This is a genomic window from Arhodomonas sp. AD133 (assembly GCF_051195215.1).
In the GTDB taxonomy this organism is placed as follows: domain Bacteria; phylum Pseudomonadota; class Gammaproteobacteria; order Nitrococcales; family Nitrococcaceae; genus Arhodomonas.
The window spans coordinates 54,952-163,920 of the sequence record NZ_JBNAZM010000006.1; the positions used below are offsets into that span (position 1 = coordinate 54,952).

The window sequence follows — 108,969 nt, forward strand, 5'->3', positions numbered from 1 at the left end:
AGGTGTCATGCATCCCGGTTTGGAACCGCCAGGCGGTGACGCATGACAATACCTCTGAGAAGATTAGTATCGGGTGCGCCCGGGTCGACTACAGTGTCAGGGACCATGCGACCCGCTCGCGATGTGCCGATGCGACAGCAAGCGCTCGGCGACATCGGTACGTGCCAGAATGGCATTATGGGGCGTGACAGTACGGTTGTGTTGGCGTGTCCCAGCGCACACGCCGGCGCGAACGCGCCTTGACCCCGGACGGCTCTGGCGCTCTGACACATGGCAATACCTCTGAGAAGATTTGGTAATCGGTTTGCCGTGCGGCTCGCCGACGGAGCGCAAGCGGGGGTGGCTGTGAGCACGGGATCGTCGGGAGGTCGGCAATGGTCACTGCAGCGACGACGTCACCCAAGCGGTTCATACTGGCATTCGTGGCGGGCTTTCTCGCGACCCTCGTTTTTCACCAGCTCGCCCTGGCCGCGCTATGGGCGGTGGCGTTGGCGCCGGTGGCCCCGTATTCCCTGGCGGCGACCGCGCCATTCGGCGTGCCGGCCGTCTTCTCCCTCGCTTTCTGGGGAGGCGTCTGGGGGATCGTCTATGCGCTTGTCGACCGGTGGTTTCCCTACGGCGGTGGTTACTGGCTGGCGGCGTTCCTGTTCGGGGGCGTTTTCCCGACGCTGGTCGCGTTGCTGCTCGTCGCGCCACTGAAGGGCGCAGCGTTCGCCGTTGGCTGGAATCCGCAGGTCTGGCTGATGGCACTGCTGATCAACGGTGCCTGGGGGGTCGGCACGGGCGTGTTCTTGCGCTGGTTCTCGGGCATGCATCGGCTGGCGAGTTGACCGTCGGCGCCGGTTGCGGCATCCAGCCGGTGCCAACTGCCCGAGGCGCGTGCCCAAGGCAGGTATGAGTCTCCATTCCGAGCGGCGAAGGAGGGCCGATGGCGGAGAAACCCATCAATCTCGCACTGCAGGGCGGCGGTTCCCACGGGGCGTTCACCTGGGGCGTGCTCGATCGCCTGCTCGAAGAGCCGGGATTCGAGATCGAGGGCATCAGCGGCACCAGCGCCGGTGCGATCAACGCGGCAGTGCTCGCCGACGGATACGAGAAGGGCGGTGCCGAGGGAGCCCGCGAGGCGCTGGGCGTGTTCTGGCGCCGCATCGCCGACCACGCTGCGTTCAGCCCCTTTCGCGACGACTGGTGGAGTGTCAAGGCATTCGGACCGTCGCCCGCCGCCGTGTGGATGGACTGGATGCTGCGCTGGCTCTCGCCCTATCAGTTCAACCCACTGGACTACAACCCGTTGCGCCAGGTGCTCGCGGATTCCATCGATTTCGAGACCCTGCGATGCTGCCGGTCGATGCAGTTGTTCATCTCCGCGACCAACGTGCGCACCAACCGTCTGCACATTTTCACCGCTGACCGGCTGTCGCCGGACGTGCTGCTAGCCTCGGCGTGCCTGCCGCAGTTCTACCAGGCGGTCGCCATAGGCGACGAATACTTCTGGGACGGTGGCTATATGGGCAACCCGGTCCTGGAACCGCTGGTGAGCCACTGCCAGTCCCGGGACATCCTGATCGTGCAGGTCAATCCCAAGCGTCGCGAAACCGTGCCGACGAATTCCCGGGACATCGACGACCGCATCAACGAGATCACGTTCAACGCCAGCCTGATGCGCGAGATCCGCAGCATCGCGCATGTGACCCGCATGCTCGACGATATGGGCATTACCGGTCACGACTACGAGAAGGCCTACTTCCACATGATCGACGGCGAGGACTACCTGAGCGGGTTGAGTGCGGTCAGCAAACTCAACGCCGAGTGGACGTTCGTGAACCGACTCTTCGAATGGGGCCGTGAACGCGCCGGCCAGTGGCTGGAGACCCACGGCGGGCAGATCGGTCACGGGAGTACCCTGGATCTCGACAACTGGGCGCCACCGTATGATTAGGGCTGACGCATGACGATAACTTTGAGAAGCTTGGTAAGCCGCGCGATTCCACGGACTGGACGATAGGGGAAGGGAGTATGCTTTCGTTGACCCGTAGATATGGTGAAGCGCTCGTTATCGGCGAGGATATCCGGTTAGAGATCCTGCCTGCCGGTGGCATGGCCGTGAAGTTGAGGGTTGACGCCCCGAAGGCTGTTCCCGTCGTTCGCGAAGAGCTACTCCAAGGCAGCTCGCATGTCACCCCGGAGCGAGTGTCCGCACTCGAACCGGAAACGGCATCGGGCTCGACCCCGAAGGTAACCTACAGGCGACGACGACGAAGCGCCACCTCCTAAGCTGCGCGCCCCGAGTAGCCGGCTGCGCCGCTACAGGCACAGCACATGGAATGTGTGACAACGCTTCCTCCGACCGCTGCCGCAGTGTCATGGATGCAGCCCGGGAACAACGAAGTTCATGCCCTTGGATGCAGTCGGCCCGGGGCTCGGGTCACAATCATCGTGAGATGGATTAGCTTGATGCGTTCGTGCCAGCGGAATATCGGTCCGCGCATAGGTCTCCGGTGCGGAATAACCAATAGCGTGCCAGGGGGCGTCCATGTCCCGAATGCACATCCTGCTGGTATCCGACTAGCTGCTTGGCAACATCATCCCTCCCGTGTTGTGTGTACCCGCCCCATTGGTCCGAGCGCCACCAACTAATCGCCGACCGAGCTCGCCGACGAAGCGCTGAGTTGGGTCGGGCTATTTGCAACCAACGTCCCACTCGTGTCTCCAGGATCTGCCCGGACTCGTCGATAGGCGGGTGATCCCATATCCCATCGACGATGGATTGCTTGGTGCTTTGCGTAGGCTCGGGTGGGGGGTAGACTGCTCGCTTCAGGACGTTAGCCTGCTTTCGGTCTTCGTTCCCCGTTTTCGCCACCCCTGCCGTTGTGCGCACGCCAGGAGGGTCCATGTCCCCAGCGGTCAGTCCGCACCGCCACGGTATGCTTCTCGCCGCGGTCGGTGTGTTGTCACTGAGTTTCGATGCCGTGCTGGTGCGGCTGGCGGGCACGGACGGCTGGAACGTGACGTTCTGGCGGGGCTGGCTGATCTGTCTGTCCATGGCGGTGCTCACACTGGCCCGCCGTGAGCGCTGGCGGCCGTCGAGCCGGGCCGAGGGGGTGGCGGCCGCCGCGGTCGTCGCGCTCTACGGCATGAACACGGCGCTGTTCGTGCTTTCGGTCTCCCACACCAAGGCCGCGAATACGGTGGTGATTCTCAGTTGCGCGCCGTTCTTCGCGGCGTTGTTCTCGTGGCTGTTCCTGCGGGAGCGGGTGCGCGTTCGCACCCTGGTGGCGATCGCATTGTGCGTCACCGGTGTGCTCGTGGTCTTCTCGGGATCCCTTGGCGGCGGCACGGTCGTCGGCGACGGGCTGGCGTTGCTGCTCGCGGTGCTGATGGGCGTGTCGCTCACCGTGCTCCGCCGTTTCCCGGGTATTCCCCGGATTCCGCTTACCTGCGGCGCGGGGGCGGTGGCGGGGCTCGCCGCGTCGGCGTTCGCGGAGCCGTTGTCACTGCAGCCGGCGGCCTACGGCTGGCTCGCGATAATGGGGCTGGTGCAGATGCCGCTGGCCTCGGTGTTGATCATGACGGCCACCCGTTATCTTCCGTCGCCGGAGGTGAGCCTGTTTCTCCTCATCGAGACGGTGCTGGGGCCGGTGTGGGTATGGCTCGCGGTGGGCGAGGAGCCGCCGTCACTCACGCTGGTCGGCGGCGCGCTCATTCTGGTCACCATCTCCGTGCACTCCTGGCTCGCCATGCGTGACCCCGTGCCCTTGGCGGCCGGCGCCGCCGCCGGTGGGGCGCCCCACGCGGTGGAGCGCGGCGCCCCCGAATGAGTGCGCCGCGCCGCCGCTACCACATGAGGTCGTCCGGAATCGGGAACTCCTCGTAGGCGGGATCGTCCTCCTGGGCGCCTTCGTCCAGGAAGGCGATGAGAAACGGTGCCTTGGGCTTCACTTTCTCGGCGACGTCCCGCGGAATCAGGCGGAAGTGTCCCTTGGTGCGTGCGATGGCGAGCTCCCCGGCCGCGAGCTGTTTCTGATGCCTGGGCGAGACGTAGATGTGCTTGATGCGCTCGCCGTAGGTGAAATGGAAGGCGACGTCGCTGTTGCGGTCCTGCCCGTGGGGGATTTCGGCATCGAGCACCATGCGCCGGGCGGCTTTCTCCTCGGCCTGACGCTGGCGTTCGGCCTCGCGCTGGCGGTTGAGCTCACGGTCGCGCTCGCGCTTCGCCTGGTCGTAGAGCTTGGCGTCGCGAATCGTGTCATCGGCCTGTTTGCGCCGTTCGGCCTTTTTCTTCTTCGGCCCCTTGCGCCGCTTGCCGGCCTTCGCCCGCTTGGCATCCTCCTCGGAGGCGAGCCCGGTTTTCAGCAACTGCTCCCGCAGTGAGTCGCTCATCGTCGCACCGTTGCGTTGATTGTCTTCCTGTCTGCGAAGGATAAGGGCTCATACGGCCGCTTCCCACCCCGGAGGCCGCATCCCGCGACCTCCGGCCATCGATCGCGGTCAGTGACGCGGCAGTCGCGGGAAGTGCAGCCCCGCCATTTCCTGGGCGATGCGCACCACCTGGCAGCTATAGCCCACCTCGTTGTCGTACCAGACGTAGACCACGCAGTGGTTGTCTTCGACGATCAGCGAAGTGGCGTCGATGACGCCGGCGTGGCGCGAGCCCACGAGATCCGTGGACACCACCTCGGTGGAAGCGGTGTAGTCGATCTGCTCGGCGAGCTCGGAATAGAGGGCTGCATCGCGGAGGTAGGCGTTGAGCGCGTCCCGGTCGGTAGTTTCGCCAAGAGTGAGGTTGAGCACCGCCAACGAGACGTTGGGCGTGGGCACGCGAATGGCGTTGCCCGTGAGCTTGCCGGCGAGCTCGGGCAGCGCTTTGGAGACCGCCTTCGCCGCACCGGTCTCGGTGAGCACCATGTTGAGCGCGGCGCTGCGTCCGCGGCGGGCACCCTTGTGGTAGTTGTCGGTGAGGTTCTGGTCGTTGGTATAGGCGTGCACCGTTTCGACGTGACCGTGGGCGATGCCGAAGCGGTCGTTGATGACCTTGAGCACCGGCGTGATGGCATTGGTGGTGCAGCTCGCCGCGGAGAGGATACGATCGTCGGCGGTGATGGCGTCGTCGTTGACGCCGAAGACGATGTTCTTGAGATCGCCCTTGCCCGGCGCGGTGAGCAGCACGCACGAGGCGCCCTTGGCCTCGAGGTGCTGGGAGAGGCCGGCCTCGTCCCGCCATTTGCCGGTGTTGTCCAGGATCAGCGCGTCGTGGATGTCGTGGGCGGTGTAATCGATCTCCGCCGGGGAGTTCGCATAGATCACCTGGATGTAGTTGCCGTTGGCGACGATCGCGTTGTCCTCGGGCACGGTGAAAATCGAGCCGTTGAAGGGCCCGTGCACCGAGTCGCGGCGCAGCAGGCTCGCGCGCTTGTCCAGGTCGTCGGGGCGGTCGTTGGGCCGCACGACGATGGCGCGCAGGCGCAGCTTGTTGCCGGCGCCGGTCTTCTCGATGAGCAGCCGGGCGAGCAGGCGGCCGATGCGTCCGAAGCCGTAGAGGACCACGTCCTGGGGGGCTTCGCGCATCGGCTCGTCGCTATCGGCGATCTCGGCGAGCTCTTCGCGCAGCCACTCGGTGAGCGCCGGGCGTGGCTCGGCGAGCTTGCCGTAGGCGACGGCGAGCCGGCCGAGGTCCAGCCGCGCCGGTGCCAGGCGCAGCTCGGCGAGGGCCTGGAGGACGGCGAAGCTCTCGCTGATATCGAGCGCTTTGCCCTCGTACTGTTTCACGAAGCGGTGGGCCTTGAGGATGTCGATGGTGCTCGCATTGTTCAGCGGGCGGCCGTAAATGCGTAGCACGAGGCCGCGGTCGCGGTAGAGCCGGCCGATGATGGGCAGCATCTCCTCGGCGAGCTCCTGGGCCTCTTTCCATCGCTGGAGGTAGGCGTCGCGCTTGCTGATCGACATATGAATGGATCCCCTGCGTTGGTCAGTCTTTCGTCTGATCACGGTCGTCGCCGCGTTTTGTTGTGGTGCGCCCTTGTGCGGCGCAGCGAAATGCTACGACAGAATGACGGACGTGTCCCGCCGTCGCCGTGGGGAGACGCAGTAGGAGAGGCTTCGGGTGTTACGTTTGTCGGGCAATGGTTTCTGCCCTATGCTCATTCGGCTACGACACGGTTTGCGCCCGGCTTTCGGGTGCCCATGACACGCCGTCATGCAACGACATCCACCGGGAGGGACCGTGACCGAGTCGCACTCGTCCGCCAGTGGGGTTGCCGCGGCCCTCGGTGCTTTCGGGCTGTGGGGATTCCTGCCCCTGTATTTCCACCTGATCGGACCGTCGGTGTCGCCGTGGGAGATCCTGGTTCAGCGGGTGATCTGGGCGGCGGTGCTGCTGGCACTGTTCATCACCGCTATCGGCGGCTGGGTGCGGGTGTCCGCGGCGGCGGCACAGCCACGCACACGTTGGGCGTTGCTCGCCAGCAGTGTGCTCATCGGTATCAACTGGGGCACGTTCATCTGGGCGGTGACCAGTGGTCACGTGCTCCAGAGCAGTCTGGGTTATTACATCAACCCGCTGCTCAATGTCTTTCTCGGATTCGTCTTCCTCGGCGAGCGTCTTCGCCCGCTACAGATGCTGGCGGTGGTGATCGCCGCAGCGGGCGTGCTGGTGATGATCGTCGCCTTCGGCGAGGTACCGTGGATCGCGCTGCTGCTCGCCGGCTGCTTCGGTTGCTATGGCCTGATCCGCAAGCAGCTCGCCGTTGACAGTGGCACGGGCCTGTTCGCGGAAACCGTGGTGCTGCTGCCGGTCGCCCTGGGCTGGCTTGGCTGGATGTACGTGGATGGCTGGGCGACCCTGTTCCAGGGCTCGCCGGTGCGGGATGTCCTGCTCATCGGTGCCGGCGCGGCCACCGTGGTGCCGCTGGTGCTCTTCGCCGCCGCGGCGCGGCGGCTGAGGTTGGGGACGGTGGGGCTGTTCCAGTACATGACGCCCACCATGCACCTGATCACCGGGGTGTTCATATTCGGCGAACCGTTCACCACGGCCGATGCCGTGACGTTTGCCTGTATCTGGACCGGCCTGGCGCTCTATACCACCGATACCTGGCTTGCCCAGCGCCGCCGGACGGTGGCATCGACGGCGGCCGCTCAGCCGAGAACCGCCTCGAGCAGGTAGAAGAACACCACGGCGAGGATGGCGCCGGCGGGCAGCGTCACGATCCAGGACATGAAGATGTTACGGACCATGCGCATGTTCAGCGCGGTCATGCCGCGGGCGAGGCCTACGCCCAGCACGCCGCCGACCAGCGTGTGCGTGGTGGATATGGGCAGGCCCGTGCCCGAGGCGAGCACCACCGTGGTGGCGGCGGCGATGGTCGCGGCGAAGCCGCGGCTCGGCGACAGGGAGGTGATGCCCTGACCCACCGTGCGGATGACGCGCTGGCCGTAGGTCACCAGGCCGATGACGATGCCGACGCCACCGAGTAGCAGGATCCAGACGTTCAGGCTGGCCGTCGCGGTCACCGAGCCACCACTTTGCACGATGCTCACCACCGCCGCTACCGGGCCCACGGCATTGGCCACGTCGTTGGAGCCATGGGCGAAGGCCATGGCACAGGCGGTGATCACCATGAGCACGCCGAAGATGCGTTCCACGTTGGTGTAGTGGAAGTCGCGATCGGCGCGCGGGTCGATGTTCAGCCGCCGTATCCCGAGCATGCCCGCGATCAGGACTGCGCCGCCGGCGAGTACCGCCGCCACCACGGATTGCTGGGTGGTGAGTGCCAGCCCCACGTGCTTGAGGCCCTTGACGATGGTCACCAGAGCGACGACGAAGCCCACCGCGAACATGTAAAGGGGGACATAGCGCTTCGCGTTGGCGAGGGGATGATCGGTGTCGAGGATCAGCCACTGTACGGACTGGAACAGCAGGTAGGCGATGGTGCCCGCGAGCAATGGCGAGACCACCCAGCTCGCGGCGATGGACAGCATCTTGGGCCAGTGTACTGCCTCCGGCCCGACGCCCACGGCGGCGAAGCCCACCACGGCACCGACGATGGAATGCGTGGTCGACACCGGCCAGCCGCAGCGGCTTGCCACCAGCAGCCAGACCGCTGCGGCGAGCAGGGCGGCGAGCATACCGAAGACCAGCAGTTGCGGCTGATCCGCGAATACGCTCGGGTTGACGATGCCCTTGCGCACGGTATTCGTGACCTCGCCACCGGCCAGGATCGCTCCCGCAAATTCGAATACCGCCGCAATGAGCACCGCCTGGGCGATGGTGACCGCCTTGGAGCCGACCGAGGTGCCCATGGCGTTGGCCACGTCGTTGGCACCGATACCCCAGGCCATGAAAAGGCCGAACACGCCCGCGAGTACGAGCAGTGTCATCTCGAATTCCATGAATCCCCCAATCGGATGGTGGTCGTCGGCGTTGTCCTGTCAGCTAGCGTGCGAGCAGCAGTTGAAGGCGGCTGCCGACCCGCTGGGATCGGTCGGCGAGGCTCCCGATCCAGTCGATGACCCGGTAGGCGAACATGACATGCACGGGCGGGAGCTCGTCCTCGAGCGCGAAAAGCTGCCGGCGCACCTCCACCTGGAGGCGGTCGGTATCGCTCTCGATCCGGTCGAGCTCGGTGAGCATGGCCTCCACGATCTCCACCTCGTGGCCGCGGAATCCCGTCTCCACCAGCTCGTCGAGCTCGTCGATGGCCTTCTTGGCCTGGAAGGTGGCCTCCACGGAGCGCTGCAGGAAAGCGTGCAGGGGCGTACCCACGGCATCAGGGAAGGTCATCCGGCGGCCGAGAATCAGTCCGGCGATGTCCTTGGCACGGTTGGCGACCTTGTCCTGCATGGCCAGCACCTCCAGCAGATCGCGCCGGCCCACCGGCAGCATCAGGCCCTTGGGCAGTTGCAGTCGCAGCTCGTGCTTGAGGCTGTCGGCTTCGTGTTCCAGGTCGTTGATGCGCTGGTGCAGCGTCTCCGCGCGGGACCAGTCCTCGGCGAGTGCCGCCTCCAGGAAGGGAGCCAGCTCCGCCACGCAGGCACTGACCTTCTCCATGTGGCGTTGCAGTGGGCTGACCGGGGACTTGCCGAAGAGCTGACTGAAGAAGTTCGGGGACATGCTACGCGCCTATGCCAAGGCCCCTGTCGAGGGCCACGTTAACCGGACGCGCGCGAGTATAGCAGCCGTGCTGTCATGAAAACGAAACACGGCTGTCATGAAGGCGCCTGCGAGGGATGACGGCGCCCCGGCCAGCGGACCGGGGTGCCGCCGTGATCACTGGGAGATGCGCTCCAGCGCCGCGGTGAAGCCCATCAGTGAAATCGGGAGATCGATCTGCTCGCCGCCCGGCCCGAGTACCGAGAGCGTCGCCTCGCTGCCGGACTTGAGCTTGGACAGCAGCTCCGGCTTCAGCGGCAGATCGGCGCGGCAGCCGGGCTGGAAGCACGCCTGCACGGGGAAACGGACCGGTTCGCCGTCGTCGACGCTGAGTTGAATGCCGGGGGGCAGGTGGATGCCCAGGGGGAGCTGAAAGACCGCGACCGGCGCATCGATGTCCTGGCGCGGCGGGTACCCGATGGCCACGCGCATGACCAGCTCGTTGTTGTCGTTGCGGGTGACACCCTGGAACATTTCGCAGCCGCCCCGCGGGCCGCCGTCACCCATGCCGCAGCGCACGCCCCAGTCCTGGAATCGTTCGACGTTCGCGTTTTGCTGGGCGGCCTGGCCCTGCTGACCGCCGCCGCTGCCGGGCTCCTCCGCGGGCTCGAGGAAGTCGCTGTCACCGCTGCCGCCGCCCAGGCCACCGCCGTCGTCGCCGAGCAGTCCGCCGTCGCTCTGGGCCTGGGCGGTGCCGACGAGCAGCAGGAGAGTGAAGGCTATCAGTGTGCTCAGATGTCGCATATCGCCTCGGTTCGCTGATACATGAGTGAAAGGACGCCGTGGTTCGCCGTCAACGCGAGCCGTCGGCCCGGGGGCCGAACGCCTGTGCCTGTTGGGCCGCGAATGGCATGCCGGGTTCCCCCAGCGCTTCAGCGCCGCTGCGAAGGTGCAGGTCGCGCTGAGGGAAGGGGATGGTAATGGCCTCTTCCCGGAACGCTGCGTCGACGGCGAAGTGCAGATCGCTCAGAGTGTGCAGGTAGACGTCGGCGTCGTCCACGAAACAGCGTAGCTCGAAGTTGAGCGCGGAGTCGCCGAAGCCGAGGAAGAACACCCCCGGCGACGGGTAACGCAATACCCGGGCATGAGCGCGGGCGCAGCTGAGCAGGGTTTCCTTCACCGTGTCGGTGTCGCTGCCGTAGGCGACGCCGACACGTACGATGACCCGCGCGATACGGTTCTTGTGGGTCCAGTTCGTCACCGGACTGGCGATGAAGTTCGAGTTCGGCACGATGACCGATGCGCGGTCGAACGTCTCGATCTCGGTGGAGCGCACGGAGATGCGTTTGACGGTGCCCTCGACGCCGTTGACCACCACCCAGTCCCCTACCTCGATGGGCCGCTCGATGAGCAGTAGCAGGCCCGCAGCGAAGTTCTGAACGACGTTCTGCAGGCCGAAACCGATACCCACTGACAGGGCACCGGCGACCAGTGCCAGGTTCGACAGGTCCAGCCCCAGTGAGGTGATCGCCAGCACGATGGCAATCGCTACGCCCAGGTAGCTGCTGCCGGCGGCGATGGAATTGCGGGCCCCCGGGGCCAGGCGAGTGTGGGGCAGAACCCGGTGGGTGAGCCAGCGCCGGACCACGTTGGTGATCCCCAGGCCCACGCCGAGTACCAGGATGGCGGTGAGCAGACCGCCCACCGAGAGCGTGAAACCGCCGACCTCGATCCCCGAGAGCACGTGGTGGACCCACAGGCTCACGGTGGTGGCGGGCACGCCGAGAAGCAGCAGCAATCCGTAGACCATCGGCAGTGCCACGGCGATGTCGAGTGCCAGGCCCACCCAGTAGAGAACTGCCGGCCGCGCCGGCCCGCTGCGGGACGGGCGCTTGAGCACGCCGGCGAGCACTTCCCGTACCGCCAGGCGCAACAGCAGTGCGAAGCCGAACGCCACCGCGAAGCCCACCAGGCGTGACTGTACGAAAAACGCCAGGCGCGCGTATCCGGCCAGCGCGAGAAGTGGCGTAAGGCCAACGGCGATGCGCAGCGCGCCCCGCAGGACCGGCCACCAACGCCGCGAGCGCGCGCGTTTGTGATGGGGCTCGGTGGCGGTGTCGTCACCATCGTCGTCGGCCTGTGCTTCTTCCACCGACCCGGCGTCCTGGGAGGCGGCGATGGAGCTTTCCCAGAAACGCGGTGCGGCGGCCAGCACGATCAACGGCGCGGTGAAGAGCGCCTGCAGTGACAGGGCGACGGATTCCAGTTGCGGCGAGAGCATGCCGGTCTGCTCGGCGGTGCTGAGCAGCGTCGCGGTCACCGCCAGGGATGCCGCGATCGCCCACAGCACGCGCAGTAGTCCCGGTGCGTGGGCCGGGTTCACGGGGGCGATACGCCAGGCGACGAGTTGCGGGGAGACCGCGGCGCGGCTGAGACCGAAGACCACCAGAAACGCGGCGATGGCCGCCCCACTGCTGTAGACCATGTGCGCGAAAAGACCGCTGAGCACGCCTTCGATGGCGAGCGTGCCGACGCTGAACGCGATGATCGCCGCCGGTATGACCGCATTCGCCGCCCCATCGGCCATGGCGGCGACGATCCGCCGGGTGTAGGACGGGTCGGGCTCTTCGGCGCTGCGGCCGAAGTGACGCATCAGCCAGACCCGCACCGGCCAGCCGGCGATGACTCCCACCAGGGGCATGGCAAGGAAGTAGATCCACAGGACCCGCGCCTTGCCGTCCTCCGGGAGGCCGCTCCACCAGTCCCGGGGTGCCGCGAAGACGGCTTCGCCCAGGGACAGCGCATCGGTCATCGCCTCGCGCCACACCGCTGGGCGCACGGGTGATGGGCGCCGGCGCAGGACGGCGGCGCGGAACTCCGCCTGTTCCCAGTCGGCGATGGATTGAAGGAGCTCGTTGGCGCGGCTGATGGCGAGGTTGGCGCGGGCGACGTGGGCTTCGTTGTCGGCGACGCGGTTGCGCATTTCCTCGCGCAGGTCCGCCAGGCGGGGGGCTTCCGGAGCGGCTTCGTCGGGCGGTGGCTCGCCGAGGCTGGCGAGCATCTGCCGGGCGGAATCGAGGCGGACCTGTGCCGTGCGCCGTGCCTCGGTCGCTTCGTCGATAGTAGTGCGCAGATCCTGCTTGATCTCCGCGATCGGCGCGTTGAGGAATTCGTTCTCCAGCGCCCGCGTCGCCACCTCCGCGGTGTTCTTCCACTGGCCGGCCCGTTCCTCGAAGGTGGGGCTGCGCCCCTGCGCCAACAGCAAGGCGGGCAGGAGTACGGCGATAACCACGCACGCGACGATCCAGTGCCTGCGGAAGAGTTGTCGGTGCATTCGTGTTCGCTCGGCGGCAGTGTTGGTGACCTGGGGCGCAGCGTACTACCGCGAATCGGCCATCGCCACGCCGTGGCGCGTTGGTGACGACGGTGCACGGTTGTTTCGCTCACTGGCGACACCAATGTGCGCTAAGGTGGGCGCCGCGCAACGGTAGTAATCTTCTCAGAGGTATTGTCATGCGTCAGCCGGTCTGTGCGCCGATGGGCTCTGTGTTGCTCGCCGCTTATGTAGCCCGGCTACACCGCGCGCCTCGCGCCTTGCCCCATCGGCGCACAGACCGGCCCAAGGGGAGCGCCAGAGCGGCCCGGTGGCGGCGTTGCGCTCGCTTGACGTGACCCGGCCACGCCGGCGCGAGCGCGCCTTGCCCCCGCACCGCTCTGGCGCTCTGACACATGACAATACCTCTGAGAAGATTAGTAACGATAAGGAGACAGTATGGATGTCCGGGTAAGGGGTGACGGATGCCGGTCGCACCGGGGTGGGCAGCGTTGATGCCCTGGCTGCTCGCGATCGTCGGCGTGTTCGTCGCGTGGAACGCGGACGAAGGGGCCCTTCGCCTGCTCGTCGGCGCGAGCCTCGGCGCGCTGGTCGGTGTCGTGATCGATCTGCATCGTCGCGTGCGGACACTGAGCCGGGCGCTCGAACAGGCGCGCTCGCCACGGGCCGCCACGACAGCGCCGCCACCCGCGCCAGCCGCGTCCGACCCGGTTCAGCCCGAGGCTCCTGCGACCGACGCGGCGCCACCACGGGCTCCATCCGGGGCCGCCGACACGCCGGTGCGGCCATCGGGCGAGGCATCCCGCGCCGCAGACGCCGGCAATGGGGGCGCCGGCGAACCGAAGCGCGGCACGGGCTATCTGCGTCAACGTCTGCCGCGGATTCGCGACGTGCTCATCGGCGACAACCCGCTGGTGCGTGTGGGCATCGTCGTGTTGTTCTTCGGCGTGGCCTTCGTGCTGAAGTACGCCAGCGACCAGGGAGCGCTGCCGTTGTCGCTGCGGTTGGCCGCCGTGGCGGCGGGTGGTGTCGCCATGGTGGCCGTGGGCTGGTGGTTGCGCGGCCGGCGCCGGCAGTATGCTCTCGTGCTCCAGGGCGGCGGTGTGGGCGTACTCTATCTCACGCTGTTCGCGGCGGCCCGGCTCTACGCGATGCTGCCGATGGCCCCGGCATTTGCCGGCATGGTGGCGGTGTGCGCGCTCGGCATGGGCCTGGCGCTGGTGCAGCGGGGGGCTGCGCTGGCGGTATTCGCGAGCATCGGCGGTTTTCTCGCCCCGGTGCTGGCGAGCACAGGCACGGGCAGCCACGTGGGGCTGTTCGGCTACTATGCCGTGCTCAATCTGGGCATTCTCGCGGTCGCGTGGTACCGCGCCTGGCGGGCGCTCAACCTGGTCGGCTTCGTGTTCACCTTCGGTATCGGTCTGGCGTGGGGCGCCGGGTATTACCAGCCCCGTTTCTTCGCGAGCACCGAGCCATTCCTGGCCGGATTCTTCCTGCTCTACCTGGCGGTGGCCGTGCTGTTCGCGCTGCGGCAACCGCCCCGGTTGCGCGGGCTGGTGGACGGCACCCTGGTGTTCGGGTTGCCGGTGGCCGCGTTCGGATTGCAGACCGGGCTCGTCTACCGCTTCGAGTACGGTCTGGCCGTGAGCGCCGTGGCCCTGGCGTCGGTGTACGCGCTGACGGCGGCCGGGTTGTGGTGCCGGCACGGTCTGGCGGTGCTCGCGGGCGCATTCGCGGTCATTGCTGCCGCCTTCGCCACGGTCGCGGTGCCGCTTGCCGTGGACGGTCACTGGACTGGCGGTGCCTGGGCTCTGGAGGCGGCGGGCCTGATCTGGGTCGGGTTGCGGCAGGGGCAGGCGGGCAGCCGGTGGTCGGGGCTGGCGCTGCTCGGCATGGCGGCGGTCATGCTGGTCGCCGAGGGGGCGCCCGGGTGGAATGTGCCGGCGTTCGTGAACGCGGCTGCGTTCGGCGGAATCCTGCTCGCTATCGGTGCGGTGCTGTCGGCCTGGTGGCTGCACCGGTGGCGCGATGCCCTGGCGTTCCACGAAACCGTGTTCGGCTACGTGGCGCTGGCCGGTGGCACGCTTGCGTGGTGTGCCGTGGGGCTGCTCGAGCTGGGGCGGTTGCTGGACGGTACCGACGCGGTGGCGGCGGTGGCCGTCTGGCTGGCGGTTTCCGGGGTGGCAGGCGGGGCTGCGGCATTGCGTCTGCGGTGGCCGTCGGCGGCGACGGCGGCGGCCGGCATCTGGCCGCTCATGGCCCTCGGCGGCACGGCCACTGCCGCGTTCGAGGGGCACGTGCTGGTGGCTTGGGCGATCATCCCCTGGGCAGTGCTGTTCATCGGTGGCTCGACACTGCTGCGTTGGCTGTCGTCCCTGTGGCCGGAGCCGGCGGTGCGCGGGGCCCACATCGTGCAGGCGTGGATGGTGCTGGGGGTGTCGGTGATCGAATGCCAATGGCTGGCACGGCAGTGGTTGCAGTTGGCTCAGCCCTGGAGCGGCGTCGCGGCCGTACTCCCGTTGGTCGGTGCGGGGGCCGGGATCCTGGCCTGGCAGCGGTCGGCGTCCGCCTCGGTGCTCGTCGGTTTGTATCGTGATGCGGTGGCAGTGCCCGCAGCCATGCTCGCCGCTACCTGGGCCATCGCGGCCGTTCGCTTCGATGGTGCCTGGGCGATGGGGTACTGGCCGTTGCTGAACCCCCTCGCGGTGGTTCAGGGCAGTGCGTTTGCTGTGGCGTGCTGGGCGTTCGCAACCCTGCGCCAGCGGGGGACGCACTGGCCGGTACCGTCCCGGGCCGGGGTGTGGGCCGGTGGTGGCGGCGCATTGCTGCTGCTGGTGACCGTGGAGCTGGCACGCGCTGTACACCACTGGGCAGCGGTCGCTTATGCCCCGGCGGGGCTGTTCGGGTCGGCGGTGTTCCAGGCGGGGGTATCCGTGCTCTGGAGTGTGGCGGCGCTGCTGGCGATGGTCGGCGGCACCCGCTCGGGACAACGGCGTCCGTGGCTCGCCGGTGCCGCGCTGCTGGCGGTGGTGCTGGTGAAGCTGTTCGTGGTGGATCTGGCGGGAATCGCCACCCTGGCGCGAATCGTGTCGTTCCTGGGTGTCGGGGTCCTCACACTGGTCACGGGCTACCTCTGCCCATTGCCGCCCAGAGCATCGAGGGTTTCGGAGCCGCCGGCAGCCTGATCCAGGACATGAATCGTCATTCGGATGGAGGACCCATGGAAGAGGGTGACGCATTGGCACGAAGTGAACGGCTGGCGATAGTCGTGCTTGCGGTTGCGGGCAGTGTGCTGCTGCTCGTTCTGCAGCGCGGCGTGGATGCCGAGGCGGCATGGATCGCGCATCCCGGTGTCCGCATTGCCGCTTTCGCCATTGCCGCCGGCGCGCCGCTCGCCGCCGCCCTGAGCGTCGGGTTGGCCGTCGCGCGGGTGGCCGCGATCGCGGTCGGCTATGCGCTGGCGTATGGCGGCACCGGCTATGCGTTCGGAACCAGCGCGCTCACGGGCGGCGGTGGCGATTTCACGGCGATATGCGAGTACGCGCTGCTCGCGTGGCTGGGCGGATTCGTGGCGCTGCCGCTGGCTCAGGGGGTCGACCGAGGCTGGCACTACCCGCGGCTTTACCGGCTTGCCTGGCGCAACGCGTTGCTGCTGGTGCTCACATTCGTGTTCACCGGCCTCTTCTGGATCGTGCTGGCGCTCTGGGCGGGGCTGTTCGCATTGATCGGCTTCGACTTTTTCGCGGAGCTATTCGAAGAGGATGTCTTCCACTATCCCGTGACCGGGCTCGTCGTCGGTCTGGGGTTGAACTTGCTCAACGGCCTGGACCGGGTGGTCACCGCGGCACGCTGGACCGTACGCACGCTGCTGTGGGCGCTGTTGCCGTTGCTCGCCGCACTGGGACTGCTGTTCGCGGCGGGGCTGGTGCTTGCCGGAGTCACCCCGCTGTGGGAGACCGCATCGGCGGCATCACTGCTGGCCTGGCTGGTTCTGCTCCATGTGGTCTTCACCGCGACCACGTTCGGGGACGGTGAGGGCGCGCGGCCATATCCCCGCGTGCTCGACTGGCCACTGCGCGCCGCCCTGGCGATACTGCCGGTTTTCGCCGGCCTTGCCGTTTACGCCCTCTGGTTGCGGGTGGCACAGCACGGCTGGACCCACGAGCGCGTCTACGCCGCGGTGGTGTTGACGGTGCTCGCGCTCTACGCCGTCGGCTACGCCGTGGCAGCGGTCCTTCCTTCGCGGGGACGCTGGTTGGGCTACTCGATCCCGGTCAACATCGCCATGGCATGGGTGACGGTTGCCGCGGTGGCCGCGCTCGCCACCCCGGTGCTCGACGCCCGGGCCCTCGCCGTTGCCGACCAGCTTGCCCGTCTGCACAGCGGTGACGTATCCGCGCAGGATTTCGACTACCGTTACCTGGCGCGACACGGTGGCCGCCACGGGCGCGAGGCGCTGGCAACGCTCGAGCGTCTGGAGGACCATCCCCGGGCTGCCTCCATCCGGGAACGCGCGCAGGCGGCGCTCGCCTGCGACCCCACCTGTCCGGAGGCCGTGAAGCCGAGGCTCGCCGAGCGTGTGCCGGTGCGACCGGAATCGGCCGCGCCGCTGCCGGAAGCGGTATGGCAGGCGTTCGAGGCGCGTTCGGACGAGCGTGCGGTCGCGCAGTGCCGTTCGGCGCAGGGTCGCGAATGCCGGCTGCTCGTGGCGGACTTCGACGGCGACGGCGGGAACGACTATGCGCTGCTTCCGTCCCGGACGTGGCTGACGGCGCCGGTGCTGGCGCGGTCCGGCGATGGTTGGCGTCTCATCGGTCGGCTACGTTGGCCACGCTGTACGGGATGCGATGTCGACGACATGCGCTCACGTCTCGACCGCGGCGAGTGGTCGATGGTGAAGCCGGATCTCGCGGTGCCCCGCATCGGGGGGAAAACGCTTGCTGTGGAGCCGGTGCAGGGCGACGCGGCGGACTGAGGCGCCGGTCCTGCGTGGCGCGCTCGGCGATGCTCGGGTATGCGCCACCGCCGTGGTGGGGCAGTGCTCACCGCGGCGGTGGGTATGGGGGGCCGCTTCAGATCTCTTCGTCGGCGTCGCCGAACGTCTCCCGCAGGCGCCGATAGCTATCGATGAAGCCGTCTTTGACGTGTCCCCAGGCTGTTGCCGAGCCTTCCTTGAGGCGGTCGTAGGCATCGGCCAGCGCCGCTCGCTCGTCCTCGAGCGATTTCAGCAGTTCCCGGGAGCGTTCACGGGTGGCTTCGCTCATATCGTCCCAGTTCTCGTCGAGGCGCTTGCGCAGCCGCTCGATTCGCTCATCCAGCGACGCCATGAGCGATTTCGCCTCGCTGATGGCCTGGTCGCGTTTGTCGGCGGAATAGCGCTGGATCGCTTCGAGGGTGCTTTCATCGTTGTCCCGGGCGCTTGTCTCACCGCCTTGCGGCGATGTCGCATCACCCTGGCTCGCCAGCGCCGGCATGGCCAGCGCCGCGCTCACTATCGCGGCGATGAGTGCGCGGATGAGACGGCTTTGCATAGGACCTCCCGTTTGCTTGCGGCGCGTCGGACGCCAAGGCATCCGTCCGCGCTCCCTGTCTACCGTGAGGGCGTGTGCTGCGTAATCAAGCCTCGAGGGCTGTCGTGCAGTGGTGACGCTGGTGCGAGGCGCCGGACGCTGGCGGTTTGAGTGCGGGTTCGCGCAGTGACGATGGTTGCACGGAGTAAGAGTGTTTCTCCGTGGCGACGTGGATGCCCGGGTGAGGGCGGGGAAAGGAGTTCGCCTTGTTGTGTTTTTCGTTTTTTTTCAGATGTTTATGTTTTTTGGCACGAACCGTGTATCTCTTGTGGCGCGGCTCGCAGGAGCCGATTGAAGCCAACATGAAGACCGTACCCAAGGAGGTCTGTGATGAAGGCGAAGTGGACTGTTGCTCTGATCACCGCGCTGATGACCGGGGCGGCTTTCGCCGCCGGCAGTGGCGAGGCCGGGATGGAGAAGCTCGACGCCAACGGAGACGGCCAGATCAGTCAGGAGGAGGCACAGGCTCATCCCGAGCTTGCCAAGCGCTTCGACTCCCTGGATCAGGACGGTAGCGGCACCCTCGAGCGTGCCGAGTTCGCCCGCTTCGAGACCGAGGCGACCACCGAGGGTGGCATGGAAGGCGACACGGAGTCGGGTACCTACTAAGACCGGTACCGTTCCCTCTCCCCTTTTGACCCGTGCCTGAGTGGCGGGGCGCTTTGGCGCCCCGCTTTCTTGTTCGCCTGGGCCGGGCCCGCGCGGAGCATGGAAGGCACGGGCCGATCGGAAGGGTCAGAAGGGCTCCTCGATGCGGACCTGGCGGAAGCCGATGCGCCGGGCGAGCTCCGAGGCGTGGTCGAGCTGGTGGTAGACGCGCGGCTCACCGCGTGTGTCGGTGATCGGCTCGAGACCCGCACCACGCCGGCGCACCATGATGACCCAGCCATTGCGCTCGTCATCGGAGGAGACCACCGCCTCGGTGAGCTCGCCGGCACGAAACGCGTCCTGAGCGGCATCGAATTCCATGTTGATCACCGTAACCTCTCCCTTCCCTGCTCGCATTATAGTGTGGTGTCAGCCGTTGACGGCTGCTTTATCGGAGCATGGAATGCCGTACGCCTCACTCGTGACCGAAGTCGTAGTATGCTCGGAGGATGGAACGAACGCGCAAGGCACGGGGAGGCCGCCATGACTGACCGGGAGGCAAAGCCGAGCGTACGCTACGCCCGGGCGACCCGTTGGGGGGTGAGGGCCCTGGACGTGGTCAGGACGCTGCAATCGCCGGCGACGCGGGACGTTATCCGCACCGTGCGGCAGATACGCGAGTCCCGCGACGCCGCGGCCTGAGGCCGTCTCATGCCCTGGAACGTCCTTCTGCTGCCGCTACTCGGCGGCTATTTCTTCGCCGTCCAGCACCCCGTTATTGCCTATCGAACCGAGCGTCTCTCCCGCGAGCGTCTGCTGCTGGAGTCGGCCCTCTACGGGCTGGCGCTGGTGGTCATCGCCTATGCGGTGACCCGGGTGGGTATTGCCGTGGCTCCGGCGCTGGCGGCCGCCTGGAAGTCGGCCGCGCCCTGGCCGTATTCCGGCACGACGGTGGGTGCGTTGTTGCTGGGTGTCGGCGGTGGTGCCGTGGTGCGGCGGGCGCTGTCGGCCGAGCGCATCGAAGCCGGGGTCGAGAAGTGGCTGAACCGCACGGGCAACGAGCTCGAACGCCTGCTCTATCGCTCCGCGACCCGCGCAGTGCCGATCATGGTCACCCTGCGTAACGGCAAGGTCTATGTCGGGGACGTGATCTGGGTGCCGACTCACGTTCGTGAGGCGGGCGCGTACTTCGTTCTCGTTCCGCTGATGAGTGGCTATCGTCGCAATCCCGAGCTTACGGTGGAGTTCACGACCTTCTATGACGAAGCAGTGGAGGCGCTGCTGGAGCAGGCGGCGGACGAGCGCGAGCGTGCCCATATGGAGGCGCGGGTCGCCGAGCTCGGTCATGTGATTCCCGCTGACGAGGTGGTGACGGCCTCGGTATTCGATCCGTCGTTGTACGGTGGGTTCCACGGAGGCCGGCTATGAGACCCTGGGCGCGTCTCCTGCTCTGGGGCGCGCTACTGATTGCTCTCGCCGGGGCACGCTGTGAGTTCTTCTTCTCTACCGGCGACGACCGGGACGCCCGCGCGACAGGTGTCTGGACCGGGGAGGTTTTTGCCGATGGCGCCCGGCGCGAGGTGATCTGGCTGGCCCAGGGCGGCGACCTTTTTGCTGCTGATGAGCGCGGTGCGCGCCTTTTCAGCGGTGATTACGGCGTCTTCGGCGATCATGTGGACGGTGATCTGGTGACTTTCGACGCTGCCGGGGACAGGCAAGCGCGGCGCGGGTTCTCCGGCACACTCCGCTCGGAGCGCATCTGGCGCGCTGATCTGGATGGACCCGGCGGCATCGATCTGCGTTATGCGCACGCGTCGTTCCGGTCAACGAGCCTGACGCGTATCGACGGGCAATGGCGCGAAGAACATCAGGACCGGGGGACCCTCCTGATGACCGTGGACCCGGATGGACGGACTTTCGGCAGTGACATGCAGGGATGCACGTTTTCGGGCGAGCTTGTCGTGCCACAACGGCGCCGCAACGTCTATGTTGCCCGTTTCGATATTGCCGGATGTGCGCTGCGTGGCGATGACTACCGCGGGCTGGCCACGCGCTTGCTGCACGGTGGCAGTGACCGCCTCCTTGTGCTCATCTCCGACGGCGAGCGCATGTTGCGCTTTCGACTCCACCGGCCCTGATCGTCATTTTCGGCTCGTCCCGCTTGCGACCTCGCCACGGTGGTGGCACTGTTTGTATTCAATATACTAATCCGATCATAGGTAATGCCACATGTCAGCGAGGCTGTCGGGCGTTCTCGCAAGGCGCGAGGAGCGTGGTGTAGCAAGCGCTACATGAGCGACGAGCAACGCCGCGAGAGCGCCCGACAGCCTCGCCCGAAGGGAGCGCTTGTGCGATCCGGCTGCGGCGTTGCGCTCACTCGACGTGAGCCCTTGCCACGCCTTCGCTCGCGCGCTTGGCAGCCGAATCGCACAAGCGCTCTGACACGTGGCATTACCTATGATCGGATTAGTAAAACAAGAATCCGGACACACGGACTGTCACCAGACCTGTCTTCAACAATCCAGGGACGCTAGAAAACACTGCGATTGCTGCGGCACCGCCATGGTGGTGCGCGGGCAACGTCGAAAGTGGGGGCTCATGCTGTACCAGACCTATCAAGCCCACGCCGATCTCATGTGGCTGCCGCGCACCTTCGCCCGGCTGTCCGCACCCGCGCTGCATCTGGCCAATGCCGGGCCGTTGTCCGTCCCCGGGATGCGGGGGATCGCCGCGGCCAACGAGCTGTTCACGCTCGCCAAGCTCAGCCATCGCCGTCCGGCCTTCGGCATTGACACGGTCACCGTCGACGGCCGCCGCGTCGAGGTCGTCGAGGAGGTGGTATGCCGGTGCGCGTTCGGCAATCTGCTGCGCTTCCGCAAGCCCGATGTTGCGGGGCAGCCGCGGGTGCTGCTGGTCGCGCCCATGTCCGGGCACTTCGCGACGCTGCTGCGGGAAACGGTCCGCACGATGCTTCCCGAGCACGATGTCTACATCACCGACTGGCACAATGCCCGCGACGTATCGCTGGATAACGGCCGGTTCGGCTTCGACGAGTACGTGGATTATCTCATGGCCTTCCTCGGGGCGATGGGCGAGGGTGTCCATGTCGTCTCCATATGCCAGCCCTGCGTGCCCGCGCTCGCGGCCACCGCCTTGCTGGCCGAGGAGGGGGCCGCGACCACCCCGCGCAGCCTGACGCTGATGGCCGGCCCGGTGGATTGCCGCGCCAACCCCACGGGCGTCAACGAGCTTGCCACCACGCGGCCGATCGACTGGTTCGAGCGCCACATGATCGCTCGCGTACCGTGGCGCTACCGGGGCGCGCGGCGCCGCGTTTATCCAGGGTTCCTGCAGATCGGCGCGTTCCTGAACATGAATCTGGACCGGCACGTGAACGCGTTCCGGGCGCTGTTCGATGACCTTGTCGCCGGAGAGGCGGAAGGGGCGGAGGCCAAGCGCGACTTCTACGAGGAGTACCTCGCGGTGGCCGATCTGCCGGCGGAGTTCTATCTCGAGACCGTGCAGCGGGTATTCCAGGACTATGCGCTGCCACGCGGGCAGTTGTATTGGCATGGCCGGCGGGTCAAGCCGGAGGCGATCCGGGAAACGGCGCTGCTGACCGTGGAGGGTGAACGCGACGACATCTGCGCTCCCGGCCAGACCGAGGCGGCGCAGGCGCTGTGTCCGAACGTGCCGGCCGCCTTGCGTCGCCACCACGTGCAAAGCGGGGTGGGGCACTTCGGTATCTTCAACGGCCGCCGCTGGGCCGGAATGGTCTATCCGCTGGTTCGGGAGATGGTTGCCCGCACGGACTGACGCCGGCGCTTGCAACCGTGGTCACCGATCCCCACATTGAGCAGTGCGCGGGTCGGGCGGCCGCACGGCGACCCCCCGGCCCGCGCGTCGAAGCCGGTAGTCGTTCCCGACGACGGTCCCGGCGCGACCGTCGACCCCGAAGAGCCCGGTTCCCCCTTGACCGGGCTCTTCGTCTGTTGGAGCGATCATCATCATCGTCGCTCGTCATCGTCGCTCGCCCTCGCGAGCGCGTCCACGGGAGACTGCCGCTGCTCGTCACTCTTCCCGGTACAAGGAGCTCATCGCATGCGTGCCATCGCCGTCGTCGAGGATCAGTTGCTGTGGCGTGATCGGCCCGATCCACCGGATCCCGGTCCGACTGAGGTCCGAATTGCGGTCGCATGGGCGGGCATGAACCGCGCTGATCTGGTGCAGCGAACGGGCAATTACCCGCCGCCGTCGGGTGCCTCGGATATTCTGGGCCTGGAGGTGAGCGGCCATGTCGCCGCTACGGGCGCTCAGGTGACGGAGCTGTCCGTGGGCGATCCGGTGTGCGCGCTGCTCGCCGGTGGCGGCTACGCGGAGCAGGTGGTCGTACCGGCAGCGCAGGTACTGCCGGTGCCGTCGGGATTCGCCCTCCGCGAGGCCGCGGCGCTTCCCGAGGTCTTCGCCACCGCCTGGCTCAACCTGTTCATGGTCGGTGCCTTGCAGCCGGGCGAGCGGGTGCTGTTGCACGCGGGCGCCAGCGGTGTGGGCACGACGGCCATCCAGCTGTGTCGCGTGTTCGGACACCCGTGCTTCGTCACCGTCGGCAGCGCGGACAAGATCGAGGCCTGCCGGGCGCTGGGTGCCGACGACGGCTGGAACCGCCATGACGGCAGTTTCGTGGACGCGGTGAATGCCTGGGGCGGTGCCGACCTGATTCTCGACCCGGTGGGCGGAGACTATGTGCCGCAGGACCTTGCCGTTCTCAACACCGACGGCCGACTCGTGCTCATCGGTCTGATGGGCGGGCGTAGCACTGAGCTCGATCTGGGGCGCTTGCTCATGAAGTGCCAGCGGGTCATCGGCTCGACCCTTCGCAGCCAGCCGCCGGCGGCGAAGGGACGTATTCTCGCGGCGCTGCGGCAGCACGTCTGGCCACGCCTTGCCAGCGGCGATATCGTTCCGCAGATCGACGCCGAGTGGCCCATCGAGGAGGCTGGAGCGGCCATGGCGCATCTCGCGGGTAATGCCTCCGTGGGCAAGGTGCTGCTCAGGGTCGCCGGTGGCTGAGCGGTATCATGATCGGCTTGTCGAGCGCTGACGGCCTTCGACGTCGTGGGGGTTCTAGTGCGTTCGGCAACGGTGGGTCCATGCATTCGGGAAGGGCGGCAGTGCAACCGGTCATTCAGGAAGAGGTGACGGGCTGCGGCATCGCGAGCGTCGCGGCGCTCGCTGGCGTCAGCTATAGGGTGGCAAAGCAGGCCGGCGATAGCCTCGGTATTCGTGCGGACGACCCGCGTCTGTGGTCCGAGACCCATCACGTGCGGCGCCTGCTCGAAGACTTCGGGCTGCGCGCCACGCCCGGCGAGGCGCCTTTCAGTGACTGGGCGAGTCTGCCGTCGCCGGCGTTGCTCGCGATCAAGTGGCGACGAGTGAACCATATACCGTTCTGGCACTGGGTCGTGTTCGTCCGTGGTAAGCATGGGGCTGTCGTGCTCGATCCCAAGGCGACGCTGAAACGCAACGTGCGCACGGATTTCGGGCGTATGAAGCCACGCTGGTTCATCGCGGTCGCGGCCGTTGCGCCGGTGGCGTGAAAGTGCCCGCGCCAGTTCGTTGAGGAGTCGGACATGAAAGGAAGCTGTCTATGCGCAGTGGTCACCTACGAGGTCGATGAGTTGTCGACCGCGATTGCCCACTGCCACTGTCACACCTGCCGTAAGGCCCATGCCGCCCCATATACGGCCACGGCGGGGGCCGACCGCACGGCGTTCCGCTGGTTGAGCGGACGTGACAGGCTCACTGCGTTCGAGTCTTCCCCCGGCAAGCGCCGCTGGTTCTGCTCGGGTTGCGGGGCACACCTGATGGCTGAGCGCGAGGGGCAGCCTCACGTCATCGTCCGGGTGGCGACGTTGGACGAGGACCCCGGTGCGCGCCCACAGGCGCATATCTGGTGCGCCCATGAACGCCCGTGGCTCGTCTCTGGCGCCGATGTCCCGAGTTATCCCGAGTGGCCCCCAGGGCGCTGAGTGGCGGTTCACCATGGTCGGCGGTATGGAAAGCGGCACGCTCGAGCTGCGTGATGCCCGGCCCACGGATCTCCGGACAATCGCTTCCTGGATATCGGGGCCCGAGGCGTGCCGCCTTTGGGCCGGTCCCGGCCTGCGTTATCCGCTCGTCCCGGAGACGCTCTGGGCCGACGTGAACGCGAGCGGCGACAACGCCTTTACCCTGATCGATGCAGAGGGCGCCGTGATCGGCTTCGGCCAGGCTTTCCTGCGGGGCGAAGGTGTCGTGCACCTGGCACGAATCATTGTTGCGCCCGAGTGGCGGGGGGCGGCACGGGCCATATTCTGTGCCGCAAACTCATGGCGTGTGCGCGTGCGAAGCATGCGGCGATCGCCTTCACGCTCAACGTCTACACCAATAACGTCGCGGCCGTGGCGCTCTATCGTGCCCTGGGATTCGTCCCGCTGGAGCGGCCGGACTCCCGGGGATTCGTCACCATGGCGCGAGCGGCGCTGCATTGATGCCGTTGAAGGGGCCCGGGGCCACCGTTGTGACCCCTCTCAGCCACCGAGCAGCGGGGCGATCACGAGGCTGACGATGGCCATGACGTTGATGAGGATGTTCATCGACGGCCCGGAGGTGTCCTTGAACGGGTCGCCGACGGTATCGCCCACCACCGTGGCCTTGTGGACTTCGGAGCCCTTGCCACCGTAGTGGCCCTTCTCGACGTATTTCTTGGCGTTGTCCCAGGCGCCGCCGGAATTGGCCATGGTCAGCGCCAGCAGCACGCAGCCGAGCAAGGCGCCCCCGAGCATGCCGCCGAGGGATTCAGGGCCGAGGCCGAAACCGACGACCACGGGGGCGGCGATGGCGAGCACGCCGGGGAGCACCATCTTCTTCAGCGCCGCGGTAGTGGCGATGTCCACGCAACGGGCGGTGTCCGGTTCGGCCTTGCCCTCCATGAGGCCTTCGATCTCGCGGAACTGACGTCGAATTTCGTGGATCATGGCGAAAGCGGCATCACCCACCGCTGTCATCGTCAGGGCTGCGACCATGAACGGGAAGATGCCGCCGAGGAATATGCCGACCAGTACCCCCGGGTCGCCCAGGTACAGGGTGAAACCGTCGACGTGGTGGCGGACCGTCTCGACATAGGCGGTGATGATGGCCAGAGCCGCGAGCGCGGCAGCGCTGATGGCGAAGCCCTTGCCGATGGCCGCGGTAGTGTTGCCCAACTCGTCGAGGGAGTCAGTGATGTTGCGGGTGTCGTCGCCGAGCCCCGCCATCTCGGCGATCCCGCCGGCGTTGTCCGCCACCGGCCCGTAGGCATCGATGGCCATGGTGATGCCCACCGTGGCGAGCATGCCCACCGCGGCGATACCCACGCCGTAGAGCCCCACCAGGCTGCTGGAGATGAAGATGATCGCGCAGATGGTGATCAGTGGCACCGCCACCGACTCCATGCCCACGGCGAGCCCTTTGATCATGACCGTGGCCGGCCCCGTTTCGCCGGCGCGGGCGATGGCGCGGACAGGCGGTCCACCGGTGTAATACTCGGTGACCAGGCCAACGATGATGCCGCCGATGGTGCCCACCAGCACTGCCCACCACACGTTGATGCTGAGTCCCACGCCGAGGATCACCACCAGGGCCAGCACCACGAACAACGCCGCTGCGCCGATCGTGCCCGTGCGAAGCGCCCGCTCTGGCGCCTGGTGGGAGAACTGACGCACGGCGAGGATACCCGCGAGTGAGCACACCAGCCCCGTGGAGGAGAGCGCCAGGGGCAGGAACATGAGATCCGAGCGTTCGCCGAGGGCGGCGATGACGGCATCGGGCAGCGCTGCCGCCATGGCGATGGTGGCGATCATCGCCCCGCAGTAGGACTCGAAAATATCCGATCCCATGCCGGCGACGTCGCCCACGTTGTCGCCCACGTTGTCGGCGATAACGCCCGGGTTGCGGGGATCGTCCTCGGGAATGCCGGCTTCCACCTTGCCCACGAGGTCCGCGCCCACGTCCGCGCTCTTGGTGAAGATCCCGCCGCCGACGCGGGAGAACAGTGCCACCGTGGAGGCGCCCATGCCGAAACCGTGGATGTGATGGGCGGTTTGCGGGTCGCCGCCGTAGAAGAGGTAGAGAAGGCCCAGCCCCAGCAGGCCCAGGGAGGCGACGGCGAGCCCCATTATGGAGCCGCCGAAGAACGAAATGGTCAGTGCCGAGGCGGCGCCCTGGGTGTGGGCCGCGGTGGTCGCGCGGTAATTGGCGTGGGTGGCGGTGTACATGCCGATGAAGCCGGCGCCGGCCGAGGCGAGAGCGCCCACCAGGTAGGCCGTGGCCGTTCGCCAGCCCAGAGGCGAAAGCCACAGCAACACGATCAACACCGCGGCAACGATGGCGAGGATGGAGTACTCGCGGCGGATGAACACCATCGCGCCGAGGTGGATCTTCTTGCCGATGTCGACGACGCGTGGCTCGCCCCCGGGGTAGCGCAGGATGGAGCGGTAGATGACCACGGCAGCTACCAGCCCCAGTATCCCGAACACGGGTGGCACGAACTCACCGATCATTACGCTTTCTTCTCCTTATTCCCCAGGGGGAATGCCGGGTGGCTGCGGCGAAACGCGTTCAATTCATTTATAATCGCGCCCGTTTTGTCACAAACATAGCCCAATATCCGCCCACGCCAAGCGTTGCGTGCTGGCGGCACCGCGCGGGTGACGGTCTCGCCGCCGGTCCGGGCAGGGTGTCCGGCCGGCTTTCATACGATTCCAGGAGGTTCAGAGCATGATCTCGGAGAACATCAGCTCCGGTAAGAACGTCCCCGAAGACGTGAACGTCGTCATCGAGATTCCCGCCCATGCCGACCCGGTGAAGTACGAGGTCGACAAGGACAGCGGCGCGCTGATGGTGGACCGTTTCATGGCCACCGCCATGCACTACCCCTGCAACTACGGCTATATCCCGCATACCCTCTGCGGCGACGGTGACCCGGCGGACGTGCTCGTGATCACCCCGTTTCCGCTGATTCCCGGCTCCGTGGTGCGCTGCCGCCCCATCGGCGTCCTCGAGATGAGCGACGAGTCCGGCAGTGACGCGAAGCTTCTGGCCGTGCCGGTGAGCAAGCTCACCAGCCTCTACGAGGACGTCACGAAGCCGGACGATCTGCCCAGCATCCTGCTCGACCAGATCAGCCACTTCTTCGAGCATTACAAGGATCTGGAAAAGGGCAAGTGGGTGCGCATCGAAGGCTGGAAGGGCCAGGAGGCGGCGCACGCCGAGATCAACGACGCGGTGGAGCGCTACCAGTCCACCTCGGACAAGCCCCACTTCTGACCGTGCCGATGATGATGGCGTGAGCGTAGGCCCGCGGTAGCGCGGGCGCGCGCCGACACGGCGGTCCGCGCAGCAGGCCGCCGTGTCCATGATTGCCGCCGGTTACTTCGGCTGCGGCACGATACGCAGATACGGTTTGGGTGCCTTCCACCCCTCGGGGAAGCGCTTCTTCGCCTCCTCGTCCGAGACTGCCGGCACGATGATCACGTCATCGCCCTGCTTCCAGTTCACCGGGGTCGCCACCTGGTGCTGCGCCGTGAGCTGGCAGGAATCCAGCAGCCGTAACACCTCGTCGAAGTTGCGCCCGGTGCTCATCGGGTAGGTGAGCATGGCCTTGATCGTCTTGTCCGGCCCGATGATGAATACCGAGCGCACGGTGGCATTGTCGGCGGGGGTGCGGCCCTCCGAGCTGTCGCCGGCCGCGGCGGGCAACATGTCATAGAGCTTGGCCACTTCGAGCTGCGGGTCGCCGATCATCGGGTACGTGACCTTGTGACCCTGGGTCTCTTCGATGTCCTTGGACCAGGCTTCGTGATTCTCCACCGGGTCGACGCTCAGGCCGATGATCTTGCAGTTGCGTTTCTCGAACTCCGGCAGCAGTCCCGCCATGTAGCCCAACTCCGTGGTGCACACGGGGGTGAAGTCCTTGGGATGGGAGAACAGCACGGCCCAGCCGTCGCCGATCCACTCATGGAAGTTGATGGTTCCCTGGGTGGTTTCGGCGGAGAAGTCGGGGGCCTCGTCGTTGATGCGTAGAGCCATGGAACACCTCCATTCATGCGCCGTTCGCACATCGATTGGCGTTCGGATCGGCCGCGTCTCCGGGGCGATGCACCAGCGCTGCCCGGGAGTACTGTCAGGGACCGATCGGGTTCACCGCCTGGGACCCTGGAGAGGGTGCACAGAGTATAGTTCCCGGTGCCGACGCTGCCTCCACGCCGGGCGCACGCAGTGCGGGCGCCGGCGTTACTGTTCGGCGGTATCGTCCTCGTCGGCCTCTTCGCCGTGGCCCTGCTCGCAGTCCTCCACGTGGCTGCAGTCGTGCTCGGCTTTATCGCTGGGGGTGGCTTCGGCGAGGCCGAGCCAGAGCGTCGTGGTGACGGCGAGCAGCAGGTGGGCGGCGGGAGTGAGTCGACTCATCGGGCGCTCCGGTTGTTGTACCTTTTGCCGCAGATGCGGGCGACCGATGCCTTTTGCAAGGCGCGGCCGCCCTCATCGCCCGCGGTCATTGCTCGCTCGTGAGGGAGGCGCGCCACCGCGTGAGCTGGCGTTCGACGGTAGCGGCGTGATGGATCCGGGGCTGCGAGTGCGTGTCGATGCCCTCGCGCTCCTCGCGCGCGCGCACCAGCTCCCGTGCGTGTTCGAATGCGGCGACCAGCGAATCCGCCTCCGGTAGCGCCTCGGCGAACAGGGCACGGCCGAAGTAAGTGAAGTCGTTCCCGTCGGCGCAGCCGAAGGAGGTTCGGTCGGCGCTTGCCGCCGTGATCACCAGGGTCTTGCCGTCGTCCAGGGCCGGAATGAAGCCGCCGGCGTAACACGCGGATATGACCACGACCTTGTGCTCGACGGGCAGGGACGCCAGCATGGCGGCGAGTTCTTCAGCGGGGAGATCCGGCAGCGCGATTCCCTCCTGGTCCAGCACGAGCTGGTGATCCCGCGAGCCGTGACTGGTGAGGTAGAGGAAGAGGATGTCCTGGGCCGGGTCCATACGCTCGGCAACGGATTCCAGGCTACGTGCCAGGCTCGCCCTCGAGGCCAGCGGGAGACGGTCGACGGCATCGCGGCTGTTGGCGAGCACTACCTGGCGCCCGCGTGCCCCGAAATGCTCGGCGAACTGATCGCGCACGTACTCCACCTCGCGCCGGAAAACGGCCTGCGAGCTGTCGCCGGCGACCGCCACGGTATAAAGATCGATGCCCTCCGGGCGTTGCGGTTGCACCGCGGCCAGGGTGTCGTCCAGCAGCGCGCTTTGCCGGTACAGGGCGTCTTCGGCCAGCAACGCGGCGGGGTCCGCCGGTGGTCCTCCCGGGGCCGACGCGTCATCGCCGGTGAACGCATCGATCACGCCGCCGAGCATCGTTTCCGCGACTTCCTCGTTTCCGCCCCAGTACTCGCCGTGGCGGAACCAGCCCTCGCGAACCTCGCCGTCGGCAGTGACCAGTCGCCCGCGCCCATGGAACCGTTCGTCCCGGAACTCGCCTTCGTAGTGACTGCCGTCCGCGCCGTCGTAGCTGCCTTCACCTTGCAGCCACCCCTGCTCGAAGGTGCCTCGGTAGACATTGCCGTCCGCGTCGGTGTAGACCCCTTCTCCGTTGGGGCGCCATTGCCGGAAGTGGCCTTCGTGGCGGCTGCCGTCGGCGGCCTCGTAGACACCCTCGCCCTCGAAGACGCCGTCGACGAACTCGCCCTTGTAGACGTCACCGCCGGTGAGCTCCAGGCGTCCCTCGCCGTGCATGGTCAGATCCCGCACTTCGCCGGTGTAGACAGTACCGTTTTCCGTCAGCCGACCCTCGCCGAAGGCGCGGCCATTGCGGAAGGTTCCTTCGTAGACGGTGCCGCGTGGCAGCTCGAGTCGCCCCTGGCCGTGGGCGATGCCATCGCGGAATTCACCGACGTAGTGACCACCGTCGGGATAGTCCCGCGTTCCGTGTCCGTCGGGAGAACCGTTGGCGAGCTCGCCCTCGTAGCGCGCCCCTTCCGCGGGGCCGACGAGCACGCCTTCGCCGTGCATGCGGCCGTTGTCGAAGTCGCCTTCGTAGTGCGCGCCATTGGGCCATTCCAGGCGCCCCTGGCCCTGGGCCAGACCCTCCTCCAGGGGGCCGTAATAGCGGCCGCCGTCGGGGAAGATCGCGTCGGGCCCGGCGGCGTGTGCCGTCGCGGCTGCGAGTATCAGCCAGAGAATCAGTACCAGTATGTCGCGCATCGGGGAGCCTCGTCCGTTGAGATGACAATTCCCGCGAGCTTACGGTTGCAGGCCGTCGTCAGTCACTACCCGGTCGGAAACGCCGTCGCTGTGAAGCTCTCCCGCGCCGCGAGCGTACGCCATCGGGCCGGAGGTTGGCCGGCGGCGACCATTTCGGGCAGGCGGAAGGCCAGGTATTCCAGTGCCACCGCGCTGACCAGGTCACCGAGTCGCGGTAGGGCGTCGATCGCTGCGTCATCGCGATGCCACTGGCGCAATGCTTCCAGGCCACGCCGGATGGCCCGCCGGCGGCGCTGGCCGAGGTGGCCGGTATCGGCGGCCGTGCCGTCGTGCTTGCGGGCGATGACTGTCTGGAAGGCCGCTTCCATCAGACCGTGACCGAGACCGGCCAGTGCCAGGGTGCGCGCGCGGTCATGCTCGGGTACCAGCGATGCGCCGACACCGGTGTCGTCCAGGTATCGGGCGATGAGCAGCGATTCCGTCAGCGCGGCGCCGTCGTCGGTGATCAGCACCGGCACCCGGGCGAGAGGCGCGATCGCGAGCAACCGGGCGTCGTCCTGCCACGGATTCACCCAGCACAGCTCGGTGCGCGCGGCGAGGCCCTTCTCAATGGCCACGATTCGGGCAAGGCGGGCGAACGGGGAGGTGGCGTTGAGGTAGAGCTTCATGACCGGCAGGCTCCTTCGCGTGGGGTGGTGGCTGACGTGTGATGCGGGCCGGCGTGGCTCGCCACGGCGGCGAGGGCCAGAGCCGCTGCGGCGCCGGCGAAAAGCGGCGCGTAGCCGCTCGCCGCGAACAGCGCGGCGAAGCCGTAGCCCGCGGCTGCCTGCGCCAGGGCGAATGCCGTGGTTGCCCACCCCCAGACCCGGCGGTGAGCAGCGATGCCCACGATTTCGGCGAGCCGGCCGGATGTGAGGGTGACGACGCCGGGCACCAGTGCCCCCATCGCCAGGGACGACACGGCGAGTGCCACGGGCGTCGAGGTGATCAGCGGCAGGCCGACGATGACCGCCTTGGCGGCGAGGGCGCCGGTGAGTGCGCTCCGCCAGCCCAGCCGCCCGGCCACCCGTCCGACCACGAGCGGGCCGAATACGGCACCGACGCCGAACAGTGCCCACTGCAGGCTCGCCGCCGCCATGCCGAGCCCTAGCCCGCGGGCGAGATAGTCGACCCAGAAGACCGTATGCGGGACGAAGCCGACCGCGTCCAGTGTGTAGGCGACGATAACCGTCGCGCTCAATGCCAGCAGCGCTCGCGCCGGCGGCGCCTGCGCGGAGGCTTCGGTGGCCGCCTTCTCGTCGGGTTGCCGGCAGCGCCAGCCGAGGATCGCGGCGGCGAGTGCGCACGCGCCGAGTGCGACCCAGGCGGCGGTCAGGCCGGTGCGGAGCAGCACCGGTACCAGGATGGCCGAGAGCAGCACACCGATACCGATGCCGGTGAAGCTCTGCGCGGCGGTGGCGGCGCGTCGGGCCGGCGGCACGGCGGCGATGACCATGGACACGCCGACGACCATCAGCACGGCACCGCCGAGCCCCGCAGCGAAACGCCACAGGAAGAACCAGGCGAACGGTGCGTTCGCGGCGCACAGCAAGAAGCTCAGGACCACGGCGACGAAGGATGCCCGCAGGCAATGCTCCGCACCCAAACGTTCGGCGAGGCGGTGGGCGGAGACCGCGCCCACCAGGTACCCCAGCAGGTTTGCGGCGCCCAGGTAGGCGGCCTGCGAGCCCGAGAACCATGCTGCGTCCACCATGGCGGGTATCAGCGGCGTGTAGGCGAAACGCGCCAGTCCGATGCCGGCAAAGGTGACGGCGGCCCCGGTGATACCGGGTGCAATGGCGGGCAAACGCATGGCGGTCTCCGTACGGCAGTGGATGTGCTCACGGTAGGCGGTTCCCGACATGTTTGAAAACGATTTATATAGCTGTCTGCTATCATTTTTAGTGATATATCATGGAGAGCCATTCCGCGATGCAGCTTCGTTCTCTGCGGCTGTTCGCCGCCGTGGCCCATACGGGCAGCTTTGTGGCAGCAGCCGAGCGATCTCACACGGTTCAGTCGAACGTCACCGCTCACATCAAGAAGCTCGAGGCCGAGCTCGGTCGGCAGTTGCTGACCCGATCCGGGCGGGTCGGCCTCACGCCGGCGGGCCGGTCGCTGCTGCGCCACGCCGAGCGGTTGCTGGCGTTGCACGATGCGGCGGTGGCGGAGGTGGTGGACGGCTCCGAGCCAACCGGCGCGTTGCGCATCGGTTCGCTGGAGACGGCGGCCGCGGTGCGTCTGCCGCCGTTGCTGGCCGAATTCCACGCGCAACATCCGGCGGTCAATCTGGAACTGGTCACGGGAACCACCGCCGAGTTGCTGGACCGCGTCACCGACGGCCGGCTCGATGGCGCGTTCGTGGCCGGCGAGGTGCCGCTCGCCGGCTGGCGTGTGGTCGATGCGTTTCGCGAACGCCTGGTGCTCGTCACACCGTCCACGCAGCAGGCCCCGCCGGACGCCGATCACCTCGGCCGGACCGCGTTCATGGCCTTTCGCCAGGGCTGCAGCTATCGCCAGCGTATCGAGCTCTATCTCGCCGAACGGGGCGTGTCGGCGGCCCGCATATTCGAATTCGGTACGGTGGAGGCCATGCTCGGCTGCGTTGCCGCCGGTATGGGCTATGCAATGCTGCCGCAGGCCATCGTCAGCGCCCAGGGGCCGCGGTTCGGGGTTCACGGTCTGGCGTTGCCGGGGCACGTGGCCGAGGTCGTCACACGTTTCGTGTGCCCGCCGTTGCAGGCGCAGTCCGCTGCGCTGAAGGCGTTCGTCGCCTGCCTCAACGCGGCGACGGATTCCAACGCCGCCGCGGCGGCGCCTACAATGCCGGCATGAACGAGGAACGACGACGCTATTGTCCGCAGTGCGGCGGCGGGTTGGTCACGCGCACGCTGGGCGGCGTTCAGCGTCTGGCGTGTCCCTTTGACGGCTGCGGGTTCGTGTTCTGGGACAATCCCGTGCCGGTGGTGGCGGCGATTGCCGAGACCCCGGACGGTCGCGTGACGCTTGCCCGCAATGCCGGCTGGCCGCCGGGCAAGTTCGGTCTGGTCACCGGTTTCCTGGAGCCGGCGGAAACCCCCGAGGAGGGCATTCTGCGGGAGGTGGCCGAAGAGCTCTGCGTGGCGGGCGAGATTCGCGAGTTCGTGGGAATCCATGCCTATTACCGCAACAATCAGCTGCTGCTCACCTACCACGTCGCGCTTCTGGGCGCGCCGCACGCGGGCGAGGAACTCGCCGAGGTACGCTGCCTCGACCCGGCGGACATCCGTCCCTGGCCCCACGGGACGGGGCCCGCATTGTTCGAGTGGCTGCAGAGCCGTGGACACGCACCGGAATGGGGACCGTCGCAGCGATGAGCGAGGGGCGGCTGCGCATCGGCACCTCGGGTTATGACTATCGCCACTGGCGTGGGGTGCTTTACCCGGAGTCGCTACCGCGCCGTTCGTGGCTGGCCTACTACGCCGAGCGCTTTCCGGCGGTGGAGATCAACGGCACCTTCTACAGCCTGCCCGAACCCGGGACGGTGCGCGGTTGGGCGGCGGCGGTGGGGGCGGACTTCCGCTTCGTGCTCAAGTTCAGCCGCTACGGCAGCCATATGAAGCGCCTCAAGGACCCGGAGGCGAGCCTGGAGCGTTTCCGACCCGTTGCCGCCGCGTTGGGCGGACAGCTCGGTGGGGTGCTGCTGCAGCTTCCGCCGCGCTGGCGTCCCGATGCCGAGCGCCTGGACCGGTTTCTCGCCGCCGCCCCCGAGCTGCCCTGGGTGGTGGAGTTCCGTGACGAGCGCTGGCTGGCCGACGAAGTGCTCGCGGTATTGCGGGCGCACGACGCGGCGCTGTGCGTGCACGATGCACTCGCCGATCATCCGCGCTGTGCCACCGCCGAACGCGTCTACCTGCGTTTCCACGGCGTTGACTACGGCGGGGCGTACTCCGACGAGGCACTGGACGACTGGGCGGCCTGGCTCGCGGGCGAACGCCGGGCGGGGCGCGACGCGTGGGTGTTTTTCAACAACGATCAGGAGGGGCACGCCGTGGTGGATGCCCAGCGGTTGGCCGAGCGTCTCGATGGCCCGGTTTGAGGACCACTTCGGCGGCCACTCCCGTGCCTATGCCGATGCTCGTCCAGACTACCCGGAGGAGCTATTCGCGTGGCTCGCGAGCCGGACGCACGGCCGCGCGCTCGCCTGGGATTGCGCCACCGGCACGGGGCAGGCGGCGTCGCGCCTGCGGACGTACTTCGACCGGGTGATCGCCACCGATGCTTCGCCGGGCCAGGTGCGAAGCGGCCGCGCGGCGCCCGGTGTGGGTTATGCGGTGGCGGAAGCCGCGCACGCGCCCGTCGCCGCCGGCCGGGTGGACCTGGTTGCGGTTGCCCAGGCGCTGCACTGGTTCGATGTCCCGGCATTCTTCGCGGAAGTGCAGCGGGTGCTCCGCCCGGGCGGTGTGCTCGCCGTCTGGGGGTATGGCCTGTGCCGGGTGAATCCGGCGATCGATGCCGTGCTCGCCGACTTCCATGACCGTCGGCTGGCGGCCTGGTGGCCGCCGGAGCGGGCCTGGGTGGCGGCGGGCTATCCCGGCCTCGAGCTGCCATTCACCCCGCTGGAGGCGCCGGACTTCGGCATCGTCCGGCACTGGGATCTGGCGACGTTTCTCGCCTATATAGGCACCTGGTCGGGCGTCAAGAGGGCCGAGGCGGCGGGCGAAGCGCCGGCGAGCGAGCTCCGCCGCGCCCTCGCGCCCCTGTGGGCCGGTGAGCACCGGGTGCGCTGGCCGCTCAGCGTCCACGCCTCGTGCCGGCCAGCCGGTGCATGAACCGTTTACGGGCGTACGAACAGGTCCAGCTGTAACTGGTCTTCGCTGAGGTCGCTGTCAACGCGATAGGCGGCGAAGTCACTGACGCCTTCCTCGCGCAGCACCTGCTCGTCGATGAAGAACCGTCCCGTGCACTCACGGCTGGGGCGGTTGAGAATGGCGTAGGCGGCGTCCGCCACGATCGTGGGGTAGCGCCCGCGTGCCGACATCTCCGGGCCGCCGAGGAGGTTGTCCACCGCCGCGGTCTTCAGCAGCGTGCGCGGCCACAGGGCGTTGAAGGCTACCCCGCGATCCCGGAACTCCTCCGCCATGCCCAGCATGCACATGCTCATGCCGTACTTGGCGATGGTGTAGGCGGGATGATCGCGGAACCAGCGCGGGTGCATGTCCAGCGGCGGTGCCAGCGAGAGCACGTGCGGGTTGGGCGCGTTGAACAGATGCGGCAGGCACTTCTGGCTGCACAGGAAGGTGCCGCGGGCGTTGACCTGCTGCATGAGGTCATAGCGCTTCATGGGCAGCTCGAGCGTGCCGGAGAGGTTGATGGCGCTGGCGTTGTTCACCAGTACGTCGATGCCGCCGAAACGCTCCACCGCCTTTTCCACGGCGCGCTCGACGCTCTCCTCGTCGCGGATGTCGGTGACCACCGGCAGTGCCTTGCCCCCGGCGGCCTCGATTTCCTCCGCGGCGGAGTAGATCGTGCCCGGCAGCCTGGGGTGGGGTTCCACCGTCTTCGCGGCGATGACGACGTTGGCGCCGTCGCGGGCGGCGCGCAGGGCGATCGCTTTGCCGACGCCGCGGCTGGCGCCGGTGATGAGCAGGGTTTTGCCTGTGAGGCTCATGCGTGTTTCTCCCCCTTTAGGCATGGCAACCCGGAGCATAACATACGGTTGCGTATGGTGGCAGCAACCGACGTTACTAATCTTCTCAGAGGTATTGTCATGCGTCAGCCGGTCTGTGCGCCGATGGGGCAAGGCGCGAGGCGCGCCGTGTAGCCGGGCTACATAAGCGCCGAGCAACGCAGAACCATCGGCGCACAGACCGGCCCGAAGGGAGCGTCACAGCGGCCCGGCGGCGGCGTTGCGCTCGCTTGACGTGACTCAGCCACGCCGGCGCGAACGCGCTTTGCCCCCGAACCGCTGTGATGCTCTGACGCATGACAATACCTCTGAGAAGATTAGTAATTGCCCCCTACCGTCAAGCGTAACCATTCCGGAACGCGGCGCTCCAACCAGTAGTCGGCCGCCGCCGGGTGCGCGCCCTCGACGAATCCGACGTGGCCGCCGGTCGCGGTGAGCTCGAGGTCTACCGCCGGCGGCAGGGCATCCGGGTCGGGCAGGCTGGCGGCGGGTATGAAGGGATCGTCGGCGGCATGCAACAGCACGGTCGGGCGATGGATATGATCGAGGCGGCCGCGGGTGCTCGCCCGGGCATAGTAGTCGTCCGCGTTGTCGAAGCCGTGTAGCGGCGCGGTTACCCGGTCGTCGAACACACGCAGGCTGGAGAGTACGCCGAGCTGTTCCAGCGGCCATGGGGCGTCGTCGCGATGGCGGTATTTCGCCCGCATCAACCGGCGGAGGCAGCCGAGTATGTGAGCCTGGTACACGCGCGCGAAGCCGCGGTCGATGTGATTGGCGCATGCGCCGAGGTCGAAGGGTGTCGATATCGCCACTGCGGCGGCGAGTGGCGATTGCCGGCCACGGGCGATCAGCCAGTTGAGGAGCACGCTGGCGCCGAGGGAATAGCCTACGGCGCAAAGCGGGCGATCCGGGTAGCGACGCTGCAACACCTCGGCGACGGCGTCCGGGTCGGGCCAGTCGCCGGCGTGATAGAAACGCCGCTGCCGGTTCGGCTCGCCGGCGGCTCCCCGGAAATCCATGGCGACGCCCTGGAAGCCGGTGCGGGCGAGGGCGGCGAGCTGGCCGCGGATGTACGGCGAACCGGCGCAGCCGCCAAGGCCATGGAGCAGCAGTACCAGCGCACCGGCGCGGGGCGGCCCCCAGTGCAGGCGGACATGGTCGCCATCTGGCAGTCCCACTCGCTCGCCGGATAGAGGCACCCGTGGTGCCGGTCGGAAGACGGCCGGCCAGATCGTCTGCGCATGGGGGCCGGGCAGCCACCATGCCGGCTGGAATGCGCCAGTGGTCGGCGACGCGGCTCGTTCGCTGGACATGGTGCCAGCGTACCCCGCCGGAGGGCGGTGGTGCGATGGTGCGGTGTATCGATACGACCCGTGAGCGCCGGTGTGGCGCGGCCACATCACGTGAGTACGAGCCTGTCGACGAACGCCTAGACATGGTAATGCCTGTCGAAAGGTTACTAATCTTCTCAGAGGTATTGTCATGCGTCAGCCGGACTGTGCGCCGATGGGGCAAGGCGCGAGGCGCGCGGTGTAGCCGGGCTACATGAGCGGCGAGCAACGCAGACCCCATCGGCGCACAGTCCGGCCCGAAGGGAGCGCCACAGCGGCCCGGTGGCGGCGTTGCGCTCGCTTGACGTGAGCCCCGCCACGCCGGCGCGAGCGCGCCTTGCCCCCGAACCGCTCTGGCGCTCTGACACATGACAATACCTCTGAGAAGATTAGTAGTAAGCTCGGGAAACGGGCACTGTCAGCATGACGAATCGGGCAGCGCTTCCGTGATGGCGAGCATGACCCATGGCCGAGGAGTACCAACAACGTGCAACCGGCTCCTGTGGAACGACGCGACTTCTTCGCAGCTCATCCCCCGTTCGATGGCCTCCCCGCCGATCTCCTGATGCTGGTGGCGGAAACGGCGGTGGTGCGGGACGTTGCCGACGGCGAATGTGTTCTCGCGCCGGAGGATGGTCCGCCCGGGACGCTGTGGGTGATCGCCGCCGGCCGTGTGGTCGCGGCGAGTGGCGACGACTCCTCGGCCGACCGGTTCATCGGTGAGGTGCTCGGCGTGGATGCGTGGCGGGAAGGGCGTGCGCTGGAGGTGACCTACCGCGCTGCCGGCGCCACGCGGCTTTACGGCATCCCCGCGGACATGTTCGGTCAATGCATGAGTGCCGATCCGGCGTTCGCTGCGTTCTGGGACGAGGGGGCCGTGGACCTGCTGGCGCGCGGTCACCATGCCGTTCGTCAACGCCCGGGTGACGAGCTCTCCCGTCTCACCAGCCTGGACGTGACCCTGCGCAGCCTCTGCGTGCGCGAGCCGGTGACGACCTCGCCGGGGGAAAGCGTTCGTACCGCGGTGGCCCGCATGCATCGCGAGCGCGTCGGCAGCCTGGTCGTCGTCGCCGACGGGGACGGCGAGCTCAAGGGCATCTTCACGCTGCACGACCTCCGTCGGGTCGTCGCCGACGGCGGCGACCTGGATGCCCCCCTGTCGGCGGTCATGACCCCCAGCCCCCGGACGCTGCCCGGTGAGGCCCTCGCCTTCGAGGCGGTGGTGCTCATGGCCCGTCACCACTTTCGCCACGTCCCGGTGGTGGTGGACGGGCAGGTGATCGGGGTGGTTTCCGAGCGGGATCTGTTCGCCCGTCAGCAGGTCAACGTCGTGCAGATCATGCGGGCGCTGAACGCTGCCTCGGACGTCTCGGAAGTGGTTGCCGTGCGCCATGGCATTCCCCTGCTCATCGATGGGTTGCTCGGCCACGGGGCGGGGGCGGAGCAGATCACCCGCGTGCTCACGCTACTCAACGACCGTACCGTCGCCCGGGTGATCGAGCTGTGTATCGCCACCTACGGCCCGCCGGCCGTGCCCTTCACGTGGCTTGCCTTCGGCAGCGAGGGGCGTGGTGAGCAGACACTGCACACCGACCAGGACAACGGCCTGCTGTTCGACCCCGGTGACGAGGCGCCCGAGGCCGTGCGCAAGCGCCTGCTGCCCCTCGCCCATACCATCAACATTGCCCTCGATCGCTGTGGTTTCACCCTGTGCCGGGGAAATATCATGGCGAGCAATCCGGCGCTGTGTCTGAGCGTCGGGGAGTGGCGGGCCACGTTTTCGCGCCTGATCGCGACCACGACGCCGGAGCACCTGCTCGACTCCAGCATCTACTTCGACTTGCGCCCGGTCTGGGGAGACACGGCCCCGGCAATGCGCCTGCGCGCTCATATGCGTGAGGAGGCGCAGCACAACACGCTCTTCCAGCGGGCGCTCGCCGGTAACGCCCTGAGTCACCGTCCGGCGCTCGGCTGGCTGCGCGGTTTCGCCACTGAACGCGACGAGGAAGGGGCCGGCCGCAGCTTCGATCTGAAGATGCGCGGTCTGTTTCCCTTCGTGGAAGGGGCGCGCGTGCTCGCGCTCGCCGGTGGTATCGAGGCGACGGCGACCAGCGAGCGCCTAGCTGCTCTGCCAGGGGCGGGCATGGCGAGTGCGGAGGATGCGGCGGCCTGGGGGCACGCATTCGCCTTTCTGCAGTTCCTGCGCATGCAGGGTCATCAGGCCCAGAATCGCGCCGGGGAAGCCCTCAGCAATCGCATTGAGCCCGATGGCCTCAACCCGCTCGACCGTCGTGTTCTCCTCGAGGCGTTGCGCCAGGGGCGGGGGCTGCAACGGCGCCTGGCGATTCGCTACCAGTTGTAGTCCGGCGTACTCGTGGAGGTGGGCGGTGAGCGGCGCTACGACCACGCCGGACCGGACACCCGAACGAAAAGAGGGCCCCCGCGGGGGCCCTCCGACGGCTCGCATCGGCGAGCGCGGGCTAGTGCGCGGGTGCCTCCTTGGCGCTCCGCGGCACGCGGACATCCTCGACGAGGTGCTGGATGTGTTCCGGCGGCGGAGCCGTCACCTTGGAGACCAGGTAGGCCGCGGTCACGTTCAGCAGCGCGCCGAGCGCACCGAAGGACTCCGGTTGAATGCCCAGGAACCAGTACTCCGCGGTGTTCGGGAGCATGTTGGTGCCCGGGATGAACAGCCAGCCCTTGTAGGTGAAGATGTAGACCAGGGTACTGGTGAGGCCGACCAGCATGCCGGTCATGGCGCCGGCGCTGTTCATGCGCTTGTTGAAGATGCCGAGCATCAGCACCGGGAACAGCGACGAGGCGGCGAGACCGAAGGCCAGTGCCACCACCTGGGCGGCGAAGCCTGGCGGGTTCAGGCCCAGGTATCCGGCGAACAGCACCGCGCCGGCCATTGCCAGGCGGGCACTTAGGAGCTCGCCCTTCTCGCTGATCCCCGGATTGAATATGCCCTTGATCAGGTCGTGGGAGACCGCTGATGAAATCGCCATCAGCAGACCCGCCGCCGTCGACAGCGCGGCAGCGAGACCGCCCGCGACGACCAGGGCTATGACCCAGTTGGGCAGGTTGGCGATCTCCGGATTGGCCATCACCATGATGTCCCGGTCGACGGTGAGCTCGTTGCCCTGCCAGCCGTATTGCTCGGTCGCGGTCTGGGCGAACTGCTCGTTGCCGTCGTTGTAGTACTGGATGCGCCCGTCGCCGTTCTTGTCCTCCCAGGCGAGCAGTCCGGTCTGCTCCCAGTTCTTGAACCAGTCCGGGCGCTCCTCGTAGAGCAGGTTGCTTGCCTCGGCCCCCACTTCACCGGGCTTCACGGTGTTGATGAGGTTGAAGTAGGACATCGCGCCCACTGCCGGTGCGGTGGTGTAGAGGATGGCGATGAATACCAGCGCCCAGCCGGCGGACTTGCGGGCGTCACGCACGCGCGGGACCGTGAAGAAGCGCACGATGACGTGGGGCAGACCGGCGGTGCCGATCATCAGCGACATCGTGAGCATCATCATGTTGAAGCCGTTGCCTTCCTCCATGGTCGTGTACTGGGTGAAGCCCAGGTCCACGAGTATTCGGTCGAGGGTCTGCAGCAGGTATCCACCACCGCCGGCCTCCAGGGTGCTGCCGAGACCGAGCTGGGGCAGCGGGTTACCGGTGAGCTGCAGCGAGATGAAGATCGCCGGCACGGTGTAGGCGAAGATGAGCACCACGTACTGTGCGATCTGGGTGTAGGTGATGCCTTTCATGCCGCCGAGCACGGCGTAGAAGAAGACGATGGCCATGCCGATGAAAAGGCCCGTGGTGTAGTCCGTCTCCAGGAAGCGGGAAAAGGCCACGCCGATGCCTTTCATCTGGCCTATGACGTAGGTCAGCGATGCCACGATCAGGCACACCACCGCGATGACGCGCGCGGTCTTGGAGTAGAACCGGTCGCCGATGAACTCCGGCACCGTGAACTTGCCGAACTTGCGCAGATAGGGTGCGAGCAGCATGGCGAGCAGCACGTAGCCGCCGGTCCAGCCGAGAAGGTAGACGGAGGCGTCGTAGCCCATGAAGGCGATCAATCCCGCCATGGAAATGAACGAGGCCGCGGACATCCAGTCCGCCGCGGTGGCCATGCCGTTGGCGACCGGGTTCACGCCCTTGCCCGCCACGTAGTATTCGCCGGTGGTACCTGCGCGTGCCCAGATGGCGATACCGATGTACAGCGCGAAGGTGAAACCGACGACGATATAGGTCAGCGTAGTGAGATCCATGCGTGGTTCCCCCGGTTACTCTTCGTGAACGTCGTATTTGCGGTCGAGCGCGTTCATGCGGACCACGTAGACGAAGATCAGCGCCACGAAGAGGTAGATGGACCCCTGCTGGGCGACCCAGAAGCCGAGCGGGTAGCCGGCGATCACGATATTGTTGAGCACCGGGGCAAGGATGATCCCGAAGACGTAGGGGACCACGAACCAGATCACGAGCATCGTCAGCAGAATGCGCAGATGCTCGCGCCAGTACGCGGCCGCCGCGTCCTTGTTGGACTGATCGGACATTGCACTCCTCCTCAATGATTCGCTTCAGCGTTATTGCCCGACCCCGTTGGAACAGGGCCGCTGAAGTCATTCCGGGCCGGCAGTGCCGTGTGGCTCGCCGCCCGTGGCGGGAGTCATGCAGAAATCGTGCAAAGCGTTGACGCCGTGGCGCACATTACCGTACGGCCGTGCACACGGCCCTCGTGCGGCTTGCGTGCCTTCTACGATTTCTCTGCGCGTCGCTGCAGAGACGGTCTCGGTGTTACCGGAGGTAGCAGCCGAGGTAACAGGTAACGCAAAGGCGGGTAACGGTAGGCGGTTGCGTGCCGGGCGGGGCGCCCGGCACGCGTAGCGCCGCGTTAGCGGTTGGCGCGGTTGGCGATGAGCTCTTCGACGACGCTGGGGTCAGCGAGCGTGCTGGTGTCGCCCAGGCTGTCGGTCTCGTTGCTGGCGACCTTGCGCAGGATACGGCGCATGATCTTGCCGGAACGCGTCTTCGGCAGACCCGGGGCCCACTGGATCACGTCCGGCGAGGCGATGGCGCCGATTTCCTTGCGTACCAGTTGTACGAGCTCCTTCTTGAGCTCCTCGGAGGGCTCGTTGCCGGAGACCAGGGTGACATAGCAATAGATGCCCTGGCCTTTCACGTCGTGGGGGAAGCCAACCACGGCGGCCTCGGCCACCTTGTCGTGGAGCACCAGTGCGCTCTCCACCTCGGCGGTGCCCATGCGATGGCCGGAGACGTTGAGGACGTCGTCCACCCGGCCGGTGATCCAGTAGTAGCCGTCTTCGTCCCGGCGGGCGCCGTCACCGGTGAAGTACTTGCCGGTGTAGTGGGTGAGATAGGTGTTCATGAAGCGCTGGTGGTCGCCGTAGACCGTACGCATCATGCTCGGCCACGACCGCGCCATGCACAGGTTACCGTCCGTGGCGCCCTCGAGGACATTGCCGTCGTTGTCGACGAGCTGCGGCTCCACACCGAAGAACGGCAGCGTCGCCGAGCCCGGTTTGAGGTCGGTGACGCCGGGCAGCGGCGAGATCATGATCGCGCCGGTCTCGGTCTGCCACCAGGTGTCCACGATGCGGCAGCGGTCTTCGCCCACGGTGTGGTAGTACCACTCCCAGGCTTCCGGGTTGATGGGCTCGCCCACCGTGCCGAGGATGCGCAGGCTCTTGCGCGAGGTCTTCGTCACGAACTCGTCACCCTGGCCCATGAGCGCGCGGATGGCGGTAGGGGCGGTGTAGAAGATGTTGACGTTGTGCTTGTCCACCACCTGCCAGTGGCGCGAGGCGTCCGGGTAGGTGGGTACGCCCTCGAACACCAGTGTGGTGGCGCCATTGGCGAGTGGCCCGTAGACGATGTAGCTGTGGCCGGTCACCCAGCCCACGTCGGCGGTGCACCAGTAGATGTCGCCCTCGTGGTAGTCGAAGACGTACTTGTGGGTCATGGCCGCCTGCAGCAGGTAGCCGCCGGTGGTGTGCAGAACGCCCTTGGGCTTGCCTGTCGAGCCGGAGGTGTAGAGGATGAACAGCGGGTCCTCCGCATCCATCGGCTCGGCGGGGCAGTCGTCGGAGATGCCGTTAAGGGCCTCGTGGTACCAGACGTCGCGACCGGCGTACCAGGTGACGTCCGCGCCGGTGCGCTTGACCGTGAACACCGTGGACACGTTCGGGCATTCGGCGATTGCCTTCTCCACGTTCTCCTTCAGCGGAACCTTCTTGCCGCCACGCACGCCTTCGTCGGCGGTCACGACCACGCGGCAGTCGGAGTCGAGAATCCGGTCGCGCAACGCCGTGGGCGAGAAGCCGCCGAAGACCACCGAGTGAATCGCGCCGATGCGCGCGCAGGCGAGCATGGCCACCACCGCCTCGGGAATCATGGGCATGTAGATGCATACCCGGTCACCCTTGGCGACTCCGCGCTCCTTGAGCGCATTGGCGAACTTCGAGACGTCGGCGTGCAGCTCGCGATAGGTGATCTCGCGCGACTGATCGGGTTCGTCGCCCTCCCAGATGATGGCCACCTGGTCGCCGCGCCGGTCGAGGTGGCGATCGAGGCAGTTATAGGCGACGTTGAGCTTACCGCCCTCGAACCAGCGGATGTCGCCCTTGATGAGATCGCTGTTGGTTACCTTGTCCCACTTCTCGAACCAGGTGAGGAACTGCTCGGCCTGCTCGGCCCAGAACGCGTCCGGTTCGTCCAGCGAGCGCCGGTACATCTGCTCGTACTGTTCGCGGTTGACGAGCGCGTGTTCGGCGACCTCGGTGGGTACGGGGTAGACCTTGGATTCGGACATCCTGATTCTCCTCCCTTGCGTGAACGGATATCGGTGTTTCTTCGCCCGCTCCTGGCAGTCGATACGGCCCGGTCGCCCGGGGCATGCTCTTTTGATGACCATCAGGCTTGGCGCCGGGTTTTTCAAGTTCGTTTGCAAGTTCCATTCCGAAGCGTTACGCCCAGCCTACGACGATCGGGCGTCCCGGGCGTGTTACGACAGGTAACGTTTTGTCACAGAGCGTAACGCAAAGTCGGGCGGGCGCCGAGGGATGGGCTCGTGGCGAGAATAGCGGGCGCCCGCCATGGGCAGGGCGCCGAGCAGCCGGCGGCTCTGGTGTGACGCCTGGAGGGGGCTCAGTGCAGGTACCCCGGAAACTCCGGCAGCGCATCGACGCTGTCCGGGTCGTGCTGAATCACGAGGCGCGCGTTCGTGTTGTCCACGATCGTTTCGACGCGGTCCATGGAGGCCAGTGTCGCGGCGCGATCGTGGTTGCCATTCGGCACGCGCCGGTGCTCGCGGCTGGGGCGCAGGTGATAGAGATCACCGGAGAGGATCACGACGCCGGCATCGGCCAGCTCCAGTCTCAGGACCTGCATACCGGGGGTATGTCCCGGTGCGTCGAGGATCCGCACGGTGCCGTCGCCGAAGACGTCACGGGCACCATCGATCATGCGCTTGTCGACGCTTTCATGGGCGCTGAACGACCGGGGATCGACGCCGAAGGGCGTGGGGGTTTTGGTCGCCCATGCCAGCTCGTCCCTGTTGATGATCCAGGTGGCGTGCTGGAACCGGTTGGCGTTGCCGGTGTGATCGAAATGCAGGTGGGAGAACGCCAGATAGCGAATGTCGGCCGTTGAGAGGCCCAGTTCGTTGAGCTGTTCGGTCAGCGACGTCGATGCGCTCAACTGAATGCCATGTGCGTTCAACTGCGTGGCCAGCGTTTCCGGCACGCTAACCCGAACGTTGTCGCCGCCAGCATCGCCACCACGGTGAGCGACGTCGTGGGCAATGCCTGCGTCCCACAGCAGCGCGCCTTCGGGGTGGCGGACAAGCAAGCACGGTACTGTCATTGCACCACGCCTGCCATCGTATTCCCCAGTGTCCGAGAACATGCCCATGTTCTCGAAGTCGATACGGCCGCAGTCGAGCGCGTAGAGACGGACTCCATTGACCGCGTCCGCCGCGTTCGAAGGAGACGCCACCGTGAAGGTGGCGAGCGCGGCCAGTAGGGTGGCGTGTAGCAGTCGCCTGCCGGAACTGTACGGTTGCCGTTGGGCGGCGTTCAGGGAAATGCTGGCGAACATCGTTTCTCCTATGCTCTGACGTCGTGAACCGGGGGTTTCTGGTGTTTCCGCCTGCGGTGACATTGCTGTCGCTACGCCACGGCCGGGACCGAGCGGGACCGGAGGCCGAACACGGTCATTGCGGCGGCGATTAGCAGAATGGCGCTGCTCGCCGTGAAGACGCCGGTCGCGCCGCTCACGTCGAAGATCGCACCGCCGCCGGCCGCGCCCGTGGCAATGGCCAGCTGAATCGCCGCGACCAGAAGTCCGCCGGCGCTCTCGGCCTCGTCGGGGACCGTGCGGGTGAGCCAGGTGGACCACGCCACCGGAATGGTTCCGAATGCCAGCCCCCAAAGCGCAACCATCACCGAATCCGCCGCCGGTGTGCCCCCCGTGCCCGCCAGAGTCACGCCGAGCATTCCCATCAGCAGGGGCATTGCGATCAGCGTCAGTCGCATGCTCCGCTCGAGCAGAAAACCGCCGAGAAACGTGCCCAGGAAGTTCGCCACGCCAAAGCCCAGCAGAATGCCGGAGACGCCGCTGACGTCGACGCCGGTCACGTTCTCGAGGAAGGGGCGGATGTAGGTGAAGAACGCGAAGTGGCCGGTGAACATCAACCCGGCGGAAACCATGCCCAGACCCACACGCGGGCGCGCTAGCACCTCGGCGAGGGTGCGCAGGCGCGTGAGCCCGCTCGGTGCCATCCGGGGCAGGGTCGCCAGCTGTACCACAAGCGCCAGGGCCCCGAGCGCGGCGGCGATCAGGAAGACATTGCGCCAGCCGACGATGTCGCCGAAGAAGCTGCCCAGTGGTGCGGCGGCAATGGTCGCGACGGACACGCCGCTGAAGATCATCGACAACGCGCGAGGCACCAGCGCTTCGGGCACGAGGCGCATCACCGTCGCCGCGGACATGGTCCAGAAGCCGCCGAGTCCGGCCCCCAGGAGTATGCGCCCGAGCAGCAGCACGGTGAGGTTGGGCGCGAAGGCGACGAGCAGGTTGGATGCGATCAACAGGACCGAGAAGCCCTGCAGCACCAGCCGCCGGTCGATGCGCCGTGTCACCGTCGTGATCAACAGGCTCGTCACCAGGGCGACCGCCGCAGTCGTCGTGACGGCCTGGCCCGTCAGACCCTCGGTTATGCCCAGGTCTGTTGCCATCGGCGTCAGCAGGCTTGCAGGCAGAAACTCCGCCGTGACAAGCCCGAACACGCCGAGGGTCATGGAGAATACCGCGCTCCAGGCTGGCTCGTTGCTGTGTGTCCACTCGCTCATCGGTGTCTCCCTGTCCGGAGTGTTCTCGTTGCGGTACCGCAGAATACGGTGGACCGTTCGGACGAACCATGCTAGAAACTCCTGAATGTTTGATAATTCCTCCGGGGCAACGCCGGGCGAACGATCGAATGCACCGCCGGGTGAGCTGGACCTGGTGAGCGAGCTCCTGCTGGGGATGCGGTTGAGCGGTGTTCAGTACCGCCGCATTCAGGTGACGCCACCTTTCGGTATCGGCTTCGGGGCGGTGGCGGGATGGGCGCAGTTTCATTTCGTCGCCCGTGGCCCGGTGCTGCTTCGAGTGTCGGGCGGCGCATTGCATACCCTCGATACCGGCGATGCCGTTCTGCTGCCGCGTGGCGGCCCGCACGAGCTCGTCTCCTCGCCTGACCAGGCGAGTCGCGACATCGCCAGCTTCGAGACCGACACCCTATGTGAGACGGTCAGCGCCGTGCGCGCCTGCGCCAGTGACTGTTGCCCGACCGAGACGAAGCTCGCCTTCAGTGGTTGTCTTGATTTCGATCTCGGGAGCATGCATCCGCTGGTCGCTCTGATGCCGGAGGTGATGCATGTCGGCACACTGCTGGAGCGGCATCCCGAGATCATGCCGATGCTCGAGGCAATGGAGCGGGAAGCGCGGACGGAACGGGCAGGCTTCGCGGGCATTCTGGCGCGGCTCGCCGACGTGGTCTCCGCATTCATCGTGCGCGGCTGGGTGGAATGTGGCTGCGGCGATGCGACCGGCTGGATAGAGGCGCTACGCGACCCGCGCCTGGGGCGGGTCATCACGGCGCTTCACCGTGATCCGGGCCGGAGCTGGACCGTGGCCGAGCTGGCGGCGGAAATGGGTAGCTCGCGTTCCGTGTTCGCCGAGCGATTCGTGGCGGTGACCGGGCTGACGCCCCACCGCTACGTCACCGAGCTGCGCATGCGTCTTGCGGCCCGGTGGATCGGGCGCGACCGAATGCCGATCGAGACCGTCGCCCATCGTCTTGGCTACAATTCGCAGGCCGCCTTCAGCCGTGCCTTCAAGCGCGTAACGGGCCACCCGCCCGGTGCGGTCCGCACCGCCGCCACTTCGGGCCCGGATGGCGCGCCGTCGTCATGATTGCCCGGCGGGCTCGCTGACACGTGGCATTCGAAACGGTTAGTAAGCCCGCCGCGGGATGCCCAGGCGCTGGCGCCGTTCCCACAGCGCCTTGCGGCTGATGCCGAGGCGCTTGGCGATTTCCGTTTCCGTCAGCTGGTCCTGGTGCCGGAGGACGAACTCGCGGAAGTATTCCTCCAGTGACAGGTCCATGGCGTTCGCGTCGCCATCACCGTCCGTCTGGGGCAGGGCGAGAAGATCCGCGCTGAGGACCGTTGTCTCCGCGAGGATGACGGCGCGTTCGATCGCGTTTTCCAGCTCGCGCACGTTACCCGGCCAGTGGTAGGCGCGAATGGCGGCGAGCGCGTCATCGCCCAGTCGCATGGGGGGGCGGTTGAGTCGCCGGCAGGTCTTCTCCAGTAGAAACCGCGCCAGTGCCGGCAGGTCCTCGCCACGCTCGCGCAGCGGCGGTAGTCGGATTTCCATCACCTGGATGCGGAAGAACAGATCCTCGCGGAACTCGCCGCGGGAGACCATGGCGTTCAAGTCCCTGTGGGTGGCGGCGACCAGACGCACATCCACACGGCTGGCACGGTCGGCGCCCACGCGCCGGATCTCGCCCTCCTGGAGAACACGCAGCAAACGTGCCTGTGCGGCGAGGGGGAGCTCGCCGATCTCGTCGAGGAACAGTGTCCCCCCATCGGCGGATTCGACAAGACCCCGGCGGCGGCCCTCGGCGCCGGTGAAGGCACCCTTCTCGTGGCCGAAGAGCTCGGCCTCGATGAGCGATTCCGGGATCGCCGCGCAGTTCACGGCCACCATTGCGGCCTCGCGGCGCCCGCTTTGCTCGTGAACGGCGCGGGCGACCAGTTCCTTGCCGGTTCCGGACTCCCCGAGCACCAGCACGGTCGTGTCCGTGGGGGCGACCTTGCGGATACGGCTGAAGACGTTCTGCATGGCCACCGATTCCCCGATGATGCCGGTGACCGGGTACGTGGCCTCCACGTCGGCGCGCAGCGCTTCGTTCTGGCGGGTGAGGCGGCGTTCCTTGAGCACGCGCTCGAGGGTGAGCAGCAGATCGTCGTGGTCGAAAGGCTTCGCGACATAGTCCACCGCCCCCTCGCGCATGGCTTCCACGGCAGAGCGGACGCTCGCGTAGCTCGTCATGATGATCACCGGAACTCCCGGCGCGCGTCGGACCGCCTCGGTGCCCGGCGCCCCGGGCAGACGCAGGTCAGCCAGTATGGCGTCCTGCTGGCTCAGGTCGGTGATGCGTTCGGCTTCCTCCAGCGAGGCCGCCTCGGTGACCTCCATGCCGTGGCGGCTCAGCAGTCGGCGCACGGCACTGCGGATCACGTTCTCATCCTCGATGATCAGCACTCTCGGCATGCGTCGCCCCGTGATGCGTTGGTTGATCGTCGGTTGCGTCCAGGGCGGGCAGGACCACCAGCGCCACCGTGCCCCGGCGGCGGCCGCGTCGTTCGCGCAGGCGCAGCTCGCCGCCATGCTCGCGCAGGATGTTGTAGACCAGCGGCAGCCCGAGACCGGTGCCCTGGCCCGGTGCCTTGGTGGTGAAGAACGGTTCGAGAACCTTGTCGCGAATGCCCGCCGGGATGCCCGGGCCGTTGTCCGTTATCCGTACTTCGATCCGCCCGCGGCGCGCCTGGCAGGCGATGTGTATGTCGCCGTCCTCGCCGCAGGCGTCGACAGCGTTCGTGAGCAGGTTGACGAATACTTGCACGAGCCGTTGAAGATCGCCTTGCACGCGCAACCCGGGGGAGGCCTGCTGGTGAATGCTCACCTCGCGGGCGCGCTTGGACAGGCGGATCACGCGCAGTGCCTCCTCGAGAGCGTCGGCGATATCCACCGGCACAGGCGCCTGTTCCTCGCGGCGGCCGGCGTGGGCATAGCTCACCAGGGTCTGCACGATAGTGTTGATGCGCTGGGTCTGCGCGAGGATGTCCTCGGCATAGGCGGGCAGCTCGGCGTTCGGCACACCGGCACGCAGCTCCTGGGCCAGGCAGGCGACGCCGGTAACCGGGTTGCCGATCTCGTGCGCGACGCCAGCGGCGAGACGGCCGATGGAGGCGAGCCGCTCGCTGTGGGTGAGCTCCCGCTCCAGGCGTTGCAGCTCCGTGACGTCCTCGACCAGCAGCAGACGGTCACCGCCGGTGCCACCGCGCCCGCCACCGATGAACGCACGGTGCAGGGACAGCCATCGGGTCTCCTCCGGCAGCTCCAATGGGCGCTTGTAGGCATGGTTCTCATCGGCGTCCAGGAACTCGGCCAGCAGGGGGCCCCAGGGGGCCGGCAGCTCCTCGACCCGGCGCCCGATCACCCGCCCTGAAGGCAGGCGGGTGAGCGCCTGCATGGCCGGATTCCATCGTACGATGCGGGCGGCTGGCGTGACGGCGGCCACGCCCAGGGGCAGGTCCTCGAGGATCTGGCGGTGGTAGCGGCGCAAATCGTCCAGCTCCGCGGCCAGTCCGCGGAAGCGGCTGCGTGAGCGCTCCAGGCGTTCCTCGATGAGGCGGACGTTCTGCGCCAGCGCGGTGCGGGTATCGGTATCCACCCGCAGGCGCTCGTCGACGATCATGCGCGCAAGAATCGGCCCCATCATGCCGGAGAGGTTACGCTCGATCTGCTCGCGCAGCTGTTGCAGACGGTCCGGGCGGCTCTCCTGCCAGTCGATACCCTGATCGGCCAGCGCCTTGGCCACTTCCGCGCGCGCCGCCGCGCCGCCGGTTACCGGCGCGAGCTGCTCGACGAACTGTGCCGGGGAGTCGAGTTGCAGCGCGCCCTCGGGGATGGCAGTGCTCACGTCACGACAGGCTGCCGCCGCCTCTGCCTCTCTGGGGGTGGGGCGGGTGGCCAGGGAGACGAGCGCGAAGATCGCCGCGTTGATACTCACCGACCAGAAAGCCACGGTGGCGAAGAAATCCGCACCCTGGGTGCGGGAGACATCGAGACCGACGATGACCACCGGGCTGATGGTGGTCAGCGCCGGCAGCAGCACCGCTGCCCCCCAGATGGCACCGCCGGCCATGAGGCCGGCGACGAAGCCCGAGCGCGTCGCTCGGGACCACAACAGCACCCCGACCACGCCCGGGACGAACTGCGCCATGGCGAGAAACGAGATGAGGCCCCAGGAGACCAGGCCCTCGCTGCGCTCGAGCAGCAGAAAGAACAGGTACCCCGCGGCGATGATGGCCACGATCAGGGTGCGCCGTGCCCAGCGCAGTGCCGCGTAGAGGTTGTGTTGCGGCGTCGGCCCTACCAGCGGCAGCAGAAGATGATTGAGCGACATCGACGACAGCGCCAGCGTGGTGACGATGATCATGGCGCTCGCCGCGGAGATGCCGCCGAGATAGGCCACCAGGGCGAGCACGGGCGAGTCGCTGAGAATTGCCATGCCGAGCACGTAGTAGTCGGGCACCGTGCCGGGGTCGAGACTGTTGCCGGCCCAGAGAATGGGCGGTACCGCCAGTGAGAGCAGCAGCAGGTAAAGCGGAAAGCCCCAGCTCGCGGTCAGCAGAGCGCGCGGCCGCAAATTCTCGGTGAAAAGCATGTGAAACTGACGCGGCAACAGGAAGGCGGCGCTGAAGGCGAGAAACAGCAGCCCACCCCAGGCCTCCCCGCGCATGGGTGCGTAGAATCGCTCCAGTTCCCGGGGGTGGGCATCGAGCCAGGTCTGGATGCCACCGATACCGTCGAAAGCCATGGAGACGGCCACCATGGCGACCAGCAGCAGCGCGATCAGCTTGATCAGCGACTCGAAGGCGATGGCGGCCACCAGTCCCACGTGCTTCTCGCGCGGGGTGACGTGCCGTGCGCCGAATATGATGGCGAAGACGCTGACCAGCACGCAGAAACCCACGGCGATGGGGCCGGGGGAGGCCTCGCCGCTCAATACCTGTGTGGATTCCGCCACCGCCCGGATCTGCAGCGCCAGGTAGGGGAGGCTGCCGGTGAGCATCAGCAGTGTCACGATGACGCCGGCGGCCTGGCTGTTGAAGCGAAAGGCGAAAATGTCCGCCAGCGAGGTGAGCTGCCAGTGGCGCGTCAGGCGCAGCAGTGGCATCAACAGCAGCGGCGTCAGCGCCATGGCGAGGGCGACGCCGAGATAGATGGTCACGAAACCGATGCCCTGGCGGTCGGCGAATCCCACGGCACCGTAGTAGCTCCAGGTCGTTGCGTAGACCCCCAGCGACAGCACGTACACGGCCGGGTGTGCCGCCAGCCGCCGGGTCCAGCGGCCGCGCTCGGTGCCGTAGGCGATGAGAAAGAGCAGCAGCAGATAGGCGATCGCGCTGACGAACAGCGTGCCGAGATCAAATCTCATTGCGTGCCAGGCGACGCGCGCTCGCCGCGATGGCGGCGATGATCAGGGCCCACAGCGCGAAGGGGACGTACCACGGCGGTGCCAGCGACGACCACCAGTCGCTCGCCGGCGATGCGAACACCATCAGCGTTAGCAGGAAGACGATAAGACTCGGTGCGTGCGGTCCGTAGTCCACGTGCGATGGCATGGGCGGTGCTCTCCTCCAACTGTTACTGAACGTAGCACATTTGGTGCTCCGGAACAGAAGTCCCTTACCGACTTTTCGAAAGCATTGTCAGGCCTCAGCGGCCGTGTACGCGGTTGTTCGCTTCGACAGGCCTTCGCGGTATGCCGCCACGATGGGCTTGCGATATCCCGAGTCACTCGCCCCGGTGGTCAGGGGCGCGAGGGGCGACGCGTAGCAACGTCTGGATGAGCGATGGGCAACACTGTCCATAACGGCGCCTACGCCCACCGGCAGGATGCCCCCTGTGCCTTTCCAGGGGACGGAGGACCGATGACGTCCGGGAGTGCGGTCAATGCGTTCCGGATCGTCAGGCCGCCGTCCGGTCTCCCTCGGGCAGCGCGCCGGGTTGCCAGTGTGCGCTTGCCCAGGCGAGCTGCTCGGCGGGAGGGGCACCGTGCAAGTGGCTCGGTGGTGCGTGGCCCAGAAAGCGCAAGGCCCGGGTGAGGTTGTCGGCGGCGTCGACGTCGCGAATGGGCTCGGCACGGGTCTGTTTGCTGAGCTTGCGCCCATTGTCGTGCATGGCCAGCGGCAGGTGCAGATGGCGAGGACGGGGTAGGCCGAGGGCATCGCGCAGGGCCATCTGCGGGGCCGTGGCGATGAGCAGGTCGGCGCCGCGGACGATGTCGGTGACCCCGATGTCGTCATCGTCGACGACCATCGCCAGGTGGTAGGCGAACAGGCCGTCGCCGCGGCGGATGATGAAATCGCCGATCTCCGTGGCGATGTCCGCTTGTTGTGGTCCGAGTCGGCGGTCCGTGAACGTGCACGGCGTATCCGGCGACCGCAGCCGCCAGGAGCGTGCGCGCTTGCCCGGCGCCAAACCGTCGCGACAGGTGCCGGGATAGACGATGCCCGCCGGGCCGGGGTGGCCGGTGGCCTTGAGCTCGCGACGGGTGCAGCTGCAGGGAAAGGCGAGCCCCCGTTCGATCAGCGTCTCCAGGGTCGTGGCGTAGGCGTCGTCGCGCTGTGTCTGGTAGACGATATCGCCGTCCCAGCTCAGTCCGTGGTGCTCCAGGCTGCGCAGGATGGCCGAGTCGGCCCCGGCAACCGCACGCGTGCGGTCCACGTCCTCGATGCGCAGTGCCCAGCGGCCGCCGTGGTGGCGGGCATCGAGCCAGCTTCCCACTGCCGCCACCAGCGAGCCGAAATGGAGCGGTCCCGTCGGGCTGGGGGCGAAGCGGCCGATATAGTGAGATGACGCAGTGTGAGCCATGGCGAGCGTGTGTCGTTCCCCCGGGATATCGACGAGCGCGAACCTGTACGAATCGTCTCAGAGGTATTGTCATGCGTCAGCCGGTCTGTGCGCCGATGGGACAACGCGCGAGGCGCGCCGTGTGGCCGGGCTACATAAGCGGCGAGCAACGCGGGACCATCGGCGCACAGACCGGCCCGAAGGGAGTGCCACAGTGGCCCGGTGGCGTTCATGACACATGACAATAGCTCCGAGCAGATTAGTACGCTAAACCGCCGGTGGCGAAACTTCCAAGCGGTCTCGGGCGGGTCGTCGTGCAGGCGGGGCGTGCTGCGGCGGAGCACACGGGCGCTCCGCCGCGGGATGGGGCTCGGGCTACGGCAGCCAGCCGTTGACCATGTCCGGGTGCGTTTCCACCCAGCGCTGCGCCGTTTCGAAGGGGTAAGCCCCTTTCATGCGGCTCCAGATCAGCAGCTGCCCCATCTGTTCGGGGGTCCAGCGGAAGCTGTCCAGGAAAGCGTAGACGTCGGCGGGCACGTCCTTGTCCAGGCCCTCACGCACCATGGTGTGAATGGTCTCGCCGGTGCTGAACACGCCCTTGGGGTCATCGAGGTACTTCAGCCGCCAGCGGGCGAACTTCCAGTGGGGCTCCCAGCCGGTGACCACGATCCAGCGGTGCTGGGCGATGGCCTGTGCCAGGGCTTCGGTCATGGATTCCTCGCTGCCGGAGACGAGCGTGTAGTTGGTCAGCCCGTATTCGCGAATCGCCGCCCGTGCCTGCTTCATGATGCCGGCAGCCGGATCGATGCCGATGATCTGCCCTTTGAAACGGTCGGCGTACTGGCTGAGATCCGCGATGGACTCCGCCTTGATATACGGTTCGGTTTCCTGGGCGGACTCGGCGGTCTGGCGCTGCGTGGAGATGTCCGGCACCACCAGCCCGGTACGCACCCCTTCCATGTTCGGCCCCAGGTCCACCATGGTTTCCCCGAACTGGTCGAGGTAGTGGCCGTGGGTGCTCGGCAGCCAGGCGGAGAGCATGACGTCCGCCTTGCCCTCGGAGACCGAGCGCCACATGTCGTCGGCGGTCATGGCGATGAGCTCTACGGGCTGGTCGAGGTGTTGCTGCAGTACCACCTTGGCCACGTTGGCCGACGCGGTGGAGGACGACCAGCTCACGTAGGCGATGCGCAGTGGTTCGGCGGCCGCGTTCGTGCCGGTCGTGGCAAGCACGAGCAGGCTGGTTGCAACCGCCATGGTGAGCCGTTGGAGGCGACGGGTGACGGTGATTGGCGCACTCATTGCTGCGGCCCTCCCTCGCTGCTCGGGTTATCGCTGTCGCCGGGGTTGTCGGTGGCCGGGGCGGAACGTTCCGCAGCCGGGCGCAGATCCAGGTGCTCGTGGGCGACGTAGCCCTGGAGTCCCTTGACCAGGCTGTAGCAGAGGAACAGTAGCAGCAGGCAGAAAGGCAAGCCCGTGGTGATAGCCGCCGTCTGCAGTGCCACCAGGCCGCCGCCCCAGAGCAGGGCCGCCGCCACCACGCCCTCGGTGACCGCCCAGAAAATGCGCTGCACCACCGGTGGGTCCTCGACCCCGCCGGCGGTGATGATATCGATCACCAGAGATCCGGAGTCCGAGGAGGTCACGAAGAACGTGATCACCACCAGGGTGGCGAGCAACGAGGTAATGGTCGAGAAGGGGAACTGCTCGAGGAAGAAGTACAGCGATTGCGGCAGATTCTCCTGCACCGCCTTGCCGATGCCACCGGCACCGAAGACCTCGATCTGCAGCGCGCCGTCACCGAAGACGCTCAGCCACAGGAACGTTACCACGGTGGGCACCAGCAGCACGGCGATGATGAACTGCCGGATGGTGCGGCCCCGCGAGACGCGCGCGATGAACATGCCCACGAAGGGCGACCACGCGATCCACCAGCCCCAGTAGAACACCGTCCAGCCGTTCTGCCAGTCGCCGCCGGTATAGGTTTCGTTCCAGAACGAGAGGAAGAAGAAGTCGTCCAGGTAATTGCCCACGTTCTCCACGAAGCCGTTCAACATGAACAGCGTCGGCCCGCCGATGAACACGAACAGCAACAGCAGCCCGGCGACGATGATGTTGAAGTTCGACAATCGCTTGATGCCGCCGCTGACCCCGAGCACCACCGAGACCGTGGCCATGGCGGTGATGATGGCGATGAGCACGGTTTGCACGGCCGGGTTCTGCGGTAGCTCGAACAGGTGATTGAGCCCGGCATTGACCTGGCTGACCCCGAGGCCGAGGGAGGTCGCCACGCCGAACAGCGTCGCCACGGTGGCCAGTATGTCGATCAGGTTGCCCCAGAAGCCGTGGATCTTCTCGCCGAGAACCGGGTAGAACAGGGCGCGGATGGAAAGAGGGGCGCCGCGGTTATAGGCGAAGAACGCCAGGGCCAGGCCCATCAGCGTGTATACCGCCCACGGGTGCAGCCCCCAGTGCAGGAAGGTGGTGCGCATGGCGTCCTGGGCGGCCTGCGCGCTGCCGGGCTCGGCGCCGTGCGGCGGTGCCACGAGGTGATACATGGGCTCGGCGACGCCGTAGAACAGGAGTCCGATGCCCATGCCGGCGCTGAAGAGCATGGCGAACCAGGCGCCGATGGAAAACTCCGGCGTGGCGTCGTCGCCGCCGAGGCGTATTCGTCCCCACCGCGTGAACGCCAGGAAGATCACGAAGAACAGGAAGATGTTCATCGACAGCACGTACAGCCAGCCGGTGACGTTGGCGATCCACGCCTGGATCGCGCCGAAAGCACCCTGCATGGCGTCGAGGAAGACGAAGCTTGCGACGACGAACAGCAAAATGAGCCCGCCACCGATGAAGAATACGATGGGATTTAGATTTATGAACTCGGAGCCGTCCTTGCCCTTGATGATCAGGTTCTGCTGCATGGCTCCCTCCCCCTCATGACGGTGATGGTATTCATTGTTGGCCCGATGGGCGTCGGGGTGTTCGGCGCAGGTTTCGATCGCGAGGACACGAAGTCCGGACGACGGAAAGGCAGCAAGGGCAGGGGCCGGAGGACTCCATGACCCTGCCTCACCGAGGACCGATGCGTTTCCCCGGACCAGAACGCCATGGCTTTGTCTTCGTTGCACTGCGAACGTCTGCAGGAGTATAGAAAACGTGGCGCGAACCGGCGACAAGGACGGTGCACGGCATGGCGAACTGCCCCGTGCGACCGGGGTCCACAGGGTAATGACCGTTTACGCCGGACGTTACAGCGGGGCCGTGCGAGGTTCCCATGGCGATGACCCATTCCCGGCACGCGTTGTATGTGACAGCGCGTGTGTTGTTGCTCGTCGTGTCCACCTTCGGTTCGGTCCACCTGCTGGGCTGTGCGGGCAGCGATGAGTCCATGCCGTGGGGCGAGGCCCCGTACGCTCAGGAGCATCCGGTGTATCTGCGCGAGGTGGCGCGCTATCAGCGTGAGCTCGAGGCACTCCGCCAGGCGCTCGATGCCCTGGAGCGCAACCGCGCCCTCTACATGGCGCGCGGTGACGAGAACCGCTGGACGCTCCACGGGTTACGGCGATTGCCCGGGTGGGATGCGGCTCTCGCCCGGCGGCGCGACGCCGCTCGCGAAGCCTACGAAGCGGCATGGGCGCGTTGGGCCACCCAGCGGATGGTGACGCTGCCGCTCGATCTCAGCCGCCCTGCGCCGACCCCGCGAGCGGCCCGTCGTCACCTGTGGCACTACAATCTCGAACGGCTCCGACGCTGGGCAGCGTACTTGCGTGCCGAACTGCTATACCGGGATATGGAGCTCGCAGTGATACGCGCGGACTACGGCCGATATGACCCCATCGGACAACGGCGGTGAGCGTCCGCGGCGATCCCGCGCCAGCGACCCGTCGGCGAACACGCCCAGTCGTTTCGATGAGCTGCTCGGCAAGGCGGTGATCATTGGCTGCCTGCTGCTCTTCGCCCAGGTGGTCTGGGTGGGGATCCAGGGGGCGATCGACAGCCAGAAGGACCGTCCGAATGCCGCTCCCGAGAGCTCCGTGAGCGCCGATGAGTGATCGTGACGGCGAACCGGCTGCTTCGGCGTCGTGTTCGCGCTAAGGTGGGACGTTGTCAGCATTCGCAGCGCAGTGTGAGCCAGCGACCCATGCCTTTCCGACTTGCCGACCGGGTGAACCGGATCCGTCCTTTTCACGTCATGGAGCTGTTGCGCCGGGCCCACGAGCTCGAGGCCGCCGGTGGTGACGTGGTGCACATGGAAATCGGCGAGCCCGATTTCCCTACCGCCAAGCCCGTGGTCGAGGCGGGCCGTCAGGCACTGACCGCGGGACGGACGCACTACCTGCCGGCGGCCGGACTGCCGGCCCTGCGTGAGGCCATTGCCCGGCACTACGCCGACGATTACGGCGCGCACGTGCCGCCGGAGCGCATCTTCGTCACCCCGGGCGCGAGCGGGGCCCTGACCCTGGCCATGGCCCTCGTCGCCGGGCCCGGGGAGTCCGTATTGCTGCCGGACCCGGGGTATCCGTGCAACCGCAACTTCGTGGAGCTGGTCAACGCCGTGCCGCGGTTGGTTGCCGTGGGGCCGGAGGACGATTTCCAGTTGACTCCGGAGGCTGCCGAAGCCGCGATGGATGAGTCCACCGCGGGCATGCTCGTGGGTTCGCCGTCCAATCCCACCGGTACGGTGGCCAGCGCCGGGGCCTTGTCGGGAATGGCGGAGCTGGCGGACCGGCACGGTCTGGCGCTGATGGTGGACGAGATTTACCACGGTCTCTACTACGGCGACCGGCCGGCGAGCGCGAGCGTGCACGCGCCGCAATCGCTGATCGTGAACAGCTTCTCCAAGTACTTCGGCATGACCGGCTGGCGGCTCGGCTGGCTGGTGGTGCCGCCGGGCCTGGAGGGGGCGGCGGAGAAGCTCATTCAGAATCTCTACATCAACGCGTCGACGCCGGCACAATACGCCGCGCTCGCCTGCTTCACACCGCAAGCACGGGAGGTGTTCGCGGACAGGCGCGAGGCATTTCGCCAGCGCCGTGACTTCCTGTTGCCGGCGCTGCGCGAGATCGGATTCCGCATCCCGGGAGAACCGGCGGGCGCGTTCTACCTCTATGCGGATGTGAGTGCGCTCGCCGACGATAGCGAGGCGCTCGCGCGGGCGTTGCTGGAGGAGTGTGCGGTGGCCGCGACCCCCGGGCTGGACTTCGAGCAGAGTGCCCCCGAGCGCCATCTGCGCTTCGCCTATACGACGTCCCTGGAGCGGCTGGAGACCGGCGTCGAGCGTATCGCGCAGTATCTGCGGTAGGGGAACGTTGAACACGATGCTGTGAGTCTGTTTCCGCGCCCGTGCCCGCGCCAGTCGGCGGCCACCGTCGGGGTAAGGTCCGGTGGCGGGCGTTGCGGCGGGAGACGCTGTGAATCCTTCCCTGGACGCTCGGATGCGGCCGTCCATGGCCGCATACGCTCCCGCCGCAACGCCCGCCACCGGACCAAGCACTTGCCGCGGCGTCTCCACGGACCTTCCCTGGACACCGAGTCCAGAACCCCAGAACCCGAAAAGTCCTACACCGCCGCCTCCTCCAACCGGTACTCCCGCAGGTCGCTGCGCAGCAGCGTGGCGGCAATCACCCCGGTGGGCATGACCAGCAGGTTCAGCACCGGAATAATGGTCATGGCCAGCAAACCCGCGCCGAGGCCCAGGTGCAGCAGGCGCCGGCGGCGGATGAGAATGCGCTGGTCGGCGAAACGCAGGCCATGATTGCCAAGGGGGTAGTCGCTGTATTCCAGCGCGATGATCCAGGCGCCGTAGACCGCCCAGGCCAGTGGCGCGATGACGTTGATCACCGGAATGAAGAACAGTAAGAGCAATGGTGCGCCCAGCAGCGCGAAATGGCCGATCTTGCGCAGCTCGTCGGTGACCGCCGTGGCGGTCTCCACGACCAGGCCGCCAGCGGCGACCTCCGGCGGCATGTGACCGGTGGCCCGATGCTCCACGCGCGCGGAGAGCATGCCGTTGAATGGCGAGCCGACGAGGTTGGCGACGGCGGTGAACGTGTAGAACATCAACACCGCGCCGGCGAGCACGAACAGCGGCCACAGCAGCCAGCGCAGTATCACCACCGCCACCGTGAGAGCGTCGCCGAGCCAGCCGCCGATGTCGATCTCCGACGCCCTCGGCAGCAGCCAGTCGAGTAGTGCCTGGTAATATTCCGCCCCGAGCCAGAAAAGGCCGGCGAAGACGACGATGTTAATGGCGATGGGCAGCACGACGAAACGCCGTAGGCCCGGTTCGGTGAGCAGTCCGAAGCCGCGGGGCACATAGCTGATGCCCCGCAGGAAATCGCCGATCATGAACGCCTCCCTCAGTAGCAGAGCGGGGGGATTCTACGTGGCGCACCCTCGGATGCGCCACGTTGCCCGGCGATCAGTCCTCACGCTCGACGGTGTCGATGCGATAGAGCGTCGTGCTGCCGCTGATTTCGTTGCCCACCGCCAGCAGCGGGGCGTCCACCGGGCTCGCCGCCGCCGGGACGAAGACGATGCCTTCGGGGCCCAGGTCACCGGCGGTGCCGGCTTCCGGGTCGCCGCCGAGGTCGCGGTTGTTGACGTACTCGACGAAGCGCGGGGACTCGGGGTCGGTCACCTCGTAGACCATGATCCCGCCCATGCGCTCCAGACCGATGAAGGCGTAGGTCGCGCCGTTGACCTCGCCCACGTCCAGTGCTTCAGGCTCGCTGCCCTTGTTGTCGCTGCGGCTGTCGCCGTCGTTCTCGTCGTTGTCATTGTTGAACGACTCGCCGTAGCGTGCCGCGGTGATACGGGCGAACTCGCTGCCGCTGTCGGCGACCAGGCCATCGTCCGACCAGATGGAGAATGAGCGCGCGCCGAAGGCATAGAGGGCGTCGTAGTCGCCGTCGCCATCGTCGTCGCCGAGCGTACTGGTGATCGTCAGCGGTCCGATGGCCGCCTGCACGCCGGCGGCGTTGGGGAACGCCGTCGGGTCGAGGGTCACGTCGCTGACCTCGGTCTCTTCATCGAACGCGTCGTATTCGCGGGCATCGCCTTCGTTGGCGGTGATGACGTAGTCGGTGCCGTCGATGCGGAAACTCGCGACGGCGTCGGGTTGGTACAGGCCGAACACCGGGCGCTGCATGATGTTGACGCCGTCGTCGTCATTGCCGTCGATCTCGTTGCCCGGGAGGCTGTGATCCTTGGCCCCGAGGCCGCGGACCGCAGTGATGGCCGGCTCGGTGAGGTCGATCTCGGCGAGGGCGTTGTTCTCCTGCAGCGATACCCAGGCACGGTCGCCGTTCTCGGACACGGTGATGTATTCCGGCTCCAGATCCTCGGCCACGCTCGCGCCGGGGCCGAAAACTCGCGCGCCGGCGGCGCGCAGCTCGGCCTCTCGGCCATTGAAATCGTGAAAATCCAGGTGCGTGGCGGTTGCGGCGTTCACGCCCGCGCTCAGATCAATGAGGCTCACCGAGCCTTCCGGGTCGGTGGCATAGTCGTCGCTCGGCTCGCCTTCGTTGGCGACGAGTACATGCTGACCGTCCGGGGTGAACGTGACCATGTCCGGCAGCGCGCCCACGGTGACCGTGGTGATCAGTCCGAGATCGCCGGCATTGAAGAAGGCCACCTGGCCGTCGGCCTGTGCGTCGTCGGCCTCGATGGCGACGGCGACGATGCCATTGGCGACGGCCACGCTGTTGGCGGAGGCGCCGATGGTGCCAGCGTCGATGGTGCCCACGCGTGTCGGCGCCGACGGGTCGGCGATGTCGAGGACGTCGACACTGGCGGCATCGGCGTTGACCACGAACAGACGCTGGGTCCCGGGATCGTGGGCGACGATTTCCGCGGCGCCTTCATCGAAGATGCCGGTCTCGAATCGGCCCAGCTGCGACAGCCGGATGTCCTGCTCGCTGTCGTCGCTGGCCCCGCCGCAGGCGACCAGTGCCAGGCTGGCGGCGAGGCTCAGGGCGAGGGGTGTCGTGCGTGTCATGGAGTTCCCCCATTGTTGTTGATATGTGCGGCGCGCCAGAGCCTGTGTGGCGCTCTTGACGCGTTCGTGACGGGTGCATGACAGGCGGGTGAAAGTGCATCCCTGCATGCGGCTGAGTGGGTTACGGCTGAAACGGTCGTGGCGTGAGCCCGAGTCGTTGCCACAGTACCCGATCGTCGGCGACCTGGTCCTGGGCGAGACGGTCGAGCATCCCGGGCCCCACGTCACCCGGGGCGACACGGAGAACGCCCCGCAGCAGCGGGGCGGGAACGGGAAGAGGCCGGATGGGCGGAACGGCCCCGGCGAGTATGCGTCGGATCATGGCGCCGAAGGTGAGCCGCTCGCCGCCGCCTATCTCCTGCAGGGACGCACCGGTATCCTCGGGCGCGGATACGAGCTGCCACAACGCCGCCGCCAGGTCGGCGGCGTGGAGTGGCTGGCGCAACCCCGTGGCCGCCATGGGCACTGGAAACACGCGCAGCCGGCGGCCGATGCCGCGAACCCGTGGAATGATGCCCCGGCTGGGGTGGCCGTAAATCAGCGTCGGTCGCAGGATGCGGCAGGTGATGCCGTGATGTTCGGCGCGGCCTTGAGCTGCCTGCTCACCGTGGGCGAGGCGCTCGGCCAGGCGACGCTCATGGGAGTCGGCCGTCCGGGCCTTGGTGCGTGCGCTGCTCGAAGAGACAGCGATGAGCGCCGCCGGCGGCGCATCCGCCAGCGCGTCGAGCAATGGGGGCAGCAGCCAGATGGGGGCCATGTGCAGCAGCACGCGGGCCGCCGGCAGGTCGCGCGGCGGGGTCTCCAGGTCCACCCCGCGCCAGGCGATGTTGGCCGGCAGCTCTGCGGGGCGCCGGCGGCCGATGGCCGTCACCGCGGCCGGATGCTCCGCCAGCGCTGCATTGAGGAACCATCCGGGCTGACTGTTGAGGCCGGTGACCAGCAGCGCCCGCGCGCTCATGACCGCTGTGCCGCTGCGGTGACGCGGCGCAGACCCACCGCCGCAATGCGGGCGGTGGCGGCGACGCCGAAGCGGCCCCAGATGACGCCGCTGACCACCAGCGCGGCGATGCCCCGGCCGTGGAACTTGCGGAAGTAGCGAACCATGCCCAGGTGCTTGTACCAGAGCACCTTCAGTGGGGCGCGACGGCTGCATGCGCCCTGATGATGCACGGCGATGGCGTCTGGCACGAAGCGGATGCGCCAGCCGCTGTCGCAGAAGCGCCGGCACCAGTCGAGATCCTCGCAGTGGAGGAAGTAGCCCTCATCGAGTGGGCCGACTTCGGCGCAGGCATCGCGCCGAGCGACCATGAGTGCGCCCGAGATCGCCCCGATCTCCACGGGCTCCTCCGGCAGGGGGCTACCGGTGAGGTTGAAATCCCAGCGCCGGCCGAGCAGGCGGTGGAGGCCCAGCACACGGGCGAGCGTGTTGCCCGGCGTGGGCATTTGCCGGCGGCAGCCGCGCTGCTCGCTGCCGTCCGGGTTGAGTAGCAGCCCCCCGACCATGCCGGTGCGCTCGTCCGCCGCGTTGGCGAGCAGCGTGGCGAGCGTGTCGGGGCGGACGATGCAGTCCGGGTTGATAACCGCCACCCACGGCGCATCCGTCGCGCGCAACCCTTCGTTGACCGCCACCGCGAAACCGCCGTTGTCCCCGCGCCGGATCACGGTGAGCCGGTCATCGCCGTCGCACGCGGTTTCGAGCGTGGCGAGGCTGTCGTCGTCCGAGGCGTTATCGACGACGACCACGTCGACGCGCAGCGCCGAGGCCAATAGCGCGCGCACGCATTCGGTGAGTAGGTCGCCGGCATTGTAGTTCACAACCACCGCCGTCAGCCGGGTGTCGGTCACCTGCGCCTTGGCCGGTGAAACCGCGGCAATCACCGTTGCCGGCGGGCGACGGTGCGCCTGTGGCGCCCGTTCCCTGGCCTCGATGCTGCGAGTCAGCGTCTCTGCCCTGAGTGACACCGTCTCCGAGTTCACATACCACCTGCCGCCCGAGCGGCGGCGCCCCGCATCGATTGCCGCTCAATCGCGTTTTTGCGGCGCCGCCGACGTGAATCCGTAAAATACGTAGTGTAGAGCAACGGCAACGGGCGTGGCGAGGCAATGCAGGCAAGGACAGGGCGATGGACATGATCGCGTTGGCGGCGACCGGGGCGGTCGTGGCGATCACCGCGGCGTTGAGCTACCTCGGCGGGCGCTGGCTGAGTGCGGCCGCAGCGCCCCTGGGGTTCGTGGACGAGCCGTCCAGCCGAGGCATGCATCGACATCCCATCCCCCGCGCCGGTGGCGTGGCCGTGGGTGCCGCGCTGGCAGTGGGAACGGCGCTGCTGGCGGTTCCGGGCTGGCGGCCGGATGCGGGCGTCGCCGCCATCGCCGCGGGCGTGGTCTGGGCGGTGGGTGTCGCCGATGACCGCTGGCGGATGCCGGCGCGCTGGCGCTTCGTGGCTCAGCTCGCCGCGGTTGCCGTCGTGGCGATGGTCTTGCCGGTGGCCCTGCCGGGGCCGGCCTGGGCGTGGCAGATTCTGGCAGTGATCGGCTGGGTCTGGAGCGTCAATGCCCACAATTTCATGGACGGTATCGATGCCATCGCCGCCGTGCAGGCGGTGACAGTCTTCGCCGGTATGGCGATGCTCACCGCATTGCATGGACACGGCGCCGCGCCATGGTTGGTGGTCGCAGCCGCCTATGCCGGTTTCGCCGTGCTCAACTGGCCGCCCGCGCGGCTGTTCCTGGGCGACGGTGGCAGCACGCTGCTCGGTTACCTTGTCGGCCTGGGGACGGCCTCGGCCGTTCTGCAGGCCTCGACGACAGCCTATGGCTGGTTCATTCTTTCCGCAGTGTTCTTCACCGACGCCACGTGGACGCTGGTGGTGCGCGTGGCCACGGGGCAGTGCTGGTACCGGCCGCACAGGCTGCATGCCTACCAGAAGCTGGCGCTGCGCTGGGGCAGTCACGGGCGCGTGAGCGCTGCGGTGGCACTGGTGAATCTGGCGTGGTTGCTGCCACTGGCGTTGCTCGCCGTGGCATCGCCGCACTGGGGGCCGATGGTCTGCGTACTCGCTTATGCCCCGTTGTTCGCCATCGCATGGCGCTGCCGTGCCGGTTGGCCGGAGGCGGGGACGTAGGCATCCAGTGGCCTGGAGCAGATGTGCCATGAATGTCTGTTCCCGGACACGCCATTCAATGGGGGTGGACGGCAATGCGCATTCTTGTGACAGGCGGGGCAGGCTACATTGGCTCGCATGTCGTCCACGAGCTTCTGACCGCGGGGCATGCGGTCACCGTCTATGACAACCTTTCCACCGGGCACGAATGGGCGGTGGGCGAGGCCGAGCTGGTGGTGGCGGAGCTCGGCGACCGGCAGACGCTCGCCCGGGTCGTTGCTCGCGGTTTCGATGCGGTCATGCATTTCGCCGCGCATATCGTGGTGCCGGAGTCGGTCGCCGAGCCGCTGAAGTACTACCGCAACAACACCGGCAACACGCTTGGGCTGCTCGAGACCGTAAAGGCCGCGGGCGTGCCCGTGTTCGTATTCTCCTCCACAGCCGCTGTCTACGGCATGCCGGATGTGTCGCTCATCGACGAGCAGACCCCGCTCGCGCCCATCAATCCCTATGGTGCGTCCAAGATGATGAGCGAGCGCATGCTCATCGATCTCGCCGCGGCGCAATCGTTGCGCTACGGCATCCTGCGCTATTTCAATGTGGCCGGCGCCCACCCCGACGGCCACATCGGCCAGTCGACCCCGGTAGCCACGCATCTCATCAAGGTCGCCTGCCAGGCGGCATTGGGCCGGCGCGACGGCCTTGCCATCTTCGGCAGCGATTACCCCACCCGCGATGGCACGTGTATCCGCGATTACATCCATGTCGTGGACCTGGCACGCGCCCACGTACAGCTTCTGGACCACCTCGTCGCCGGCGGCGATTCGCGGATCTACAACTGCGGGTATGGTCACGGCTATACCGTACGGGAGGTCGTTGACACCGTGCAGCGGGTCCATGGGCAGGCGTTTCCGGTCCACGAGATCGATCGTCGCGACGGTGACCCCGCCGCGCTGGTTGCCGACAGTACCCGCCTGCGCACGGAGCTCGGCTGGCAGCCGGAATACGATGACCTGGAGACCATCGTCCGGCACGCGTACCGGTGGGAGCGGGGCGAGCGCAGCGGGTAGGCCGGCATTCGGGCGTTGCGGCTTTAGTACAAAGCGGCAAGTGAAAAGCCAAAAGCCAAAAGTCGGGAGTCGGTACCTGCGGTGCCATCACCGCGCGCAAGCTAAAGCTTCCAGCCTCAGGATGCGAAAAACCCGCCTGTCGTCCACCTACGGCGCTACCTGGCACACACCGGCGACGGTGTCGAAGGCCTCGCTGTCAGCGAGGAACAGCGCTTCCAGAACATCGAAGTGATTACGGCCCGCGGGTGCGACGATCGGCGCTTGCACGCCGGCGAGGGCTGCGTAGTCGGCGCTCTGGCGGTGGAACGCCTCGCTCTCGGCGCCGCCAACGGCGAGTCGTAGCGGGATCGATGTCGCGGGCGGCCGTTCGTACAGCGGCGAGCAGGCACGGGCCGACGCCTCGTCCAGGCCGAGGACGTCGTTGAGCGAGGTGTGAACGATAGGGGTGACATCGAAGACGCCGGATATCGCCAGCGCGGCACTGACCGGGTGCGAGCCTCCCCAGTCGTGGGTAAGCAGGCGGGCGACGATCTGGCCGCCGGCGGAGTGGCCGGAAACCGTCAGTGGTCCGCTGCTGATGCCGTAACGGCCGATGTTCTCGCGCAGGAAAACGATGCAGTCCACGCACTGCGCGTTGATCGCGGGGACGGTAACCGCCGGACAGAGGTCGTAGTTGGCGACCACCACCGTGATACCCCGTGGTACCAGGTCGCGGGCGACGAAGGCGTAGTCCCGCTTGTCCTGACTGCGCCAGTAGCCGCCGTGGAAGAACACGTGTACCGGCGCGTCGGCCCGGTCGGCGGGGAAAATGTCCAGGGTTTGCAACTCGCCGGTGCCGTAACGCACGTCCTCGAACCGTTGCGGCAGCCGCGTGCGCGTCTCCTCGGCCAGGGCCGAAAGGCGGGCGAAGTAGTCCGCGAAGTCGGGTACCGTGACGCGTGGGTTGTATTCGTATTCGAGTTGCGCGGGGCCACGTGTATTCCAGTCCATTTCAACGGGTTCCGCGTTTCCGGTTTCGAGCGGCAACAGCGGGCGCGAAGCCGGCACGAACGGTTACGGCCGCAGGCCGTGCCTTGTGAAGGCTAGTAAAAGCAACGTGGTAACGGCACCGCAGGTGCCGACTCTCTACGTCTTTCAACTTTCCTCTTCCCGCTTTTCACTCACGTTCAGACGCTCAGATACTGCCGCTGCAGGTCCCCGTGCGCTTCGAACGCGGTGCTGTCTCCTTCCCAGACGATATGCCCGCGGTCGATGATGTAATGCCGGTCGCACACCGCCATCAGTGCCTCCAGGCTGGCGTCGATGATCAGCAGCGACTGGCCGAGCTCGCGCAGCCGGCGAAGGCAGGCCCAGATGTCACTGCGCACTACCGGCGCCAGCCCTTCAGTGGCTTCGTCGAGGATGAGCAGTTGCGGATTGGTCATCAATGCCCGGCCTATGGCGAGCATTTGCTGCTCGCCGCCGGAGAGCTGGTTGCCCATGTGGCGGCGGCGTTCTTCCAGGCGTGGAAAGAGCTCGTAGACACCGCGCAGATCCCAGCCCCTGCCCCGGGCGGTGGCGATCAGGTTCTCCGCCACCGACAGGTTGGGGAAGATCTGTCGCCCCTCCGGCACCAGCCCGATGCCGGCGCGCGCGATACGGAACGATGGCTGCCCGGATATGCGTTGCCCGCCGAATCGGATCTCACCGCGTTTCGGCGGGGTCAGACCCATGATGGAGCGCACCGTCGTCGTCTTGCCCATGCCGTTGCGCCCGAGCAGACTCACCACCTCGCCCTCGGCGATATTCAGGTCAATGCCGAAAAGCACCTGGCTGGTGCCGTAGGACGTCTCCACGCCATCGAGCTCGAGCATCAGTACGACTCCTCCAGATACGCTGCCTGAACGTCAGGATCGTTGCGTACCGCCTCCGGGGCGCCACTGGCCAGTACTGCCCCGTTGACCAGCACGCTCACCGTATCCGCGAGCCGGAATACCACTCCCATGTCGTGCTCCACGAGCAGAATGGCGTGACTGGGACGCAGCCGTTCCAGCAGCTCGACGATGGTTTCAGTTTCCGCCTGCCCCATTCCGGCCATGGGCTCGTCCAGCAGCAACACGGTAGGTTCGGTGGCGAGCGCCATGGCGATCTCGAGCTGGCGCTTCTGTCCGTGGGCCAGATCGGCGGCGCGGCGGTCGGCGAGAGCGTCGAGCCCCACCTGGGCCAGCGCGGCATCGGCGGGTTCGGTGAGCCGACGGTCGCGACGGGCACGGCGAAAGAACGAGAAATGATGGGAGGCGCGTGACTGCACGGCGAGGGCCACATTGTCACGCACGCTGAATTCCTCGAAGATCGCCGTGATCTGGAACGAGCGGGCGATGCCGATGCGCGCGCGCCGGGGCATGTCGAGACCGCTGATATCGCGACCCTGGAACCGGATCTCACCGGCGTCCGGGCGCAGCTCGCCGGAGAGCTGCGACAGCGCGGTGGTCTTGCCAGCCCCATTGGGGCCGATGAGCGCGTGAATACGGCCTTTCTCCAGAGCGAGAGAGAGGTTGTCGGTGGCCTTGAGGCCGCCGAAACGCTTCTCCAGGCTCCTCGCCTCGAAGATGACCTCGGCTGGCGATGACGCCGGCCTTCCCGGGGTTGCCTCGCTGGCGGGCTGTACGAACGCTTCAGCCATGACTGCCTCCCCGGCCGGATAGGGCCCCGTAGATGCCGCCGCGGAAGAACAGCACCGCGGCGATGAGCACCGGTCCGAGCACGAGCTGCCAGTGCTCGGTCACCGACACCAGCGTTTCCTCGAGCAGCAGCAGGGCGACGGCGCCGTAAATCGGCCCCACGAGCGTGGTCAGCCCGCCCAGGAGCACGATGATCATGAATTCCCCGGACTGTGGCCACGCCATCAGCGAGGGGCTGACGAACTCCGTGTGATTCGCGATGAGCGCTCCGGCAAGGCCGGTGAGCGCGCCCGAGAGCACGAATGCCGCGAGCTTGTACCCGAAGGGACTGTAGCCGAGCGCGCGCATGCGGCGCTCGTTCTGGCGGCATCCCTGGATGACACGGCCGAAGCGCGAATCCACCACGCGTGAGAGCAGCGCCCAGACGGCTATCACCAATGCGAGGCAGAGGTAGTAGAAGCCGGTGGCGTTGCCCAGGTCGGCGCCGGCGAGGGTGTTGCGCAGCCAAAGGGGCAACCCGTCCTCACCGCCGTAGCCGTCCAGCGAGACGAATACGTAGAAGATCAGCTGACCGAAGGCCAGGGTGATCATGATGAAGTAAACGCCGGAGGTGCGCAGCGAGATCAAGCCGACGAGCAGTGCGTAGGCGGCGCTCACGGTCATCGCCAGCGGCCATACCAGCAACGCTTCGTTGCTCCCGGTCCAGCCGAATACCAGTGGCATGTCCTGCATCACGTGGGTGCTGAGTATGCCTACGGTGTAGGCACCGAGGCCGAAGAACGCCGCATGGCCGAAGCTCACCAGGCGTCCGTAGCCCATGACGAGATCCAGCGCCAGGGCGGCGACGGCATAGATCAGGGCGCGGTTGACCATGGTGACGAGGAATGGATCGTCGACCATCGCCGCGACCGGCGGAATCGCCGCGAGCGCGATGAGCAACGCCGCTGTGGCGAGGTTGGCGCGATTGAGCAGCGTGCTAGGCATGACGGCTCCCGAACAGTCCTTGAGGGCGCACGGCGAGTACCGCTGCCATCACGAGATAGATCGCCATCGACGACAGCGACGTGCCGACGGTGCTGGCCGCCGAGGGCGACAGCCACAGGGCGAAGAGATCGGGGAGGTAGGCCCGCCCGAGGGTGTCCACCAGGCCGATGAGCAATGCCCCGGTGATTGCGCCCTTGATGGAGCCGATCCCGCCGATGACGATGACCACGAAGGTGAGGATGAGGATGTCCTCACCCATCCCCGACTGAATGGCCATGAAGGGGGCTGCCATGACACCGGCCAGTCCGGCCAGGCACGCCCCGAAGCCGAACACCAGCGTGTAGAGCAGGCGGATGTTGATGCCGAGCGCGCCGATCATCTCGCGGTTGGAGGCGCCGGCACGGATCCACATGCCCAGGCGTGTGCGCATGATCATGAAGTACAGCAGCGCCATCACCAGCACGCCGACTGCGATTACCGCCAGGCGGAAGGCAGGGTAGGGCACGCCGGGGACGACCTCGACGGTGCCGGCGAGCCACTCGGGTGGATCCAGCAGCAGAGGCTGGCGACCCCAGAGCACCCGTACGGCCTCGTTGAAGAAGAGAATGAGACCGAACGTGGCGAGCACCTGGTCGAGATGGTCGCGCCGGTACAGCCGACGGATGATGAGTAGCTCCATGATCATGCCGGTGACCGCCGCGGCAGCGATGCCGGCGACGAGCCCCATCAGGAAACTGCCCGTGTAGGCGGCCACTGTGGCGCCTACATAGGCACCCACCATGAACAGCGATCCATGGGCGAGGTTGATGAGGTTCATGATGCCGAACACGAGCGTCAGCCCGGAGGCCATGAGCAGCAGGGTCACACCGAACTGCAGACCGTTCAGCAGCTGCTGGAGAAACAGTTGCATGCGTCAGCTCCACATGTGAGGAAGCGTCCGTGCGGGCGCGCCGCGGTTCGTCGATCGGATACCGCAGGCACGGTCATCGCCAGCCGCGGTGCGCGCTATGCAGGCGCGGCCTCCCGCCGACGATGGTGGATTGCGCTTCGCGTCATGCACCCTTCGAGTGTCCGGTCCGGCCGGTCGCCGGACGCGGATCGCCGCGTGGCCCGTGTGCGGGCCTACTGCCCGAGGCTGCACTCCTTGGCGTAAGCGTCTTCGTGGTCGTCGAAGACCTTGGTAACGATGCGGTTGGTCAGGTTGCCATCGTCCTCACGTACCACTTCGCGGACGTAGATGTCCTGAATCGGGTGGTGATTGGTGTTGAAGGCGAAATCGCCGCGGATGGACTGGAAATCGGCCGCTTCCAGGGCCTTTCGCAACGCGGTTGTATCGGATACGTCGCCACCGGTGGCCTTCAGCGCGCTGGCGATGAGGTTGGCGGCGTCGTAGCCCTGACTCGCGTAGAGGGTGGGTTCGCGGCCGTATTTCTCCGTGTAGTCCTCGACGAAGCGCGGGTTGAGCTCGCTGTCGAGATCCTTGCTCCAGTGCGCCGAGTTCAGAGTGCCGACAGCGGCCTCGCCGACGGCGTCCACCAGTGTGTTGTCGGCCGAGAATCCGGGGCCGTATAGGGGAATCTCCTGGTCGAGCCCGGCCTGGACGTACTGCTTGATGAAGTTGATGCCCATGCCGCCGGGGTAGAAGAAGAACACGTTGTCCGGTGCGGCGTCTCGGATCTCGGCGATCTCGGCGGCGTAGTCGGCCTGGCCGAGCTTGGTGTAGACCTCGCCGACGACGTTACCCTCGAAGTAGCGCTTGAAGCCGGTGAGCGCATCCTTGCCGGCGGCATAGTTGGGGGCGAGCAGGTAGACGTTGTCCAGGCCCTCGTCGGTGAAGTACTGGCCCATCGCCTCGTAGAAATTGTCGTTCTGGTAGGCGACGTTGAAGTAGTTTTCGTGGCATAGCCGGCCGGCGAGCTTGGCAGGGCCGGCGTTCGGGCTGATGTAGATCACGCCGTCACGCACCGCCTTGGGAATGGTGGCCATGGCCACGTTGGAGAACACCGAGCCGGTCATGATCTTCACGCCCTCGCTCTGGATCATGCGCGTGACGATCTGGCGGGCATTGCCGGGGTCGCGGCCGTCATCCTCGACCAGCAGCTCCACCTCGACGCCGCCGAGCGTGCCGCCCGCGTGTTCCATGGCGAGCTGAAAACCGTTGCGGATATCCTCGCCGAGATAGCCGCCGCCGGTGGACAGCGTGGTCACCATGCCGATCTTCACGGCTTCGGCGCTGGCCTGTGCGGGCAGCGCGGCAGCGGTGCACAGCGCCACCGAGGCTGCGGCGAGACGCATGTTTCCCCGTTTCATGATGCTTCCTCCTGAACGTGTTCTAGTCATTGTCTTCGAGCGGGTCCGGAACCCGTCGCGCACCTCGGCTCAGAGGTCTCGCAGGCGGTAACGCTGCAGCTTGCCGGTGGCCGTGCGGGGCAGCGCGTCGAGAAACGCGATCGCCCGTGGGTATTTGTACGGCGCGATGGTTCGCTTCACGTGCTCCTGCAGGGCCACGACGAGGCCGTCGTCCGCCTCCCGGTCTTCCGCGAGCACGACGAAGGCTTTTACCAGCTGCCCACGCACCTCGTCGGGCACGCCGATCACGGCGCATTCGGCGACCGCCGAGTGTGTGAGCAGCGCGTTCTCCACTTCCGGGCCGGAAATGTTGTACCCCGACGAAACGATCATGTCATCGGAGCGGGCGACGTACCAGAGATAGCCGTCCTCATCCATGCGGAAGGTGTCGCCGGTGATGTTCCAGCCATCCTGCACGTAACGGCTCTGGCGGTCGTCGGCTAGGTAGCGGCACCCGGTTGGGCCACGGACGGCGAGGCGTCCGGGTGTGTTCGCGCTCACCTCGTTGCCCTCGTCGTCGAGGATGCACGCCGTATAGCCGGGCACGGGCAGGCCGGTGCTGCCGGGGCGAATGGCGTCCACCGGTGCGGAGACGAAGATGTGCAGCATCTCGGTGGCACCGATGCCGTCGATGAGCGCGAGACCGAGCTTTTTGTGGACTTCGTGCCAGGTGGCTTCGGGTAGGTGTTCGCCGGCCGAGACCGCTTTGCGCAGACAGGAGAGGTCCCGTCCATCGAGCTCGGTGAGCATGGTCCGGTATGCCGTGGGCGCGGTGAACACGATGCTCGCGCGTTCTCGCTCGATGTGTTCGAGCAGCTTCAGCGGCGGCGCCCTCTCCAGCAGTAGTGTCGCGGCTCCCGCGTGCAGCGGAAAGAGCACGAGTCCGCCGAGGCCGAAGGTAAAGGCAATGGGCGGGCTGCCCGTGAACAGATCGTCTGCCCCGGGCCGGAGGATTTGCTGCGAGAACCCCTCACAGATGGCGAGCATGTCGCGGTGGAAGTGCATCGTGCCCTTGGGCATGCCTGTCGTGCCGGAGGTGAAGGCGATCAGGCAGGTCTCGTCGGCGGCGCTGTCCCAGGCCTCGAACTCGGCGGGCTGCTCGGCCAGGGCAGCGTCGATGGTGCCGGCACCGCCGCCGAAGAACGCATAGTGCTTCAATGACGGACTCGCCTCGGCGGCGGTGCGCAGATCAGCGTCCAGGCGGACGTCGCAGAGCGCATGGCTGATCTCGGCTTTGTCGATGATCTGCGAGAGCTCGCCGGCGCGCAGCATGGGCATGGTGCCCACGGCGATGCCGCCGGCTTTGATCACCGCGAGGTAGCCGGCCACCATCATGGGGTTGTTGGGCGCGCGCAGCAGCACCCGGTTGCCGGGTGCGAGGTGCATTTCGTTGACCAGGTGGTTGGCCAGGCGGTTCACCGTCTCGTAGAGGTCGCGGTAGCTCCACGTGGCCTCTGGCGTGACGAGGCAGCGATGGTCGCCGTGGCCGCGCTCGATCCAGCGGTCGAGCAGCTCCACCACGCAGTTCAGCCGCTCCGGGAAGTGGTAGGCCGGATGCGAGAGATCGAGCTCCGGCCACTGCTCCCGTGGTGGCAGGTGGTCGTCCGCGAACGTGTCCCGCGGCAGGCGGTTCATGCTCTCCTCCTCAGCGGTCTTGGTTGGTGGCCGCTGTTTCTTACAAGCAAGAATTTTATATTAAAGATTTTTAGGCGCAAATTACTGTCGCCGATCCCGCTCCGGTTACTCGGGCACCACGGCGGTGGCTTCGACTTCGACCTTCGCGCGGTCCTCGATCAGCGCCGCCACCTCCACCATGGCCATTGCCGGGAAGTTCTTGCCCAGCACCTCGCGGTAGGCTTCGCCCATCTCCTTCAGGCGGGCGAGGTATTCGCGTTTGTCGGTGATGTACCAGGTCAGGCGCACGAGGTGCTCGGGCGCGGCGTCGCCGGCTTCGAGCACGGCACGGACGTTGTAGAGCACCTGGCGCACCTGGTCGATGAAGTCGTCGCTGGGGAACTCTTCGTTCTCGTCCCAGCCGACGAGTCCGCCGGTGACGACCAGGCGGCCGCTGGCGCTGACGCCGTTGGCATAGCCCTTGGGGCGCTTCCAGCCTTCGGGGTTGATGATTTGCATGGATGATCTCCCGTGTTCTGTGGGGTCGCTGGTTTCAACGTTGTTCGTGGCGTGGAGGGGGAGTCTCGGTGGCGGACATGCCGTGAACCCGTCCCTGGGGGCTCGACTGCGGCCGTCCTGGCCGCAGACGGTCCGCCACCGAGACTCCCCCTCCACGCCTGGCTACCTCCGTGGGGCGCCGAGAGCCGCGTAGACCGGCACACGTGCGCGCAAGCGCATCGGATGCCGGCATGGGGATTCGCGGCGAAGCCGCACTTCGTGTGTCCGCGACGCCGGGGTTGCGGCGGCAGCCGGGGAACGGGGCGATGACGGGCGTTGTGCCGGGAGACGCCGTGAATACGTCCCTGTACGCTCGTATGCCGCCGTCCCTGGCGGCATACGCTCCCGGCACAACGCCCGCCATCGCCCCCGGCAACCGCACTGGGCGTATCCGCGACGTCGGCGGATATTCGTTCGCTGCCGCGCAGGCGGGTGCCGTCTGGCGACACCGATCTGCCGGCTCTTTTTGGTGTGACTTGCATGCAGGCGTTCTCTACTGATCGTCCCGGTGGCCGATTCCGGCCATTGGTTGCCGTGGGCGTGGTGGCGGTACATCGGTGCCGGACCGTCTGCGGCCATGGATGGCCGCAGACGAGCCCCCAGGGATGGGTTCATGGCGTGTCCGGCACCGATGTACCGCCGCCGCGCTGTCCGCTATTACCACCGTGATTACGAGTTCCCGCGGTCGCTGCAAGCCGAGCCACGAGCTCCGGCGGAAACTCGACCGCCGCCGGCTCCGGTGTGAACCGGTACCACCGCAGTACCGCGGTGCCGGCGACCCGCTCTTCCTCGCCGCAGGTGACGCGGTAGTCGACCACCAGCCGCTCGGGCTCCACCGCGCTCGGCTCGAGGGTGTAGTCGATGTAATCCCCCAGCAGGCTCGGTCGTGAGAAGCGGCAGTCGATGCGCTCGAAGCGCGGCAGGCCGGCGCCGGCGGCGAGCAGCGCTGCCTCGTCGCCCGCCTCGGTCAGCCCGGCGAGCCAGGTGCTCACGATCTCTTCGAGCAGCTCGAAGTAGCGCGGGTAGAAGACGATCCCCGCCGGGTCGCAATGCTGGAACCGCACCTGCCGGGTGACGCGATGGGTCGTACCGGTCATGCGCCTTCCCCATTGCCGGCGTCGAACGCGGCGAGCACCTGGCGGGCGATCACCTGCTGCTGGATCTCCGAGGCGCCCTCGTAGATGCGCAGGGCGCGAATGTCGCGGTAGAGCCGCTCCACCGGCACGCCGGAGGTGACACCGAGCCCGCCGTGCATCTGCACGGCGGCGTCGATGACACGCTGCGCCGCCTCGGTGGCGTGGAGCTTGGCCATGGAAGCCTCGCGGGTGACGCGCTCGGCGTGGCAGTCCTTGGCCCAGGCGGCGCGGTAGACGAGCAGGGCGCTCGCGTCCACGTCCACCGCCATGTCGGCGAGCTTCGTCTGGGTGAGCTGCATCGCGGCCAGGGTCGCCCCGAAGAGCTCGCGCGACGTGGTGTGGGCGAGCGCCTCGGCGAGGGCACGCCGGGCGAAGCCGAGTGCGGCGGCGCCCACCGTGGCGCGGAAGACATCCAGCGTGGCCATGGCCACCTTGAAGCCCTGACCCGGCTCGGCCAGGCGGTTCTCAGCCGGAATGCGGCAGCCGTCGAACTGCAGGGTGCCAAGCGGGTGCGGCGCCATCAGTTCGATGCGCTCGGGCACGCTGAAACCGGGGGCGTCGGCGGGCACGATGAACGCGGAGAGGCCCTTGGCGCCGGGCGCTTCGCCGGTGCGTGCGAACACGGTGTAGACGTCGGCGATGCCGCCGTTGGAGATCCAGGTCTTGGTGCCGTTCAACACGTACTCGTCGCCGTCACGCTCGGCGGTGGTGGCGAGCGCGCTCACGTCCGAACCGGCCTCGGGCTCGGACAGGGCAAAGGCGGCGATGTGGCGGCCTGCACGTACGCCTGGCAGCCACTGCTCGCACTGCGCCGGCGTGCCGAACAGCGAGATGGGTCCGGTGCCGAGCCCCTGCATGGCGAAGGCGAAGTCGGCGAGGCCGTCGTGGCGGGCGAGGGTCTCGCGGGTGAGGCACAGGGTGCGCACGTCCAGGCGATCGCCCGCGTTCTGCGCCACGCAGTGCTCGAGCCAGCCGTCGGCGCCGAGACGGCCGACGAGCGCTCGGCAGGTGGCGTCCACGTCGGACTCGTCCAGGCCGGTCAGTGCCTCAGTGGCCCAGGCGTCCAGCCGCTCGGCGTAGGCCTTGTGCGCCGGCTCGAAGAACGGCCAGTCGAGAAAGCTGCGGTCCATTTAGTCACCCTCGAAGATCGGCTTTTCCCTGGCGACGAACGCGCGATAGGCGCGCCGGAAGTCCTCGGTCTGCATGCAGATGGCCTGGGCCTGGGCCTCGGACTCGATGGCTTGATCGAGCCCCATGTTCCATTCCTGGTTGAGCATGGTCTTGGTGATGCCGTGGGCGAAGTTGGGCCCGGCCACCAGGCGCTCGGCCATGGCGAGGGCCTCGTCCCCGAGCTCGTCCGAGTCGAGCACGCGGTTGTAGAAGCCCCAGCGCTCGCCGTCCTCGGCGCTCATGCTGCGCCCGGTGAGCAGAAGCTCCGAGGCGCGGCCCTGGCCGATGATCCGCGGCAGGATGGCGCAGGCGCCCATATCGCAGCCGGCGAGGCCCACACGGGTGAAGAGGTAGGCGACCTTGGCGTCCGGCGTGCCGTAGCGCAGGTCAGCGGCCATGGCGATGGCGGCCCCGGCGCCGGCGCACACGCCGTCGATGGCGGCGATCACCGGCTGCGGGCAGGCGCGGATGGCCTTGACCAGGTCGCCGGTCATGCGGGTGAACGCGAGCAGGCCCTTCATGTCGCGCTCGGTGAGCGGGCCGATGATCTCGTGGACGTCGCCGCCGGAGCAGAAGTTGCCGCCGGAGCCCTGGATGACTACGGCCTTGACGTCCTCGGCGTAGACCAGGTTACGGAAGAGGTCGCGCAGCTCGGCGTAGGAGTCGAAGGTGAGCGGGTTCTTGCGCTCCGGCCGATTCAGGGTGATCACCGCCGTCTCGCCGTGCATCGCCCACTGGAAGTGCCGGGGTTCGTAGTCACTGAGATTCATGGTCGCGTTCTCCGTTATCCCACTCGTTCGCGCCGGGGCCGTGCCGTTGTTCGCCTCACATCACCTCGCCGCCGGAGACGGAGATCGCCTGACCGGTGACCGCGGCGGCCGCCGGCCGGCACAGCCAGGCCACGGTCTCCGCGACCTCCCCGGGCTGCACCAGGCGGTGCTGGGGGTTGACCTTCACGAACTCCGCGAGCGCTTCCTCGCGGCTGCGGCCGGTCTTCTCGGTGATGGTGTCCAGCGCCCCGGCCACCAGCTCCGTGTCGGTGTAGCCCGGGCAGACGGCGTTGACGGTAATCGGTTCGCGCGCGAGCTCCAGGGCGACGGCGCGGGTGAGGCCGATCACCCCGTGCTTGGCGGCGCAGTAGCCGGCCACGTAGGGATAGCCCTTGAGCCCGGCGGTGCTCGCAATGTTGACGATCCGCCCCCAGCCGGCGTCGCGCATGTCGGCAAGCGCAGCCTGCATGCAGTGGAAGACGCCGGATAGGTTGACGTCGAGCATGCTCTGCCAGTCCGCCTCGGCGATGCGGTGAAACGGCGCGGTCTTCGCGGCCCCGGCGTTGTTCACCAGCACGTCGATGGGGCCGAAGCCCTCGCGGGCGGTGGCGAAGGCTCGGGCCACGGCATCGGCGTCGGTGACATCCGCCGTGACGGTCTGCGCCTGGGCGAGCGTCTCCGCAGTTGCCTCGAGGGCGTGCGCGCGTCGTCCGAGCAGCGTCACCGCGAAGCCGTCGGTGTCCAGTCGTGCAGCGACGGCGGCACCAATGCCCGTGCCGCCGCCGGTGACGAGGGCATGCGGTCGGCGTGGGGGCGTGGTGTCGGTCATGGGGTCGCTCCGTTCTCGCCGGCCTGCGCATTGGCCGCCGCGTCGGGCAGCCACTCGGCCATGCGGGCCCGCAGGTCGGCGGGCATCGGGGTGCTGCGCAGGCGGCCGTGATCGTTGCTCACCCACACCAGGGTGGTTGCGGCGCGCAGACGCGGGTTGCCGGCGTGCTCGGCCGTCACCTCGAAAGCGAGTGATGAACGCCCCAGGTGTACCAGTCGCAGTGACGCGGCAAGCGTCTCGCCGAGCCGGGTGGGGGTGGGCGTCTCGAGTCGAAGCTGGGTGGTGGGCGTGCCCAGGTTGCCGGCCACGTGCATGTCGTTGAAGGAGAAGCCCACGGCATCGAACCAGTCCTCCACCAGGCGGTTGACCACCTCGAAGCACCGCCACTGGTGCACGGCGCCGGTGGCGTCACACCAGGTGCCCGGGATCGTGATGGACCGCGTCAATGCGCGCATGGCTGGGGCTCTCCTCCGCCGTCGCTCGGGCCGTGTCTGCTGGGAGCCTACGAACTCCCGCAATATAATTCAAGTATAAACTTTTTATCAGTAATGGAAACTTGGTGACAAGTAAAAAATTGACGCGTAAAGTAAGATGCCTATACTCGCTCACACGACAGGCGGCGCCCCGACCAGCGCCGTGGTGCCGAGATCGAGAATGGAGGAGAGCGATGAAGATCACCATCATCGGCGGCGGCCCCGGTGGGCTCTATTTCGCGCTGTTGACCAAGAAGCAGTGGCCGGATTGGGCCGTCACCGTCTACGAGCGCAACGCCCCGGACAGCACTTTCGGCTTTGGCGTGGTGTTCTCCGACGAGACGCTCGGCTTCCTCGACGACTACGACAACCCCTCCTACGAGGCCATCCGCCGCAGCTTCGCCTACTGGGACGACGTGGATGTCCACTACCAGGGTCATGTGCTCAAGGCCGCTGGCAATGGCTTCTGCGGCTGCTCCCGGCTGACGCTGCTCCAGATCCTCCAGCAGCGCTGCCGCGAGCTCGGTGTGACCATGCACTTCCACACCGAGGTGGAGGGGGTGGAGGCGTTCGCCGACAGTGATCTCATCGTCGCCGCCGACGGGCTCAACAGCCGTATCCGCGAGAACCACCGCGACTGGTTCCAGCCCCAGGTGGATGAGCGCCGAAACTACTTCTGCTGGCTCGGCTCGAGCCGCGAGTTCGACGCGTTCAAGTACTTCTTCCAGGAGACGGAGTACGGCGTGGTGGTCGCCCACTGCTACCAGTACGAGCCCAATCGCAGCACCTGGGTGATGGAGATGGCGCCGGAGGCCTGGGAAGGGCTCGGCTTCGGCGATATGAGTGAGGACGAGCACATACGCGTGCTGGAGGAGATCTTCGACGAAGAGCTCGACGGCCACCCGCTCATCGCCAATCGCTCCATCTGGCGGCGTTTCCCCATGATTCGCAACCGCCGCTGGGTGAAGGACAACATCGTTCTTCTCGGCGACGCCCAGCACACGGCCCACTTCTCCATCGGTTCCGGCACCAAGCTCGCCATGGAGAGCGCCATCGCGCTGTTCGAGTCGGTGAAGACCACCGGCGACGTGCCCGCCGCACTGGAGGATTTCGAGGCCTCCCGGCGCACCGAGGTGGAGATCACCCAGCATGCCGCTGACGTCTCCCTTGCCTGGTTCGAGAACATCGACCGCCATTGGGGCATGGATCCGGAGCCCTTCGCCTTCGCGCTCATGTCGCGGGCGAAGAAGCTCACCTACGAGAATCTGGAGCTGCGTGACTCGGCGTTCGTCGAGCGCTGCAACCGCTGGTTCGTGGCACGTGAGCGCGAGCGGGGCTTCGATGTGGCCGACGGCACGCCGCCCATGTTCACGCCGTTCACGTTGCGCGAGCTCACGCTGGCCAACCGGGTGGTGGTCTCGCCCATGGCGCAGTACATGGCCGAGGACGGTCTGCCCGATGACTGGCATTTGGTGCACCTGGGCAGCCGTGCGGTGGGCGGGGCGGGTCTCGTCTACACCGAGATGACCTGCGTCTCGCCGGACGCCCGCATCACCCCCGGTTGCACCGGGCTGTGGAACACCGCCCAGCGCGATGCCTTCAAACGCATCGTGGACTTCGTGCACAGCCAGAGTGAGGCGGCGATCTGCATGCAGCTCGGCCACTCCGGGCGCAAGGGCTCGACGCAGCTCGGCTGGGATCACATGGATCACCCGCTGCCGGAGGGCAACTGGCCCATCTACTCGGCCTCGCCGATTCCCTATTTCGAGGGCGAGAGCCAGGTGCCCATCGAGATGAGCCGCGCTGACATGGACCGGGTGCGTGACGACTTCGTGCGTTCCACCCGCCTCGCCGAGGAGGCGGGCTTCGACATGGTCGAGCTGCACATGGCCCACGGCTACCTTCTCGCGAGCTTCATCTCGCCGCTCACCAACCGGCGCAGCGACGAGTACGGCGGCGCCATCGAGAATCGCATCCGCTATCCGCTCGAGGTCTTCCGTGCCATGCGTGACGTGTGGCCGAACCACAAGCCCATGGCCGTACGCATCTCAGCGACGGATTGGAAGGCGGGCGGCCTCACCGATGCCGACCGCGCGGCACTGGCGCGGATGTTCAAGGCGGCGGGCGTGGACCTCATCGACGTTTCCGCCGGGCAGACGGTGCCGGACCAGCAGCCGATCTACGGGCGCATGTTCCAGACGCCATTCGCCGATCACGTGCGCAACGAGGTGGGCATTCCCACCATGGCCGTGGGCAACATCACCACCCCCGATCAGGTGAATACCATCCTGATGGCCGAGCGCGCGGATCTGGTGGCCCTGGCCCGACCGCACCTCAGTGACCCGTACTTCACCCTGCATGCGGGGGCCTGGTACCAGCACGAGGGCCAGCAATGGCATCGCGCCTATGGCGCCGGCCGCGCCCAGGCCTACCGCAATGCCGACAAGGATCGCGAAGAGCTCACCGACCTCAGGGTCAGGACCCGCCCGCGTACCCACGAGGTGCTCGGAGAGGGCGAGCAGGCCGGTTACGCCCGCGAGCGGAGCGCTTCATAGGCTGGCACACGTGCACGCCAGCGCATCGGGTGCCGGCATGAAGGTCACGTGGCGAAGCCGCACCTTAGTGACAAGTTGACAGTGGCAAGTTGAAAGCAGTGAGTCGGGGCTCACGCTGCCGGTGTCGCACGCAACTTGGAACCTTCAACCTTGAACCTGGCGCTAAAGAGCGGTCTTAGGCCGTGACTCGTCATGCCGGCTTCGAGCTCGCTCGCGCTCGCCTGGAGCCGGTCTACGTCGCCTTGCGGTCAACTGCCGCGTTCGTCCAGGCGGCGGCGGACGCGGTCCAGCAGCGCGACGAGTTCGTCGAGCTCGTCGTCCTCGAGAATGCCGAAGATCTCGTCGGACCAGGCCTCGTGAGCGGTGGCCATGGCCTGAAAAAGGTGCGTGCCCTCATCGGTGCGATAGACATCGCTCACGCGCCGGTCGTGCAGCGACGGGCGGCGCTCGATGAGACCATCGGCCTCCATTCGGTCGAGCAGGCGGGTAATGTTGCCTTTCGAGGCCAGCAGGCGCTGAGCGAGGCTGGAGGTACTGATGCCATCCGGGGCGACCTGGTCCAGATGAGCGAGTACATCAAAGCGTGCCAGCGTGCTGTCGAAGTCGGTACGAAAAAGATCGGCGATGGCCTGCTCGACGCGCTTGGAGCACTTGATGAGGTGCAGCCAGGCGCGCAATGAGCGCTTGCTGTGGGGAAGTAGCGTCTCGTCGTTCGACATTAGCCGTTCGCCGGCTTTGCGTGTGCCGTTTGCCTGTGTCATCCGTTACTCCCGGTGCATCCGTTCCCGTGTCATCACACGGCAGTCATCAGAGTATCAGCTTATTGGGCGTATTCGAGGGCAATGCGTTCATGCAGGACGATCCAAAAAAAAAGCGAAACCGGGCGTTCGTCGGTGATCGCGAGGGCATTCTTGTAGACGGCGAGATGTTCGAGGGTTTCAGGGTGGCAGCTTTGGGATCGATCCGTTGGACAGGATGCGCTGTTGCGGATTCCTGTATTCAGATGCCCAGCTTGAGATGGCTGCTGCGTCTGCGCCATGATTCGCGCTGGCCGTATCTGCCGTTAGTGGTGAGTGGGTCGGTCTTCGCTCAGCGGATAGGTCTATTGGCCGTGCGAGCGTCTTAGCACGGTTGCGAGCGCAGCGTAATCGACCTTCGAACGGTGCCGTCGATCCATTGGCATTCTTGTGACATGGCGCACTACATCGATGCCGAGCGCACCAGCCTGTATCCGCCAGTGTGGCAGTTTTCGACTGTCGCCTTCGATGGCGAGCGCCAGGCGATCGCCAGACCGACAAAGCGCGGCGCACCGAACGCCCGCCCAGGACCGTGCCGCGGTTTCCACCGAGAACGGGTAGATGGTGCCGTTGTCGTGTGACGCGATCGCAGTGAGTCGTCCAAGTAGCCAGAGTCGGCCGTGCGCATCCAGGCGACCGGCGTCGCCTGTCCGATGCCAGACGGTGCCACCTTCGCGGATCTTGTTCTCCGCGTCCCGTGCCGGGTTCAGGTAGCCTTTGTTTACGTGCTCCCCTGCCACCTGGATCTCATCGTCGACAATGCGTAGGTGAATGGTCTCCACAGGATAGCCCGCAAGCAGACCATGCCCTTGAGACATTGCTATGCGGTCCGAATCCGTGACGTCGTCCGCATTGAGCTCGGCGATTGGTTCGGCCTCCGTGGAACCGTAGACCGAAACCACGCGGAGGTCGTCCCGGCGATGACGCAAAGCGTCCACTATATCGGGAAACACTGGACCGCCGCCGGTGAATACATCGGTGACTCGGCTGGGCACGTTGTGCGTGGCCAGTGCCTCGCACAATGCGGGGGGCAGCAACAGTCGGGTGGCGCTGGTTCGTTCGATCCAGCTCGCCAGTGCGGGGCCGGTGACCGTGCCCTGATTGCGCATGGACCAGGCGGGCAGGATGGAAGTCCGGCCGGCGGCGAGATTTGGCAGAACGAACATCGGGAAGGCGACCAGGTCGACGGTGTCGGTGGACTGTCCCAGAAGCGGTGTCACGGCATCGCGTTGAGCCATGAGAAAGCCGTGGCTGCGTGGGATCGCCTTCGGAGCTCCGGTGGAACCAGAAGTGAACGAGATCAGTGCCAGGTCGTCGGAGGCCAGTGGTACGAAAGGTCCGTACCCCTTATCGCGTGCCGACGGCGTCGCACGGGCCAGTCCCCAAAGCGTCGGAACCAGGAAGTGCAACCAACGGTAGGGGCCGCTCGCCAGAAACGCGACGGGGTGGGTCATTTTCAGTGCGTGGTTTAGCCCCGACAGCCCCAGCGCCGGTTCAGGAAAGACAACCACCGCACCTACAGACCAAGCGCCCGCCAGCGCTATGTAGAGATCAATGCCTACCGGCATGGCTATCAGCACCCGGTCGCCTTTGCCGATTCCCATGGCGTTCAATCGGCCGGCGAAGGCACTTGCCCTTGCGGTTAGCGCGGTAAAACCGATCACGCTGCCAGTGCCGTCCACCAATGCGGGGCGGCTGCCGGCTCGTACCGCAGTGTCCATGAACACCGAGATCAGGTCAGCCATCCAGGCGAAGCCCCATCAGTGCGTAGCGGCGAAAGACGGACCCGCCGTGTTGCCGGCTGCGCTTGGCTGAGGCGTTATTGTCGTGGACAAGTGCGTGAATCACCGTGGGGAAACCGAGTTGCTGTGCCGTGACGTGGAAAGCGTGGTTGAGCCGGTAACCCACTCCGCGTTTCAGGCTCGCATACGTCTTCAGAATTGCGGTGTCGGGGTCTCGGCCCGTGTGGTAGTCCGGAATGCCAAACAGGAACCCAACGAGCTCGCCTGCCCGGTCATAGGCCATGAGAACCAGCTCGGGCTTGAGCATGGGAACGTAAGGCATGTATAGCGCCAGAAACGTGTCGCGATCGATGGGTGTGTAGAAGGGGTTGGCCGCAAATGCTTGGCAGGAAAGGTCGAATACGCGATTGAAATGACCTTCGGGATCCATGCCGTTCCAGGGTTCTATGGTGATGTCTTCGACATGCGCTGGTGCTGGGCCCTGTGAGGTCTCACTGGACGTTCGGGCAGAGAAGTACGTGCTGATGGCGTTGAAACCAGCGCTCGTGAATGCGTTGAGTTGGGCGGGTGCGGATGTCGGCTCCATCAGGAACGGCGACGAGCCATCACTCTCGGTCACCAGCCGGTAGTTGTGCCAGGTGTCGCCATCCATGGGGCCGATCAGGGCGTCGAAGCCTTCGGCTCGGAGTCGCTGCGCGATCTCGCTCAGGAGCGTTGCACCACTGGTGGCGGTTGTACACTGGAAGCGTCCCACTGCGGCGGTTCGCCGGTTGTTCCAAGCTGGTGCGTCACGCCATATCGCTGCGCTTGCGCCATCGTATTCGACAGTTTCCACAGTCATCCGGTTTCTCCCCGAAACATGAGAATGAGGTACAGCGTCAGTGACGGCGTCGCTGCGAGTAGTGCGACCTTTAGTGCACGGCTGTGGCTGAATGCTGCCGGGGCCAGCGCCGGCGTCAGGGCAGCGCCAGCAAAAACGCCCAGCGCCATCGGCCAGATCGTACCGTGCCATCGGGTCGCAGGCGGGTTGGCCGCTACGACGAACAGCCATACGGTGAAGGTTCCGAGGGTGGCAGCGGTGCGCAAGCCGGTTGTGGCGAGCCCGCCGAGGGGGGCGGCGGCAAGCGAGGTGAGGATTAGTGCCATGCTGCCGGTCGCCAGTGCATAGAAGCTGAGTGCGTTCGGACCGAACGCGTGTCCGAGAGCCATTGCGCCGAAGCTGACCAGCGCAAGCGTGGCAACAATGTCAAGGTCGGGGTAACGTTCGGTCAGGGGGCGGGCCCAGCGGGCCAATGTGTGTGCGGCAAGCATTAGAATTGGAAGCACCGCGTTCTGAACGGCTGTGATCGACAGTAGGAGAAATACCGCGATTGCGTATACGCGGGCGGCGTGGCGGGAGAGCGCCAATGGTGGTGCCAGAGTGCGAAGCGCCACCAACGATGTGAGAAACAGTCCCGCCGTGAATATCAGCTCTCGGGGGGTGGCTTGCTGGTTCGTCGACAGAAAAACGAAAACCCCGAGCGGTAGGAACAGATTATCGTAGCCCTTCCAGCTGTCCGCTTCGACCACCGTTGCGAAGGCTGCAACCATAAGGGCGAGCACAATGACATTTAGTCGGGGGACAGCCGTGAGCAGCAGCAGGCTGATCATTGCGGTCACGAGCGTGACCAGAAAGAAGATCGCGCTGCCCTCGAGGCTTTTGAGATCTTCCGCCACCCTGAAAAACCGGCGACCGTAGGCGCTCCCCGCGAGTGCGGCTGCAGCATCGCCGAGTGTTAGTACCGCGAGTGGCAGAACGTAAAGCACCGGCTGGTCGCCGGCGAACAGAAACAGCAGCCCCACCGACACGGTCAGCAGGAAATCACCGTAAGACTGCCGCCCGACCTGATGAAGGGTTGCGCCTGCACCATGGTTGCGCCAATTAGGAAGGCGCAGCACTGCCATCGTCGCGAGCGCCAGGGCCAGCAACAGATAGACCGGCCAGTCATCAGCGAACAGCCATGGCAAGGCCAGCGCGAATACCCCGGTGGCGACATGCACGAGCTTGCGCTGTACTTCGGCGCTCCAACTCCGGGCGATAGCAGCGTGGTGGATCAGCGTCATGAGCCCGAGCAGCGAGCCCACGGCAGCCAGTGCGCTCCCCATTTGCCAGACCACGTTCACCGTCGTATTTCCTCGATGACCAAGTCCGAGTAGAAGAACGCCTTGTCCGTGGCTTTCAGCCGGTTCTCGAGCTCAAGAAGTCGCTGGACATGCTTGGCCATGATCTTCGGTCGGCGGCGCGGTGCCATCATATTCCAATAGATCAGCCGGGCCCCGGGGACGGCCATGGCAAGGAGACGTCGGTAGACCTCGGTCATCGTCTCGGGCGACATGTATTCGAAAATGTCGGATAGATTGAATCCGGCCACGTCTTTTACCGAGAGTGTTTCCAGCGACCGCTGGTGCAATTCGAGGCGGTCCAGGCGTTCGCGGATCGTGTCGTAGTGCGTGGCGCGCCAGGCTAGTGGCAGGGCGGCTCCGTGGGTGCCCCGCATGATCCAGTGGAGATAGGGGTTGTCGGCCGGGTCGGTGTCGACGCCGACGTGACGCAGCCGGCTGAAAACGTGGCGCGCGACGCTGCCCTCTACATAGTCGAAGAACGCCTTGTCCCGTCCCATGCGTCCCATTACCGGGCGCGAGAAGAACAGCCGGACCAGCATTCGCCAGCGCCAAGTGTTGAAGTGGCGGTCGAAGAAGGCTGCACGCTGTGTTTCGTCGCGAGTAATGAAAATGGCGTCGATAGTACGGCGCGAGTGCACCAAGGGTAGCAGCCATCGGCGGAAGACACGGAAGTAGCGCTCGAACTTTCCAACGCCTGCCGCGCCATGAGTGATCACGTCGTCGCGCCGGGCGCACCAGAAAGCACCGGTGCCGTCATCCAGTTCGGCAATGGCCCGGTCTAGAAGCGCACCGCGGCGGTTGCTGGGGCGTGACCCCATGAGCTCCAAGAACTCGCCGTGCTCAAGTGATCGTATTGCTCCGATGCGCAACCTCAGACAGTTGAGTTGTGCGTCGGAGAGGTCCACGGCGATTACGCGGGAGGGGTCGAGCGTGAGCAGTGCCAGGGCGTTGTCGCCGGCTGAACAGACCGATACGAGAGTTCTGCCTGCGACGTTGCCCATCGCTGAAGCGAGCACGTCGGCATCTTCCCAGAGCTGAGCGTAGCGAATTGCGTCGAAATCGGCGCGGGCGGTGATGGGAGAGTCAGTCACGGCATTTCTCCACCCGCCCGCTGCTGCCGTTCACTTCGATGAGCTCACCTGAGCTGATCCAGCGTGTCGCATACGGCAGGCCCACGACGCACGGAATGCCGAGTTCGCGGGCAACGATCGCCGAATGAGACAGGAGCGAACCTCTCTCCACCACGATGGCGCATGCATTGGCGAAGACGGCAATCCACCCTGGATCGGTGTTCCGGGCGACGAGAATCTCGCCGGAGTCGAGACGCTCGCGCCGTGGATCGCGAATAATACGCGCTCTCGCCCGAACCAAACCTGCCGAGCAACCCGTGCCGGTGCGCGCCGTGTCTGGCGATGGCGAGTCGTTGCATGGGGTGGGCATTGCTTCGTCGGCCCGAATCGCGGCGCCGCGTACGGTGATCCGCTCGGGCGGATTCGGGCGATCGCCGGCAGCTTCCAACTCCCTTTTGCGTACTGCCGCTATGCTGTGCAGGTCGTGGCTTACCGCCGTGCCCTCGATGGCACCGAGTACCTCCGTTACCGTCAGCATGAAGACATCCCGCTGGTCTTCCAGCCGACCGAGCGCTTCCAACTCCCGCCCAATGGCGAGGAACACGCGCCGGGCATGGCCAAAGATGCGGGTACGTTCGAAACGCAGGTTTTCCCGGTCGCGGACGCGCGAGCGGGCCCAGTTGCAGAAACCACGGGCAATCCATCGCCTGAGCCGATGTCCCTGGAACGGCGTGTGCCAATTCGATTCCTCGTTCGGCCGGGTATCGACCTTGTTCCTTGACGAGCCGGCGACAATGGCGTCAATCAAAGGGGTGGGATCTTCCTCCAGAGTGACACTCTCCAGCTTCAGTTCTTCGGTGCAGCGATCACCGAACTTCTCGATATAGGCTTGGAATTCCGCGTGCAGTGCGGGATAGGACGCCAGAGCTGCGGCGCCGTTCCGGCGCAGAGCGGTTATTGCACCATCCCGGCGTGCTAACTCGGCCATGCGGGCAATTCGTTGTGCCGGCTCTGCCGAGACGATACCGCCCTGACCGATCATTAGGTCGTTATGGAGTGCGAGGCCAGCGCTCCCACACCATCGCTGCAGTAGTGCACGTGAGGCGCCGAAACCGATCATGCAGAGGAAATCGTTGACCAGAGGGGCGTCCCAGCGATCCAGCAGCTCGGCCTCGATCTTGCGGTATTCTCCGGCTAGCCGTGTCAGGTTCGCAGTGGTGAGATCGGGGGACTCGGCGAGTGCCCGCTCCAGGCGCTGGTAGAAGCGCCGCTTTGTACGGGGCAGAAGCAGTGCGTGCCAGATCAGACCCACGCACACTCGGCCTACGCGGGCGAGCTCCACCACCTTACGCCATCCCTTTGCTGGCGGCGGTGCGATTTCGTCGGTGAGCTCGACGGGCAGGGGGTCGCTTACGCCCATCATCGTTTCCATGTAGCCGCGGTTCAGTGCGAACCCCGGAAGCATGGCCAGTGCCCGATACCAGTTGCCGAGGTTGTAGTAGACGCGACCGTCGATACGACCGAGAAGGTTGGCGAAGACCTTCGTATTATCCGTGATGCGCCTCTCCGTCACGCCCAGCAGAGCGGTAAAGGCGCGGTAGACGCGATCGTAGCAGTAGGTGGCGAAGGTGTAGGTCAGCGGGCTGACGATGCCGGGATAGCTTTCTACCACATTGGAATTGTCGAAGACGATCAGGTTCTCGTCCGCGGCCGGTGCCGTCCTTAGCGGTGTGGTGATCGCTCGCGACTGCAGCAGCATTAGGCGTTGCTTGTCGAAGGCCCATTCGAGGTCTTGGGGATGGCCGAAGACGACCTCCGCGCGCCATGCGAGATTGGCAACGGCGCGTGCCTCTGCCGCTGTCAGTATACAGGTGCCCTGTGGGCCGGTGATGACGCCTCCGTGGTCGCTTACCGTCCAGTGTTCCCCGTTCTCTTCGCCGGCAACCAATCGGTCGGCGAGTCCGGAGGTCGCTGCGATTATCGCCCGCTGGCGTACCCCGGTCACCGGGTCGGCGGAGAATGCGACTCCCGCTGCGCGTGCCGGAACCATCTGTTGAACGATGATCGCGGGTGCTTCGGCTTTGCCCCCGGTTTGCAGGCTGCGATAGGTATCGACCGTTTCCGAGAATCCCGAGGCCCAGACCTGGCGTGCTGCGTTCACCAGGTCCGCCGCATCGACATCGAGCAAGGTTTCGAACTGGCCGGCATGGCTGTACGAGATTCCGTCTTCAGCACGGCCGGAAGAGCGCACTGCATAGGGGCCCGGGCCGATCTCCGCAGCGGCTCGCATAACCGCTTCCGTCACGCCTTCCCGTGGTGTGATTTCGTCATCATCGTGAACGAGTGCGTCAGCGGATATCACGAAGAACGGCGGCACGTCGAAACCTGTCGCAGTGAGGCGGGCGAGATTTGCCGCCTTGCCGCCGACGGTTCCGTGATCGGTTGCCTGGGTACCGGGAATGATTGTCTTCATTACATGCCTCTCCAGAAAACTGGCACGAACCCCGCTGCGCCGTAAGAGATCAGCACCCACAGCCCGGCGAGTGCGTCAATGCGCTTTTCCAATACTGCGGACGGCGCATGTCGAAATTGCCGAGCTGCCATGGCGCAGGTCAGGAAACCGGCGAGTCCGATGGTGGCAATCGCCAGCGGATGGCCGCTGGCAATGCCGACGCCGATTAGCAGGATGAGCGCGAGTCCCAGTGCGAGAAGCCACACTGCCGCTGCGCGTGCCGGTCCCCACAGGCGCGAATAGCTTTCTACCCCCTCGCGTTCACTCGCTGGTGCCCAGGTCTTGCGGCCGATTTCGAGCACGCAGCCGTTAACGAAGGAAAGCACGAAGAACAGCGAAAGGGCCGGATGCGGACCACCGTGGGTAAGCCATTCCACGCCGGTTAGCAGCACATCGATGAGCGGCATGATGAGCATGTGGCTGACGAGATAAAGCACTGGCCGCGCCTTGATCCATGCTGGCGCGCCAAACTCCGCACTCATGGCCAGCAACCACAGCCAGACGAGCGCCAGGAGCCACACGAGCTCGGGGAGCCAGAGCCAGGCGGTGACGGTTGCTACTGGTATGCCGGCAAGCCCTAGTCCGACGATTGCGCGCAGACTGACGAGACCTCGCGGTATAGGACGTTCCGGGCGAAAGCGCCGGTCGTCGTCGAGGTCTTTGACTTCGTCGGCTGCGCGCATCTGGAAAAAGAGCACGAAGGCTATGACGAAGCCCGTCATATAAGCGGTTACATCCGGCAGGTTGCGGTCGGCGAGCACGGCTGAGAGGTTAATGCTGGCGGCCGAAAAGACCGCCAGTAGTGGCAGGGTCTTCGCTAGAGGAAACCGCTCGCTTTGATAGGCCCAAAGGCGCCGGAGTACGCTCACGCTCAACGCTTCCTTGCCAGACTTTCGTGGGCGCGGGCGAAATGTCCCGCCGCCATCGCCGCGACGATGGATATCTCACCGCATAGGCAGAGTGCCGCCGCGACTTCGGCCAGCGCGGCACCATGGCCGCTTCCCTGCAGACCGAGAATGCGCAGGCAGGCCGACTGACTTGGCAGGCCGGTTCCGCCGCCCACAGAGCCTACCAGAATGTTGGGCATTGTGACCGAGCAGAACAGGTCAGCCCCGCGGCGCTCCATCCGCGTGAAGCCCACCGCGCTCTCGGCTACGCAGGCGGCGTCCTGACCGGTGGCGATATAGAGGGCGGCGAGGCCGTTGGCATAGTGCGCTTGGGCACCGAGCTGGCCTGACAGGAGTGAGCCGAGATTGGCGACTTGTCCGTAATCAAGCATTGCATCGACAGACGTCTGAAGCAGTGATGCCACGACATCAGCCGGCAGCGTGACTGAGGCGCTGACCTTGCGGCCACGACCGGTCATGGTTCCCAGGGAGGACGCCTTCTTGTCCCCTGAGAAATTGCCTTCAACGTACCAGGCGCGAATCGGCACCGGGCATTCACTGGCGGCGTGTTCACACAGGGCGCTGGTGGCGATCGTCACCATGTTCTGCCCCGCGGCATCGCCGGTGACGTAGCGGCAGAGGAGAAAGACAATGTTGTTGTCGATTACCGGTTCCAAGGACACAAGTTGGCCGTGGCGGGTGGTCGCCTCGGCCGTCGCCTGCAGCGCGTCGATATTGGCCACCACCCAGTCCACGAACTGTCCCGCTTGCAGGAGGCCGTCGAAAACGAATGCGGGGCTGCGCAGCACTCCTTCGTAGAGGACGGCGGTACTGATACCGCCCGCTTTCGTCGCGGCATGGGCGCCCCGCGCATATGAGGCGACAAGGGCCGCTTCAGTCGTTGCGAGAGGCACATGGTAATCGCCCGAAGCGTTCACACCGTTGATGCGCAGCGGTCCGGCCACGCCCACGGGCACTTTTACCGTTCCGATCAGGTTTTCGATGTTGGCGCTGTAGGTTGAAGTGTTCTCTAGCGTCGTCTCGTCGGCCAGGGCCTGGCGGGCCTCTTCGCCACCAGAGAGCCGCTGCCAGAACCTGCTCACCGATTCGGGTGTGGCGGTACGTACCGGGCGCAGTGCCGTGAATGCCTCACGGTTCGGGTACATTCGTGCCTCGTCGGCGGGTTTCGCGAATTTTTGCCGTACCCGCCGAAGCATTTCGGTAACGTGAAATGGAACGATCAATTTGCGTCTCCGTCGCTTCGGTCCATCGCTGAAACGGCCTGTGTGCCGCGTTTTCCGTTGTTTTCCGGCAGGGATGACGTCGCCGTTTGTTCGCCATTCACTCACGGGGTGGCGGCGCTTTCAGCCACGGCGCCGCCCCAACAGTCCGCTGCTTATCGTACCTGGTCATGCTGAAATTGCCCGCTTTGGACGGCGTATGTCACCAGGTGCTCGACATGCGGCCGGTGACAAGTTTGTGCGGGCTGGTTTTTACGGTGACAGACTGTGTAAGCGGTGCTTGCCGAGCAAATGTGTCTCTTGCGTCGCCGGATGCGCGGAGCCGCCAGCCTGGGGCTTCATTACGACAAGGCGGGTCAAGGGAGACTCTTCCGACAGGGGAACCGCCGTCGACCGCTGCTGTAGTGCGCGGTTTGGGGTGACAACCATGTTAACCGGTCAGCATGTGATCCGGGACGGGGCGTTAGCTCACCGGCGTTTAGCTACTAACCTTTTTGAGAGTATTGCCAAGTCTCAGCGCCACGGCGTGGTGTCTCGGCAAGGCGCGGGAGCGCCGGCGTGGCGCGGCCACGTCAAGCGAGCGTGACGCCGCCGAGGCACCGCACAGTGGCGCCCTACGGGTGGCCGTGTGCGCCGTTGTGGACAGCGTTGCTCGTCGCACTTGTAGGCCCTGCTATACGTCGCTCCTCGCGCCCCTGACCATCGAGACGTCTGACTCGGGATACCACAAGCCCATTGTGGCGGCGTACCGCTAAGGCCTGTCGAAGCGAACAACGGCGCACACGGCCACTGAGACCTGGCAATATTTTCGGAAAGGTTCGTACGTGTAGCTGGCTTAGGCAGGCATCGACTCTCCCGGTTCGATCCACTTCGCCGGCGCGGCTGTCGTCATCGCGGTGACGAGAGGCCTACCGCATCAGGCCACGTCCTCCACATCCAGTCGGTCGCGTAGTGCGTGCTTCATGCGCGCGACCAGCGCGTTGAGCTCATCCAGCTCGTCGTCGCCCAGCTCGTCGAAAAGCGCCACCAGCCAGCGCTCATGGGCTTCGGCCATGGCGCGGAACTCGGCCCGGCCCTTGTCGCTTAGTGCCACTCTCAGGACGCGACGGTCCTCCGGGCAGGGCTGACGGACGACGTAGCCGCTGCGAACGAGGCGGTCCACCAGCCCGGTGACGTTGCCGCTCGAGACGAGCAGCTGCCGTGAGAGCTCGGACATGGTTTGCGGTTCTCCCGCCCGTTCGAGCTCGGCGAGCACGTCGAATTGCGGCAGAGTGATGGTGAAGTGTTCGCGGAAGCGGCCACGGAGGTGCTGCTCCACCAGGCCCACGGCCGGGAGCATGCGCAACCACAGCCGCAGCACCTTCTTGTTGCGGGCGTCCTGGGTTCGGGGTTCCGCCATTGCGAGTCCGCGCCTCCGCGTCATGATTCTCGGTGGCTAAAATGTTACAGGTTCGAGAATTTTGAATCTAAGTATTTTAGATCGGCGACGCTTTGCCGCGCCCATCATTCAGTCATACCGAAAAGTGATGGCTCCCAGCAGCGATTTCCCCCATCCCAAGCGCTGGCGGCAATGCCACACTGATCGGCATCGACACCCGGGAGGAGTGAACCATGAGCCGATTCGTCTGGGATGATCCCTTTCTCCTCGACCAGCAGCTCAGCGAAGACGAGCGCATGATCCGCGAAGCGGCGCAGGAGTACTGCCAGGAACAGCTCCAACCGCGGGTGATGTCCGCCTTTCGAGAGGAGCGTTTCGATCGCGAAATCCTCACCGAGATGGGCGAGCTCGGCCTGCTCGGTCCCACCATCCCCGAGGAATACGGCGGCCCGGGGGTCAGTCACGTCGCTTATGGGTTGATTGCCCGTGAGGTAGAGCGTGTCGATTCCGGCTACCGCTCGGCGATGAGCGTGCAGAGCTCGTTGGTGATGCATCCCATCCATGCCTATGGCAGCGAGGCGCAGAAGCAGAAGTACCTTCCCAGCCTCGCCCGCGGTGAATGGGTGGGCTGCTTCGGCCTCACCGAGCCGGACTTCGGCTCCGACCCCGGTGGCATGAAGACCCGTGCCGAAAAGGTCGACGGTGGATATCGCCTCAACGGCCAGAAGATGTGGATCACCAACAGCCCCATCGCGGACCTGGCGGTGGTGTGGGCCAAGTCGGACGCCCATGAGGGCAAGATCCGCGGCTTCATCGTCGACCGCGGCACCGAGGGGTTCGAGACGCCAACGATTCACGGCAAGTTGAGTCTCCGTGCCTCCATCACCGGCGAGATCGTCCTGCAGGACGCGTTCGTTCCCGAGGAGAATCTGTTGCCGGAGGGTGTCGGCCTCGGCGGGCCGTTCGGTTGTCTGAACAAGGCGCGCTACGGCATCGCCTGGGGCGCACTGGGGTCGGCCGAATTCTGCTGGCACGCGGCGCGGCAGTACACGCTGGAGCGCAAGCAGTTCGGCCGCCCCCTCGCGGCGACGCAGCTGGTTCAGAAGAAGCTCGCGGACATGCAGACGGAAATCACCCTCGGGCTGCAGGCGGCGCTGCGTGTCGGCCGCATGATGGACGAGGGTAGTTGGGCGCCGGAGGCGGTGTCCTTGATCAAGCGCAACAATGTTGGGAAAGCCCTGGACGTGGCCCGCCAGTCACGGGACATGCACGGCGGCAACGGTATCTCCGAGGAGTATCACGTGATGCGCCACATGATGAACCTCGAGACCGTGAATACGTACGAGGGGACCCACGACGTCCATGCCCTCATCCTGGGTCGGGCGCAGACGGGTATTCAAGCCTTCACGGGGTAACGGCGTGCGCCGCAGTCCGGGCGTGGGGACGCAACCGGGCACGGACTATGGACAACGGAGGGCGAATCCGTGAGTGGTGAAGCGACAGGCGCCCTGACGGGCATGCGCGTGCTCGATCTCTCCCGGGTGTTGGCCGGGCCATGGTGCGGGCAGTTGCTCGCTGATCTGGGCGCGGACGTCATCAAGATCGAGCGCCCCGGCACGGGAGACGACACGCGCGGTTGGGGGCCGCCGTTCGTCACCGACAAGGCGGGCGCGCCGACGCGTGAGTCCGCCTATTACCTCTGTGCCAACCGGGGCAAGCGGTCGTTGGCCGTGGATATGGCGGGTCCCCGGGGGCAGGCGATCGTGCGCGACCTCGCGGCCCGCTGCGATGTGGTCATCGAGAACTTCAAGGTAGGCGGGCTCGCCCGCTACGGGCTCGACTACGACAGCCTCTCGGCGGTCAATCCCGGACTGGTGTATTGCTCCATTACCGGTTTCGGCCAGGATGGTCCGTACGCCGCGCGCCCGGGCTATGACGTGCTGATCCAGGCCATGGGCGGGCTCATGAGCCTTACCGGCCAACCCGATGGCGCCCCCGGCGGCGAGCCCATGAAGACCGGGGTCGCGGTGGCGGATCTCTTCACCGGGGTGTACTCGGCCTTTGCCATTCTCGCGGCGCTTCGTCACCGCGACCGCACGGGCGAGGGTCAGCACATCGACATGGCATTGCTGGACGTGCAGGTGGCGATGCTTGCCAACCAGGCCTCCAACTACCTGGTTAGCGGCCGGGCGCCCCAGCGTGCAGGCAACGCCCATCCCAACATCGTGCCTTACCAGGTATTCGCCACCAGCGACGGGCACATGGTGCTCGCCGTGGGCAACGACGAGCAGTTCCGCCGTTTCTGCGAGGCGGTGGGGCTGGATGCGCTGCTCGCCGATCCGGCCTATGCCTCCAACGCCGGACGCGTCGCCCATCGCGACTCGCTGGTGCCGCGTATCGCCTCGCACCTGGCAACCGGTACCACCGACGAGTGGGTGCGGCGGCTGGAAGCGGTCGGTGTGCCCGGCGGTCCGATCAACACCATGGACCGCGTGTTCGCCGATCCCCAGGTGCGCCATCGCGGCATGCATCGAACGGTGGAGCACGCCGTCAGCGGTAGCGTCGATCTCGTTGCATGCCCCATCCGGCTTTCGCGCACGCCGGCGCGCGAGCCGACCGCGCCCCCCATGCTCGGTGCGGACAGCCGCCGGGTGCTCGCCGATGCTTTGGGGCTCGATGACCGTGCGGTGGACGCCCTGGTCGCCGAGGGTGTCGTCGATGACGGCAGCGGGCGCTGAGCCCCCGGTAGGGCTCAGTCGGCGGATGGCGTGACCACCGGCTCGCGCCAGCGCCTGCCGGCGGTGAGCCCGGCGAGCTCGGTGCGCAGGCGGTCGCGTACGTGGCTGGCGGCGATGGACAGGGGTCGGTCGGCGACACGGGCCAGGTAGATGCTGCGCTGGATCTCCGGGTCGGAGATGGGGCGGGTGGCGAGCCGGTCGCCCAACGGGCCGTGACGTGCCAGACGCGGTGACAGTACCGTGTAGCCGGCACCCTCGGCGACCAGGGCGCGGATCGGGTCGAGGGCGTCCATTTCCAGCACGATATTGAGCGGGGTCGCCCGGCCCCGGGCAGCGGCTTCCAGTTCCTCGCGCACACCGTGCGGACGCCCCGGCATGATCAGCGGCAGGTTCTCCAGCGCGGGCAGCGGTACCGGCCCGTCGCCCGGCGTCGCCAGGTGGTGCAGGCGCTCGTCGCCGGCGGGGCCCACCAGGTGGAGCTCCTCGGTGGCGATGAGCTCCATGGCGAGGCCGGGCACGGTCTCGGCGCCGAACACCAATGCCAGATCCAGGCTGCCGGCGCGCAGCCACTCCAGGGTGTGGCCGGAGAGGCCCTCCACGACCCGTAGCTGCACCTTGGGGAGCTCGCGGCGGACGCGAAGTGCCACCGGCACGCTGAGCAGCATGCCCAGCGACGTGGGGATACCGATGTCCACCGGGCCCGCCGGACTCGCCTCGGCGCGCTGCAGATCGTCGCGGATGACCTCCACCTCGCGAAGCAGGCGCTCGGCGTGCACGCGCAATCGTTCGCCCGTCTCCGTCAGGCTGATGCCGCGGGCGCTGCGCACCACGAGCCGCGTGCCGAGCTCCTCCTCCAGCCGTCGCACGTGCTGGCTCAGCGCGGGCTGGGCGACACCCAGCTGTTCGCCGGCCCGGGTGAACGATCCCGCCTCGGCGATGGCGGCAAAGTAGCGCAATTGGCGAAGGTCCATGCGTGCAGTCCCGATGTGTGGCCGTGTACAGGGTATCGGTCCGCCCGGCGAAAGGGGAGAGCGGTGGGAAAAGCGGCCGGGGGGTGTCGCCGCTTCCCGGCACCCGCGCGGGAACGCCGCCAGCACGCGCGTGCACTGTGCGCTGGTATGCGCTATTGACGGAGTAGGCAGTGGGGCATCAACAGACGACGATTTCATCGGGTATCATCCCGCTCCGAGCTGGCACGGCCGTGCCGTGTGGGGGTGACGGGGCCGCGAAGTCTCAGCGGGTCATCTCGGGGCAGGATCCGTAAAGGGGTGCCCGGGTCGGTCCGTCAACGACCATGGAGGTCCGCCGGGTGCATCCGGCGGGCGGGATCAACACCTACGGGAAAGGGGTTCGCATGCGCATTACCATCTTCGGCACCGGCTACGTGGGCCTGGTCACGGGCGCCTGCTTCGCGGAGGTCGGCAATCACGTCGTCTGCGTGGACGTGGATGCCGACAAGGTCGCCCGCCTCAACGCCGGCGAGGTTCCGATCTACGAGCCGGGGCTGGAGTCCCTGGTGGCGCACAACCGCTCCGCGGGCCGGCTCACCTTCACCACCGATGCCGAGGCCGGCGTCGCCCACGGACGGTTTCAGTTCATCGCCGTGGGTACCCCGTCCGACGAGGACGGTTCCGCCGATCTCAAGCACGTGCTTGCGGTCGCGCGCACCATCGCCACCCACATGACCGAGCCCAAGGTGATCGTGGACAAGTCCACGGTGCCTGTCGGCACCGCCGACCGGGTGCGCGAGGCCGTCGCCGGCGTGCTCGACGAGCGCGGCGCGACGGTGGATTACCAGGTCGCCTCCAACCCGGAGTTCCTCAAGGAAGGCGCGGCGGTGGAGGACTTCATGAAGCCCGACCGCGTGATTGTCGGCACCGACGACAATGACACCGGCGAGCTCATGCGTCAGCTCTATGCGCCGTTCAACCGCAATCGCGATCGGCTGGTCGTCATGGACGTACGCTCGGCGGAGCTGACCAAGTACGCCGCCAATGCCATGCTCGCCACCAAGATCAGCTTCATGAACGAGCTCGCCAACATCGCCGATCGTGTGGGCGCGGATATCGAGCGCGTGCGTGTGGGCATCGGCTCGGATCCGCGTATCGGCTATCACTTCATCTACCCGGGGGCGGGCTATGGCGGTTCCTGCTTTCCCAAGGACGTCAAGGCACTGGCGCGCACCGCCAGCGACGTTGACTACACACCGCAGATGCTGCAGGCGGTGGAGGACGTCAACGAGCGCCAGAAGAGCTATCTGTTCAATCGCATCCGCGAGCATTTCGGCGACCGGCTCTCCGGCCGGACCATCGCGCTGTGGGGGCTCGCGTTCAAGCCCAATACCGATGATATGCGCGAAGCCTCCAGCCGGCGGCTGATGGAGTCGTTGTGGGAGGCGGGTGCCGAGGTGCGCGCCTTCGACCCCAAGGCGATGGAGGAAACCCGCCGCATCTATGGCGAACGCCAGGGGCTGACGCTGTGCGACAGCCCGGAGTCGGTGCTGGACGGCGCGGATGCGCTGGCCATCGTCACCGAATGGAATCTCTTCCGCAGCCCGGATTTCGAGCTCATTCGCGAGCGCCTCGCCGCGCCGGTGATTTTCGACGGCCGCAACCTCTACGACCCGGCGGACATGGCCCGTCTCGGCTTCACTTACTACGCTATTGGCCGACCAACGGTATCGGCAGGCGGGTAAGCGCCACAGCGTCACCGAACCGGGGCGGCGCGCGGCCGGCGCACCTGGCTTACGCCGCCGTCGGTGGCCGCATCGCTGCGCCGCGGCGACACGACACCGAGGCCCCCTGCCGCGCCGGTCTTGCGGACCTCTGAGCGGGCGTGCGTTTACCGGTCATGGACGTCCTAGTATCCTTCGCCGATACTCACGGTCAGGACAGTCCAGTTCGAGGTCTATGGCGCCCAAGATTTACGTCCACACCCACGGTTGCCAGATGAACGAGTACGACTCCGCGAAGATGGCGGAGGTGCTCGGCGCCGAGCGGGGTTTCGAGCGCGTGCGCTCGGCGGAGGAGGCGGATGTCATCCTCCTCAATACCTGCTCGGTACGCGAGAAGGCCCAGGAGAAAGTCTTCTCCCAGCTCGGCAAGTGGAAGCCTCTCAAGGAGTCGAACCCGGATCTGGTGATCGGCGTGGGCGGCTGCGTGGCGAGCCAGGAGGGCGCGGCCATTGCCGAGCGGGCACCGTACGTGGACATGGTCTTCGGCCCGCAGACGCTGCACCGGCTGCCGGAGATGTACGACCGCGCGCGTGAAACGCGCCGTCCCGTGGTGGACATCTCCTTCCCCGAGATCGAGAAGTTTGACCGCCTGCCGGAGCCCCGGGCCGAGGGGCCGACGGCGTTCGTCTCGATCATGGAAGGGTGCAGCAAGTACTGCACCTTCTGCGTGGTGCCGTACACCCGCGGCGAGGAGATCAGCCGGCCATTCGAGGACATCCTCGGCGAGTGCGCCGAGCTCGCCGAGCAGGGCGTGCGCGAGGTCACCCTGCTGGGGCAGAACGTCAACGGCTACGACGGCGCCATGGACGACGGCACGCCGGCGGATCTGGCGCTGCTGATCCACTACATCGCGGCGATCGACGGTATCGACCGCATTCGTTTCACCACCTCGCATCCGCTGGATTTCAACGATGCGCTGATCGAGGCCTATGCCGAGGTGCCGGAGCTCGTCGGCCATCTGCACCTGCCGGTGCAGAGCGGCTCCAACAACGTGCTACGGCTGATGAAGCGCAATCACACCCGCGAGCACTTTCTCGAGCTGGTCGCGCGGTTGCGCGAGGCGCGGCCGGATCTGGTGATGTCCTCGGATTTCATCATCGGTTTTCCGGGTGAAATGAAGCAGGACTTCGAGGACACGCTGGATCTCGTCGAGCAGGTAGGCTTCGACCAGTCGTTCAGCTTCGTGTTCTCCAAGCGTCCCGGCACACCGGCGGCGCAGCTGCCCGATGCCACCCCGATGGCGGAGAAGAAGGAGCGCCTCTACCGGATTCAGGAGGTGCTCAACGCCAACGCCCGCGCCATCAGCGAGGCGATGGTGGGCAGCGTCCAGACGGTGCTGGTCGACGGCATCTCCAAGAAGGACGCCAACGAGATCGCCGGGCGTACCGAGAACAACCGCGTGGTCAATTTCCCCGGTAATCCGCGGCTCATCGGCCGCTTCGTCAGGGTGCGTATCACCGAGGCGCTGGCCCACTCACTGCGTGGCGAGTTCCTCGACCTCGACGAGCGGCTGGAACCCGGGTTCGCCGCCGCGAGTGTCTGACAGCAGCGAGGTCCGACGCACCTTGAGTAGTAGCCCGGAAGCCATCGACTTCACCCTCGACCCTCCCGACAACGAGCGCCTGGCCAGCCTCTGCGGGCAGTTCGACGAGCACCTCCGCCAGGTCGAACGCCGCCTCGGGGTCGAGATCAAGAACCGCGGCCACCGCTTTCGCGTGATTGGCGAGGACCGTGCGGCCCTCGCTGCCAGCCGTGTCCTTCAGGCCCTCTACGACGCCTCGGAGCGCGAGGCGTTGAGCGCTGAGAACGTCCACCTCTACCTCCAGCATGCCGACGTCGCCGAGCGTGCCGATGCGGCGGAGCCCGGCGCCGATGTCGGTGCCGGGGCCGAGGCCGAAGTCGGCGACGACGTTGCGATCCGCACCCGCAAGGGGCAGGTGCGTGGCCGCGGCCCCAACCAGCGCCGCTATCTCTACAACGTCGTCACCCACGATCTCAATTTCGGTGTGGGGCCGGCGGGTACCGGCAAGACCTATCTGGCGGTCGCCTGCGCGGTGGATGCGCTCGAGCGTGACCTGGTCCAACGCCTGGTGCTGGTGCGCCCGGCGGTGGAGGCCGGCGAGCGCCTGGGCTTCCTCCCCGGCGATCTCGCGCAGAAGGTCGACCCGTACCTGCGGCCGCTCTATGACGCACTGTTCGAGATGCTGGGCTTCGAGCGGGTGAACAAGCTCATCGAGCGCAACGTCATCGAGGTGGCGCCGCTTGCCTACATGCGCGGGCGGACGCTTAACAACGCCTTCATCATTCTCGACGAGGCGCAGAACACCACCGTCGAGCAGATGAAGATGTTCCTCACGCGCATCGGTTTTGGCTCCACCGCGGTGGTCACCGGTGACGTCACCCAGATCGACCTGCCGCCGGGCAAGACCTCGGGGCTGCGGGACGCCATCGACGTATTGCGTCATGTCGACGGCGTGAGCTTCACCTTCTTCAACGCCCGGGACGTGGTGCGCCACGATCTGGTCCAGCGCATCGTCCAGGCCTATGATGCCCGTGCCGACGACGCCCCCCGCGGCAATGCCGCGGGAGGCTGAGGCGGCGGCGAGGCCGGCGAGCGAAACCATGACTGAAATCGACATCCAGGTCGCCTCCACCGACCCCGACATACCCGACGATGCGGATTTCCGGCGTTGGGTCGCGGCGGCGCTCGACGGCCGCCGCGACGAGGCCGAGCTCAGCGTGCGCGTCGTCGACGAAGGCGAGGGGCGCGAGCTCAATGCCACTTATCGGGGGCGGGATTACGCCACCAACGTTCTGTCGTTTCCCGCCGAGCTCCCGGAGGGTGTCGATCTCCCGATGCTGGGTGATCTCGTCATCTGCGCGCCGGTGGTGGCGCGCGAGGCGGACGAACAAGGCAAACCGCCCATCGCCCACTGGGCGCACATGGTCGTCCACGGTGTCTTGCATCTGCTCGGTTTCGACCATATCGATGAGCACGAAGCGGAAACCATGGAAGCACTGGAGCGGGAGATCCTCGCCGGTCTTGGCTATGCTGATCCGTACGCTGTCGACCCGTGTGCCGCGGGGAGTTGATTCGTTAATTCGTCGCGGTCGTGAGACCGCAACGCGGCAAATTAACCAATCAACTGGATACGATTTCCGTGGCAACCATCGAGACCCTGATGAACGAGGACCGATCGGACAGTAGCAGTAGCAACTCTTCGCAAAACGGTCACCAACGGACCTGGCTCGAGCGTATCGGCCAGGCGCTGTCCGGCGAGCCGCGTGACCGCGAAGAGCTCGTCGAGCTTCTGCGGCATGCCCAGCAGCGCAACCTTCTCGACCAGGACTCGCTCGCGATGATCGAGGGCGTGCTCCATGTCTCGGAGCTGCAGGCACGCGACATCATGGTGCCCCGCTCGCGCGTTGCCGTGCTCCAGCGCAGCGATCGCGTATGGGACCTGCTGCCCACCATCGTGGAAACGGGCCATTCCCGCTTTCCGGTCACCGGCGACAGCCGTGACGACGTCATCGGCATCCTCATCGCCAAGGACTTGCTGAGCTACCTCGACCCGGAAAGCCAGCGCGAGTTCCATCTGCGCGAGCTGTTGCGCCCGGCATTGTTCATCCCCGAGAGCAAGCGTCTCGACGCACTGCTTCAGCTATTCCAGGAAAGCCGGAACCACCTGGCCGTGGTGGTGGACGAGTACGGCGGGCTCGCCGGCATCGTCACCATCGAGGACGTCATCGAGCAGATCGTCGGTGAGATCGACGACGAGCACGACGACGAGGACGACAGCTGGATCCTCTCGCGCACCGAGGACGGCCAGTCCGTGGTCAAGGCGCTCACCCCCATCGAGGACTTCAACGAGTATTTCGGCACTGATTTCAGCGACGAGGAGTTCGACACCATCGGTGGCCTTGTCGCCAACGGTTTCGGTCACCTGCCGCATCGGGGTGAGGCGCTCGCGCTCGGCGGCTGTCGTTTCGAGGTGGTGCGCGCCGACAACCGCCGCATCCACCTGCTGCGGGTGAGCCGCATGCCCGCGGAGACCGTCGCCGCGGAGGAGTCCGACCGGACCCAGGCGCACTAGCCGATCATGTTTGCGCGTGTGCTCGCCTCCCGCGGCGGACTCTTGCTCGTGCTCGCCGCGGGACTCGCCATGCCGCTCGCCTTCGCGCCGTTCGGGTGGGGCTGGATCGCGCCGCTGGCGCTGGCCGTTGCGTTCGCACAGGTCGCAGCCTCACCGCGCCGGCGGGCGTTGCTTGGCGCGTACCTCTTCGGCCTTGGCTATGCCGGGTTCGGCGTTTACTGGATCTTCATCAGCGTGAGCCGCTACGGCGGCGGTGACGTTGCCGCTGCCGTGGTCACGCCGCTTTTCATCGCCCTGTTCGCGCTCTATCCCCTGGTGGCCCTGGCGCTGGGCCGCAGGGTGGGGGCAGGGCGGCCGTTATTGACGACGATCGTCGCTCTACCGGCTGCCTGGCTGGTCGTGGAGTGGGTGCGGAGCTGGCTGTTCACCGGGGCGACGTGGCTGTCCGTGGGCTACACCCAGATCGACCTGCCGCCCGGTGCGCTGGCGCCGCTGCTCGGGCTGTACGGTGTGGGACTCGTGGTTTGTGCCCTGGCCGGGTCACTTGCGAGCCTCGCGATCCGGCCGGGCGCCGGCGCGGCTGCCGCGGTGGTGGTGACGGGTTTGCTCTATGCCGGCAGCGGCACGCTGGCGGCGCTCGACTGGACGGCGCCGGTGGGCGAGCCCCTGGACGTCGCGATGATCCAGGGCAATGTCCCCCAGGATCAGAAATGGCTCGCCGACCAGCGCGTGGAGACGCTGCGGCATTACGCCCAGGCGAGTCGCCAGCACTATGGCACGCCGCTCATCGTCTGGCCCGAGGCCGCCGTGCCCGCCTTCTATCACCGCGTCGAGGACAACTTCCTAGCCCCCCTCGCCGAAGAAGCGGCCGAGCAGGGCAGTACCATCGTTACTGGCGTACCCGTGGTGGACCCGGTGGAGGACGCTCCGTTCAATGCCGTCGCGGTGCTCGGTGACAGTCCGGCGTTCTATTACAAGCGCCATTTGGTGCCCTTCGGCGAATACGTGCCGTTCCGCGACTGGTTCGGCGCCGCGCTGGATTTCGTCGGCGCGCCCATGGGCGACTTCGAGGCGGGGGCGAAGCCACGCCCGCTTCAGGCCGACGGCGTCACTGTCGGCGCCTCCATCTGCTATGAAGTGACCTTCGGCCCGCTCATCGCCGATGCGTTGCCGGAGGCCGAGGTGCTGCTCAATGTGAGCAACGACGCCTGGTTCGGCGATTCCCTCGCGCCCTACCAGCATCTCGAAATGGCCCGCATGCGCGCCAGAGAGACCGGCCGTCCGCTGCTGCGTGCCACCAACACCGGCATCACCGCGGCCATGGACGCCCGGGGCGAAGTCCTCGCCCAGGCCCCCATGTTCCAGCGCACTGCCCTGGCAACCACCGTGCAGCCCCGCGAGGGCACGACGCCTTACGTGCGCTGGCGGGACTGGCCGGTCGTCGCGCTGGTCATGATCGTGCTCGCGGGGGCGTGGTTCGCCGCCCGCCGTCGCGGTCGCGATATTTTCCATTGATCGGAGTAACCGCACGGGTCGACTGATTGCGAAGCTCGGGGCACATGTCGGCGCCGCCCGCCCAGCACGGCCGTTCGTCGCGTTGCGTCCGCGCCACATCGTTCTGCCAACTACGTTTAAAACGTAAGAGGGTAGGCATTCTCAGGACGAGCGTCAGGCGCATGGCCCGCCGATTCGCCGTGCCCGCTTACGAGGCGTGAGCGTGCCCAGTCGTCGGCGCACGCTCGCGAAGCTCCTCGTCGTGGATGGGAGGTTTCGCCATGACCACGCGACGCCGTTTCCTGCAGGGCAGTGCCCTGGCTTCTGCGGCCTTTCTGTTTCCCATGCACCCTTTTCTGCGACGCGCGCGGGCGGTCGCATTCGACTCGGGTATCGGTCCATTGAGCGATCCGGCGCGTCAGCCGAAATTCCTGGAACTCGCCCCCAACGCACTCGACCCGGGCTTTCTGTTCAAGGACCTCAACCAGAACGGCGGCCCGGCGCATCGTCCGAACTTCAGCCTTCGGCTGCGTGAAGTCACCCAGGAAACCGGTCTTATCAATCCGCGAAACGGCCGACGCTTGCCAACCCGGATCTGGGGGTACGGAACGGATACCGTCTCCTGGCCGGGGCAGACGTTCCAGGTCATGAGCGCAGCCGCTGGCGGCGCCGATGAAACCGTCGTACGCTGGGAGAACGAGTTGCGTGGCAAGAAACACCTGCTTCCCGTCGATACCAGCCTGCACTGGTGCTATTCGCTCCACGGTGAGAGTTCGGCCAACGGCGTCGACTACCGGCAATTCTCCATCAGCAAGGACGGCGTGCCCATCGTCACCCACCTCCACGGCGGTCATTCCGACTTCCAGTTCGACGGCAATCCCGAATTCTTCTACAGCCCCGACGGGCGGGTGAAAGGGCCACAATGGGACTTCGTGCCCGGCGGTTTCACCAACACCTTCCGATACGATAATCACGTGCCCGCCGGCAACCTCTGGTATCACGACCACGCCCTCGGGATCACCCGGCTGAACGTCTATGCCGGGCTGGCGGGGTTCTACTTCGTGCGCGACGCACTCGACACGGGTGCCCCCGATAACCCCCTGGGGCTACCCGCCTTCCCCTACGAGCTCGCCTACGCCATTCAGGACCGCATGTTCACCGAGAAGGGTGAGCTCTTCTACCCGGCATTCCCCGGCGACCCGTTCTACGACGACTTCATCACCGGTGAAGGGGCCGTTCTGCCCCCCGAGCTCTTCCCGGATGGCGGCCCGACGGCGCTCGCCGAGTTCTTCGGCGACCACATGGTGGTCAACGGCAAGATCTGGCCCAAGGAGAACGTGGAGCCGCGTCACTACCGCATGCGCCTGCTAAACGGCTGCGATTCGCGCTTCATGGTCATTCGTTTTCGCGCGGTGCCCCTCGGGGATACCGAGCTCACTAACGCGGGCGCGCCGATACCTTTCTATGTCATCGGCAGCGACCAGGGCCTGGCGGCCGCAGCGACCCAGGTGGACACCCTGGTCTTCGAGGGCGGCAGCCGCTACGACGTGGTCTTCGACTTCTCCGGCCTCCAGGGCTATCGCATCATCATGGAGAACATTGGCGGCGACGCCCCGTTCGGGGGCGATTTCGGCGGCGCCCTGTCGCCGGAAGACCTCTTCGACGATCGCCAGACCGACCGGGTGATGGCCTTCGACGTAATCCGGCCGTTCGACAATGCCGTCGCCGACAACTTCAACCCCGCCAATATCGGTGGTGGCGTCCCCGGCGACATGGGACCGGAACCGCCAATACGCCGCGTGGCACTGTTCGAGGGCACTGACAGCTTCGGCCGACTTCGCCCGCTGCTCGGTACTGTCCACGAAACCGCGAATGCCGCCGGCAGCTTCGCTACCCCGTTCGCGTGGTTCCAGCCGACGACTGAAACCCCGGGGCTCGACACGGAGGAAATCTGGGAGATCTACAACTTCACGGGCGATGCCCACCCGATTCACCTCCATCTCGTGAAATTCCGGATTCTCGACAGACACGCCATCGACTTCGCTTCGGACGAAGGCGACCCCGGGCAACCCGTTGCTCAGCACGATGGCGGCGAAGGCAAGGCCCCCGTGATTACCGGCATCAGTGTGGGGCCTGTTGTGGATCTGGGCCCCGCGCACGGTTATGTCGAGAATACGCCAAAGGACGTCGTCACGACGTTGCCGGAACAGATGACCCGTATTCGGGTCACCTTCGACAAACCCGGCCGGTACGTGTGGCACTGCCATATTCTCTCCCATGAGGACAACGAGATGATGCGCGTGCTGCAGGTCGGGTAGTCGGCCAGTGGTGAAACCATGCGATGACGGGGTCACCCGCAGTGGCCCCTTCGTTTTTCGGGGTGGTCAGTCATCCGAAACGGTTGACAGCGACCTATCGGGTTGCCGTAGGCTCTAGCGCTCTTCGCGGGACAATTTGTGTGTCAGCGCGTTTACACGGAAGCCAAGTGAGCGCCGGTTTCCGCCCCACCAGCGGGCGGCGACCACCGGAAAGGGAGCACTTCCATGGTCAGCCTCGACCGTGTCAGGGACGTTGCGGTCCGTTGGGTCGCTGCATTCCTCGTCGCCTGCCTCGCCACCGCCAACGCGGCCCCCAGCCCCGATAGCGACGTCCTGTGGGTGGCGGACACCGGCGGCGTGCTCAAGGTCGCCGCCACGGATGCCGCCATCGAGCTGGAGATCCCCGACGCCCGCCGGGTGAAGGCGCTCGCCGCCGATGCCGCCCGCGGCCTGGTCTGGGCGTACCGCCCGGGGCGGCTCGTGGCCTACGACCTCGCCGGCGAGCGCGTGCGGAACCTCCCCGTCGAGGCCACGTTGCTCGGGCGCAGCTCGGTGGCGACGGCGCGCGGGGCGCGCGACGAATCCCGTGCCGACGTCCCCGCGGTGCTCGACGAGGCGGTCGACGGCCTCACGACCACCCAACGGCAGGCCTTCGGCACCGCCGCTGGCACGCACCTCACCGTCGACGAGACCACCGGCGAGGTCTGGCTGGTCGACGGCCGATCGGTCTACCGCTATGGCGCCGACGGCGAACGCCTTGCCGAGGCGAGCTTGCGTTTTCGTGCCCGGGATGCCGCCTTCGTGGCGAGCGAAGGCTCGCTGTGGCTGACCGACTGGCGGGGCCGGGTCCTCGCCGTCTCGGCGTCGGGCGATGTTCGCGAGCCGCTCGACCTCGGCGTTCTCGAACGCGCCCTCGCGCTCGCCTACGCGCCGCAGCACGGCGAGGTCTGGATCGCGCTGCCCCGCGCCGTCGTCCGTCACGCCGTCTCCGGCGAACGGCGGCTCACCGCCTCCGTGGACGGTGCTCTGCACCTCGACGCCGACGGCCAGGGCGGCGTCTGGGCCGCCGGCCTGCGCCGCCTCACCCACGTCGACGCCAGCGGCTCGGCGTCGGTGAGCTTCCGCCCGCGCTGGGCCAGCGCCCTGCGCGGCGTCCTCTTCCACCTCGCCGCCGATCCCGCCGACGCCAGCGTCTGGGTGAGCGGCCTGCGCGGCGTCGCCCACTTCAGCGCCGACGGCGAAGCCCTCGCCGAGCTCGACTACCGCGCCGAGCGCCGCCTCGCGCTCATCCGCGCCATCGCCACCGGCGCGGACGTCATCCCCCCGGAACTCGCGTTCACCCGGCCCGCCGACGGCGACTACGTCGACACCCGTCGCCCCGAGCTCGGCTTCGAGTTCGACGCCGGCGCCCGTGCGGACACCCTCGCGCTGCGCGCCGACGGCGGCGAGCTGCCGATGGACTGCACGTCCGGCAACGAGACCGCCGACTGCGTGCCCACCACCGACCTGCCGGAAGGCCCGGTGAGCCTCTCGGCGACCATCGCCGATGCCGCCGGCAACGAATCCGATCCGGCGAAGCTCGCACTCACGGTGGACACCACGCCGCCCGAGCTCATAGTCGACGCCCCGAGCGACGGCACCCTGACCAACGAGCCCGAAACCACCGTGCGCGGGCAGGTGAGCGAGGCCGCCGACGTCGAGATCGACGGCACCGCCGTCTTCCTCGACCTGGATCACCGTTTCGAGCACACGCTGACCCTCGACGAGGGCGAGAACACGCTGCTGGTCGAGGCCATCGACCCAGCCGGCCACCTCGCCGAGGCCCAGGTCGGCGTGACCCTCGACACCATCGCCCCGGACATCCTCGTCGAGCACCCGGGCGACGGCCACATCACCAATGAGGCCGAGCTCACCGTGCGCGGCAGCCTGAGCGAGCCCGCCGAGCTCCGCATCGACGGCGCCACCGTCGAACCCGATGCGAACAACGGCTTCGAGCACGCGCTCAGCCTCACCGAGGGCGGCAACGCCATCGAGCTCGTCGCCACCGACGAGGCCGGCAACGAGGCCACCCGCACCCTCGACGTCACCCTGGACACTGTCCCCCCAGCGCCCGTCGCCGGCGACCGGGTGAACGTCACCGGTGACGGCAGCGGCAACGCCGTCGTCACGGGCGCTGCCGGTGCCGTCGAGGCCGGCGCGCGCGTGACCGTGACCAACACCCGTACCGGCGAGCGCGTCACCGTCGATGCCGACGCCCAGGGTGCGTTCACCGCCACCCTCGGTGGCACCGCCACCGATACCTATCGCGTCGTCGTCAGCGACCCGGCGGGCAACGCCAGTGACGGCACCGACATCACGGGCAGCGGGGATGATGACGACGACGATGACAACGGTGGCGGCGACCTGCCGCCGGACCCGGGCGATGTCGCCCCGCC

The 108,969-nt window shown here is 66.7% G+C and carries 94 protein-coding genes and 1 pseudogene (1 of these 95 only partly in view); 40 read left to right on the plus strand and 55 right to left on the minus strand.

Annotated elements, in window-relative coordinates; all coding sequences use genetic code 11:
* The 5 genes from ACPEES_RS05490 to ACPEES_RS05510 all read left to right on the plus strand — a co-directional run.
* Positions 1–188, plus strand: partial view of an arylesterase gene (locus tag ACPEES_RS05490; RefSeq protein WP_435101866.1) — the final stretch only. It extends 619 nt beyond the left edge of the window; only the last 188 of its 807 coding nucleotides appear in the window; its start codon lies beyond the left edge, outside the window; the stop codon is at positions 186–188.
* Positions 189–374: 186 nt separating this feature from the next.
* On the plus strand, positions 375–830 hold the full coding sequence (locus ACPEES_RS05495; RefSeq protein ID WP_435101868.1) for a hypothetical protein: 456 nt from the start codon (positions 375–377) through the stop codon (positions 828–830).
* A gap of 98 nt (positions 831–928) precedes the next feature.
* The gene (locus ACPEES_RS05500) at positions 929–1,939 is read left to right on the plus strand and encodes a patatin-like phospholipase family protein (RefSeq protein WP_435101870.1); all 1,011 of its coding nucleotides are present in this window, start codon (positions 929–931) and stop codon (positions 1,937–1,939) included.
* A 77-nt stretch (positions 1,940–2,016) separates the two neighbouring features.
* Positions 2,017–2,274 (plus strand): carbon storage regulator, encoded by a 258-nt coding sequence (locus ACPEES_RS05505; protein WP_435101872.1) that lies wholly within the window; start codon positions 2,017–2,019, stop codon positions 2,272–2,274.
* A 617-nt stretch (positions 2,275–2,891) separates the two neighbouring features.
* The gene (locus ACPEES_RS05510; RefSeq protein ID WP_435101874.1) at positions 2,892–3,818 is read left to right on the plus strand and encodes a DMT family transporter; all 927 of its coding nucleotides are present in this window, start codon (positions 2,892–2,894) and stop codon (positions 3,816–3,818) included.
* Positions 3,819–3,834: 16 nt separating this feature from the next.
* On the opposite strand, the gene ACPEES_RS05515 is transcribed toward ACPEES_RS05510, so the two are convergent.
* Entirely contained in the window at positions 3,835–4,380 is a 546-nt protein-coding gene (locus ACPEES_RS05515) for a DUF2058 domain-containing protein (protein ID WP_435101876.1), read from the minus strand.
* Between the two features lie 108 nt (positions 4,381–4,488).
* The gene (locus ACPEES_RS05520) at positions 4,489–5,943 is read right to left on the minus strand and encodes a glyceraldehyde-3-phosphate dehydrogenase (RefSeq protein ID WP_435101878.1); all 1,455 of its coding nucleotides are present in this window, start codon (positions 5,941–5,943) and stop codon (positions 4,489–4,491) included.
* Between the two features lie 277 nt (positions 5,944–6,220).
* Here ACPEES_RS05520 and rarD point away from each other — a divergent pair, with 277 nt between their 5' ends.
* Positions 6,221–7,159: an EamA family transporter RarD gene (gene rarD, locus ACPEES_RS05525; RefSeq protein WP_435101880.1), complete on the plus strand. Its 939-nt coding sequence runs from the start codon at positions 6,221–6,223 to the stop codon at positions 7,157–7,159.
* On the opposite strand, the gene ACPEES_RS05530 is transcribed toward rarD, so the two are convergent.
* From ACPEES_RS05530 to ACPEES_RS05545, 4 genes are all read right to left on the minus strand, one after another.
* Positions 7,132–8,385: an inorganic phosphate transporter gene (locus ACPEES_RS05530; RefSeq protein WP_435101882.1), complete on the minus strand. Its 1,254-nt coding sequence runs from the start codon at positions 8,383–8,385 to the stop codon at positions 7,132–7,134. The genes rarD and ACPEES_RS05530 overlap by 28 nt on opposite strands.
* 43 nt (positions 8,386–8,428) lie before the next feature.
* Positions 8,429–9,106, minus strand: coding sequence for a TIGR00153 family protein (locus ACPEES_RS05535; RefSeq protein ID WP_435101884.1), 678 nt, complete (start codon positions 9,104–9,106; stop codon positions 8,429–8,431).
* Positions 9,107–9,262: 156 nt separating this feature from the next.
* On the minus strand, positions 9,263–9,889 hold the full coding sequence (locus ACPEES_RS05540; RefSeq protein WP_435101886.1) for an invasion associated locus B family protein: 627 nt from the start codon (positions 9,887–9,889) through the stop codon (positions 9,263–9,265).
* A 49-nt stretch (positions 9,890–9,938) separates the two neighbouring features.
* The gene (locus tag ACPEES_RS05545) at positions 9,939–12,419 is read right to left on the minus strand and encodes a DUF3772 domain-containing protein (RefSeq protein WP_435101888.1); all 2,481 of its coding nucleotides are present in this window, start codon (positions 12,417–12,419) and stop codon (positions 9,939–9,941) included.
* Between the two features lie 464 nt (positions 12,420–12,883).
* Here ACPEES_RS05545 and ACPEES_RS05550 point away from each other — a divergent pair, with 464 nt between their 5' ends.
* Together ACPEES_RS05550 and ACPEES_RS05555 are read left to right on the plus strand one after the other, a co-directional pair.
* Entirely contained in the window at positions 12,884–15,604 is a 2,721-nt protein-coding gene (locus ACPEES_RS05550; RefSeq protein WP_435101890.1) for a DUF2339 domain-containing protein, read from the plus strand.
* A 35-nt stretch (positions 15,605–15,639) separates the two neighbouring features.
* Positions 15,640–17,394 carry a DUF4153 domain-containing protein gene (locus tag ACPEES_RS05555; protein WP_435101892.1) on the plus strand — a complete coding sequence of 585 codons (1,755 nt, stop codon included), beginning with the start codon at positions 15,640–15,642 and terminating at the stop codon, positions 17,392–17,394.
* A gap of 97 nt (positions 17,395–17,491) precedes the next feature.
* On the opposite strand, the gene ACPEES_RS05560 is transcribed toward ACPEES_RS05555, so the two are convergent.
* Positions 17,492–17,950 carry a hypothetical protein gene (locus ACPEES_RS05560; RefSeq protein ID WP_435101895.1) on the minus strand — a complete coding sequence of 153 codons (459 nt, stop codon included), beginning with the start codon at positions 17,948–17,950 and terminating at the stop codon, positions 17,492–17,494.
* Positions 17,951–18,319: 369 nt separating this feature from the next.
* Here ACPEES_RS05560 and ACPEES_RS05565 point away from each other — a divergent pair, with 369 nt between their 5' ends.
* Positions 18,320–18,598 carry a hypothetical protein gene (locus ACPEES_RS05565; RefSeq protein ID WP_435101898.1) on the plus strand — a complete coding sequence of 93 codons (279 nt, stop codon included), beginning with the start codon at positions 18,320–18,322 and terminating at the stop codon, positions 18,596–18,598.
* Between the two features lie 126 nt (positions 18,599–18,724).
* Here ACPEES_RS05565 and ACPEES_RS05570 read toward each other — a convergent pair whose 3' ends face one another.
* Complete coding sequence (locus tag ACPEES_RS05570; protein WP_435101900.1) at positions 18,725–18,967, minus strand: hypothetical protein; 243 nt, start codon at positions 18,965–18,967, stop codon at positions 18,725–18,727.
* 153 nt (positions 18,968–19,120) lie between these two features.
* Here ACPEES_RS05570 and ACPEES_RS05575 point away from each other — a divergent pair, with 153 nt between their 5' ends.
* The 8 genes from ACPEES_RS05575 (at position 19,121) to ACPEES_RS05610 (ending at position 25,107) form a co-directional block, all read left to right on the plus strand.
* Entirely contained in the window at positions 19,121–19,279 is a 159-nt protein-coding gene (locus tag ACPEES_RS05575) for a hypothetical protein (RefSeq protein WP_435101902.1), read from the plus strand.
* Positions 19,280–19,288: 9 nt separating this feature from the next.
* The gene (locus tag ACPEES_RS05580; RefSeq protein WP_435101904.1) at positions 19,289–20,005 is read left to right on the plus strand and encodes a hypothetical protein; all 717 of its coding nucleotides are present in this window, start codon (positions 19,289–19,291) and stop codon (positions 20,003–20,005) included.
* Entirely contained in the window at positions 20,002–20,715 is a 714-nt protein-coding gene (locus ACPEES_RS05585; protein ID WP_435101906.1) for a hypothetical protein, read from the plus strand. The genes ACPEES_RS05580 and ACPEES_RS05585 overlap by 4 nt, the downstream gene beginning before the upstream one ends.
* Positions 20,716–21,175: 460 nt before the next feature.
* Positions 21,176–22,393, plus strand: a complete 1,218-nt coding sequence (locus ACPEES_RS05590) for a polyhydroxyalkanoate depolymerase (protein WP_435101908.1) — start codon at positions 21,176–21,178, stop codon at positions 22,391–22,393.
* Positions 22,394–22,678: 285 nt separating this feature from the next.
* Complete coding sequence (locus tag ACPEES_RS05595) at positions 22,679–23,647, plus strand: NAD(P)H-quinone oxidoreductase (RefSeq protein WP_435101910.1); 969 nt, start codon at positions 22,679–22,681, stop codon at positions 23,645–23,647.
* A 101-nt stretch (positions 23,648–23,748) separates the two neighbouring features.
* Complete coding sequence (locus ACPEES_RS05600; protein ID WP_435101912.1) at positions 23,749–24,174, plus strand: hypothetical protein; 426 nt, start codon at positions 23,749–23,751, stop codon at positions 24,172–24,174.
* Positions 24,175–24,207: 33 nt separating this feature from the next.
* Complete coding sequence (locus ACPEES_RS05605; RefSeq protein WP_435101914.1) at positions 24,208–24,606, plus strand: GFA family protein; 399 nt, start codon at positions 24,208–24,210, stop codon at positions 24,604–24,606.
* Between the two features lie 339 nt (positions 24,607–24,945).
* Positions 24,946–25,107, plus strand: coding sequence for a hypothetical protein (locus tag ACPEES_RS05610; protein WP_435101916.1), 162 nt, complete (start codon positions 24,946–24,948; stop codon positions 25,105–25,107).
* Between the two features lie 39 nt (positions 25,108–25,146).
* Here ACPEES_RS05610 and ACPEES_RS05615 read toward each other — a convergent pair whose 3' ends face one another.
* A complete protein-coding gene (locus ACPEES_RS05615; protein ID WP_435101918.1) occupies positions 25,147–27,156 on the minus strand; it encodes a sodium-translocating pyrophosphatase in 2,010 nt (669 codons plus the stop codon).
* A gap of 217 nt (positions 27,157–27,373) precedes the next feature.
* Between ACPEES_RS05615 and ppa the strand changes: the two genes are divergently transcribed.
* On the plus strand, positions 27,374–27,922 hold the full coding sequence (ppa, locus tag ACPEES_RS05620) for an inorganic diphosphatase (RefSeq protein WP_435101920.1): 549 nt from the start codon (positions 27,374–27,376) through the stop codon (positions 27,920–27,922).
* Between the two features lie 102 nt (positions 27,923–28,024).
* Here the strand turns inward: ppa and ACPEES_RS05625 are convergent, their stop codons facing one another.
* From ACPEES_RS05625 to ACPEES_RS05645, 5 genes are all read right to left on the minus strand, one after another.
* Complete coding sequence (locus ACPEES_RS05625; protein ID WP_435101922.1) at positions 28,025–28,684, minus strand: peroxiredoxin; 660 nt, start codon at positions 28,682–28,684, stop codon at positions 28,025–28,027.
* Between the two features lie 204 nt (positions 28,685–28,888).
* Positions 28,889–29,062: a hypothetical protein gene (locus ACPEES_RS05630; RefSeq protein ID WP_435101924.1), complete on the minus strand. Its 174-nt coding sequence runs from the start codon at positions 29,060–29,062 to the stop codon at positions 28,889–28,891.
* A gap of 85 nt (positions 29,063–29,147) precedes the next feature.
* Entirely contained in the window at positions 29,148–30,845 is a 1,698-nt protein-coding gene (locus ACPEES_RS05635; RefSeq protein ID WP_435101926.1) for a C13 family peptidase, read from the minus strand.
* A gap of 65 nt (positions 30,846–30,910) precedes the next feature.
* Positions 30,911–31,513, minus strand: a complete 603-nt coding sequence (locus ACPEES_RS05640; protein ID WP_435101928.1) for a glutathione S-transferase N-terminal domain-containing protein — start codon at positions 31,511–31,513, stop codon at positions 30,911–30,913.
* Positions 31,510–32,697 (minus strand): YbfB/YjiJ family MFS transporter, encoded by a 1,188-nt coding sequence (locus ACPEES_RS05645; RefSeq protein WP_435101930.1) that lies wholly within the window; start codon positions 32,695–32,697, stop codon positions 31,510–31,512. Before ACPEES_RS05645 ends, ACPEES_RS05640 begins: the two co-directional genes overlap by 4 nt.
* Positions 32,698–32,816: 119 nt before the next feature.
* On the opposite strand from ACPEES_RS05645, the gene ACPEES_RS05650 reads away from it, so the two are divergent.
* Genes ACPEES_RS05650 through ACPEES_RS05665 form a run of 4 tightly spaced genes read left to right on the plus strand, consistent with a single transcriptional unit; the run spans position 32,817 to position 35,695 of the window.
* Positions 32,817–33,719 (plus strand): LysR substrate-binding domain-containing protein, encoded by a 903-nt coding sequence (locus ACPEES_RS05650; protein WP_435101932.1) that lies wholly within the window; start codon positions 32,817–32,819, stop codon positions 33,717–33,719.
* Positions 33,716–34,240 (plus strand): NUDIX domain-containing protein, encoded by a 525-nt coding sequence (locus tag ACPEES_RS05655; RefSeq protein ID WP_435101934.1) that lies wholly within the window; start codon positions 33,716–33,718, stop codon positions 34,238–34,240. The genes ACPEES_RS05650 and ACPEES_RS05655 overlap by 4 nt, the downstream gene beginning before the upstream one ends.
* Positions 34,219–34,962 (plus strand): DUF72 domain-containing protein, encoded by a 744-nt coding sequence (locus tag ACPEES_RS05660; protein WP_435101936.1) that lies wholly within the window; start codon positions 34,219–34,221, stop codon positions 34,960–34,962. The genes ACPEES_RS05655 and ACPEES_RS05660 overlap by 22 nt, the downstream gene beginning before the upstream one ends.
* The gene (locus ACPEES_RS05665) at positions 34,949–35,695 is read left to right on the plus strand and encodes a class I SAM-dependent methyltransferase (RefSeq protein WP_435101938.1); all 747 of its coding nucleotides are present in this window, start codon (positions 34,949–34,951) and stop codon (positions 35,693–35,695) included. Before ACPEES_RS05660 ends, ACPEES_RS05665 begins: the two co-directional genes overlap by 14 nt.
* 5 nt (positions 35,696–35,700) lie before the next feature.
* On the opposite strand, the gene ACPEES_RS05670 is transcribed toward ACPEES_RS05665, so the two are convergent.
* Entirely contained in the window at positions 35,701–36,534 is an 834-nt protein-coding gene (locus ACPEES_RS05670; RefSeq protein WP_435101940.1) for an SDR family oxidoreductase, read from the minus strand.
* Between the two features lie 335 nt (positions 36,535–36,869).
* Entirely contained in the window at positions 36,870–37,865 is a 996-nt protein-coding gene (locus tag ACPEES_RS05675) for a hydrolase (protein ID WP_435101942.1), read from the minus strand.
* 505 nt (positions 37,866–38,370) lie between these two features.
* Here ACPEES_RS05675 and ACPEES_RS05680 point away from each other — a divergent pair.
* The gene (locus ACPEES_RS05680; RefSeq protein ID WP_435101944.1) at positions 38,371–40,245 is read left to right on the plus strand and encodes a DUF294 nucleotidyltransferase-like domain-containing protein; all 1,875 of its coding nucleotides are present in this window, start codon (positions 38,371–38,373) and stop codon (positions 40,243–40,245) included.
* 118 nt (positions 40,246–40,363) lie between these two features.
* Here the strand turns inward: ACPEES_RS05680 and ACPEES_RS05685 are convergent, their stop codons facing one another.
* The 5 genes from ACPEES_RS05685 to ACPEES_RS05705 form a co-directional block, all read right to left on the minus strand.
* Positions 40,364–42,148, minus strand: a complete 1,785-nt coding sequence (locus ACPEES_RS05685; RefSeq protein ID WP_435101946.1) for a sodium:solute symporter family protein — start codon at positions 42,146–42,148, stop codon at positions 40,364–40,366.
* A 15-nt stretch (positions 42,149–42,163) separates the two neighbouring features.
* On the minus strand, positions 42,164–42,433 hold the full coding sequence (locus ACPEES_RS05690) for a DUF4212 domain-containing protein (RefSeq protein ID WP_435101948.1): 270 nt from the start codon (positions 42,431–42,433) through the stop codon (positions 42,164–42,166).
* Positions 42,434–42,771: 338 nt separating this feature from the next.
* Positions 42,772–44,709, minus strand: coding sequence for an acetate--CoA ligase (gene acs / locus ACPEES_RS05695; RefSeq protein WP_435101950.1), 1,938 nt, complete (start codon positions 44,707–44,709; stop codon positions 42,772–42,774).
* A gap of 335 nt (positions 44,710–45,044) precedes the next feature.
* Positions 45,045–46,058 (minus strand): N-acyl homoserine lactonase family protein, encoded by a 1,014-nt coding sequence (locus tag ACPEES_RS05700; protein WP_435101952.1) that lies wholly within the window; start codon positions 46,056–46,058, stop codon positions 45,045–45,047.
* 8 nt (positions 46,059–46,066) lie between these two features.
* Positions 46,067–47,248 carry an MFS transporter gene (locus tag ACPEES_RS05705; protein ID WP_435101954.1) on the minus strand — a complete coding sequence of 394 codons (1,182 nt, stop codon included), beginning with the start codon at positions 47,246–47,248 and terminating at the stop codon, positions 46,067–46,069.
* Positions 47,249–47,333: 85 nt separating this feature from the next.
* On the opposite strand from ACPEES_RS05705, the gene ACPEES_RS05710 reads away from it, so the two are divergent.
* Positions 47,334–48,353 carry an AraC family transcriptional regulator gene (locus tag ACPEES_RS05710; RefSeq protein WP_435101956.1) on the plus strand — a complete coding sequence of 340 codons (1,020 nt, stop codon included), beginning with the start codon at positions 47,334–47,336 and terminating at the stop codon, positions 48,351–48,353.
* Positions 48,354–48,392: 39 nt separating this feature from the next.
* On the opposite strand, the gene ACPEES_RS05715 is transcribed toward ACPEES_RS05710, so the two are convergent.
* The 6 genes from ACPEES_RS05715 to ACPEES_RS05740 all read right to left on the minus strand — a co-directional run bounded on the left by ACPEES_RS05715 (position 48,393) and on the right by ACPEES_RS05740 (position 57,016).
* The gene (locus ACPEES_RS05715; RefSeq protein WP_435101958.1) at positions 48,393–49,721 is read right to left on the minus strand and encodes a sigma-54-dependent transcriptional regulator; all 1,329 of its coding nucleotides are present in this window, start codon (positions 49,719–49,721) and stop codon (positions 48,393–48,395) included.
* On the minus strand, positions 49,693–52,674 hold the full coding sequence (locus ACPEES_RS05720; RefSeq protein ID WP_435101960.1) for an ATP-binding protein: 2,982 nt from the start codon (positions 52,672–52,674) through the stop codon (positions 49,693–49,695). Before ACPEES_RS05720 ends, ACPEES_RS05715 begins: the two co-directional genes overlap by 29 nt.
* Positions 52,664–52,861 carry a hypothetical protein gene (locus tag ACPEES_RS05725; protein ID WP_435101962.1) on the minus strand — a complete coding sequence of 66 codons (198 nt, stop codon included), beginning with the start codon at positions 52,859–52,861 and terminating at the stop codon, positions 52,664–52,666. The genes ACPEES_RS05720 and ACPEES_RS05725 overlap by 11 nt, the downstream gene beginning before the upstream one ends.
* Before the next feature lie 346 nt (positions 52,862–53,207).
* Complete coding sequence (gene gluQRS, locus ACPEES_RS05730; protein WP_435101964.1) at positions 53,208–54,113, minus strand: tRNA glutamyl-Q(34) synthetase GluQRS; 906 nt, start codon at positions 54,111–54,113, stop codon at positions 53,208–53,210.
* A 354-nt stretch (positions 54,114–54,467) separates the two neighbouring features.
* Entirely contained in the window at positions 54,468–55,394 is a 927-nt protein-coding gene (locus tag ACPEES_RS05735; RefSeq protein WP_435101966.1) for a glycine betaine ABC transporter substrate-binding protein, read from the minus strand.
* Positions 55,391–57,016, minus strand: coding sequence for a BCCT family transporter (locus ACPEES_RS05740; protein ID WP_435101968.1), 1,626 nt, complete (start codon positions 57,014–57,016; stop codon positions 55,391–55,393). Before ACPEES_RS05740 ends, ACPEES_RS05735 begins: the two co-directional genes overlap by 4 nt.
* Before the next feature lie 353 nt (positions 57,017–57,369).
* On the opposite strand from ACPEES_RS05740, the gene ACPEES_RS05745 reads away from it, so the two are divergent.
* The 3 genes from ACPEES_RS05745 (at position 57,370) to ACPEES_RS05755 (ending at position 59,397) form a co-directional block, all read left to right on the plus strand.
* Complete coding sequence (locus tag ACPEES_RS05745) at positions 57,370–57,948, plus strand: hypothetical protein (protein ID WP_435101970.1); 579 nt, start codon at positions 57,370–57,372, stop codon at positions 57,946–57,948.
* Positions 57,923–58,147, plus strand: a complete 225-nt coding sequence (locus ACPEES_RS05750; RefSeq protein WP_435101972.1) for a hypothetical protein — start codon at positions 57,923–57,925, stop codon at positions 58,145–58,147. The genes ACPEES_RS05745 and ACPEES_RS05750 overlap by 26 nt, the downstream gene beginning before the upstream one ends.
* An 89-nt stretch (positions 58,148–58,236) precedes the next feature.
* The gene (locus tag ACPEES_RS05755; RefSeq protein ID WP_435101974.1) at positions 58,237–59,397 is read left to right on the plus strand and encodes a pyridoxal phosphate-dependent aminotransferase; all 1,161 of its coding nucleotides are present in this window, start codon (positions 58,237–58,239) and stop codon (positions 59,395–59,397) included.
* A gap of 257 nt (positions 59,398–59,654) precedes the next feature.
* On the opposite strand, the gene cysZ is transcribed toward ACPEES_RS05755, so the two are convergent.
* From cysZ to ACPEES_RS05775, 4 genes are all read right to left on the minus strand, one after another.
* Positions 59,655–60,443, minus strand: a complete 789-nt coding sequence (cysZ, locus tag ACPEES_RS05760; protein WP_435101976.1) for a sulfate transporter CysZ — start codon at positions 60,441–60,443, stop codon at positions 59,655–59,657.
* 73 nt (positions 60,444–60,516) lie between these two features.
* Positions 60,517–62,094: a choice-of-anchor I family protein gene (locus ACPEES_RS05765; protein WP_435101978.1), complete on the minus strand. Its 1,578-nt coding sequence runs from the start codon at positions 62,092–62,094 to the stop codon at positions 60,517–60,519.
* A 121-nt stretch (positions 62,095–62,215) separates the two neighbouring features.
* Positions 62,216–63,052 (minus strand): hypothetical protein, encoded by an 837-nt coding sequence (locus ACPEES_RS05770; protein WP_435101980.1) that lies wholly within the window; start codon positions 63,050–63,052, stop codon positions 62,216–62,218.
* A complete protein-coding gene (locus ACPEES_RS05775) occupies positions 63,049–64,056 on the minus strand; it encodes a glycosyltransferase family 2 protein (RefSeq protein WP_435101983.1) in 1,008 nt (335 codons plus the stop codon). The genes ACPEES_RS05770 and ACPEES_RS05775 overlap by 4 nt, the downstream gene beginning before the upstream one ends.
* 161 nt (positions 64,057–64,217) lie before the next feature.
* Here ACPEES_RS05775 and ACPEES_RS05780 point away from each other — a divergent pair, with 161 nt between their 5' ends.
* Together ACPEES_RS05780 and galE are read left to right on the plus strand one after the other, a co-directional pair.
* Positions 64,218–65,219 (plus strand): glycosyl transferase, encoded by a 1,002-nt coding sequence (locus tag ACPEES_RS05780; protein WP_435101985.1) that lies wholly within the window; start codon positions 64,218–64,220, stop codon positions 65,217–65,219.
* A gap of 74 nt (positions 65,220–65,293) precedes the next feature.
* On the plus strand, positions 65,294–66,268 hold the full coding sequence (gene galE / locus ACPEES_RS05785; protein ID WP_435101986.1) for a UDP-glucose 4-epimerase GalE: 975 nt from the start codon (positions 65,294–65,296) through the stop codon (positions 66,266–66,268).
* 147 nt (positions 66,269–66,415) lie between these two features.
* Here galE and ACPEES_RS05790 read toward each other — a convergent pair whose 3' ends face one another.
* From ACPEES_RS05790 to ACPEES_RS05850, 13 genes are all read right to left on the minus strand, one after another.
* Positions 66,416–67,258 (minus strand): alpha/beta hydrolase, encoded by an 843-nt coding sequence (locus ACPEES_RS05790; protein WP_435101987.1) that lies wholly within the window; start codon positions 67,256–67,258, stop codon positions 66,416–66,418.
* Between the two features lie 176 nt (positions 67,259–67,434).
* Entirely contained in the window at positions 67,435–68,121 is a 687-nt protein-coding gene (locus ACPEES_RS05795) for an ABC transporter ATP-binding protein (protein ID WP_435101988.1), read from the minus strand.
* Positions 68,121–68,930 carry an ABC transporter ATP-binding protein gene (locus tag ACPEES_RS05800; protein ID WP_435101989.1) on the minus strand — a complete coding sequence of 270 codons (810 nt, stop codon included), beginning with the start codon at positions 68,928–68,930 and terminating at the stop codon, positions 68,121–68,123. The genes ACPEES_RS05795 and ACPEES_RS05800 overlap by 1 nt, the downstream gene beginning before the upstream one ends.
* Positions 68,923–69,912 (minus strand): branched-chain amino acid ABC transporter permease, encoded by a 990-nt coding sequence (locus ACPEES_RS05805; protein WP_435101990.1) that lies wholly within the window; start codon positions 69,910–69,912, stop codon positions 68,923–68,925. The genes ACPEES_RS05800 and ACPEES_RS05805 overlap by 8 nt, the downstream gene beginning before the upstream one ends.
* The gene (locus ACPEES_RS05810; protein WP_435101991.1) at positions 69,905–70,822 is read right to left on the minus strand and encodes a branched-chain amino acid ABC transporter permease; all 918 of its coding nucleotides are present in this window, start codon (positions 70,820–70,822) and stop codon (positions 69,905–69,907) included. Before ACPEES_RS05810 ends, ACPEES_RS05805 begins: the two co-directional genes overlap by 8 nt.
* Positions 70,823–71,034: 212 nt before the next feature.
* Positions 71,035–72,222, minus strand: coding sequence for an ABC transporter substrate-binding protein (locus ACPEES_RS05815; protein ID WP_435101992.1), 1,188 nt, complete (start codon positions 72,220–72,222; stop codon positions 71,035–71,037).
* A gap of 69 nt (positions 72,223–72,291) precedes the next feature.
* A complete protein-coding gene (locus tag ACPEES_RS05820; RefSeq protein ID WP_435101993.1) occupies positions 72,292–73,896 on the minus strand; it encodes an AMP-binding protein in 1,605 nt (534 codons plus the stop codon).
* A gap of 105 nt (positions 73,897–74,001) precedes the next feature.
* Positions 74,002–74,394, minus strand: coding sequence for a RidA family protein (locus ACPEES_RS05825; RefSeq protein WP_435101994.1), 393 nt, complete (start codon positions 74,392–74,394; stop codon positions 74,002–74,004).
* A gap of 650 nt (positions 74,395–75,044) precedes the next feature.
* Complete coding sequence (locus ACPEES_RS05830; RefSeq protein ID WP_435101996.1) at positions 75,045–75,530, minus strand: acyl-CoA thioesterase; 486 nt, start codon at positions 75,528–75,530, stop codon at positions 75,045–75,047.
* Positions 75,527–76,699, minus strand: a complete 1,173-nt coding sequence (locus ACPEES_RS05835; protein ID WP_435101998.1) for an acyl-CoA dehydrogenase family protein — start codon at positions 76,697–76,699, stop codon at positions 75,527–75,529. The genes ACPEES_RS05830 and ACPEES_RS05835 overlap by 4 nt, the downstream gene beginning before the upstream one ends.
* On the minus strand, positions 76,700–77,509 hold the full coding sequence (locus ACPEES_RS05840; protein ID WP_435102000.1) for an enoyl-CoA hydratase family protein: 810 nt from the start codon (positions 77,507–77,509) through the stop codon (positions 76,700–76,702).
* A gap of 55 nt (positions 77,510–77,564) precedes the next feature.
* On the minus strand, positions 77,565–78,338 hold the full coding sequence (locus ACPEES_RS05845) for an SDR family NAD(P)-dependent oxidoreductase (RefSeq protein WP_435102002.1): 774 nt from the start codon (positions 78,336–78,338) through the stop codon (positions 77,565–77,567).
* Positions 78,335–78,793 (minus strand): acyl-CoA thioesterase, encoded by a 459-nt coding sequence (locus tag ACPEES_RS05850; RefSeq protein ID WP_435102004.1) that lies wholly within the window; start codon positions 78,791–78,793, stop codon positions 78,335–78,337. Before ACPEES_RS05850 ends, ACPEES_RS05845 begins: the two co-directional genes overlap by 4 nt.
* A gap of 212 nt (positions 78,794–79,005) precedes the next feature.
* On the opposite strand from ACPEES_RS05850, the gene ACPEES_RS05855 reads away from it, so the two are divergent.
* The gene (locus ACPEES_RS05855; RefSeq protein ID WP_435102006.1) at positions 79,006–81,366 is read left to right on the plus strand and encodes a bifunctional salicylyl-CoA 5-hydroxylase/oxidoreductase; all 2,361 of its coding nucleotides are present in this window, start codon (positions 79,006–79,008) and stop codon (positions 81,364–81,366) included.
* Between the two features lie 248 nt (positions 81,367–81,614).
* Here the strand turns inward: ACPEES_RS05855 and ACPEES_RS05860 are convergent, their stop codons facing one another.
* The 10 genes from ACPEES_RS05860 to ACPEES_RS05905 form a co-directional block, all read right to left on the minus strand.
* The gene (locus ACPEES_RS05860) at positions 81,615–82,127 is read right to left on the minus strand and encodes a MarR family winged helix-turn-helix transcriptional regulator (RefSeq protein WP_435102008.1); all 513 of its coding nucleotides are present in this window, start codon (positions 82,125–82,127) and stop codon (positions 81,615–81,617) included.
* A gap of 59 nt (positions 82,128–82,186) precedes the next feature.
* Positions 82,187–82,405: a hypothetical protein gene (locus ACPEES_RS05865; RefSeq protein ID WP_435102010.1), complete on the minus strand. Its 219-nt coding sequence runs from the start codon at positions 82,403–82,405 to the stop codon at positions 82,187–82,189.
* A gap of 63 nt (positions 82,406–82,468) precedes the next feature.
* On the minus strand, positions 82,469–83,908 hold the full coding sequence (locus ACPEES_RS05870; protein WP_435102012.1) for an AMP-binding protein: 1,440 nt from the start codon (positions 83,906–83,908) through the stop codon (positions 82,469–82,471).
* Entirely contained in the window at positions 83,901–84,659 is a 759-nt protein-coding gene (locus ACPEES_RS05875; protein WP_435102014.1) for a hypothetical protein, read from the minus strand. The genes ACPEES_RS05870 and ACPEES_RS05875 overlap by 8 nt, the downstream gene beginning before the upstream one ends.
* 83 nt (positions 84,660–84,742) lie before the next feature.
* A complete protein-coding gene (locus ACPEES_RS05880; RefSeq protein ID WP_435102016.1) occupies positions 84,743–86,068 on the minus strand; it encodes a hypothetical protein in 1,326 nt (441 codons plus the stop codon).
* Entirely contained in the window at positions 86,065–87,159 is a 1,095-nt protein-coding gene (locus ACPEES_RS05885; protein WP_435102018.1) for a DUF3419 family protein, read from the minus strand. The genes ACPEES_RS05880 and ACPEES_RS05885 overlap by 4 nt, the downstream gene beginning before the upstream one ends.
* On the minus strand, positions 87,152–89,611 hold the full coding sequence (locus ACPEES_RS05890; RefSeq protein WP_435102020.1) for a PEP/pyruvate-binding domain-containing protein: 2,460 nt from the start codon (positions 89,609–89,611) through the stop codon (positions 87,152–87,154). The genes ACPEES_RS05885 and ACPEES_RS05890 overlap by 8 nt, the downstream gene beginning before the upstream one ends.
* On the minus strand, positions 89,611–90,519 hold the full coding sequence (locus ACPEES_RS05895) for a UbiA family prenyltransferase (RefSeq protein ID WP_435102022.1): 909 nt from the start codon (positions 90,517–90,519) through the stop codon (positions 89,611–89,613). The genes ACPEES_RS05890 and ACPEES_RS05895 overlap by 1 nt, the downstream gene beginning before the upstream one ends.
* 2 nt (positions 90,520–90,521) lie before the next feature.
* Positions 90,522–91,781 (minus strand): hydroxymethylglutaryl-CoA reductase, encoded by a 1,260-nt coding sequence (locus ACPEES_RS05900; protein ID WP_435102024.1) that lies wholly within the window; start codon positions 91,779–91,781, stop codon positions 90,522–90,524.
* A gap of 913 nt (positions 91,782–92,694) precedes the next feature.
* A complete protein-coding gene (locus ACPEES_RS05905) occupies positions 92,695–93,177 on the minus strand; it encodes a MarR family winged helix-turn-helix transcriptional regulator (protein ID WP_435102026.1) in 483 nt (160 codons plus the stop codon).
* Positions 93,178–93,389: 212 nt separating this feature from the next.
* Here ACPEES_RS05905 and ACPEES_RS05910 point away from each other — a divergent pair, with 212 nt between their 5' ends.
* Positions 93,390–94,571 (plus strand): acyl-CoA dehydrogenase, encoded by a 1,182-nt coding sequence (locus ACPEES_RS05910; protein ID WP_435102028.1) that lies wholly within the window; start codon positions 93,390–93,392, stop codon positions 94,569–94,571.
* A gap of 69 nt (positions 94,572–94,640) precedes the next feature.
* A complete protein-coding gene (locus tag ACPEES_RS05915) occupies positions 94,641–95,894 on the plus strand; it encodes a CaiB/BaiF CoA transferase family protein (protein WP_435102030.1) in 1,254 nt (417 codons plus the stop codon).
* 14 nt (positions 95,895–95,908) lie between these two features.
* Here ACPEES_RS05915 and ACPEES_RS05920 read toward each other — a convergent pair whose 3' ends face one another.
* Positions 95,909–96,865 carry a LysR family transcriptional regulator gene (locus ACPEES_RS05920; protein WP_435102032.1) on the minus strand — a complete coding sequence of 319 codons (957 nt, stop codon included), beginning with the start codon at positions 96,863–96,865 and terminating at the stop codon, positions 95,909–95,911.
* 383 nt (positions 96,866–97,248) lie between these two features.
* Between ACPEES_RS05920 and ACPEES_RS05925 the strand changes: the two genes are divergently transcribed.
* The 8 genes and pseudogenes from ACPEES_RS05925 to ACPEES_RS05960 form a co-directional block, all read left to right on the plus strand.
* Positions 97,249–98,589, plus strand: coding sequence for a UDP-glucose dehydrogenase family protein (locus ACPEES_RS05925; RefSeq protein ID WP_435102034.1), 1,341 nt, complete (start codon positions 97,249–97,251; stop codon positions 98,587–98,589).
* A 214-nt stretch (positions 98,590–98,803) separates the two neighbouring features.
* Positions 98,804–100,171, plus strand: coding sequence for a tRNA (N6-isopentenyl adenosine(37)-C2)-methylthiotransferase MiaB (miaB, locus tag ACPEES_RS05930; protein ID WP_435102036.1), 1,368 nt, complete (start codon positions 98,804–98,806; stop codon positions 100,169–100,171).
* Positions 100,172–100,193: 22 nt separating this feature from the next.
* Complete coding sequence (locus ACPEES_RS05935) at positions 100,194–101,222, plus strand: PhoH family protein (RefSeq protein WP_435102038.1); 1,029 nt, start codon at positions 100,194–100,196, stop codon at positions 101,220–101,222.
* Positions 101,223–101,250: 28 nt separating this feature from the next.
* Complete coding sequence (ybeY, locus tag ACPEES_RS05940; RefSeq protein ID WP_435102040.1) at positions 101,251–101,721, plus strand: rRNA maturation RNase YbeY; 471 nt, start codon at positions 101,251–101,253, stop codon at positions 101,719–101,721.
* Positions 101,722–101,810: 89 nt separating this feature from the next.
* Positions 101,811–102,722 carry an HlyC/CorC family transporter gene (locus tag ACPEES_RS05945; RefSeq protein ID WP_435102048.1) on the plus strand — a complete coding sequence of 304 codons (912 nt, stop codon included), beginning with the start codon at positions 101,811–101,813 and terminating at the stop codon, positions 102,720–102,722.
* A 6-nt stretch (positions 102,723–102,728) separates the two neighbouring features.
* Positions 102,729–104,237: an apolipoprotein N-acyltransferase gene (gene lnt / locus ACPEES_RS05950; protein WP_435102042.1), complete on the plus strand. Its 1,509-nt coding sequence runs from the start codon at positions 102,729–102,731 to the stop codon at positions 104,235–104,237.
* 260 nt (positions 104,238–104,497) lie between these two features.
* Complete coding sequence (locus tag ACPEES_RS05955) at positions 104,498–106,534, plus strand: multicopper oxidase family protein (RefSeq protein WP_435102044.1); 2,037 nt, start codon at positions 104,498–104,500, stop codon at positions 106,532–106,534.
* A 225-nt stretch (positions 106,535–106,759) separates the two neighbouring features.
* A pseudogene (locus ACPEES_RS05960) lies at positions 106,760–108,969 on the plus strand (hypothetical protein); the annotation flags it as partial.

Excerpts from the sequence above, each read along its gene's own strand:
- ACPEES_RS05495 (WP_435101868.1), top strand. The coding sequence starts at position 375 with ATGGTCACTGCAGCGACGACGTCACCCAAGCGGTTCATACTGGCATTC.
- ACPEES_RS05500 (WP_435101870.1), top strand. The coding sequence starts at position 929 with ATGGCGGAGAAACCCATCAATCTCGCACTGCAGGGCGGCGGTTCCCAC.
- ACPEES_RS05505 (WP_435101872.1), top strand. The coding sequence starts at position 2,017 with ATGCTTTCGTTGACCCGTAGATATGGTGAAGCGCTCGTTATCGGCGAG.
- ACPEES_RS05510 (WP_435101874.1), top strand. The coding sequence starts at position 2,892 with ATGTCCCCAGCGGTCAGTCCGCACCGCCACGGTATGCTTCTCGCCGCG.
- ACPEES_RS05515 (WP_435101876.1), bottom strand. The coding sequence starts at position 4,380 with ATGAGCGACTCACTGCGGGAGCAGTTGCTGAAAACCGGGCTCGCCTCC.
- ACPEES_RS05520 (WP_435101878.1), bottom strand. The coding sequence starts at position 5,943 with ATGTCGATCAGCAAGCGCGACGCCTACCTCCAGCGATGGAAAGAGGCC.
- ACPEES_RS05530 (WP_435101882.1), bottom strand. The coding sequence starts at position 8,385 with ATGGAATTCGAGATGACACTGCTCGTACTCGCGGGCGTGTTCGGCCTT.
- ACPEES_RS05535 (WP_435101884.1), bottom strand. The coding sequence starts at position 9,106 with ATGTCCCCGAACTTCTTCAGTCAGCTCTTCGGCAAGTCCCCGGTCAGC.
- ACPEES_RS05540 (WP_435101886.1), bottom strand. The coding sequence starts at position 9,889 with ATGCGACATCTGAGCACACTGATAGCCTTCACTCTCCTGCTGCTCGTC.
- ACPEES_RS05545 (WP_435101888.1), bottom strand. The coding sequence starts at position 12,419 with ATGCACCGACAACTCTTCCGCAGGCACTGGATCGTCGCGTGCGTGGTT.
- ACPEES_RS05550 (WP_435101890.1), top strand. The coding sequence starts at position 12,884 with ATGCCGGTCGCACCGGGGTGGGCAGCGTTGATGCCCTGGCTGCTCGCG.
- ACPEES_RS05555 (WP_435101892.1), top strand. The coding sequence starts at position 15,640 with ATGGAAGAGGGTGACGCATTGGCACGAAGTGAACGGCTGGCGATAGTC.
- ACPEES_RS05560 (WP_435101895.1), bottom strand. The coding sequence starts at position 17,950 with ATGCAAAGCCGTCTCATCCGCGCACTCATCGCCGCGATAGTGAGCGCG.
- ACPEES_RS05565 (WP_435101898.1), top strand. The coding sequence starts at position 18,320 with ATGAAGGCGAAGTGGACTGTTGCTCTGATCACCGCGCTGATGACCGGG.
- ACPEES_RS05575 (WP_435101902.1), top strand. The coding sequence starts at position 19,121 with ATGACTGACCGGGAGGCAAAGCCGAGCGTACGCTACGCCCGGGCGACC.
- ACPEES_RS05580 (WP_435101904.1), top strand. The coding sequence starts at position 19,289 with ATGCCCTGGAACGTCCTTCTGCTGCCGCTACTCGGCGGCTATTTCTTC.
- ACPEES_RS05585 (WP_435101906.1), top strand. The coding sequence starts at position 20,002 with ATGAGACCCTGGGCGCGTCTCCTGCTCTGGGGCGCGCTACTGATTGCT.
- ACPEES_RS05590 (WP_435101908.1), top strand. The coding sequence starts at position 21,176 with ATGCTGTACCAGACCTATCAAGCCCACGCCGATCTCATGTGGCTGCCG.
- ACPEES_RS05595 (WP_435101910.1), top strand. The coding sequence starts at position 22,679 with ATGCGTGCCATCGCCGTCGTCGAGGATCAGTTGCTGTGGCGTGATCGG.
- ACPEES_RS05605 (WP_435101914.1), top strand. The coding sequence starts at position 24,208 with ATGAAAGGAAGCTGTCTATGCGCAGTGGTCACCTACGAGGTCGATGAG.
- ACPEES_RS05610 (WP_435101916.1), top strand. The coding sequence starts at position 24,946 with ATGGCGTGTGCGCGTGCGAAGCATGCGGCGATCGCCTTCACGCTCAAC.
- ACPEES_RS05615 (WP_435101918.1), bottom strand. The coding sequence starts at position 27,156 with ATGATCGGTGAGTTCGTGCCACCCGTGTTCGGGATACTGGGGCTGGTA.
- ppa (WP_435101920.1), top strand. The coding sequence starts at position 27,374 with ATGATCTCGGAGAACATCAGCTCCGGTAAGAACGTCCCCGAAGACGTG.
- ACPEES_RS05625 (WP_435101922.1), bottom strand. The coding sequence starts at position 28,684 with ATGGCTCTACGCATCAACGACGAGGCCCCCGACTTCTCCGCCGAAACC.
- ACPEES_RS05630 (WP_435101924.1), bottom strand. The coding sequence starts at position 29,062 with ATGAGTCGACTCACTCCCGCCGCCCACCTGCTGCTCGCCGTCACCACG.
- ACPEES_RS05635 (WP_435101926.1), bottom strand. The coding sequence starts at position 30,845 with ATGCGCGACATACTGGTACTGATTCTCTGGCTGATACTCGCAGCCGCG.
- ACPEES_RS05640 (WP_435101928.1), bottom strand. The coding sequence starts at position 31,513 with ATGAAGCTCTACCTCAACGCCACCTCCCCGTTCGCCCGCCTTGCCCGA.
- ACPEES_RS05645 (WP_435101930.1), bottom strand. The coding sequence starts at position 32,697 with ATGCGTTTGCCCGCCATTGCACCCGGTATCACCGGGGCCGCCGTCACC.
- ACPEES_RS05650 (WP_435101932.1), top strand. The coding sequence starts at position 32,817 with ATGCAGCTTCGTTCTCTGCGGCTGTTCGCCGCCGTGGCCCATACGGGC.
- ACPEES_RS05655 (WP_435101934.1), top strand. The coding sequence starts at position 33,716 with ATGAACGAGGAACGACGACGCTATTGTCCGCAGTGCGGCGGCGGGTTG.
- ACPEES_RS05660 (WP_435101936.1), top strand. The coding sequence starts at position 34,219 with ATGGGGACCGTCGCAGCGATGAGCGAGGGGCGGCTGCGCATCGGCACC.
- ACPEES_RS05665 (WP_435101938.1), top strand. The coding sequence starts at position 34,949 with ATGGCCCGGTTTGAGGACCACTTCGGCGGCCACTCCCGTGCCTATGCC.
- ACPEES_RS05670 (WP_435101940.1), bottom strand. The coding sequence starts at position 36,534 with ATGAGCCTCACAGGCAAAACCCTGCTCATCACCGGCGCCAGCCGCGGC.
- ACPEES_RS05675 (WP_435101942.1), bottom strand. The coding sequence starts at position 37,865 with ATGTCCAGCGAACGAGCCGCGTCGCCGACCACTGGCGCATTCCAGCCG.
- ACPEES_RS05685 (WP_435101946.1), bottom strand. The coding sequence starts at position 42,148 with ATGGATCTCACTACGCTGACCTATATCGTCGTCGGTTTCACCTTCGCG.
- ACPEES_RS05690 (WP_435101948.1), bottom strand. The coding sequence starts at position 42,433 with ATGTCCGATCAGTCCAACAAGGACGCGGCGGCCGCGTACTGGCGCGAG.
- acs (WP_435101950.1), bottom strand. The coding sequence starts at position 44,709 with ATGTCCGAATCCAAGGTCTACCCCGTACCCACCGAGGTCGCCGAACAC.
- ACPEES_RS05700 (WP_435101952.1), bottom strand. The coding sequence starts at position 46,058 with ATGTCACCGCAGGCGGAAACACCAGAAACCCCCGGTTCACGACGTCAG.
- ACPEES_RS05705 (WP_435101954.1), bottom strand. The coding sequence starts at position 47,248 with ATGAGCGAGTGGACACACAGCAACGAGCCAGCCTGGAGCGCGGTATTC.
- ACPEES_RS05710 (WP_435101956.1), top strand. The coding sequence starts at position 47,334 with ATGTTTGATAATTCCTCCGGGGCAACGCCGGGCGAACGATCGAATGCA.
- ACPEES_RS05715 (WP_435101958.1), bottom strand. The coding sequence starts at position 49,721 with ATGCCGAGAGTGCTGATCATCGAGGATGAGAACGTGATCCGCAGTGCC.
- ACPEES_RS05720 (WP_435101960.1), bottom strand. The coding sequence starts at position 52,674 with ATGAGATTTGATCTCGGCACGCTGTTCGTCAGCGCGATCGCCTATCTG.
- ACPEES_RS05725 (WP_435101962.1), bottom strand. The coding sequence starts at position 52,861 with ATGCCATCGCACGTGGACTACGGACCGCACGCACCGAGTCTTATCGTC.
- gluQRS (WP_435101964.1), bottom strand. The coding sequence starts at position 54,113 with ATGGCTCACACTGCGTCATCTCACTATATCGGCCGCTTCGCCCCCAGC.
- ACPEES_RS05735 (WP_435101966.1), bottom strand. The coding sequence starts at position 55,394 with ATGAGTGCGCCAATCACCGTCACCCGTCGCCTCCAACGGCTCACCATG.
- ACPEES_RS05740 (WP_435101968.1), bottom strand. The coding sequence starts at position 57,016 with ATGCAGCAGAACCTGATCATCAAGGGCAAGGACGGCTCCGAGTTCATA.
- ACPEES_RS05745 (WP_435101970.1), top strand. The coding sequence starts at position 57,370 with ATGGCGATGACCCATTCCCGGCACGCGTTGTATGTGACAGCGCGTGTG.
- ACPEES_RS05750 (WP_435101972.1), top strand. The coding sequence starts at position 57,923 with ATGACCCCATCGGACAACGGCGGTGAGCGTCCGCGGCGATCCCGCGCC.
- ACPEES_RS05755 (WP_435101974.1), top strand. The coding sequence starts at position 58,237 with ATGCCTTTCCGACTTGCCGACCGGGTGAACCGGATCCGTCCTTTTCAC.
- cysZ (WP_435101976.1), bottom strand. The coding sequence starts at position 60,443 with ATGATCGGCGATTTCCTGCGGGGCATCAGCTATGTGCCCCGCGGCTTC.
- ACPEES_RS05765 (WP_435101978.1), bottom strand. The coding sequence starts at position 62,094 with ATGACACGCACGACACCCCTCGCCCTGAGCCTCGCCGCCAGCCTGGCA.
- ACPEES_RS05770 (WP_435101980.1), bottom strand. The coding sequence starts at position 63,052 with ATGAGCGCGCGGGCGCTGCTGGTCACCGGCCTCAACAGTCAGCCCGGA.
- ACPEES_RS05780 (WP_435101985.1), top strand. The coding sequence starts at position 64,218 with ATGGACATGATCGCGTTGGCGGCGACCGGGGCGGTCGTGGCGATCACC.
- galE (WP_435101986.1), top strand. The coding sequence starts at position 65,294 with ATGCGCATTCTTGTGACAGGCGGGGCAGGCTACATTGGCTCGCATGTC.
- ACPEES_RS05790 (WP_435101987.1), bottom strand. The coding sequence starts at position 67,258 with ATGGACTGGAATACACGTGGCCCCGCGCAACTCGAATACGAATACAAC.
- ACPEES_RS05795 (WP_435101988.1), bottom strand. The coding sequence starts at position 68,121 with ATGCTCGAGCTCGATGGCGTGGAGACGTCCTACGGCACCAGCCAGGTG.
- ACPEES_RS05800 (WP_435101989.1), bottom strand. The coding sequence starts at position 68,930 with ATGGCTGAAGCGTTCGTACAGCCCGCCAGCGAGGCAACCCCGGGAAGG.
- ACPEES_RS05805 (WP_435101990.1), bottom strand. The coding sequence starts at position 69,912 with ATGCCTAGCACGCTGCTCAATCGCGCCAACCTCGCCACAGCGGCGTTG.
- ACPEES_RS05810 (WP_435101991.1), bottom strand. The coding sequence starts at position 70,822 with ATGCAACTGTTTCTCCAGCAGCTGCTGAACGGTCTGCAGTTCGGTGTG.
- ACPEES_RS05815 (WP_435101992.1), bottom strand. The coding sequence starts at position 72,222 with ATGAAACGGGGAAACATGCGTCTCGCCGCAGCCTCGGTGGCGCTGTGC.
- ACPEES_RS05820 (WP_435101993.1), bottom strand. The coding sequence starts at position 73,896 with ATGAACCGCCTGCCGCGGGACACGTTCGCGGACGACCACCTGCCACCA.
- ACPEES_RS05825 (WP_435101994.1), bottom strand. The coding sequence starts at position 74,394 with ATGCAAATCATCAACCCCGAAGGCTGGAAGCGCCCCAAGGGCTATGCC.
- ACPEES_RS05830 (WP_435101996.1), bottom strand. The coding sequence starts at position 75,530 with ATGACCGGTACGACCCATCGCGTCACCCGGCAGGTGCGGTTCCAGCAT.
- ACPEES_RS05835 (WP_435101998.1), bottom strand. The coding sequence starts at position 76,699 with ATGGACCGCAGCTTTCTCGACTGGCCGTTCTTCGAGCCGGCGCACAAG.
- ACPEES_RS05840 (WP_435102000.1), bottom strand. The coding sequence starts at position 77,509 with ATGAATCTCAGTGACTACGAACCCCGGCACTTCCAGTGGGCGATGCAC.
- ACPEES_RS05845 (WP_435102002.1), bottom strand. The coding sequence starts at position 78,338 with ATGACCGACACCACGCCCCCACGCCGACCGCATGCCCTCGTCACCGGC.
- ACPEES_RS05850 (WP_435102004.1), bottom strand. The coding sequence starts at position 78,793 with ATGCGCGCATTGACGCGGTCCATCACGATCCCGGGCACCTGGTGTGAC.
- ACPEES_RS05855 (WP_435102006.1), top strand. The coding sequence starts at position 79,006 with ATGAAGATCACCATCATCGGCGGCGGCCCCGGTGGGCTCTATTTCGCG.
- ACPEES_RS05860 (WP_435102008.1), bottom strand. The coding sequence starts at position 82,127 with ATGACACAGGCAAACGGCACACGCAAAGCCGGCGAACGGCTAATGTCG.
- ACPEES_RS05865 (WP_435102010.1), bottom strand. The coding sequence starts at position 82,405 with ATGGCGCAGACGCAGCAGCCATCTCAAGCTGGGCATCTGAATACAGGA.
- ACPEES_RS05870 (WP_435102012.1), bottom strand. The coding sequence starts at position 83,908 with ATGGCTGACCTGATCTCGGTGTTCATGGACACTGCGGTACGAGCCGGC.
- ACPEES_RS05890 (WP_435102020.1), bottom strand. The coding sequence starts at position 89,611 with ATGAAGACAATCATTCCCGGTACCCAGGCAACCGATCACGGAACCGTC.
- ACPEES_RS05905 (WP_435102026.1), bottom strand. The coding sequence starts at position 93,177 with ATGGCGGAACCCCGAACCCAGGACGCCCGCAACAAGAAGGTGCTGCGG.
- ACPEES_RS05910 (WP_435102028.1), top strand. The coding sequence starts at position 93,390 with ATGAGCCGATTCGTCTGGGATGATCCCTTTCTCCTCGACCAGCAGCTC.
- ACPEES_RS05920 (WP_435102032.1), bottom strand. The coding sequence starts at position 96,865 with ATGGACCTTCGCCAATTGCGCTACTTTGCCGCCATCGCCGAGGCGGGA.
- ACPEES_RS05925 (WP_435102034.1), top strand. The coding sequence starts at position 97,249 with ATGCGCATTACCATCTTCGGCACCGGCTACGTGGGCCTGGTCACGGGC.
- miaB (WP_435102036.1), top strand. The coding sequence starts at position 98,804 with ATGGCGCCCAAGATTTACGTCCACACCCACGGTTGCCAGATGAACGAG.
- ybeY (WP_435102040.1), top strand. The coding sequence starts at position 101,251 with ATGACTGAAATCGACATCCAGGTCGCCTCCACCGACCCCGACATACCC.
- ACPEES_RS05945 (WP_435102048.1), top strand. The coding sequence starts at position 101,811 with ATGAACGAGGACCGATCGGACAGTAGCAGTAGCAACTCTTCGCAAAAC.
- lnt (WP_435102042.1), top strand. The coding sequence starts at position 102,729 with ATGTTTGCGCGTGTGCTCGCCTCCCGCGGCGGACTCTTGCTCGTGCTC.
- ACPEES_RS05955 (WP_435102044.1), top strand. The coding sequence starts at position 104,498 with ATGACCACGCGACGCCGTTTCCTGCAGGGCAGTGCCCTGGCTTCTGCG.